This window comes from Pacificibacter maritimus, assembly GCF_003814915.1.
Taxonomy (GTDB): domain Bacteria; phylum Pseudomonadota; class Alphaproteobacteria; order Rhodobacterales; family Rhodobacteraceae; genus Celeribacter; species Celeribacter maritimus.
Window position 1 is genome coordinate 344,115 of record NZ_RKQK01000001.1, and the last position, 111,575, is coordinate 455,689.

Annotated in this window: 120 protein-coding genes and 1 tRNA gene (2 of these 121 cut by a window edge); 67 read left to right on the forward strand and 54 right to left on the reverse strand. The window is 52.1% G+C overall.

Going from position 1 to position 111,575, the window contains the following annotated elements:
• The 5 genes from EDD53_RS01550 to bcp all read right to left on the reverse strand — a co-directional run.
• Window positions 1–33 carry the 5' end (the start) of a DMT family transporter gene (locus tag EDD53_RS01550; RefSeq protein ID WP_123791441.1) on the reverse strand. Its footprint begins 855 nt before the window's first position, so the window shows 33 of its 888 coding nt (coding positions 1–33); it begins with the start codon at window positions 31–33; the stop codon falls past the left edge of the window.
• A gap of 129 nt (window positions 34–162) precedes the next feature.
• Window positions 163–696: a bactofilin family protein gene (locus EDD53_RS01555; RefSeq protein ID WP_123791442.1), complete on the reverse strand. Its 534-nt coding sequence runs from the start codon at window positions 694–696 to the stop codon at window positions 163–165.
• Window positions 686–1,969 (reverse strand): M23 family metallopeptidase, encoded by a 1,284-nt coding sequence (locus EDD53_RS01560; protein ID WP_123791443.1) that lies wholly within the window; start codon window positions 1,967–1,969, stop codon window positions 686–688. The genes EDD53_RS01555 and EDD53_RS01560 overlap by 11 nt, the downstream gene beginning before the upstream one ends.
• A 352-nt stretch (window positions 1,970–2,321) precedes the next feature.
• Entirely contained in the window at window positions 2,322–3,170 is an 849-nt protein-coding gene (locus EDD53_RS01565; RefSeq protein WP_123791444.1) for a ferritin-like domain-containing protein, read from the reverse strand.
• Entirely contained in the window at window positions 3,167–3,625 is a 459-nt protein-coding gene (bcp, locus tag EDD53_RS01570; protein ID WP_123791445.1) for a thioredoxin-dependent thiol peroxidase, read from the reverse strand. Before bcp ends, EDD53_RS01565 begins: the two co-directional genes overlap by 4 nt.
• A 214-nt stretch (window positions 3,626–3,839) precedes the next feature.
• On the opposite strand from bcp, the gene EDD53_RS01575 reads away from it, so the two are divergent.
• From EDD53_RS01575 to EDD53_RS01610, 8 genes are all read left to right on the forward strand, one after another.
• On the forward strand, window positions 3,840–7,310 hold the full coding sequence (locus EDD53_RS01575; protein ID WP_123791446.1) for a YhdP family protein: 3,471 nt from the start codon (window positions 3,840–3,842) through the stop codon (window positions 7,308–7,310).
• Between the two features lie 16 nt (window positions 7,311–7,326).
• Window positions 7,327–8,388, forward strand: a complete 1,062-nt coding sequence (gene queA, locus EDD53_RS01580; protein WP_123791447.1) for a tRNA preQ1(34) S-adenosylmethionine ribosyltransferase-isomerase QueA — start codon at window positions 7,327–7,329, stop codon at window positions 8,386–8,388.
• Window positions 8,389–8,500: 112 nt separating this feature from the next.
• Entirely contained in the window at window positions 8,501–9,787 is a 1,287-nt protein-coding gene (locus EDD53_RS01585; RefSeq protein WP_123791448.1) for an MFS transporter, read from the forward strand.
• Between the two features lie 127 nt (window positions 9,788–9,914).
• Window positions 9,915–10,520, forward strand: coding sequence for a DUF924 family protein (locus EDD53_RS01590; protein WP_246002137.1), 606 nt, complete (start codon window positions 9,915–9,917; stop codon window positions 10,518–10,520).
• Between the two features lie 159 nt (window positions 10,521–10,679).
• The gene (lpdA, locus tag EDD53_RS01595; RefSeq protein WP_123791449.1) at window positions 10,680–12,074 is read left to right on the forward strand and encodes a dihydrolipoyl dehydrogenase; all 1,395 of its coding nucleotides are present in this window, start codon (window positions 10,680–10,682) and stop codon (window positions 12,072–12,074) included.
• Between the two features lie 139 nt (window positions 12,075–12,213).
• On the forward strand, window positions 12,214–13,182 hold the full coding sequence (locus EDD53_RS01600) for a LysR family transcriptional regulator (RefSeq protein WP_123791450.1): 969 nt from the start codon (window positions 12,214–12,216) through the stop codon (window positions 13,180–13,182).
• Between the two features lie 211 nt (window positions 13,183–13,393).
• Window positions 13,394–16,276, forward strand: a complete 2,883-nt coding sequence (gene uvrA, locus EDD53_RS01605) for an excinuclease ABC subunit UvrA (RefSeq protein ID WP_123791451.1) — start codon at window positions 13,394–13,396, stop codon at window positions 16,274–16,276.
• Complete coding sequence (locus EDD53_RS01610) at window positions 16,273–16,731, forward strand: NUDIX hydrolase (protein WP_123791452.1); 459 nt, start codon at window positions 16,273–16,275, stop codon at window positions 16,729–16,731. Before uvrA ends, EDD53_RS01610 begins: the two co-directional genes overlap by 4 nt.
• Window positions 16,732–16,734: 3 nt before the next feature.
• Here EDD53_RS01610 and EDD53_RS01615 read toward each other — a convergent pair whose 3' ends face one another.
• The 3 genes from EDD53_RS01615 to EDD53_RS01625 all read right to left on the reverse strand — a co-directional run bounded on the left by EDD53_RS01615 (window position 16,735) and on the right by EDD53_RS01625 (window position 20,229).
• On the reverse strand, window positions 16,735–17,460 hold the full coding sequence (locus EDD53_RS01615) for a hypothetical protein (protein ID WP_123791453.1): 726 nt from the start codon (window positions 17,458–17,460) through the stop codon (window positions 16,735–16,737).
• Between the two features lie 146 nt (window positions 17,461–17,606).
• Window positions 17,607–18,899: a serine--tRNA ligase gene (serS, locus tag EDD53_RS01620; protein WP_123791454.1), complete on the reverse strand. Its 1,293-nt coding sequence runs from the start codon at window positions 18,897–18,899 to the stop codon at window positions 17,607–17,609.
• Window positions 18,900–19,017: 118 nt separating this feature from the next.
• A complete protein-coding gene (locus EDD53_RS01625) occupies window positions 19,018–20,229 on the reverse strand; it encodes a pentapeptide repeat-containing protein (RefSeq protein ID WP_123791455.1) in 1,212 nt (403 codons plus the stop codon).
• A 234-nt stretch (window positions 20,230–20,463) separates the two neighbouring features.
• Between EDD53_RS01625 and yajC the strand changes: the two genes are divergently transcribed.
• From yajC to EDD53_RS01665, 8 genes are all read left to right on the forward strand, one after another.
• Window positions 20,464–20,787, forward strand: a complete 324-nt coding sequence (gene yajC, locus EDD53_RS01630) for a preprotein translocase subunit YajC (protein ID WP_123791456.1) — start codon at window positions 20,464–20,466, stop codon at window positions 20,785–20,787.
• A gap of 148 nt (window positions 20,788–20,935) precedes the next feature.
• Entirely contained in the window at window positions 20,936–23,563 is a 2,628-nt protein-coding gene (gene secD / locus EDD53_RS01635) for a protein translocase subunit SecD (RefSeq protein WP_123791457.1), read from the forward strand.
• 14 nt (window positions 23,564–23,577) lie between these two features.
• The gene (locus tag EDD53_RS01640) at window positions 23,578–23,931 is read left to right on the forward strand and encodes an Mth938-like domain-containing protein (protein ID WP_123791458.1); all 354 of its coding nucleotides are present in this window, start codon (window positions 23,578–23,580) and stop codon (window positions 23,929–23,931) included.
• Between the two features lie 31 nt (window positions 23,932–23,962).
• Window positions 23,963–24,607, forward strand: coding sequence for a heme ABC exporter ATP-binding protein CcmA (gene ccmA / locus EDD53_RS01645; RefSeq protein ID WP_123791459.1), 645 nt, complete (start codon window positions 23,963–23,965; stop codon window positions 24,605–24,607).
• Window positions 24,604–25,260 carry a heme exporter protein CcmB gene (gene ccmB, locus EDD53_RS01650; protein ID WP_123791460.1) on the forward strand — a complete coding sequence of 219 codons (657 nt, stop codon included), beginning with the start codon at window positions 24,604–24,606 and terminating at the stop codon, window positions 25,258–25,260. The genes ccmA and ccmB overlap by 4 nt, the downstream gene beginning before the upstream one ends.
• Before the next feature lie 65 nt (window positions 25,261–25,325).
• The gene (locus tag EDD53_RS01655) at window positions 25,326–26,060 is read left to right on the forward strand and encodes a heme ABC transporter permease (protein WP_123791461.1); all 735 of its coding nucleotides are present in this window, start codon (window positions 25,326–25,328) and stop codon (window positions 26,058–26,060) included.
• A complete protein-coding gene (ccmD, locus tag EDD53_RS01660; RefSeq protein ID WP_342772280.1) occupies window positions 26,060–26,215 on the forward strand; it encodes a heme exporter protein CcmD in 156 nt (51 codons plus the stop codon). The genes EDD53_RS01655 and ccmD overlap by 1 nt, the downstream gene beginning before the upstream one ends.
• Entirely contained in the window at window positions 26,208–26,753 is a 546-nt protein-coding gene (locus EDD53_RS01665) for a DsbE family thiol:disulfide interchange protein (RefSeq protein ID WP_123791463.1), read from the forward strand. The genes ccmD and EDD53_RS01665 overlap by 8 nt, the downstream gene beginning before the upstream one ends.
• Window positions 26,754–26,846: 93 nt before the next feature.
• Here the strand turns inward: EDD53_RS01665 and EDD53_RS01670 are convergent, their stop codons facing one another.
• Window positions 26,847–28,124 (reverse strand): O-acetylhomoserine aminocarboxypropyltransferase/cysteine synthase family protein, encoded by a 1,278-nt coding sequence (locus EDD53_RS01670; RefSeq protein WP_123791464.1) that lies wholly within the window; start codon window positions 28,122–28,124, stop codon window positions 26,847–26,849.
• 261 nt (window positions 28,125–28,385) lie between these two features.
• Between EDD53_RS01670 and EDD53_RS01675 the strand changes: the two genes are divergently transcribed.
• From EDD53_RS01675 to arsH, 3 genes are read left to right on the forward strand one after another with little or no spacing between them, the layout of a single operon-like run.
• The gene (locus EDD53_RS01675) at window positions 28,386–28,739 is read left to right on the forward strand and encodes an ArsR/SmtB family transcription factor (protein WP_123791465.1); all 354 of its coding nucleotides are present in this window, start codon (window positions 28,386–28,388) and stop codon (window positions 28,737–28,739) included.
• A gap of 12 nt (window positions 28,740–28,751) precedes the next feature.
• Window positions 28,752–29,126 carry an arsenate reductase (glutaredoxin) gene (gene arsC / locus EDD53_RS01680; protein ID WP_123791466.1) on the forward strand — a complete coding sequence of 125 codons (375 nt, stop codon included), beginning with the start codon at window positions 28,752–28,754 and terminating at the stop codon, window positions 29,124–29,126.
• Complete coding sequence (gene arsH / locus EDD53_RS01685) at window positions 29,123–29,851, forward strand: arsenical resistance protein ArsH (RefSeq protein WP_123791467.1); 729 nt, start codon at window positions 29,123–29,125, stop codon at window positions 29,849–29,851. Before arsC ends, arsH begins: the two co-directional genes overlap by 4 nt.
• Here the strand turns inward: arsH and EDD53_RS01690 are convergent.
• Window positions 29,814–30,551, reverse strand: coding sequence for a helix-turn-helix transcriptional regulator (locus tag EDD53_RS01690; RefSeq protein WP_123791468.1), 738 nt, complete (start codon window positions 30,549–30,551; stop codon window positions 29,814–29,816). The genes arsH and EDD53_RS01690 overlap by 38 nt on opposite strands.
• A 92-nt stretch (window positions 30,552–30,643) precedes the next feature.
• On the opposite strand from EDD53_RS01690, the gene EDD53_RS01695 reads away from it, so the two are divergent.
• Window positions 30,644–31,270 (forward strand): glutathione S-transferase family protein, encoded by a 627-nt coding sequence (locus EDD53_RS01695; RefSeq protein ID WP_123791469.1) that lies wholly within the window; start codon window positions 30,644–30,646, stop codon window positions 31,268–31,270.
• Window positions 31,271–31,359: 89 nt separating this feature from the next.
• Here EDD53_RS01695 and EDD53_RS01700 read toward each other — a convergent pair whose 3' ends face one another.
• Window positions 31,360–32,151 (reverse strand): response regulator, encoded by a 792-nt coding sequence (locus tag EDD53_RS01700; RefSeq protein WP_170162656.1) that lies wholly within the window; start codon window positions 32,149–32,151, stop codon window positions 31,360–31,362.
• Between the two features lie 132 nt (window positions 32,152–32,283).
• Here EDD53_RS01700 and EDD53_RS01705 point away from each other — a divergent pair, with 132 nt between their 5' ends.
• Window positions 32,284–32,511, forward strand: a complete 228-nt coding sequence (locus EDD53_RS01705; RefSeq protein ID WP_123791471.1) for a hypothetical protein — start codon at window positions 32,284–32,286, stop codon at window positions 32,509–32,511.
• A gap of 69 nt (window positions 32,512–32,580) precedes the next feature.
• On the opposite strand, the gene rpiB is transcribed toward EDD53_RS01705, so the two are convergent.
• The 3 genes from rpiB to acnA all read right to left on the reverse strand — a co-directional run bounded on the left by rpiB (window position 32,581) and on the right by acnA (window position 36,441).
• Complete coding sequence (rpiB, locus tag EDD53_RS01710) at window positions 32,581–33,021, reverse strand: ribose 5-phosphate isomerase B (RefSeq protein WP_123791472.1); 441 nt, start codon at window positions 33,019–33,021, stop codon at window positions 32,581–32,583.
• A gap of 105 nt (window positions 33,022–33,126) precedes the next feature.
• Complete coding sequence (locus tag EDD53_RS01715; protein ID WP_123791473.1) at window positions 33,127–33,600, reverse strand: tRNA (cytidine(34)-2'-O)-methyltransferase; 474 nt, start codon at window positions 33,598–33,600, stop codon at window positions 33,127–33,129.
• Window positions 33,601–33,753: 153 nt separating this feature from the next.
• The gene (gene acnA / locus EDD53_RS01720) at window positions 33,754–36,441 is read right to left on the reverse strand and encodes an aconitate hydratase AcnA (RefSeq protein WP_123791474.1); all 2,688 of its coding nucleotides are present in this window, start codon (window positions 36,439–36,441) and stop codon (window positions 33,754–33,756) included.
• A gap of 293 nt (window positions 36,442–36,734) precedes the next feature.
• On the opposite strand from acnA, the gene EDD53_RS01725 reads away from it, so the two are divergent.
• Window positions 36,735–37,544 (forward strand): DUF1223 domain-containing protein, encoded by an 810-nt coding sequence (locus EDD53_RS01725; RefSeq protein ID WP_123791475.1) that lies wholly within the window; start codon window positions 36,735–36,737, stop codon window positions 37,542–37,544.
• Window positions 37,545–37,582: 38 nt separating this feature from the next.
• Here EDD53_RS01725 and EDD53_RS01730 read toward each other — a convergent pair whose 3' ends face one another.
• From EDD53_RS01730 to EDD53_RS01770, 9 genes are all read right to left on the reverse strand, one after another.
• Window positions 37,583–38,494 (reverse strand): lysophospholipid acyltransferase family protein, encoded by a 912-nt coding sequence (locus EDD53_RS01730; RefSeq protein ID WP_123791476.1) that lies wholly within the window; start codon window positions 38,492–38,494, stop codon window positions 37,583–37,585.
• A gap of 43 nt (window positions 38,495–38,537) precedes the next feature.
• Window positions 38,538–39,410: a DMT family transporter gene (locus tag EDD53_RS01735; protein WP_123791477.1), complete on the reverse strand. Its 873-nt coding sequence runs from the start codon at window positions 39,408–39,410 to the stop codon at window positions 38,538–38,540.
• A 65-nt stretch (window positions 39,411–39,475) separates the two neighbouring features.
• The gene (locus tag EDD53_RS01740) at window positions 39,476–40,594 is read right to left on the reverse strand and encodes a flagellar motor switch protein FliG (RefSeq protein ID WP_246002139.1); all 1,119 of its coding nucleotides are present in this window, start codon (window positions 40,592–40,594) and stop codon (window positions 39,476–39,478) included.
• Window positions 40,595–40,754: 160 nt separating this feature from the next.
• A complete protein-coding gene (gene purB / locus EDD53_RS01745) occupies window positions 40,755–42,056 on the reverse strand; it encodes an adenylosuccinate lyase (protein ID WP_123791478.1) in 1,302 nt (433 codons plus the stop codon).
• A 98-nt stretch (window positions 42,057–42,154) separates the two neighbouring features.
• Window positions 42,155–42,670, reverse strand: a complete 516-nt coding sequence (locus EDD53_RS01750) for a hypothetical protein (RefSeq protein WP_123791479.1) — start codon at window positions 42,668–42,670, stop codon at window positions 42,155–42,157.
• Window positions 42,671–42,680: 10 nt separating this feature from the next.
• On the reverse strand, window positions 42,681–43,274 hold the full coding sequence (locus EDD53_RS01755) for a hypothetical protein (protein WP_123791480.1): 594 nt from the start codon (window positions 43,272–43,274) through the stop codon (window positions 42,681–42,683).
• 181 nt (window positions 43,275–43,455) lie between these two features.
• Complete coding sequence (gene glnA, locus EDD53_RS01760) at window positions 43,456–44,862, reverse strand: type I glutamate--ammonia ligase (protein ID WP_123791481.1); 1,407 nt, start codon at window positions 44,860–44,862, stop codon at window positions 43,456–43,458.
• Between the two features lie 65 nt (window positions 44,863–44,927).
• The gene (locus EDD53_RS01765; protein ID WP_123791482.1) at window positions 44,928–45,266 is read right to left on the reverse strand and encodes a P-II family nitrogen regulator; all 339 of its coding nucleotides are present in this window, start codon (window positions 45,264–45,266) and stop codon (window positions 44,928–44,930) included.
• 243 nt (window positions 45,267–45,509) lie between these two features.
• On the reverse strand, window positions 45,510–45,857 hold the full coding sequence (locus EDD53_RS01770) for a Hint domain-containing protein (RefSeq protein WP_123791483.1): 348 nt from the start codon (window positions 45,855–45,857) through the stop codon (window positions 45,510–45,512).
• A gap of 183 nt (window positions 45,858–46,040) precedes the next feature.
• Here EDD53_RS01770 and EDD53_RS01775 point away from each other — a divergent pair.
• Window positions 46,041–46,124, forward strand: a tRNA-Leu gene (locus EDD53_RS01775).
• 153 nt (window positions 46,125–46,277) lie between these two features.
• Here the strand turns inward: EDD53_RS01775 and EDD53_RS01780 are convergent.
• The 6 genes from EDD53_RS01780 to EDD53_RS01805 all read right to left on the reverse strand — a co-directional run bounded on the left by EDD53_RS01780 (window position 46,278) and on the right by EDD53_RS01805 (window position 52,603).
• Entirely contained in the window at window positions 46,278–46,724 is a 447-nt protein-coding gene (locus EDD53_RS01780) for a hypothetical protein (RefSeq protein ID WP_123791484.1), read from the reverse strand.
• A 320-nt stretch (window positions 46,725–47,044) separates the two neighbouring features.
• Window positions 47,045–48,448 (reverse strand): ABC transporter ATP-binding protein, encoded by a 1,404-nt coding sequence (locus EDD53_RS01785; RefSeq protein ID WP_246002141.1) that lies wholly within the window; start codon window positions 48,446–48,448, stop codon window positions 47,045–47,047.
• Entirely contained in the window at window positions 48,445–49,284 is an 840-nt protein-coding gene (locus EDD53_RS01790) for an ABC transporter permease (RefSeq protein ID WP_123791485.1), read from the reverse strand. The genes EDD53_RS01785 and EDD53_RS01790 overlap by 4 nt, the downstream gene beginning before the upstream one ends.
• On the reverse strand, window positions 49,281–50,240 hold the full coding sequence (locus tag EDD53_RS01795; protein WP_123791486.1) for an ABC transporter permease: 960 nt from the start codon (window positions 50,238–50,240) through the stop codon (window positions 49,281–49,283). The genes EDD53_RS01790 and EDD53_RS01795 overlap by 4 nt, the downstream gene beginning before the upstream one ends.
• Window positions 50,241–51,761 (reverse strand): ABC transporter substrate-binding protein, encoded by a 1,521-nt coding sequence (locus tag EDD53_RS01800; protein ID WP_246002143.1) that lies wholly within the window; start codon window positions 51,759–51,761, stop codon window positions 50,241–50,243.
• A 236-nt stretch (window positions 51,762–51,997) separates the two neighbouring features.
• A complete protein-coding gene (locus EDD53_RS01805; protein WP_246002145.1) occupies window positions 51,998–52,603 on the reverse strand; it encodes a DUF1415 domain-containing protein in 606 nt (201 codons plus the stop codon).
• A 378-nt stretch (window positions 52,604–52,981) separates the two neighbouring features.
• On the opposite strand from EDD53_RS01805, the gene EDD53_RS01810 reads away from it, so the two are divergent.
• The 5 genes from EDD53_RS01810 to EDD53_RS14755 all read left to right on the forward strand — a co-directional run bounded on the left by EDD53_RS01810 (window position 52,982) and on the right by EDD53_RS14755 (window position 56,238).
• Window positions 52,982–54,505 carry a phospholipase D-like domain-containing protein gene (locus EDD53_RS01810; RefSeq protein ID WP_170162657.1) on the forward strand — a complete coding sequence of 508 codons (1,524 nt, stop codon included), beginning with the start codon at window positions 52,982–52,984 and terminating at the stop codon, window positions 54,503–54,505.
• A gap of 179 nt (window positions 54,506–54,684) precedes the next feature.
• Window positions 54,685–55,383 carry a hypothetical protein gene (locus EDD53_RS01815; protein ID WP_123791488.1) on the forward strand — a complete coding sequence of 233 codons (699 nt, stop codon included), beginning with the start codon at window positions 54,685–54,687 and terminating at the stop codon, window positions 55,381–55,383.
• 9 nt (window positions 55,384–55,392) lie between these two features.
• The gene (locus EDD53_RS01820) at window positions 55,393–55,824 is read left to right on the forward strand and encodes a Hint domain-containing protein (protein ID WP_281277921.1); all 432 of its coding nucleotides are present in this window, start codon (window positions 55,393–55,395) and stop codon (window positions 55,822–55,824) included.
• On the forward strand, window positions 55,818–56,024 hold the full coding sequence (locus EDD53_RS14710; RefSeq protein WP_148087090.1) for a hypothetical protein: 207 nt from the start codon (window positions 55,818–55,820) through the stop codon (window positions 56,022–56,024). The genes EDD53_RS01820 and EDD53_RS14710 overlap by 7 nt, the downstream gene beginning before the upstream one ends.
• Before the next feature lies 1 nt (window position 56,025).
• Window positions 56,026–56,238 carry a hypothetical protein gene (locus EDD53_RS14755; RefSeq protein ID WP_170162659.1) on the forward strand — a complete coding sequence of 71 codons (213 nt, stop codon included), beginning with the start codon at window positions 56,026–56,028 and terminating at the stop codon, window positions 56,236–56,238.
• A gap of 41 nt (window positions 56,239–56,279) precedes the next feature.
• Here the strand turns inward: EDD53_RS14755 and EDD53_RS01825 are convergent, their stop codons facing one another.
• From EDD53_RS01825 to EDD53_RS01835, 3 genes are all read right to left on the reverse strand, one after another.
• Window positions 56,280–56,780 carry a ferritin-like domain-containing protein gene (locus tag EDD53_RS01825; protein WP_123791490.1) on the reverse strand — a complete coding sequence of 167 codons (501 nt, stop codon included), beginning with the start codon at window positions 56,778–56,780 and terminating at the stop codon, window positions 56,280–56,282.
• 48 nt (window positions 56,781–56,828) lie between these two features.
• Window positions 56,829–57,026: a CsbD family protein gene (locus EDD53_RS01830; RefSeq protein WP_123791491.1), complete on the reverse strand. Its 198-nt coding sequence runs from the start codon at window positions 57,024–57,026 to the stop codon at window positions 56,829–56,831.
• A gap of 98 nt (window positions 57,027–57,124) precedes the next feature.
• Window positions 57,125–57,310 carry a PLDc N-terminal domain-containing protein gene (locus EDD53_RS01835; protein ID WP_123791492.1) on the reverse strand — a complete coding sequence of 62 codons (186 nt, stop codon included), beginning with the start codon at window positions 57,308–57,310 and terminating at the stop codon, window positions 57,125–57,127.
• Window positions 57,311–57,705: 395 nt separating this feature from the next.
• On the opposite strand from EDD53_RS01835, the gene zrgA reads away from it, so the two are divergent.
• The 6 genes from zrgA to EDD53_RS01865 all read left to right on the forward strand — a co-directional run bounded on the left by zrgA (window position 57,706) and on the right by EDD53_RS01865 (window position 61,971).
• Window positions 57,706–58,404 carry a zinc uptake protein ZrgA gene (gene zrgA, locus EDD53_RS01840; RefSeq protein ID WP_123791493.1) on the forward strand — a complete coding sequence of 233 codons (699 nt, stop codon included), beginning with the start codon at window positions 57,706–57,708 and terminating at the stop codon, window positions 58,402–58,404.
• 11 nt (window positions 58,405–58,415) lie between these two features.
• Entirely contained in the window at window positions 58,416–59,117 is a 702-nt protein-coding gene (locus EDD53_RS01845; protein ID WP_123791494.1) for an ABC transporter ATP-binding protein, read from the forward strand.
• Window positions 59,114–60,364 carry an ABC transporter permease gene (locus EDD53_RS01850; protein WP_123791495.1) on the forward strand — a complete coding sequence of 417 codons (1,251 nt, stop codon included), beginning with the start codon at window positions 59,114–59,116 and terminating at the stop codon, window positions 60,362–60,364. Before EDD53_RS01845 ends, EDD53_RS01850 begins: the two co-directional genes overlap by 4 nt.
• A 31-nt stretch (window positions 60,365–60,395) precedes the next feature.
• Complete coding sequence (locus tag EDD53_RS01855) at window positions 60,396–60,899, forward strand: DUF3299 domain-containing protein (protein WP_123791496.1); 504 nt, start codon at window positions 60,396–60,398, stop codon at window positions 60,897–60,899.
• A 73-nt stretch (window positions 60,900–60,972) separates the two neighbouring features.
• Window positions 60,973–61,575 carry a class I SAM-dependent methyltransferase gene (locus tag EDD53_RS01860; RefSeq protein ID WP_123791497.1) on the forward strand — a complete coding sequence of 201 codons (603 nt, stop codon included), beginning with the start codon at window positions 60,973–60,975 and terminating at the stop codon, window positions 61,573–61,575.
• Window positions 61,576–61,689: 114 nt separating this feature from the next.
• Window positions 61,690–61,971, forward strand: coding sequence for a hypothetical protein (locus tag EDD53_RS01865; RefSeq protein WP_123791498.1), 282 nt, complete (start codon window positions 61,690–61,692; stop codon window positions 61,969–61,971).
• Between the two features lie 19 nt (window positions 61,972–61,990).
• On the opposite strand, the gene EDD53_RS01870 is transcribed toward EDD53_RS01865, so the two are convergent.
• Window positions 61,991–62,191 carry a hypothetical protein gene (locus EDD53_RS01870; protein WP_123791499.1) on the reverse strand — a complete coding sequence of 67 codons (201 nt, stop codon included), beginning with the start codon at window positions 62,189–62,191 and terminating at the stop codon, window positions 61,991–61,993.
• A gap of 203 nt (window positions 62,192–62,394) precedes the next feature.
• On the opposite strand from EDD53_RS01870, the gene EDD53_RS01875 reads away from it, so the two are divergent.
• From EDD53_RS01875 to EDD53_RS01885, 3 genes are all read left to right on the forward strand, one after another.
• On the forward strand, window positions 62,395–63,171 hold the full coding sequence (locus EDD53_RS01875; protein WP_123791500.1) for a transglutaminase-like domain-containing protein: 777 nt from the start codon (window positions 62,395–62,397) through the stop codon (window positions 63,169–63,171).
• Window positions 63,172–63,373: 202 nt separating this feature from the next.
• Window positions 63,374–64,702, forward strand: a complete 1,329-nt coding sequence (gene tig, locus EDD53_RS01880; protein ID WP_123791501.1) for a trigger factor — start codon at window positions 63,374–63,376, stop codon at window positions 64,700–64,702.
• A gap of 109 nt (window positions 64,703–64,811) precedes the next feature.
• Window positions 64,812–65,153 (forward strand): hypothetical protein, encoded by a 342-nt coding sequence (locus EDD53_RS01885; protein WP_123791502.1) that lies wholly within the window; start codon window positions 64,812–64,814, stop codon window positions 65,151–65,153.
• Here the strand turns inward: EDD53_RS01885 and EDD53_RS01890 are convergent.
• The 4 genes from EDD53_RS01890 to rpsF form a co-directional block, all read right to left on the reverse strand.
• Window positions 65,150–65,632, reverse strand: coding sequence for a lytic transglycosylase domain-containing protein (locus tag EDD53_RS01890; protein WP_123791503.1), 483 nt, complete (start codon window positions 65,630–65,632; stop codon window positions 65,150–65,152). The genes EDD53_RS01885 and EDD53_RS01890 overlap by 4 nt on opposite strands.
• Window positions 65,633–65,792: 160 nt before the next feature.
• A complete protein-coding gene (gene rplI / locus EDD53_RS01895) occupies window positions 65,793–66,416 on the reverse strand; it encodes a 50S ribosomal protein L9 (RefSeq protein WP_123791504.1) in 624 nt (207 codons plus the stop codon).
• A gap of 12 nt (window positions 66,417–66,428) precedes the next feature.
• Window positions 66,429–66,656 (reverse strand): 30S ribosomal protein S18, encoded by a 228-nt coding sequence (gene rpsR, locus EDD53_RS01900; protein ID WP_123791505.1) that lies wholly within the window; start codon window positions 66,654–66,656, stop codon window positions 66,429–66,431.
• A gap of 26 nt (window positions 66,657–66,682) precedes the next feature.
• Window positions 66,683–67,036, reverse strand: a complete 354-nt coding sequence (gene rpsF, locus EDD53_RS01905) for a 30S ribosomal protein S6 (protein WP_123791506.1) — start codon at window positions 67,034–67,036, stop codon at window positions 66,683–66,685.
• Between the two features lie 495 nt (window positions 67,037–67,531).
• Here rpsF and EDD53_RS01910 point away from each other — a divergent pair, with 495 nt between their 5' ends.
• The 4 genes from EDD53_RS01910 (at window position 67,532) to EDD53_RS01925 (ending at window position 70,673) form a co-directional block, all read left to right on the forward strand.
• Entirely contained in the window at window positions 67,532–68,242 is a 711-nt protein-coding gene (locus tag EDD53_RS01910) for a hypothetical protein (RefSeq protein ID WP_123791507.1), read from the forward strand.
• Between the two features lie 211 nt (window positions 68,243–68,453).
• Window positions 68,454–69,386, forward strand: a complete 933-nt coding sequence (gene fabD, locus EDD53_RS01915) for an ACP S-malonyltransferase (RefSeq protein ID WP_123791508.1) — start codon at window positions 68,454–68,456, stop codon at window positions 69,384–69,386.
• 53 nt (window positions 69,387–69,439) lie between these two features.
• Complete coding sequence (gene fabG / locus EDD53_RS01920) at window positions 69,440–70,177, forward strand: 3-oxoacyl-[acyl-carrier-protein] reductase (protein ID WP_123791509.1); 738 nt, start codon at window positions 69,440–69,442, stop codon at window positions 70,175–70,177.
• 262 nt (window positions 70,178–70,439) lie between these two features.
• Window positions 70,440–70,673, forward strand: a complete 234-nt coding sequence (locus EDD53_RS01925) for an acyl carrier protein (protein WP_009571390.1) — start codon at window positions 70,440–70,442, stop codon at window positions 70,671–70,673.
• Window positions 70,674–70,723: 50 nt separating this feature from the next.
• Here the strand turns inward: EDD53_RS01925 and EDD53_RS01930 are convergent, their stop codons facing one another.
• Window positions 70,724–71,374, reverse strand: a complete 651-nt coding sequence (locus tag EDD53_RS01930) for a hypothetical protein (RefSeq protein WP_123791510.1) — start codon at window positions 71,372–71,374, stop codon at window positions 70,724–70,726.
• Window positions 71,375–71,592: 218 nt separating this feature from the next.
• On the opposite strand from EDD53_RS01930, the gene fabF reads away from it, so the two are divergent.
• Both fabF and mltG read left to right on the forward strand, forming a co-directional pair.
• Entirely contained in the window at window positions 71,593–72,855 is a 1,263-nt protein-coding gene (gene fabF / locus EDD53_RS01935; protein ID WP_123791511.1) for a beta-ketoacyl-ACP synthase II, read from the forward strand.
• Window positions 72,855–74,027: an endolytic transglycosylase MltG gene (gene mltG, locus EDD53_RS01940; RefSeq protein ID WP_123791512.1), complete on the forward strand. Its 1,173-nt coding sequence runs from the start codon at window positions 72,855–72,857 to the stop codon at window positions 74,025–74,027. The genes fabF and mltG overlap by 1 nt, the downstream gene beginning before the upstream one ends.
• Window positions 74,028–74,113: 86 nt before the next feature.
• Here the strand turns inward: mltG and EDD53_RS01945 are convergent, their stop codons facing one another.
• Window positions 74,114–74,887, reverse strand: coding sequence for a potassium channel family protein (locus EDD53_RS01945; RefSeq protein ID WP_123791513.1), 774 nt, complete (start codon window positions 74,885–74,887; stop codon window positions 74,114–74,116).
• A 301-nt stretch (window positions 74,888–75,188) separates the two neighbouring features.
• On the opposite strand from EDD53_RS01945, the gene EDD53_RS14935 reads away from it, so the two are divergent.
• The 18 genes from EDD53_RS14935 to cysE all read left to right on the forward strand — a co-directional run bounded on the left by EDD53_RS14935 (window position 75,189) and on the right by cysE (window position 91,213).
• Complete coding sequence (locus EDD53_RS14935) at window positions 75,189–75,530, forward strand: hypothetical protein (protein WP_246002147.1); 342 nt, start codon at window positions 75,189–75,191, stop codon at window positions 75,528–75,530.
• A complete protein-coding gene (locus EDD53_RS01950; protein ID WP_484213821.1) occupies window positions 75,451–76,821 on the forward strand; it encodes a DNA-packaging protein in 1,371 nt (456 codons plus the stop codon). The genes EDD53_RS14935 and EDD53_RS01950 overlap by 80 nt, the downstream gene beginning before the upstream one ends.
• 489 nt (window positions 76,822–77,310) lie before the next feature.
• Window positions 77,311–78,570: a phage portal protein gene (locus EDD53_RS01955; RefSeq protein ID WP_123791515.1), complete on the forward strand. Its 1,260-nt coding sequence runs from the start codon at window positions 77,311–77,313 to the stop codon at window positions 78,568–78,570.
• Entirely contained in the window at window positions 78,563–79,150 is a 588-nt protein-coding gene (locus EDD53_RS01960) for an HK97 family phage prohead protease (protein ID WP_123791516.1), read from the forward strand. The genes EDD53_RS01955 and EDD53_RS01960 overlap by 8 nt, the downstream gene beginning before the upstream one ends.
• A gap of 48 nt (window positions 79,151–79,198) precedes the next feature.
• Window positions 79,199–80,425 (forward strand): phage major capsid protein, encoded by a 1,227-nt coding sequence (locus EDD53_RS01965; RefSeq protein WP_123791517.1) that lies wholly within the window; start codon window positions 79,199–79,201, stop codon window positions 80,423–80,425.
• Between the two features lie 169 nt (window positions 80,426–80,594).
• Window positions 80,595–81,191, forward strand: a complete 597-nt coding sequence (locus EDD53_RS01970) for a head-tail connector protein (protein ID WP_123791518.1) — start codon at window positions 80,595–80,597, stop codon at window positions 81,189–81,191.
• The gene (locus EDD53_RS01975; RefSeq protein ID WP_123791519.1) at window positions 81,191–81,532 is read left to right on the forward strand and encodes a head-tail adaptor protein; all 342 of its coding nucleotides are present in this window, start codon (window positions 81,191–81,193) and stop codon (window positions 81,530–81,532) included. The genes EDD53_RS01970 and EDD53_RS01975 overlap by 1 nt, the downstream gene beginning before the upstream one ends.
• Window positions 81,529–81,939 (forward strand): DUF3168 domain-containing protein, encoded by a 411-nt coding sequence (locus EDD53_RS01980; protein ID WP_123791520.1) that lies wholly within the window; start codon window positions 81,529–81,531, stop codon window positions 81,937–81,939. Before EDD53_RS01975 ends, EDD53_RS01980 begins: the two co-directional genes overlap by 4 nt.
• Before the next feature lie 24 nt (window positions 81,940–81,963).
• Window positions 81,964–82,377, forward strand: coding sequence for a phage major tail protein, TP901-1 family (locus EDD53_RS01985; protein WP_123791521.1), 414 nt, complete (start codon window positions 81,964–81,966; stop codon window positions 82,375–82,377).
• Window positions 82,378–82,380: 3 nt separating this feature from the next.
• Window positions 82,381–82,695, forward strand: coding sequence for a gene transfer agent family protein (locus EDD53_RS01990; protein WP_123791522.1), 315 nt, complete (start codon window positions 82,381–82,383; stop codon window positions 82,693–82,695).
• Between the two features lie 7 nt (window positions 82,696–82,702).
• Window positions 82,703–82,939: a rcc01693 family protein gene (locus EDD53_RS01995; protein ID WP_123791523.1), complete on the forward strand. Its 237-nt coding sequence runs from the start codon at window positions 82,703–82,705 to the stop codon at window positions 82,937–82,939.
• Window positions 82,932–83,594, forward strand: coding sequence for a phage tail tape measure protein (locus EDD53_RS02000; RefSeq protein WP_123791524.1), 663 nt, complete (start codon window positions 82,932–82,934; stop codon window positions 83,592–83,594). Before EDD53_RS01995 ends, EDD53_RS02000 begins: the two co-directional genes overlap by 8 nt.
• A 64-nt stretch (window positions 83,595–83,658) precedes the next feature.
• Window positions 83,659–84,291, forward strand: a complete 633-nt coding sequence (locus tag EDD53_RS02005; protein WP_123791525.1) for a DUF2460 domain-containing protein — start codon at window positions 83,659–83,661, stop codon at window positions 84,289–84,291.
• Complete coding sequence (locus EDD53_RS02010) at window positions 84,291–85,196, forward strand: DUF2163 domain-containing protein (protein WP_123791526.1); 906 nt, start codon at window positions 84,291–84,293, stop codon at window positions 85,194–85,196. The genes EDD53_RS02005 and EDD53_RS02010 overlap by 1 nt, the downstream gene beginning before the upstream one ends.
• Window positions 85,196–85,636, forward strand: a complete 441-nt coding sequence (locus tag EDD53_RS02015; RefSeq protein WP_123791527.1) for an NlpC/P60 family protein — start codon at window positions 85,196–85,198, stop codon at window positions 85,634–85,636. Before EDD53_RS02010 ends, EDD53_RS02015 begins: the two co-directional genes overlap by 1 nt.
• 3 nt (window positions 85,637–85,639) lie before the next feature.
• Window positions 85,640–89,542 carry a baseplate multidomain protein megatron gene (locus EDD53_RS02020; protein WP_123791528.1) on the forward strand — a complete coding sequence of 1,301 codons (3,903 nt, stop codon included), beginning with the start codon at window positions 85,640–85,642 and terminating at the stop codon, window positions 89,540–89,542.
• Complete coding sequence (locus EDD53_RS02025; protein ID WP_123791529.1) at window positions 89,535–90,245, forward strand: DUF2793 domain-containing protein; 711 nt, start codon at window positions 89,535–89,537, stop codon at window positions 90,243–90,245. Before EDD53_RS02020 ends, EDD53_RS02025 begins: the two co-directional genes overlap by 8 nt.
• A gap of 155 nt (window positions 90,246–90,400) precedes the next feature.
• The gene (cysE, locus tag EDD53_RS02030; RefSeq protein ID WP_123791530.1) at window positions 90,401–91,213 is read left to right on the forward strand and encodes a serine O-acetyltransferase; all 813 of its coding nucleotides are present in this window, start codon (window positions 90,401–90,403) and stop codon (window positions 91,211–91,213) included.
• Between the two features lie 155 nt (window positions 91,214–91,368).
• Here the strand turns inward: cysE and EDD53_RS02035 are convergent, their stop codons facing one another.
• The 6 genes from EDD53_RS02035 to EDD53_RS02060 form a co-directional block, all read right to left on the reverse strand.
• Entirely contained in the window at window positions 91,369–92,682 is a 1,314-nt protein-coding gene (locus EDD53_RS02035) for a pyruvate dehydrogenase complex dihydrolipoamide acetyltransferase (protein WP_123791531.1), read from the reverse strand.
• A 12-nt stretch (window positions 92,683–92,694) separates the two neighbouring features.
• Window positions 92,695–94,071 carry a pyruvate dehydrogenase complex E1 component subunit beta gene (locus tag EDD53_RS02040; RefSeq protein ID WP_123791532.1) on the reverse strand — a complete coding sequence of 459 codons (1,377 nt, stop codon included), beginning with the start codon at window positions 94,069–94,071 and terminating at the stop codon, window positions 92,695–92,697.
• Between the two features lie 21 nt (window positions 94,072–94,092).
• Window positions 94,093–95,094, reverse strand: a complete 1,002-nt coding sequence (gene pdhA / locus EDD53_RS02045) for a pyruvate dehydrogenase (acetyl-transferring) E1 component subunit alpha (RefSeq protein ID WP_123791533.1) — start codon at window positions 95,092–95,094, stop codon at window positions 94,093–94,095.
• A 199-nt stretch (window positions 95,095–95,293) separates the two neighbouring features.
• Complete coding sequence (locus EDD53_RS02050; RefSeq protein ID WP_123791534.1) at window positions 95,294–95,596, reverse strand: FtsB family cell division protein; 303 nt, start codon at window positions 95,594–95,596, stop codon at window positions 95,294–95,296.
• A 244-nt stretch (window positions 95,597–95,840) separates the two neighbouring features.
• Window positions 95,841–96,734, reverse strand: a complete 894-nt coding sequence (locus EDD53_RS02055; RefSeq protein WP_123791535.1) for a fructose bisphosphate aldolase — start codon at window positions 96,732–96,734, stop codon at window positions 95,841–95,843.
• A gap of 278 nt (window positions 96,735–97,012) precedes the next feature.
• A complete protein-coding gene (locus tag EDD53_RS02060; RefSeq protein WP_123791536.1) occupies window positions 97,013–98,188 on the reverse strand; it encodes a phosphoglycerate kinase in 1,176 nt (391 codons plus the stop codon).
• Between the two features lie 179 nt (window positions 98,189–98,367).
• Between EDD53_RS02060 and EDD53_RS02065 the strand changes: the two genes are divergently transcribed.
• Together EDD53_RS02065 and EDD53_RS02070 are read left to right on the forward strand one after the other, a co-directional pair.
• Entirely contained in the window at window positions 98,368–98,874 is a 507-nt protein-coding gene (locus tag EDD53_RS02065; protein WP_123791537.1) for a peptidylprolyl isomerase, read from the forward strand.
• Window positions 98,867–99,427 carry a peptidylprolyl isomerase gene (locus tag EDD53_RS02070; protein ID WP_123791538.1) on the forward strand — a complete coding sequence of 187 codons (561 nt, stop codon included), beginning with the start codon at window positions 98,867–98,869 and terminating at the stop codon, window positions 99,425–99,427. The genes EDD53_RS02065 and EDD53_RS02070 overlap by 8 nt, the downstream gene beginning before the upstream one ends.
• 166 nt (window positions 99,428–99,593) lie before the next feature.
• On the opposite strand, the gene tyrS is transcribed toward EDD53_RS02070, so the two are convergent.
• Window positions 99,594–100,847, reverse strand: coding sequence for a tyrosine--tRNA ligase (gene tyrS, locus EDD53_RS02075; RefSeq protein WP_123791539.1), 1,254 nt, complete (start codon window positions 100,845–100,847; stop codon window positions 99,594–99,596).
• A gap of 72 nt (window positions 100,848–100,919) precedes the next feature.
• Here tyrS and EDD53_RS02080 point away from each other — a divergent pair, with 72 nt between their 5' ends.
• Entirely contained in the window at window positions 100,920–102,017 is a 1,098-nt protein-coding gene (locus tag EDD53_RS02080; protein WP_123791540.1) for an anhydro-N-acetylmuramic acid kinase, read from the forward strand.
• Window positions 102,018–102,274: 257 nt separating this feature from the next.
• Here EDD53_RS02080 and EDD53_RS02085 read toward each other — a convergent pair whose 3' ends face one another.
• From EDD53_RS02085 to EDD53_RS02095, 3 genes are all read right to left on the reverse strand, one after another.
• A complete protein-coding gene (locus EDD53_RS02085; RefSeq protein ID WP_123791541.1) occupies window positions 102,275–103,342 on the reverse strand; it encodes a hypothetical protein in 1,068 nt (355 codons plus the stop codon).
• Between the two features lie 183 nt (window positions 103,343–103,525).
• Window positions 103,526–104,803, reverse strand: coding sequence for a phosphopyruvate hydratase (gene eno / locus EDD53_RS02090; protein ID WP_123791542.1), 1,278 nt, complete (start codon window positions 104,801–104,803; stop codon window positions 103,526–103,528).
• Between the two features lie 188 nt (window positions 104,804–104,991).
• Window positions 104,992–105,411, reverse strand: coding sequence for a Fur family transcriptional regulator (locus tag EDD53_RS02095; protein ID WP_123791543.1), 420 nt, complete (start codon window positions 105,409–105,411; stop codon window positions 104,992–104,994).
• Between the two features lie 230 nt (window positions 105,412–105,641).
• Between EDD53_RS02095 and EDD53_RS02100 the strand changes: the two genes are divergently transcribed.
• On the forward strand, window positions 105,642–106,274 hold the full coding sequence (locus tag EDD53_RS02100; RefSeq protein ID WP_123791544.1) for a TetR/AcrR family transcriptional regulator: 633 nt from the start codon (window positions 105,642–105,644) through the stop codon (window positions 106,272–106,274).
• Window positions 106,275–106,309: 35 nt separating this feature from the next.
• On the opposite strand, the gene EDD53_RS02105 is transcribed toward EDD53_RS02100, so the two are convergent.
• From EDD53_RS02105 to EDD53_RS02115, 3 genes are all read right to left on the reverse strand, one after another.
• Window positions 106,310–107,722 (reverse strand): protein adenylyltransferase SelO, encoded by a 1,413-nt coding sequence (locus EDD53_RS02105; protein ID WP_123791545.1) that lies wholly within the window; start codon window positions 107,720–107,722, stop codon window positions 106,310–106,312.
• 39 nt (window positions 107,723–107,761) lie between these two features.
• Window positions 107,762–108,700 carry a nucleoside hydrolase gene (locus tag EDD53_RS02110; RefSeq protein WP_123791546.1) on the reverse strand — a complete coding sequence of 313 codons (939 nt, stop codon included), beginning with the start codon at window positions 108,698–108,700 and terminating at the stop codon, window positions 107,762–107,764.
• A 63-nt stretch (window positions 108,701–108,763) separates the two neighbouring features.
• The gene (locus EDD53_RS02115; RefSeq protein WP_123791547.1) at window positions 108,764–109,264 is read right to left on the reverse strand and encodes a hypothetical protein; all 501 of its coding nucleotides are present in this window, start codon (window positions 109,262–109,264) and stop codon (window positions 108,764–108,766) included.
• Window positions 109,265–109,418: 154 nt separating this feature from the next.
• Between EDD53_RS02115 and EDD53_RS02120 the strand changes: the two genes are divergently transcribed.
• Complete coding sequence (locus EDD53_RS02120) at window positions 109,419–109,847, forward strand: SufE family protein (RefSeq protein WP_123791548.1); 429 nt, start codon at window positions 109,419–109,421, stop codon at window positions 109,845–109,847.
• Here the strand turns inward: EDD53_RS02120 and EDD53_RS02125 are convergent.
• Both EDD53_RS02125 and EDD53_RS02130 read right to left on the reverse strand, forming a co-directional pair.
• Entirely contained in the window at window positions 109,844–110,494 is a 651-nt protein-coding gene (locus EDD53_RS02125; protein ID WP_246002154.1) for a DUF1638 domain-containing protein, read from the reverse strand. The genes EDD53_RS02120 and EDD53_RS02125 overlap by 4 nt on opposite strands.
• Window positions 110,495–110,500: 6 nt before the next feature.
• On the reverse strand, window positions 110,501–111,196 hold the full coding sequence (locus EDD53_RS02130; RefSeq protein ID WP_123791549.1) for a corrinoid protein: 696 nt from the start codon (window positions 111,194–111,196) through the stop codon (window positions 110,501–110,503).
• Window positions 111,197–111,305: 109 nt separating this feature from the next.
• On the opposite strand from EDD53_RS02130, the gene EDD53_RS02135 reads away from it, so the two are divergent.
• A protein-coding gene (locus EDD53_RS02135; protein WP_123791550.1) for a PA0069 family radical SAM protein crosses the window boundary here: on the forward strand, window positions 111,306–111,575 show its beginning. Its footprint extends 834 nt past the window's final position; the window shows 270 of its 1,104 coding nt (coding positions 1–270); its start codon is at window positions 111,306–111,308; its stop codon lies off the right edge, out of view.

Here is a 111,575-nt window from a genome sequence, read left to right on the forward strand (position 1 = left end):
TGCAGCCCCAGTTTTATCAAGTGAATCGGGCATGTGCAGATCCTTATGGTTTGGCGCAGATTGGCGGGAAAGGCCGTGTTGATCAATTGAAAAGGCAGACAAAAGAAAAACGGCCCGTGATTTGCATCAGGGCCGCTTTTGATCTTGGGGAAAGTATCGCGTTTACTTCGCGTCTTTATCCTTGGCTGGGGCGGCTTTTGCAGGTGCTGCACCAGCGACTTTGTTTTGTGAATTGGTTGTCAAAGGATCATCAGCACGCTGAACGGACCCTTCAAAATGCGCGCCACTCTCGATGGCGATGGTTTTGTGAATGATGTCGCCTTCGACTTTTGCAGCCGATGTCAGACGTACTTTCAAACCACGCACGCGACCAATAATGCGACCGTTGATCACAACATCATCAGCCATCACTTCACCGCGGACAGTCGCAGTTTCGCCGATTGTCAAAAGGTGGGCACGAATGTCGCCTTCGACAGTCCCTTCGATTTGGATATCGCCTGTGGTTTTGAGATTGCCCACAACCGTCAGGTCAGAGGACAGCACAGAGGCCGGCGGTTTGGCCTTTGGCGCAGTCGGTGTGAAATCCTTGGCCTTTTGAGGCGCAGGATTTTTTGGGGCCGCAGCCGCATCAGTTGGAGTCACGTCGTCGGTTCCTTTAGCTGGGCCCGGCTCGTTGATTCTGCTTTTAGAAAACATCGTTGGCAGCCTTAATATAGGTCATCGGGTTAACGGCCTTACCACCTACGCGGATTTCGTAGTGGAGATGAGTACCAGTGGAGCGGCCAGAATTCCCCATAGCACCGATTTGCTGACCACGCGAGACCCTTTGCCCAACTTTGACCATAAGTTGAGATTGGTGCGCGTAACGTGTCTCAATTCCGAACTCGTGTTGGATCTTGACCAGACGGCCATATCCGTTGGACCAGCCCGCAAATGTGACAACGCCGTCAGCAGTAGAGTAAATTGGTGAGCCGTAGGCTGCGGCAAAGTCGGTGCCTTCATGCATGCGGCCCCAGCGCGGGCCAAAGCCCGATGTATAACGGAACGCGTTTTTCAGCGGCAAGGCAAAAGGCGCTTTTTGCGCCGCAATGCGGTACAGGTTCAAACGATCCATTTTTTCGATAATATCATTGGCGCGCAGACTGTCAGGGTCTGGAATGCCGCCTTTGGTTGAAAACGTGATCGGCGTCATTGGGCCACCTTGGCCAGACAGCCCTGAACGTACTGTTTTCAAAAGGTTTGTGGTGGATAGGCCAGCTGCGGCAAACATTTTGTCGAGCGGCTCAACAGACACAACAACTGCATCTTCAAGCTGTGAGAAAATACGATCGTTTTTCTCTTCCATCATGCGCAGGTCGATTTTCAAATCATCCGCGACGCTTTCGGCTTGGTTGGCCAAAACGACCATAGAATCGCGTTGAACGGCCGTGGCATTCAGGGCTTCGGCCAGCATATCGACGGTGGCGCCCACTTCGGCAGGGTCGATCCCGCCCAAGCTGTCATCCGTGCCTTCGATTTTCGCCAGCAAGGCTTGAGCCTCGTCGCGGGCTTCGTCGCGGTCTTTCATCGTGCGGCGCAAAGTGTCTTGCACCACTGTCATGCCTTTGCCCAATTCACGCACACGTTCTTCTGACGCCAAAAGTTCAGATTGCATGGTAGAAATCTGGGCGAGGGCCGTATTGAAGCGTTCTTGCGCTGCGGCGGCTTCGGCGGCACGCATGTCGCGTTCTTCAGCCAATTCGTTCACACGGCTTTCAAACAGCGCCAAATCGCGCGAGGCCTGATCCCGTAGATTGCCCGAACCGATGCTGTCCATCAATACAATCGCAGAGGCGATGATCAACCAACCTGCTAAGATCGTGCTGCCCGTAAAGCCCAAAAGCTGGGTGACTGGCGTCAAACGTACATAGCGGGTTTCGCGGTCTGAGCGAAGAAAGACGCGTTGCTCAGGGAAACTGCGCTCAAGCATGCTGTTGAGTCTCTGGATTGGATGTCTCAAAAAGAACCGTCCTCATGTCGTGTATACTTCGCTTTTTACGAAACCTTAATGTCCCTCAGGTTTCAGCGATTGGCACTGTGTTACAAAACGATTCTATTTGGGGCAATCCCTAGGGGGCATTTCATCATTTATTCGCTCGAAATTGCTGTTTTTTGGCGGTTTTCTGCCTAATTGCCTTGCCTTATGGAACTTTGAAACTAGTGCGCCCGCGCCCAGCTCTGCCTTTCACTTGCGTTGGAAGCGAGCTGCACCACTAGATATGGTATTCTTGCTAAAGCTGTGGACCATAGCTTTGAGAGGCGCAGGTCGCGGTGCAGTTCTATTATTTGTGCTTTTTGGCGGGAATTTCATCGGCCAAAGGCCAATAGAAATCAGGCGGAATGCCTGCCTCCGCGCGTTTTTCATCGTTAAACGGCGGTTTCAACCCGCCGTGAAAATACTTGGTGACAAGCTGATGAAACAACGGTTTTGGATCAATATTGTCGCGCCCACATAGAAAATGAAACCACTTCGATCCGTAAGACACATGCCCGACTTCTTCGGCATAGATCACATCCAGCGCTGCGACAGTGTCTTTGTCTTTCGCTTGTTGGAACAGTTTGATCATGCCTGGCGTCACATCTAGCCCGCGTGCTTCCAGCACCATCGGCACCACCGCCAAGCGGCCCATGATATCGTCGACTGTTTCTTCTGCGGCTTGCCACATGCCTGCATGGGCGGGCAGGGCGCCGTAAAAGCTGCCGTAGTCTTCTAACCTGTCACACATTAAATTGTAGTGTTTGGATTCTTCATCTGCAGCACGCACCCAATCGTCAAAAAAGCCTATCGGGAATGGCACATGAGAAAAGCGTGCGATCAGATCCCAATGCAGATCCACCGCATTCAATTCGATATGCGCGATGGCGTGCAAAATCGCGATGCGCCCCTCGGGACTGCCAGGTTTGCGTTTTGGCACATCTCTGGGCGATAGCAATTCGGGCTTTTCGGGGCGCGCGGGGCGCAGGGGCGGATTGGCTGTGCCGATCTCGATCGGGGTCGCGCCGTCTTCACGGCTGGCACGCCAAAGGGCTGCGTAAGAATGTGACAAAGCGGTTTTCGCCCGCCCATCTGCTGTTTGCAAGACATTCGTGGCCATCTGCGCCAGTGTCAGCGCGCTGTCTTGCGATGTCATGCTGTCAACGCGTCCAAGACGGCTTGCGCATGGCCTTTGACTTTCACCTTGGGCCAGACATGCGTAATTTTACCTTGTTCATCAATTGCATAGGTTGTTCTGTTGATGCCCATATATGTTTTGCCATACATGGATTTTTCTGCCCAGACACCGTAATCTTCGCACATTGTGCCATCGGCATCAGACAGTAAGGGAATGCTCAAATCGTGCTTTTTGCAAAAGTTCTCGTGCTTTTTGACGCTGTCTTTAGAAATCCCAATCACAGTGATATTGGCCTGTGTGAATTGATCTTTAAGTGCCGTAAAATCCAGCGCTTCTGTGGTGCAGCCTGGTGTGTTGTCTTTGGGATAGAAATACAAAACCACCTTTTGTCCAAGCAAATCAGAAAGTGACAGATCCGTCCCCCCATCACGCGGCAAAGTAAAATCGGGAGCGGGGGTTCCAAGCTCAAGCATAGGGGGCACCTTTCAAGGGTCTTTTCGTCGTTCAGTCAGATTATGGCCAAGTCTTGCGCATGATATCGCGCATTTATCGGCTTTGCCGTTTAAAATGGCCGCTTTGACCATTGCAACTCTATAGACTTCAGTTTTAAGCCCAATTGCGGCAAGTTCAACCGCAAGCCCATTCGTGCGCAGAGCGCCGCTGACAAGAAAGACCTACCGAAGCGCTATGAGCGATACACACGTTTCCAAACCCAACGATCAAGACCCTGTACCTGAAAAGGATGCAAAGGCGGATGCCGTTGAGGGAGGTAAGGATGTGCAAGACAGTGACGCGCCTGATCGTGATGCGCCCACTTCCAAGGCTCAAGACGGTGACGCGCCAGAAAGCGCAAGGTCAGAAAACAAAGACCCAACATCACCCAAACAGCCCAAACGCAGACATATGCGCAGATTTGCGATTTGGATGGGCTCTCTAAGTTTTCTCATCGCATTTTTGGTCGCTCTGACGATTTTGGCCCTGACGGGGCGCGATATCGTTTTGCCCTCAAAATTGAGCACATATTTCGAAGAAAAAATCAGTCGCGACCTTGGGGATGCTAAGGTCAACATCGGTCAAGTCGTTGTCAATGTTGATAAAGACTTCATACCACATATCCGCGCGCGCAATGTAAGTATCATCGATCCAACGGGATCAGAATTGGCGCGCCTGAATGAATTGCAGGCGCAGTTTTCTTTTTCACAGTTAAAAACAAGGCAGTTTACGCCGCGCAGATTGTTGGTGTCCGGCGCGCAAATCGTGCTGCGCCGCCGCGTAGATGGGAGTTTCGCATTGGATTTTGGCGGGGCGGCAGGCACCGTTGGCTCGTCTGAACAGGTTTTGCAAGCCATCGATACAGTCTTTTCCACTGCGCCATTTAATGCGGTGGAAAGCGTTCAAGCGCGAGAGCTCACCATTTCACTTGAAGATGCACGGTCAAATCGCATTTGGTCTGGCACCAACGCCTCAGTGACTCTACGCAACACATCGGATTCCATTGATATTTCGACAGATTTAGACGTGTTCAATGGCACGGAAAACTTGGCAGAATTGCAAGTGAGCATGGTCACGCGCAAGCGCAGCTTGGCCACGACCATTTCCCTTAATATGTCAGATGTGCCCGCGCTGGATGTGGCACAACAAAGCCCCGCTTTGTCGTTTTTATCCGTCCTTGATGCCCCGATTTCCGCGGCCATGCGTGCCAAAGTAAACGGGTCTGGTATTTTAACCAGCTATGCAGGCACCCTTGAAATCGGGTCAGGGCAATTGGTGGCAGGCGATGAAGCGCAGCCTTTGAATTTTGATGGGGCAAAGGGGTATTTTTCCTATGATCCCATCGCTGAACGCCTGTCATTCTCTGAAGTATCCTTGCGCACAGATGCCTATGACGTGGCAGGAACGGGCCATATTTTGCTGCGCGACTTCGACGGTATTTTCCCTTCGAAATTCGAGGGACAATTTTCCATTGACCGATTGTCAGCCGATCCCCGCGATGTCTTTGCTGCACCGATTGTGTTTGACCAAGGCGCGGTTGATTTACAGCTGCAGCTCAATCCTTTTTCCATCGATGTTGGTCAGATCGCTTTGCGCCGTGGCGATCTGTGGCTGCGCGGGGCGGGGCGTGGGAATGTGACCGATCAGGGGTGGAATGCGGCTTTTGATGCGCAGATCGATCAGATGCACGTTGACGATTTGATGTCGCTTTGGCCTGAGGCGGTGATCCCGAAAACACGGGTTTGGATCAAAGAAAACATCACCGAAGCCAAGTTTGAAAACGTTAATCTGGCCCTGCGCCTTCCAGCGGGGGCGACCCAGCCACAAACTCATTTGGCATGGGAATTTGACGATGCCAACGTGCGCTTCATGAAAACTTTGCCACCCGTCGAAAACGGCGCAGGCTATGGCGAAATATCGGGAAATGCACTGACAGTCGTGGTGCAAGACGGGGCGGTGACCGCTGCGACAGGGGGGGCGGTTGATGTCACAGATACCGTGCTGCGCATCCCGCAGCTTGATATAAAACCCGCCACTTTGGATGTGCAAATTCAGACCAGTTCAACGGTTGAGGCCGCTTTGTCTTTGGTGGAACAAAAACCGTTTTTTGCCCTCAAAAACGCAGCCTTTGGTCCTGATGTGTCCCAAGGGCAAGCGCAGTTATACGGGCAAATAAGCCTGCCTTTGATTAAAAAACTGACTTTGGAAGATGTGGATTTCAACATTTCGGGTGATTTGACGGATTTGAAGTCAGACCAACTGATGAAGGGGCAGGAATTGCGGTCGCCGCGCATGGTTTTGGCATTGGACAGCACGGGCCTGTCTTTGACAGGGCGGGTCGATGTGGATCAAGCACGCGCTCAGGCTGAATGGCGCAAAGATTTTGGCGCTGACAATCGTGGTCGGTCACGGATTTCGGGCGAAGTGACCATCAACCAAGCTTTGCTGGATGTTTTTGGCATTAGCTTGCCGCGTGACACGATTGACGGTGCAGCCCAAGGTCGTATGGATGTGGCTTTGCAGCTTGGCCAAGATCCCGCCTTTGATATTTCGTCGGATTTGGAGGGGCTCAGTTTATCTTTGCCTGCTATCGGGTATTCTAAATTAAAAGACTGGAGCGGTGATTTTCGTATCACGGGCACAGCGGGGGCCCAGCCGAAGGTCACGGATTTGTCGCTCTCCTTCGCGGGGCTTTCTGCCGAAAACGGGTCTGTGACGCTAAAGCCTGATGGCGGCTTGGATCGCTTGCGGTTTGATGATGTGCAAGTCGGCGCATGGTTGGACAGTTCCGTCACCTTGCTGGGGCGCGGGAAGGGCAAACCTGTGAGCGTACAAGTGAAAGGTGGGCGATTGAGTTTGCATAAATCACCCCTCGCTCAGGTTAGCGGAGGTGCATCGACGCAAAGCTCAGGCCCGATTGAAATCGTGCTAGACCAGTTGGATGTTACAAAAGACCTCAGCCTGAAGGGGTTTCAGGCGCAATTGAGTGATCAAAACGGCCTTGCTGGCAGCTATTCAGGGCGGCTCAACGGAACAGCCCCCGTGACAGGCACAGTGACAACAGGCCCAGATGGTCCGATCATTACAGTGAAAGCCAAAGACGCGGGCAAAGTGGTTGTAGCGGCCAAACTGCTGGAAGAAGCCAGCGGAGGCACTTTTGACATGACCTTAACAGCGCTACCTGCGCCGCAATCCTATAGCGGTTTTGCGCGGATCAAAGATATCAAAATACAATCCGCACCAGAATTGGCAGAGCTGTTATCCTTGGTCTCAGTTGTTGGCTTGTTGGAACAAATGTCGGGGCCTGGGATTGGATTTTCTGAAATCGAAAGCGCCTTTACCATCACACCCAAGAGTATTTTGATCGGGACCACCAATGCGCAAGGGCCCTCTTTGGGCATCACAGCCGAAGGCCGTTACCAGATTGCGAGCCAAGTGATTGATTTGCAAGGCGTCATCTCGCCGATCTATTTCCTCAACGGGATCGGGCAAATCTTTTCGCGCAAAGGCGAAGGGCTGTTTGGTTTTAATTTCAGTCTGCGCGGACCGATTGACAATCCTGCGATTGGGGTTAATCCGCTGTCTATCTTAACGCCAGGGGCGTTGCGCGGGATTTTCCGTGCCTCCCCTCAACCTGCGCCCGCACCGGCCGCGCCCACCAATTAAACTTCGATGAGGCCCCATGCAGCTCAGTGATTTTGATTTTGATCTTCCCAATGACTTGATCGCGACACGCCCTGCAAAACCACGCTCTTCTGCACGGCTTTTGGTGGCCACACCCACACGGCTGGTCGATGGGCATGTGGGGGATTTACTGGACTGGTTTCAGGCGGGGGATCGCTTGGTTTTGAATGATACCAAAGTGCTGCCTGCGCGTTTATCTGGGCTGCGCGGGCGTGACACGGCACAGGGCTATCAAGAGGCCAAGGTCGAAGTCACTTTGCTCGACCCCCAAGCCACACAGGGCCAATGGCGTGCCCTTGTGAAGCCGTTGAAAAAGGTCAAAGAAGGCGAGGTCGTCACCTTTTCTGATCGCCTGAGGGCCACGCTAGACAGCAAACAAGATGGCACGGCATTGCTGACATTTAATCTAACAGGCGACGATTTTGACCATGCGCTGAATGAAGCAGGGGCCATGCCTTTGCCGCCCTATATCGAAGCATTGCGCAAGGCGGATGCGCAAGACAAAGAAGATTACCAAACCGTTTGGGCCAAAAATCTGGGCGCCGTCGCAGCACCTACGGCGTCTTTGCATTTTGATGAAAAGCTTTTGGCTGATTTGCGCGCCAAAGGGGTTGAGTTCACTTATGTCACTTTGCATGTGGGCGCTGGTACGTTTTTGCCAGTCAAAGTCGATAATGTGGATGACCATAAAATGCACGCCGAATGGGGCGAAGTGTCCGCCGATGCCGCAACCGAAATCGCTGCCACAAAGGCTGCTGGCGGTCGCGTGATCCCTGTGGGCACGACGGCCCTGCGTTTGATCGAAACTGCGGCCCGCGAAACGGGACAGATTGCACCTTTTGTCTCAGACACTGATATTTTTATTCGCCCCGGCTTTACCTTTCATGTGGCGGATGCCTTGATGACGAACTTTCACCTGCCTAAATCCACTTTGATGATGTTGGTTTCGGCTGTCTTGGGGCAAGATCGTATCAAGCAGGTCTACGATCATGCCATTGCGCAAAAATATCGGTTTTTCTCTTACGGCGATGCTTCGCTGCTTTTGCCCAAGGAGAGGTAACCCCTAGCCATATGGGGGCGTGCTGGTTAACCCTGCTGTATCACCGACGTGATAGATCCGATTCTATTGCTACATGCGTCAAAATATATCGATCTATCAAAGGGTTTCTACCATGGGTCAGGTTCTCGCCTCTTCATCCGCACTCTTGCTTGGTATGCTGTTCTTAATGATTGGCAATGGGCTGCAAGGCTCACTGTTGGGCGTACGCGGTGATATTGAAGGCTTTTCTACCCTCTCCATTTCTATCGTGATGTCTGGATATTTCTTGGGCTTTCTGGGTGGGTCGCAAATTGCACCGCGCCTGATTAAACGTGTCGGCCATGTGCGGGTCTTTGCTGCGCTGGCCTCATTTATTTCTGCTGCTCTTATCATCTTTCCGACATTCGCTGACCCTTGGGTCTGGACAATCTTGCGCATTATTTTGGGGTTTTGTTTTTCGGGCGTGTATGTGACCGCCGAAAGCTGGCTCAACAACACGTCAACCAATGAACAGCGTGGCAAAACCCTTTCGGCCTATATGTTGGTGCAGATGGTTGGCATGGTGATCGCGCAGGGCATTTTGGCCTTTGGCGAACCTTCTGGCTATATCTTGTTCATCATTCCCTCAGTCTTGGTTTCGATCTCATTCGCTCCGATTTTGCTGTCGGTTTCGCCGATGCCCCCCTTTGAAACATCCAAACCCATGACGTTGCGCCAATTGTTTGTGATTTCACCTCTTGGCTGCGTTGGGATGTTTCTGATTGGTGGTATTTTTTCGGCGCAGATGGGCATGGCGTCAGTCTATGCCATCCAAACAGGGTTTTCTTTGGCTGAAGTGTCGAGTTTGATCGCAGCCTTGTTTGTTGGGGCCGTGGTGTTTCAAATTCCAATCGGCTGGCTGTCTGATCGCCTTGATCGCCGTCTTGTGATTTCATGCGTGGCAGGGGTGGGCGGTTTCGTCTGTTTGATCGGGACTATATTTGGGGCCAATCAATACATGGCCTTGGGCGTGGCGTTTCTTGCGGGCGGCATGGTGAACCCGCTCTATTCTTTGATGATCGCCCATACGAATGATTACCTAGAACCCGAAGACATGGCCGCCTCATCGGGCGGGCTGATCTTTATCAACGGGGTTGGTGCTGTTGGCGGGCCTATCATTGCAGGTTGGCTGATGAGTGTCTTTGGCACGCCCGCATATTGGGTTTTGCAAGCCGTTTTGCTTATGGGAATCGCCTCTTATGCGGGGTGGCGTATGACCCGCCGTGAAGCGATCGCGGTTGAAGATACATCGGCCTATGTCGCGGTTATGGCCTCTGCGACTCCTGTGGCCTCTGAGGTCGCGCAGGAATGGGCGATTGAGCAGGCGGCCGATGAAGCTTTGGAAAATGCTGAAGCAGAAGCCCAAGCAGGTGGGTCATGATAGCGGTAACCTGACGTAATTGCGCAACATTGCGCAAGATGCAGCTGGTTTCGCACTGATCTGGTTGCGTCAAATTTATAGCGTTGTAACGATTTTATGAAACGGCACGCCATAACGGAGAGAACCAATGGCCCAATCGCAACCGACGCCTGAAACGATGACCCCAGAAAACGTATTGTCTTTCTGGTTAGATGAGTTGACGCCACAACAGTGGTATAGCGTCGATGAAAATTTGGATGCGCGCATCCGTGATAAATTTTTGGCAACTTGGGAAAAGGCCCAGCAGGGCGCATTTTCCTTGTGGCTAACCCATGCGTCAGGGGCTTTGGCTTATATCATTTTGAATGATCAAATGCCGCGCAATATGTTCCGTGGATCGGGGAAAAGCTTTGCCTCTGATCGGATTGCTCTGGCGGCCGCAAAGGCTGCGATTTCCAAGGGCTGGGATCTTAAAATCGATGCGCCCGCGCGTCAGTTTTTCTACCTGCCTTTGATGCATTCTGAGTGTCTGACCGATCAAGAACGCAACATTTGTTTGTTCAAAGAACGCATGGGCAGTACGGGCGATAATTTGGCCCACGCAAAGGCACATCGCAACATCATTCGTGACTTTGGCCGCTTTCCCTACCGCAACGAGGCTTTGAAACGGGCAACAACAGTGGCGGAAGCAAAGTTTTTAGAACGTGGTGGATATAGGTCTGCTTTAGAACATGTGTCGCAAAAAGCGGCGTAACACCCTGTAATAAAAATAAAAGTTGGAAAAAATCCCCATCCCGCGCGAGCCATGCAGTGCGCGGGATGCAGCTTTTCACGCGCAAAGGCACCTCCAGCCGTTGCTCGAATTTCAGATATAGTTTAGTATCAAACTAAATATGGTTTCGGGAGGATCCCCATGGCAGATAAATCTTTTGATCTCGTTGTAATTGGTGCAGGACCAGGCGGTTATGTTGCCGCTATTCGCGCGGCTCAGCTTGGCCTTTCAGTGGCCTGTATTGAGCGCGAAAACTTGGGCGGCATTTGTTTGAACTGGGGTTGTATCCCAACCAAAGCATTGTTGCGCTCGGCTGAAGTTTACCACCAAATGGAACGCGCTAAAGATTACGGTCTGGCGGCTGAAAAGATCAGTTTTGATTTGGATGCTATCGTCAAGCGTTCGCGCGGCGTGGCCAAGCAAATGAACGCAGGCATCAAAGGTCTGTTCAAGAAAAACAAAGTCACCTCAATCATGGGCGAGGCCAAATTGGCAGGCAACGGCAAAGTCGTTGTGAAAACCGATGCGGGCGAAGAAACCCTTGTGGGCAAAAACATCATCGTGGCCACTGGCGCGCGGGCCCGTGAATTGCCAGGTCTTGAGGCCGACGGCGATCTGGTTTGGGCTTACCGCCAAGCGCTTGTGCCAACACGGATGCCGAAAAAGCTTTTGGTGATCGGATCTGGTGCCATCGGTATCGAATTTGCGTCCTTCTACAACACGCTTGGCGCTGACACGACTGTGGTCGAAGTCATGGACCGCGTGCTGCCTGTCGAAGACAAAGACATCTCAGCCTTTGCGAAAAAGCAATTCGTGAAACAGGGCATGACCATTTTGGAAAAATCAGGCGTGAAACAGCTTGATCGTGGCAATGGTAAAGTTGTCGCCCATATCGAAATCAACGGCAAAATCGAAAAGCAAGAATTCGACACTGTGATTTCTGCTGTCGGTATTGTTGGTAATGTCGAAGGTTTGGGGCTGGAAGATCTCGGCGTCAAAGTCGACCGCACCCATATTGTCACCGACGAATTCTGCCGCACGGGCGTGGAGGGTGTCTTTGCCATCGGTGATGTCGCAGGCGCACCTTGGTTGGCACATAAGGCATCGCACGAAGGCGTGATGGTTGCGGAATTGATTGCAGGCGAAAAAGCCCATCCGATCAAGCCAAATTCCATCGCTGGCTGCACATATTGTCATCCGCAAGTGGCGTCCGTTGGCTTGACCGAAGCAAAAGCGGTCGAGGCTGGCTATAAAGTCAAAGTCGGTAAATTCCCGTTCATTGGCAATGGTAAAGCTGTTGCAATGGGCGAGGCTGAAGGTCTGGTGAAAACCGTGTTTGACGCGGCAACTGGCGAATTGTTGGGCGCACATATGGTTGGCGCAGAAGTCACTGAAATGATCCAAGGCTATGTGATCGGGCGTCAGCTTGAAACCACAGAAGAAGACCTGATGCAGACTGTCTTCCCGCATCCAACCATGTCTGAAATGATGCATGAATCTGTGCTAGATGCTTACGGGCGCGCGATCCACATTTAATCTGATCAAAATGCAATGCTGCGCCGCCCCTAGAGGGCGGCGTTTTGCGTTTTTGATCTTTGTTTACAAACTTGTGCACAGATCATTCATTTATGCGCGTGGCCTTGTGCATCTTTGAGCAGAAAGATACGATGCCCGCATGACTGATTGGGATTCCTTGCGATATATTTTGGCCGTGGCCCGCGAAGGCGGATTGTCTGGCGCTGCGCGGGTTTTAGGCGTCAATCACGCCACTGTGTCGCGCCAATTGTCACGCGCTGAAGAGGCCGCAGGGGTGCGGTTTTTCACACGTCTTGCGTCAGGATTACAAGCGACTGAAGCAGGGAAAGTCGCCATCGGCCACGCCGAAGAAGTCGAAGCGCGCATGGTCGCGCTGGATATTGCATTGGCCGCACGTGATGAAACTGAAGAAGGCGAGTTGACCATCACCATTCCGCCTCTTGTGGCCGATGATCTGTTTGCAGAAGATCTAAAAGAATTCAAACGGTTGCACCCAAATATTGACCTGAAAATTCATGGCGCGGTCAAGGTGTTGAACCTGCACAAACGCGAAGCTGACATCGCCATTCGGGTCAGCAATTCCCCCGAAGAAAGCCTGTGGGGGCGGATGATGGCACCGCAGCGCGCAGGCTGGTTTGCCTCGCCTGCATTTTTGGAAGAATACGCCGATGTGTTGACAGGCAAGGACACAGAAACGCCGCTGCCCTACATCGGGTTCACCGCATGGGACAATGTCTGTCCGCCGACACTTTTTGCCAATATGCCCAGCTGCAAACTGGCCTTGAAAACCGATGATATGATGTCGGCTATTTCTGCGGCTCATCTTGGGATTGGGATCATGCGCTGCACGCATTTGGTGGGCAGTCGTGATCCAAAATTGGTACGCATCCCGCAATTTGCCCTTGATGATCACTTTCCGATTTGGATTTTAACCCATCCTGATCTGCGCCATGTGCCGCGTGTCACCGAGTTTATGCGCTTTATCGCAGGGCGTTTTTCCGCGCGTCGTGATGTGTATTTTGGGCCAGATGAACCCAATGCGGGCGGTCAGATGGCAGTGAATGAACAGGCCACTTTTGATGGCACCGCGACTGAGGCTGCGCAATAACACTTAGGCGGATGTGCGGGCTTGGTTTCGCGAAATCTATTTTGGGTGATGTAGCGGGTCTTGTGCACAGGCGCGGGGTCAGGCGAGGCTTCCTATATATTTCCCGCATGTTCGCTTAATGTTCTTATTTTTTTGTTGGAACCTCAGGCAGACACAGCTAGATATGACCAAAGCCTCGGGCTTTGGGTGAAATTACACGGGTGTTGGGCAGATGGCAGAACTGAAATCAATCGAAGTCAGAGGTGCGCGCGAGCACAATCTCAAGAATATAGATGTGGATATCCCACGCGACCAGCTTGTGGTCATCACGGGCCTCTCAGGGTCGGGGAAATCGTCACTGGCTTTTGATACAATCTATGCCGAAGGTCAGCGCCGCTATGTGGAATCTTTGAGCGCCTATGCGCGGCAATTCCTTGATATGATGGGCAAACCTGATGTGGATCACATCTCAGGCCTTAGTCCTGCGATCTCGATTGAACAAAAAACCACATCGAAAAACCCGCGCTCAACCGTGGGCACTGTGACCGAGATTTACGACTACATGCGTTTGCTTTTTGCGCGCGCTGGAACGCCCTATAGCCCTGCGACAGGCGACCCGATTGAAGCGCAACAGGTCCAAGATATGGTTGATATCGTCATGGCGCTGCCTGAAAGCACACGCGGCTTTTTGCTGGCGCCCATCGTGCGCGACCGTAAAGGGGAATACCGCAAAGAGTTTTTAGAACTGCGCAAACAGGGCTTTCAACGGGTAAAGGTGGATGGCGAATTCTACGAATTGGATGAGCCGCCCACATTGGATAAAAAATACCGCCATAACATTGATGTGGTGGTGGACCGTATTGTGGTGCGCGAAGGTTTGGAAACCCGTTTGGCGGATTCCCTGCGTACAGCGCTTGATCTGGCCGATGGGATCGCGATTTTGGAAACCGCGCCGCGCGAAGGCGAGGGCGAGGCAGAGCGCATCACATTTTCTGAAAACTTCGCCTGTCCTGTCTCTGGCTTTACCATCCCTGAAATCGAGCCACGCTTGTTTTCTTTCAACACGCCTTTTGGCGCTTGTCCGAAATGTGACGGGCTGGGGGCTGAGTTGTTTTTCGACGAACGTCTTGTGGTGCCTGACGCGACGCTGAAAGTCTATGACGGCGCGATTGCCCCATGGCGCAAAGGCAAGTCACCCTATTTCCGCCAAACCATCGAAGCCATCGCCAAACACTACGGGTTCAAAGAATCGAGTCCATGGAAAGACCTGCCTGAGGCCATCCAACAGGTGTTTTTGCGTGGCTCTGGCGATGAAGAAATCAAATTTCGCTACGACGAAGGCGGCCGCGTTTACGAAGTCACGCGCAGCTTCGAAGGTGTGATCCCCAATATGGAACGCCGCTACCGCGAGACCGATTCCAACTGGATTCGCGAAGAATTCGAACGCTACCAAAACAACCGCCCCTGCGGCACGTGTGGCGGCTATCGTCTGCGCCCCGAAGCACTGGCCGTCAAAATCGGGCCTGAAAGCAACCGCATGCATGCAGGCGAGGTGGTGCAATTGTCGATCAAGGATGCCTTTGATTGGGTCGACGGCATAGACGCGCACCTGAGCCCGCAAAAACAAGAAATTGCGCGTGCCATCATCAAAGAAATCCGCGAACGCCTTGGGTTTTTGAACAATGTTGGTTTGGATTACCTGTCCTTGTCGCGCAACTCAGGCACGCTGTCTGGCGGGGAAAGCCAACGCATCCGCTTGGCGTCTCAAATCGGGTCTGGGCTGCAGGGCGTTTTATACGTGCTCGACGAACCTTCAATCGGCCTGCACCAACGCGACAATGACCGTCTGATCGGCACGCTGAAAAAGCTGCGCAATCAAGGCAATACAGTGATTGTTGTGGAACATGACGAGGACATGATCCGCGAAGCTGACTATGTTTTCGACATCGGGCCAGGTGCGGGCGTTCATGGCGGGCAAGTTGTTGCCAAGGGCACGCCCGCCGAAATAGAGACCGCAAAAGGGTCGATTACAGGCGAATATCTGACAGGCAAACGTGAAATTCCCGTGCCTGAAAAGCGCCGCAAGGGGAATAAGAAAAAGATCAAGGTGGTCAATGCCACGGGCAACAATCTGAAAAATGTCACAGCCGATTTTCCCTTGGGACAATTCGTTGTGGTTTCTGGTGTGTCGGGGGGCGGCAAGTCAACGCTGACCTTGGAAACTCTGTTTAAAACCGCCTCAACCCGCTTGAATGGTGCACGTCAAACGCCTGCGCCTTGCGATGAAATTCGCGGGCTTGAGCATTTGGACAAGGTCATCGATATCGACCAACGCCCGATCGGGCGCACGCCGCGATCCAATCCCGCCACTTACACTGGGGCCTTCACGCCGATCCGTGAATGGTTCGCAGGGCTCCCTGAATCCAAAGCGCGCGGCTATAAACCTGGACGCTTTAGTTTCAACGTCAAAGGCGGGCGCTGTGAGGCCTGCCAAGGCGATGGTGTGATCAAGATCGAAATGCACTTTTTGCCTGATGTTTACGTTGAATGTGAGACCTGCAAAGGGGCACGTTACAACCGCGAAACTTTGGAAGTTCAGTTTAAAGGCAAGAGCATAGCCGATGTTCTTGATATGACTGTTGAAGACGCGCAAGAATTTTTCAAAGCTGTGCCAAGCATCCGTGACAAGATGGATGCGCTGATGCGGGTGGGGCTTGGCTATATCAAAGTCGGGCAACAGGCGACGACCCTATCAGGCGGTGAAGCGCAGCGGGTCAAACTGTCGAAAGAGCTGGCCAAGCGCTCTACGGGGCGCACGCTCTATATCCTTGATGAGCCAACAACGGGCCTGCATTTTGAAGACGTTAAAAAACTGCTCGAAGTGCTGCACGAGCTGGTCGATCAGGGCAATTCCATGATCGTGATTGAGCATAATCTGGATGTCATCAAAACCGCCGACCACATCATCGATATCGGCCCTGAGGGCGGCGATGGCGGCGGTATGATCGTGGCCACAGGCACGCCAGAACAAGTGGCCGAGGTCGAGGCCTCGCATACGGGGCGCTATCTCAAGCCGATGTTGGAAAAGATCGCAGCGCGCAAGGCCGCCGAGTGACCCACAGGTCGCCCAAACTTGGCGCGCTGGCGGTGGTGATCCGCGACGATCACGCGCTTTTGGTGCAGCGTAAGAACCCGCCAGATGCTGGCACTTGGGGCTATGCGGGTGGGCATGTGGAGTTCGGCGAAAGTTTTGCCGAGGCCGCTGTGCGTGAATTGCATGAGGAAACGGGGGTCATCGCCAAACCTGTGCAACTTATTGACACCGCTGAATTTATCCACCGCGATGACCACGGCGACGGGCAAGGGAATGTGACCCATCATTTCGTGCTTGGCGCTGTGCTTTGTGAATACGTCTCAGGCGAACCTGTCGCGGATGATGATGCACTGGATGCCGCTTGGGTGCCGCTGAAAGATATCTACGCCAAACGCCTGCCCATGTCAGATAAGGTTGATGACGTGGCGCGCGCCGCCCTGCATCTGCTGCGGGATAAATCGGGGCGGCGCGGCTAAAATTTAAATTGGGCGCTCAAGATCTGCTTCCAATTTGAACGCGCGCAGGCTCATGATCACGAGGGCAAAAGCACCAAGACTGGCCAGCCCAACAAGTCCCCAATGGTGGTCCCAGTTTTTGGCGGCGATCGCGATCAGCGCCCATGCCACGCCCAAGGTGTAAAACGGCGCGTCAGGGCGCAGTTTACGCCCCCAAAGGGCCAGAGCAAAGGCCGCGATCAAACACAGATAAGCCCAGCCCAATTCGCCCAAAACCATGCCGTAGCCTGCGCCAAGCAATCCCAGCCCCGCGAAACTTGCCGCCGTCAACCAGCCTGCATAAAGCGCCACAGGGGCGCGGGCCAGCCAAGGGTCCAAAACAGGCGCACGCTTCATGGCGATCAGGGCAAAGCCTAGCATGATAAAAATCATCAGTTGGGCCCAAACTGGTGAGACCTCCGCCACCGATAACCAGCCCGCACCCACCAGCAATGACCAAAACAAAGGCATCCGCATCGGGGCCCAGTCTTGGGCATCATGACGTTTGAACAGGCTCATCCCTGCGTGGACCAGTAACCAAAGATAGATCACGCCCCATAGGGCAAAGGCATAGCCAGCAGGCTGCACAGGCGGGTCAATTTGCGGATAGGGGTAAAGCGCGGGGTCGAACCCGCCAAACTGGGGCACCAAAAACGGACCAGCAACAAAGGCGAGGGTGGCACATGCAAGAAGAATGGCTTGAAATCGCATAAAATGTCCTTTCTTTTTATTGATAACGCGCCGAATGGCGCTTTGGTTCAATAAAATACTGACGTGAAACGAAAAAAGCGGACCCATTGATCAAACCTGTGATCACATAGGCCCGCTTTTGATCGCGTATCATGCAATTTTAGACGTTACGCCAAAGTGCCCTCGAGTGTCAGCGTGGTTTTTCCGCCCAAATAAGGTGCCAAGACCGCTGGCAATGTCACAGTGCCGTCCGCGTTTTGACCGTTTTCCAGCACAGCAATCAAGGTGCGCCCGACAGCCAAGCCAGAGCCATTGAGCGTGTGCACGAACTCGGGCTTGCCGCCATCGGCTGGCTTAAACCGTGCGTTCATACGGCGCGCTTGGAAATCGCCCGTGGTGGAGACTGATGAAATTTCGCGATAGGCATTTTGACCTGGTAACCAAGCTTCGATATCAAATGTACGCCGCGCGCCAAAGCCCATGTCGCCTGTGCACAAATCAACGGTGCGGTAGGCCACGCCAAGCTTTTCCAAAATACCTTCGGCACAGCCCAACATCCGCGCTTGTTCCGCGTCAGAGTCGTCTGGATGGGTGATCGACACCATTTCGACCTTTTCAAACTGGTGTTGGCGCAACATGCCCGATGTATCGCGACCTGCAGAACCCGCTTCTGAACGGAAACACAAAGAATGCGCTGTCATGCGGATCGGCAACTGCGCCGCGTCCAAAACATCCCCCGCGACAGAATAGGTCAGCGGCACTTCGGATGTCGGGATCAACCACCAGCCGTTTGTGGTCTGATAGCTGTCGTCACCGAATTTTGGCAATTTATCTGTGCCATACATGGCCTCGTCGCGCACCATGACGGGCGTGTTCACTTCTGTGAGCCCGTTTTCGTCCACATGGGTGTCGATCATGAACTGCGCCAAAGCGCGGTGAATGCGCGCCACGCCGCCTTTTAGCACCACAAAACGCGTGCCAGATAACTTGGCGCCCGTTTCGAAATCCATCGACGCCTGCACAGAGGCAATTTCATAATGCTCCTTTGGCTCGAAATCGAAAGACGGCACATCGCCCCATGTTTTGACTTCGACGTTGTCATCTTCGTCTTTGCCCTCAGGTGCGGCCTCGGCAGGCAAGTTCGGAATACGCGCCAGCGCATCTGTCAGCTCTGCGTCTTTGGCCTTTGCATCTTCGTTCAACTGCGCAACTTCGGCCTTTTTCTCAGCCACAAGCGCACGCAGGCGTTCAAATTCTGCCTCATCCCCACGGGCTTTGGCGGCCCCCACTTCTTTAGAGGCTTTGTTCTGCGCGGCTTTGGCCTCTTCGGCGGCGACAATCATCGCGCGGCGTGCGGAATCGATGGCCAAAATGTCAGCCGACATCCCATCCAACCCACGGCGCGCAAGGCTCGCGTCAAAAGCATCAGGATTTTCGCGAATGGATTTGATGTCATGCATCTGAGGAGTCCTTGGATTGGAAATCTGTTGTGCTGCTTATGCAATAGGGCGAGGGCGGGATCAAGCGGGCACGGCCCGCCGCGGGCGGGTGCGGCCTGTAGCGGTTAGGGGCGTGATGCTATTCTTTGCGAAGTTGAGGCGGGATATAGGCGTCGGGATCTTTTTTGAAAAGCGCCCACTCCTTTAGGTATTCTTTATAGTTTAGCGCGCTGGTTGGCCACTTGTCTTTGACCAAGGGTTTGATGTCGTCGGGCAGCATCACAGTAGCATCACCAAAAGCTGATGTGACAAGATCACCTAAGTTAGGGACGTCTTTTAAATTGACAGACCTCAGGGTCGCACCCGTTGCATGCACGGCCCTGAGGTCTGTTTTTTCATTGAAACTTGCATAGCCTAGATCTGCCGCCTCGAGACTTACGCCCATTAAATTCGCCCCGTCGAGAGTAGCAGATCGCATTTCTGCCTCGACGAGCTTCGCTCTGTGGAGGCTTGCATTCACGAGTGTCGCATAGTTAAGTTGTGCTCGGGTGAAATTCGCAAAGAGAATTTTAGCCCCATCCAGTGCTGAATTGTTCATCTTAGCGTGCTCGAAATTTAGTCCGTCGAGTTGCATCGCTTGTAGATTGACGCCTGTCAGGTCAATGGCCAATTCGGTGGCAGGCACCTTTGTCTGCTCGTGCAAACGGCCCAAGACCTGCGCTGCTGTTTCCATGTCAGAGCGTTTGACTTCAAGATCATTGGCCCATTTCCGAAGTTCAAAACCTTCCAGGCCTTGGGGCATTTTTTCGGCAGGATAGTCTCGCGTCATTTCGCGCAGGTATACGCAGAGCATCCGTGCAATGCGCGGGGCCATGGCGGGGCGTTCAATTGCTAGGGCTTCTAGCCGATCGATTGCGCCATTGCGGCGGATGATGTCGTCTTTCCAGACATCCACATAGCGGTCCTCTTGCTTTTCGCTGGTCTGATAGCGCGCATGCAGGTCATTGTTGGCGTCGTTTAATTTCTCGTTGAACATCACATCTTCATTATGCCTGTTCTGTTCGGTGGTGAGCTTGAGGCGATAGATTGTAAAGGGCAGGGCGACGAGGGCAACGACCAGTAAGCCAATGTTGCGAATAGCCTCTGATGCATCTTTGGCCTGATCTCCACCAGCGGCATAAAGATAGAGCGCTTTGCTAAGGCCAAAAATGGCGAACAATCCTATCAGAAGCGTCACGAAGGCCAAGCACATCAGGGCAAACCCAATAAAAACGCCCAGTGTTTTTGATTTGCCCCAATCAGGGATAGATTTCAGTCCAAGCCAGTTCAAAAATCCGTTTTTCTCGCTCATTTTTCGGCCAATCAAATTTAAATTCTCAAAATCCTCCCTATATCAACGGCAACGGGCGCGGATGTCACGCTTGAAACGCGACAAAGCTGTTGTTTATTTGGCCCAAGGGTCGCTTGCCAAGCCCTGCGCAGGCGCTTAGGGTGCGCGTCGACTTGGGGGGTGGAATCTGCCTCTTGCTTTGTAATTTTAGCACGAAGGGATGGCCTTTCGTGCAGCTACCAAAAGGACGACTTAATGTTCGTAACTCCAGCATATGCACAAGCCGCAGGCGGCGCAGGCGGCAACCCTATCATGCAATTCGTGCCGCTTATTGCGATTTTCGCGATCATGTATTTCCTCATGATCCGTCCACAGCAAAAGAAAGCCAAAGAGCACAAAGCAATGATCGAAGCGGTACGTCGCGGCGATCAGGTTGTGACTGCTGGCGGTTTGTTGGGCAAAGTGACCAAGGTTAAAGAAGACGGCGAATTGGAAGTTGAATTGGCAGAAGGCGTAAAAGTACGCGTGCTCAAAGGCACATTGGCCAATGTCATTTCCAAGACAGAGCCAGCGGCCTAAGGCCCTAAGAACCAGTCATAAAAGGCTCGCGAGGTTTTGCGGGCCTTTTGGACATTTAAGACCCATGATGTTTCTAGTCCGCGCGTGATGCGGCGAAATATATCCGACTAACCCCGCGCAGTCGCGCGCCTTGCTGATAGGCCCATTCATGCTGAACTTCCCCCTTTGGAAACGGATCGTTATTTGGGGCCTTGTCGCCCTTGGTCTTTATGCGGCGCTGCCCAACGCATTTTACGGGCGCGTTGAAAGTCACAATGACGCTTTGGTGACGATTGAAACATCGGGAGAAACGGAAATTCTAGCGGCAGAGCGCGATGCTTGGCCCAGTTGGATGGCGGAAAATCTGGTCAACCTTGGTCTTGATTTGCGCGGCGGGGCGCATTTGCTGGGCGAAGTGAATGTGGCAGAAGTTTATGCCACGCGTATGGATGGATATTGGCCAAGCATTCGCGATGTTTTGCGTGACGAGCGCGCAACAATCGGCACAATTCGCCGTGTGGATGCCCCAGAGGGCGTTTTGCGCGTGCGTATTTCCAATGCGGATCAGATGGAAACAGCTTTGAAAGCCGTGCGCAGTTTGGCCACACCAGTGGTCTCTTTGACAGCAGCGGGTCAAAACGACATCGCGGTGAGTGCCAATAATGACGTGATCACTGTGCAATTGTCTGAGGCTGAAAAGGCCGCAACAGATGATCGCACGATGCAGCAATCATTGGAAATCATTCGCCGCCGTGTGGATGAGGTCGGCACACGCGAACCAACGATCCAACGTCAAGGCGAAGACCGTATTTTGATCCAAGTGCCTGGTATTGGCTCAGCGTCGGAGTTGAAGTCCCTGATCGGCACAACGGCAAAACTGACCTTTCATGCCGTTGTAAGCCAGACGAGCAATCCAGACCAAGCGCCAGGCGCGCGGAATTTTATTGCGCCTGATATTTCGGGCAATGGTGTGTATTACATTTTGGAAAGTACTCCCGTTGTGACAGGCGACGAGTTGACGGATAGCCAACCTGCCTTTGATCAAAACGGTGGACCCGCTGTCACGTTCCGCTTTAATGCCACGGGGGCGCGTAAGTTTGGTGATTACACGGCGGCGAATGTAGGGCGTCCATTTGCGATTGTTTTGGACAACGAAGTAATTTCCGCCCCACGTATTAACGAAGCCATCCGTGGCGGGTCAGGCCAGATTTCGGGCAACTTCACCATTGAGGAATCCACCGAATTGGCTGTGCTTTTGCGCGCAGGCGCTTTGCCTGCCAAGATCAATTTCCTAGAAGAACGCACCATCGGGCCAGAACTGGGCGCGGATTCAATCGCAGCTGGTAAGATTGCGACCCTTGTCGCTTTTGCGGCTGTCTTGGTCTTTATGGGGCTGGCATACGGGCTGTTCGGTATCTTTGCCAATATTGCTTTGATCATCAACGTGGCTTTGCTGTTTGGCTTTTTGTCTGCCATCGGTGCCACACTGACCTTGCCAGGTATTGCGGGGATTGTTTTGACCGTAGGTATGGCTGTGGACGCCAATGTGTTGATTTTCGAACGCATTCGTGAAGAATTGAAAACCTCGAAAGGGGTGGGGCGTGCGATTGAGCTTGGCTATGAAAAAGCCCTCTCCGCGATTATCGACGCCAATATCACTACATTCATCACGGCAGCGATCCTGTTCATCATGGGCTCTGGTCCTGTCAAAGGTTTTGCCGTAACCTTGGCTTTGGGGATCTTGACCTCGGTATTCACCGCGATCTACGTCACGCGCGCGATTGTCGCGATGTGGTTCCACCGCAAGAACCGCAAAGGCTGGACCCTTAAAGGTGTGCGTTTGGTCAAGGACGACACAAAAGTCGATTTCTTTAAACGGGCGAAGTTTACCTTTGGTATCTCTGCTTCCGCTGTTGTTGCCGCCTTGATCGCATTTGCTGTCTTGGGGCTCAATTTCGGCATTGATTTCCGTGGTGGAACAACCATCCGCACCCAATCTGAAAGCGCTGTCAGCGTGGCTGATTACCGTGCAGCGATGGAACCTTTGGGCTTGGGCGATATTTCGATTACCGAAGTGTTCGATCCCAATTTTGACGAAAACCAACATGTCGCTATGGTGCGGATCGAAGCACAGGACGATGTTGAATCTGTCACACCCGAAACCATCGCGATTGTCGAAGAAGCTCTACAATTGGTTGACCCAAGCATCACCTTTCCATCCGTTGAATCCGTGGGGCCAAAGGTCTCGGGCGAGCTGATCAAAACTGCTGTTATGGCTGTCGCGGCCGCGATTGGCGCTGTGCTGTTCTACATCTGGCTGCGCTTTGAGTGGCAATTTGCCCTTGGGGCCGTGGCCGCGCTTGTGCATGATGTTGCCATTACGATCGGCATCTTTGCGCTGTTTAGAATTCAGTTCGACCTGACGATCATCGCAGCGCTATTGACCATTGTGGGCTATTCTTTGAACGATACGGTGGTTGTGTTCGACCGCGTGCGTGAAAACCTGCGTAAGTATAAAAAGATGGACCTTGACGGTGTGTTGAACCTGTCGATTAACGAAACTTTGGCGCGCACCATCATGACGTCGGGCACCACTTTGATCGCCTTGATCGCTTTGCTGGTCTTGGGCGGTGATGTGATCCGTGGGTTTGTCTTCGCGATGACTTTGGGTGTGGTTGTCGGCACGTGGTCTTCGGTCTTTGTGGCGTCTAAATTCCTGCTTTGGCTTGGGGTGAAACGCGATTGGGATAAAAAAGACCCAACGCCAGGTATCCAAACCGACGGCAGCGCGGTTTAACTCAGGGGGCGGTTATGCATATAAATGACATCGCTTTTGAAGGTGCTGTACCGATTGACAGCTACGGTCCGAATTTCTTTCGCGTTGAGGGCAAGGTCCACACAGGCCCTATGCTTTTGATCGAAGCAGAGACGCCAGAATGGGGCGGTTTTGATGACATAGCCCCGCTTTTGGCCCTCAAAGATCGGATTGATTTCATCGTGTTCGGTACGGGTGAAAGCTTGGCCTATTTGCCTAAACCCCTGCGCGACGCCTTGGATCAAGCAGGCATTGGAACCGAAGTTATGGCCACGCCTACAGCCTGCCGCAGTTACAATATTTTGGCATCAGAAGGCCGCCGCGTTGCTGTGGCACTCTTACCCGTTTGAAACCCGCAGCTTTGCCTGTAGTCTCGCGCCTATGAGCTTGCTTTCAACCACCAATCTTAGCGTCACGCGCGGGGGGATCCCCGTGCTTGAGCGACTGACATTCACACTGTCCGCAGGCGAAGTTTTAGTGCTGCGCGGTCCGAATGGATCGGGTAAAACAACCTTGCTGCGCACCCTCGCTGGCTTGCAAACCCCCAGCCAAGGCCAAGTGCATGTTGATCCCGATCATATCGCATATGCTGCCCATGCTGACGGGTTGAAATCCACGCTGACAGTTAGCGAAAATCTGAAATTCTGGGCCGGCGTATACGGTCAAACAGATATCCAGCCTGCCTTGGCAGCTTTTGATCTGACGCGTCTGACGGGGCGCGCTGCGGGCAATTTATCGGCGGGGCAAAAGCGCCGCTTGGGCCTTGCGCGCTTATTGGTCACTGGGCGACCTTTGTGGATTTTGGATGAACCGACTGTATCGCTCGATGCCTCCTCCGTCGCTTTGTTCGCGGCTGCGGTCCAACAGCATTTGGCCACAGGGGGCGCTATGATCGTGGCAACCCATATTGATCTTGGATTCGAGGCGCAGGTCTTGGATGTGACACCGCATCGCGCAAAACTGGCATCGCAGTCTGGCGATTTTGCGACAGGCTTTGACTCCGATGAAGACGGGGCTTTCCTATGATCCGCTTACTGCAACGTGACCTGATCTTGGCCTTGCGGGCAGGGGGCGGATTTGGCTTGGGACTTGGATTCTTTTTGATCCTTGTGACACTTGTGCCCTTTGGTATCGGCCCGAATTCAGAACGGCTTGCGGCCATCGCGCCGGGCATCTTATGGCTTGGGGCTTTGCTGGCTTGCCTTTTGTCGCTCGACCGTATTTTCGCGCTCGACTACGAAGACGGATCGCTGGATTTACTGGCGACAGCCCCTGTGCCGCTCGAAGGGGTGGTCGCCATGAAAGCACTGGCTCATTGGATCACCACGGGCCTGCCTTTGGTCATAGCTGCGCCGATTTTAGGTGTGCTTTTGCACCTTGAAACAGCGGCTTACCTTTGGCTGATTGTCACTTTGTTGATCGGCACACCCGCTTTGTCATTCATTGGAGCATTCGGGGCTGCGATCACGGTCGGGCTGAAACGCGGCGGTTTATTGATGAGCCTGCTGGTGTTGCCGTTATATATTCCCACCTTGATTTTTGGTGCTGAAGTGGTGCGTCGCGGGGCGCTTGGGTTTGAGGTGGCAACCCCTTTGATGATGCAGGCGGCGATCACGGCAGGGGCCATCGCCCTGCTGCCCTTTGCCGCAGCCGCAGCCATTCGCATAGCGCTGCGTTGACACGAAGTTGAGTTGAGATTACCTGCGCTTACCCTTAAAGTGAGCGCGACATCAGGAGCAATCACATGGCATCACTTTGGGAATGGGCAAACCCGCACAAGTTCATGACTTGGACGGCAAAAGCATTGCCGATCATTTCTATCGCGGCCGCGGTTGTGACCGTGATCGGATTGATCTGGGGCTTTTTCTTCACGCCTGATGATTACCGCCAAGGGGCGACAATCAAAATTTTCTACATTCATGTGCCGACTGCGATGATCGCGATCAATGCTTGGCTGATGATGCTGATCGCCTCCTTGATCTGGTTGATACGCCGTCACCATGTGTCCGTTCTCGCAGCCAAAGCCGCGGCCCCCGTGGGCCTGATCATGACGCTGATTGCTTTGGCCACTGGTGCGATTTGGGGCAAACCTATGTGGGGCACTTATTGGGAATGGGATCCTCGCCTTACATCGTTTTTGATCTTATTCTTGTTTTATCTCGGCTATCTCGCCTTATGGGAAGCCATAGAAGACCCTGACACAGCTGCGGATCTCACATCCGTTTTATGCCTTGTTGGTTCCGTCTTTGCGCTTTTATCGCGCTATGCGGTGAACTTTTGGAACCAAGGTCTGCATCAAGGCGCGTCTTTGTCACTGGATAAGCAAGAAAACGTGGCGGATGTCTTTTGGTATCCTGCTTTGGTCGCCCTTTTCGGATTTGTCTTGATGTTTGTCGCCTTGGTATTGCTGCGCACGCGCACAGAAATTCGCAAGCGTCGGGTACATGCCATTGAACTGCGCGAAAGGGTGCAAGGATAATGCCAGATTTGGGAAAATACGCGAGCGATGTTTTGGCTGCCTACGGGATAACGGCAGCATTGTTATTGGGCTTGATTGCCCTATCTGTAGTCCAATCTAGCCGCGTCAAAAAACGCCTGAAAGCTGCTGAGGAGCGTCGTAAATCTGATGGCTAAATTTTCTCCGTTGATGGCTGTGCCGCCACTGGTGTTTGCAGGTCTCGCAGGCTTGTTCTTGTTTGGTATGGGCCGTGATGCGCCCAATGAATTGCCCTCGACCTTTGTTGGTTCCCAAGCCCCTGCTTTGGATGTGGTCGCCCTTGAAGGCTACGACAGCTTTGACAGTGCGACTTTGCAAGACGGTGAAGTGAAGCTGGTAAATTTCTGGGCCAGCTGGTGTCCGCCTTGCCGCGCCGAGCATCCAAACCTGATGAAATTCGCGGCCGAAGGGCTGCCCGTTTACGGCGTGACCATTCGCGATCCGCATGATCAATCGATCCGTTTTTTGCAAGATTACGGCAATCCGTTTACAGGCATTGTCGCCGATACAACGATGCGCCAAGCGATCAACTGGGGCGTTTCCGCGCCGCCTGAAACCTTTATCATCAACGGTGATGGTGAAGTTCTGTATCGTTTTACAGGCCCGCTTGTTGGCAGTGATTTAGAGCAGCGTTTTTTGCCCGAATTGGCAAAAGCAAGGGCTTTGCAAGATTAAAATTCTTATGGGTCGCTCAAAGAAAAACCCGCCATAACAGGCGGGTTTTCGTGTTTTCGCGCTTCACTCCATACCTTCGAAAGGGATGATAACCTATTGAATTGCTTGATCTAGGTCGGCGATAATATCTGCCACATCTTCGATACCTATAGACAGACGTAGCACATTTGGCGATGCGCCAGCTTTCACTTGCTCTGCTTCAGATAATTGGCGGTGGGTTGTTGATGCTGGGTGGATCACAAGGCTGCGTGTGTCGCCTAAGTTAGCCACATGGCTGAACAATTCCATTTTATCGACAGTGGCAACGCAGGCGTCATAGCCGCCTTTGAGCGCCACCGTGAAGAGCGCGCCTGCGCCTTTCGGACAGATGCGTGCCATGCGATCTTTGTAAGGCGAGGAGTCCAAACCTGCGTAGGTTACGGCTTCAACGCGGTCGTCTTTTTCTAGCCATTCAGCCACTTTTACGGCGTTTTCAACATGGCGTTGCATGCGCAAAGAAAGGGTTTCTATCCCCATCAAAGTGTAATGCGCGCCTTGCGGGTTCATGGTCATTCCCAAATCGCGCAGGCCGATCGCGATACCGTGGAATGTGAATGCCATAGGCCCCAGAGCCGCGCCAAAACACAAGCCGTGATAGGCGGGTTCTGGTTGGCTAAGGGATGGGAATTTGTCCGAGGCCATCCAGTCAAAGTTACCAGAATCGACCACACAACCGCCTGTCACAGTGCCGTTGCCTGTCATGTATTTCGTGGTTGAATGGACCACCAAAGTCGCGCCATGTTCAATCGGGCGACACAGGTAAGGCGTAGCTGTCGTATTGTCGACGATCAAGGGAATGCCTGCGTCTTTTGCGATCTCTGACAGGGCATCCAGATCGGTAATGTAACCCCCTGGGTTGGCAATGGTTTCACAGAAAATCGCGCGTGTGTCGTCATCAATAGCCGCTTTGACTGCATCAAGATCATCGAAATCGACAAATGTGGCAGACCAGCCAAATCGTTTGAATGTCTGACTGAATTGGGTCAACGTACCGCCGTAAAGCCTTGTAGAGGCAACGATATTTGTGCCAGGCTGCATGAGCGGAAACAGCGCCATGATCTGCGCCGCGTGACCAGATGAACAGCATACTGCGCCAGCGCCCCCTTCGAGGGCTGTGATGCGGTTTTGCAACGCGCCGACGGTGGGATTGGTCAGGCGCGAATAGATGTATCCCACTTCTTCAAGGTTAAACAGTTTCGCCGCGTGATCCGCGTCGCGAAATTCATAGGCTGTTGTTTGGTAAATAGGCACTTGGCGTGCCCCTGTTGCGGGATCAGGGCCAGTCCCTGCATGCACTTGTAATGTGTCAAACCCGTGTTTGCGCTCTGTCATTGTTTTCTCCTCCAAAACAGTTGTGCACAGCCTAGGCGCGGCTCAGAACGCTGGCAACCGTTTCAACTGTTTAGGATCAAAATCATCAAGACAGGCAGGCCGATCGAAAGTTCGGTCCATGGGAGGGGGAGTTTTGCGAACAGGTTTTTCATCTGCTCAGTCTAGTCGGCAAGATTTAACAAAAGCTGACGTCTCATGCGGATTGTGGAAAAAATCTACAAATAGCTTGATCCTTTATAACTATTCTATATTTCATGAAGTATGGATTCTTCAGCAGCACTCACAGCCTTTGCCGCCCTCAGCCAGCCCCTGCGCTTGCGGGCCTTTCGTTTGTTGATCAAAGCGGGCCCCAAAGGCATGTCAGCGGGTGATATCGCCCAAGCGCTTGAGGCCAAGCCAAACACCAGTTCGCAAAACCTTGCGCATCTCGTGCATGCGGGGCTTATCACCAGCCAACGCGAGGGGCGCAGCATCATCTATTCGGCGAAAATGGAGGGGGTGAACGCCTTGCTTCGTTTCATGTTGCAAGATTGCTGTGGCGGGGATGACGCGAGCTGTAATGCCGCGATCGACGCTTTGACACCTTGCTGCGATCCTTCCCGTATTGACCTCTAAGGAACTGAAATAATGTCCATAATATATCATAACCCAAGATGCAGCACATCGCGTAAAGCCTTGGCTTTGCTGCAATCCGACGGCGCGCCTGTCGAAATCATCGAATACCTAAAAACGCCTTTGAGCCGCGCAGAGCTTGTGACGTTGATACAGGCGGCAGGTGAAACCGCGCATTCCGTTTTGCGCCGCAAACAACCCCAAGCCAAAGACATGGGATTGCTGGCGGATGACATCACCGAAGATCAAATCATTGATGCTATGGTGGATGAGCCAATTTTGATCAATCGCCCCATTGTGAGCACATCGAAAGGCACGGTGCTGTGCCGCCCCTTTGAGAATATTTTTTCGGTCTTGGAAAACCCTGTTGAGGGTGAGGGCAGCACATGACCCTAATCGCAACGGACAGTTTGCCCGCGATCGATGAGACTTTGCTCAAAGCTATTGATTGGCGCGATTATGCCAGTGCCAAAGACGACGGGCATGCGCCCAAAATATTGGTGCTTTATGGATCTTTGCGCGACAGGTCATTTTCACGTTTGGCCGCTGAAGAAGCTGCGCGTTTGCTGCGCTGGTATGGTTGCGAAGTGAAAATATTTGACCCCCGTGACCTTCCGTTGCCCGATGCCTGCGATCCCGACCACCCCAAAGTGGTTGAATTGCGCGCGCTGGCGGAATGGTCCGAAGGCATGGTTTGGTCTAGCCCCGAACGCCACGGCGCGATGACTGGTATTTTGAAATCACAAATTGATTGGATTCCTTTGTCGGTGGGCGCTGTGCGGCCGACGCAGGGCAAAACATTGGCCGTGATGCAGGTCTGTGGAGGGTCGCAAAGTTTTAACGCGGTCAACCAAATGCGCATTTTGGGACGTTGGATGCGTATGGTCACCATTCCCAATCAGTCGTCCATTGCCAAAGCTTGGTCCGAATTTGATGAGGCAGGGCGGATGAAACCGTCACCCTATCTCATGCGCATCTGCGATGTGATGGAAGAATTGGTAAAATTCACCTATATGAGCCGCAGTCGTCCCGAATTGACCGATCGCTATTCTGAACGGGTGGAAACGGCCGAAGAGCTTATGGGGCGGGTGAATTTGAAACAGGCGGCGGATTAGCGGCACGATCTTGTGGTCCACGGGATCGCAATTCACTCACATAGTCGCGTAACAAGGCGACGCGGCGGGGGCGAAAACTTTCGCCAGTGGCCGCATAGGATTGGATGCGCGTGACATGAAACATGCGAAACCCTTGGCGGGTTTTGCACCAAGCAAGCAGCATGACCGCGAAATCATGATAGGATATCGCAAGCGGATAGATACGCCGATCCGTGATATTTTCGGCTTTGTCTTTATAGGTTATGTCCAGCGCTTCTTCGGCCCAGATGGCTTCGCGTAGAAAATTCATGTCTATGCTTGGCGTGTCAGGTTTGGTGAAACGATTGACCAAATTCACCGCATGGGCGGCTTGGCGTTGTTGGCGTTCGGGTAGGGTGGCTAGAATTTTCGTCAATGCATCCGTCGCGGCCGCAGCCAAGGCATTGTCCCCTCTTTGACTGACATCGGACAGCCCCAAGGTGAGCGCTTCTATTTCGATCTGTGTAAAGGTTTGCGGGGGCAGGGCGATGTCTTCGATCATGGTATAGCCAAGTCCCGCTTCGCCCTCGATGCGCGCGCCAGCGCTGCGCAGACTGTCGATGTCACGATAGATCGTGCGTTCAGAAACCTCCATAGCCGCGGCCAAACGTGCGGCTGTGACAGGCGGGGTCAATCCGCGGATTAGGTGTATAAGTCTGAAAAGTCGATCTGATTTGGCCATGGTATTACTTCGCAAAACCTACTGACACATATTGTCAGGATGACAGTGGCATAGAGAGCTCATCGATGAAAGAGAATTCGAAAGGACTTACAATGCCCACACTTTACTACAGCCCGCTTTCACGTGCCTCACGCGTTATTTCCCAGCTTTTGATGATTGGAAAATTGGATCAGGTCAAAGTCGTCACTGTTGATATTATCAGAGGCGATGGGTCAGGACGCAAAGATCCGAACAATCCACATCCTGAAGGAAAAGTTCCGTTTTTGATCACAGATGAAGGTGAAACAATCCGCGAAAGTAGTGCCATCATGATGTATCTCGATGAGTTTTTTGGCAGTCCTTTGGGCATCAAACAGGGGGAAAAGGGCCGCGGCGCGTTTTTGTCTTGGATGGCCTATTCCGGTGGCGTTTTGGAACCCGCGATGGTCACCCATTTTGCTGAGATCAATCATCCGATGGTGAAAAGTACTTTTCGCAGCATGGCGGAAGTCGGCGAAACTTTGAATGCTACACTAAGTAAGCAACCCTATTTGGTTGGTGATAAATTGACGATCGCCGATATGATACTGGCTTCAGCTTTTTTATGGGCTCCCAATTTGGCACCAGATTTTGAAGCTATTAAAGCTTGGTTACACCGCGTGACTACGGCGCAAGCAGGTCTTGAGCTCGAAGCTTATGAAGCCAAAGCATTGGAAAGCTTGGCCGAACGCGCGGGATAAACAGCCAGACCAATTCAGAGATTTTAGTGTACTGGCTGTGATTGGCGATTTAGCCCTGCGCCACAGGCGTGGTGCGGGGCCTTTTTAGATCAATTGTAAGGATCACTCGGTCGTGGGTGTAAGAATGAGGGTCTCGTTGGGCCTGTCTTTTTTCTATATCTGTGCGTCAAAGGGACGACTTTGGCATTTTGCAGGGCTTTTACTTTACGGTCGTGATGGTCAATATCATCGATAAAGTCGAAGAGGCGCCCACATGTGTTTTCAATGCACTCGATGGTCTTATCGAATGCTTCGTCATCTTTCTTCACTGCGCTGAGATGGCGAATGTGCCGCAACATATTGTATAATAGGGGATTAAATTCTTGAGCGCATTGTGTGGTAAAGGCCTCCAACACCGATTCGATATCCGCGCGAATGGCGTTTTCGGCCAATAGGTTTTTGTGCAAAGATGCTTTTTGCAAGGCGTTAATCGTGGCGCGCCGGACGGATTCTAAGGAAATATCATCCTTTGAAATAAAGTCACGACAGCCATTGCGCATGGAATTTATGACGACGTCAGTGTCGGAATCGCCTGTAACCATGACCATCCCTGCATAGCGATTTTTCGGATCAAACTGGATGATCTTCATGGCTTGCAAGCCATTGCCATCGGGCATGTGAAAATCAAGAAAGACCAAGTCAAACTTGTTGTGGCGCAGAGCGGCGCTCATGTCTTTTAGGGTTTCGGCCTCACATATTGTGACGCTAAAATCCAAATTATTGCAGATGCGGCGCAGGCAGGCACGATCAAGCCGTTGATCGTCTACGATAAGTATATTTGCATGCCGCGGGATATCGATCTTTGGCTGTGTTTCTTCGCCATCTGTGTCGTGAACCCGCATGGTCATCTGCTCCTACCTTGTTTGAGCTGATAAAATCACAAGCCTATGAAAAAACGATCAAGATATACGTGGTGACTTAATTTAAATTGTTTGGATCAGTCCAAAGGCGGCATTCCTATACGGACGGTTCCTATGACAGAACGGGCCAAGGATTTTACCGTGAATCTATCGCATTTGGACACAGTTGGGGATGGACCCGTCGGGGATGCAGAATTTGCGGCCTACCGCATAGAAAAACAAGCGCGCGGGGAATTCATTCCCCTAAACGCTCCCGCAAGTCCCGCTGTCCCGCAAGTCCCGCTGTGCAAGCCGCTGTGTTTGAGGTCAGTCTTAACCTGCATCCCAAGGATGACAGTGTAAGGTAATCACTTAAAAACCCCGCACTTCAAATGCGAGGCTTTCAATATGTTGCATATAAAGAGGTGCAGCCTAGGCTTCGATCATATCCACGCGGGTTGCGTGACGGCCGCCTTCGAATTCGGCGGAGAGGTAAGCGTCCACAATATCAAGAGCCAGACCTTCGCCGATCACACGCGTGCCCAAAGACAGCATATTGGCGTCATTGTGTTGACGGATCATGCGGGCAGAAAATGTATCGTGGCAGACACCGCAACGGATGCCTTTGACCTTATTGGCCGCCATCATGATACCTTGGCCCGTTCCACAAATGATAATGCCGATCTGACAATCGCCTGAGGCCACGCGCTCTGCTGCGGCTTGGCCGTGATAGGGATAATGGGTGCTTTCTGTCGTGGTGGGACCGATATCTACAGCTTCATATCCCCGTTCGGTGATATGGGCTTTGATGGCGGCACGCAGATCAAGAGCGGAATGATCGCTGGACAAAACGACACGAATTTTATCAGTCATGAGAGTGGCTTTCTGGTGTTAAGGGGCCAATTAACAATAGTGTGTCGTGATCTACGTTATCTTTGCGCCTGAAACAATGTTTTGTCAGGCCCATCTGTACAGGGCTTACCCTTCAAGTTGAGGGCGCAGCGCTTGGTAAATTACAGCCGTGGCTGTATTGGCAAGATTGAGCGATCTCACAACTTTGTTGCGCATGGGCAGATTGAAAATACGATCAGGAACGTCCTTCAAGATATCGTCGGGCAAGCCTTTGGATTCGCAGCCAAAAATCAAATACCCATTGGGGTCATACTCTGGTTCGTAGAATGTGCCTGCGCCATGTTCTTCGAAATAATACATGGCCTCGCGCGGCGGTTGACGGTCGTCTAGAAAACTTTGCCAGTCGTCATATTCTGTCAGTTGCACATGTTGCCAATAGGTCGTGCCAGATCTGCGCACGGCTTTTTCGTCTAGCGAAAACCCCAAAGGTTTGATCAAAATCAACTCAAGTCCTAAGGCCACGCAAGTGCGTCCGATTGCGCCTGTGTTATAAGGAATTTCAGGCGTCACTAAAACGATTTTCATTTGCGGGTCGGACATGGATGAGGCCTTTCAAATGGTCACTGCCTGTGCAAGCAGCTGCGGGGTCGATCTACGGGATTGCAGCCTAGGTGGCAATGGCAGGAGCAGCAGGCCCCAAACAAAAAGGCCCCGCCGTGCAGCAGGGCCTTTCCTAAACGCAACGCGCGAGGGTTAAGATTTCGCGAGGTTGCGCAGCACATAGTGCAAAACGCCACCGTTTTCGATGTACTCAATCTCGGGCGCTGTATCGATACGGCATTTCACTGTGATATCTTTGGTCTTACCGTCTGCGTAGGTAATTTTCGCAGTCAGCTCTTGCAGCGGAGAAACGCTATCAAGGCCAAGGATTGTCACAGTCTCATCGCCCGTGAGCCCCAGAGATTTACGCGTGTCGCCCCCCGTAAATTCGAAAGGAATAACCCCCATACCCACAAGGTTCGAGCGGTGAATGCGCTCAAAGCTTTGCGCTATAACCGCTTTCACACCCAGCAAAGCCGTGCCTTTAGCAGCCCAGTCACGTGAAGATCCGGCGCCATATTGTTCGCCAGCAATGACAACCAATGGTGTGCCAGAGGCTTGGTATGCCATTGACGCGTCATAGATGGACGCCTGTGCGCCATCTGGATCTTTTGTGTATCCGCCTTCAACACCATCCAGCATTTCATTCTTGATACGGATATTGGCGAAAGTGCCGCGCATCATGATTTCGTGGTTGCCACGGCGCGAGCCGTATGAGTTGAATTCGCGCACGGGAACGTCATGGTCTAGCAAGAAACGACCCGCAGGTGTGGATTGTGCAAAACTGCCCGCAGGGGAAATGTGGTCAGTTGTGACCATATCGCCCAAGATGGCCAAAATTTTCGCGCCTTCAACGTTTTGGATCGTGCCTTTTTTCGGTGCCATGCCTTGGAAGTAAGGCGGGTTTTGAATGTAGGTGGACTCTGGCGGCCAATCGTATGTTTCGCCACCTGACACTTCAACAGCCTGCCATCTTTCGTCGCCTTTAAAGACGTCGGCGTATTTTTTCAAAAAGGCTTCTCTTGTCACTGTTTGTTCAACAAGATCAGCAATTTCTTCGTTGGTTGGCCAAATATCTTTCAGGTAAACATCATTGCCGTCTTTATCCGTGCCCAAAGGCTCAGTCGTCAGGTCGATGTTCATGTCACCAGCCAAAGCATAGGCCACCACGAGGGGCGGGGAGGCAAGGTAATTGGCTCGCACATCAGGGCTGATGCGCCCCTCAAAGTTGCGGTTGCCCGACAAAACAGCCGTCGCGACAAGATCGCCTTCGGCAATGGCGTCAGAAATTTCGGGCTGGATCGGACCAGAATTCCCGATACATGTGGTACAGCCGTAGCCCACAAGGTTGAAACCGATTGCATCCAGATCCTCTTGCAGACCTGCGGCTTCCAAATATTCCGTCACAACCTGCGATCCAGGCGCCAATGATGTTTTCACCCAAGGCTTTCGGTCCAGACCCAAAGCGCGCGCTTTGCGGGCCACAAGACCAGCGCCGATCATCACGTAAGGGTTTGATGTATTTGTACAAGATGTGATGGAGGCGATGACAACCTTGCCTGATGACATTGTGTAATCTTCGCCTTTGACAGCGATTTCTTTGCCTTGCTCACGCTTGAATGTATCTTGCATCTCACCCGAAAATGCCGCCTTAGCAGCAGTCAAAGCAACGTAATCTTGGGGGCGTTTTGGGCCTGAAATTGCAGGAACAATGTCGCCCATATCCAGTTCAAGAGTGGATGAATAGACAGGGGCGTAATCCGCGTCACGCCAGAAACCGTTTTCTTTGGCATAGGCTTCAACCAAGTCGCAACGATCTTCGTCGCGCCCTGTTTGTTTCATGTAACGGATTGTTTCAGAATCGATCGGAAAGAAACCACATGTCGCGCCGTATTCTGGGGCCATATTGGCAATTGTCGCACGATCCGCCAGTGGCAATTTATCGAGACCTTCGCCGTAGAATTCAACGAATTTGCCAACAACGCCGTGGGCGCGCAGCATTTCAACAACCTTTAACACAAGATCAGTGGCTGTTGTGCCTTCGACCATTGCGCCTGTCAGTTTGAAACCCACAACTTCAGGGATCAGCATGGAAATCGGCTGGCCAAGCATTGCAGCTTCGGCTTCGATACCGCCCACGCCCCAACCAAGAACAGCCAGACCGTTGACCATAGTTGTGTGTGAATCTGTACCAACAAGCGTATCAGGGTAGGCCACTTCTTCGCCGTTTTGGTCTGTGTCCGACCAAACCGCCTGCGCGAGGTATTCTAGGTTTACTTGGTGGCAGATCCCTGTGCCCGGTGGCACAACGCGGAAGTTTTCAAAGGCTGTTTGGCCCCATTTTAGAAACTGGTAGCGTTCCATATTGCGTTCGTATTCGCGGTCCACATTCATTTGAAACGCACGTGGGTTGCCAAATTCGTCGATCATCACCGAGTGGTCGATCACAAGATCAACGGGCACCAGCGGGTTAATCTTTTTCGCGTCACCGCCCAAAGATTTGATACCGTCGCGCATGGCAGCCAAGTCAACAACGGCTGGAACGCCGGTGAAATCCTGCATCAAAACGCGTGCGGGGCGGTAAGCGATTTCGCGGGGGTTTTTGCCGCCTTTGTCAGCCCATTCAGAAAAGGCTTTGATGTCATCCGTGGAAACAGAAAATCCGCCATCTTCAAAACGCAGAATGTTTTCAAGCACAACTTTCAGCGCTGCTGGCAATTTGGTGAAATCACCAAGGCCTGCGTCTGTGGCGGCTTGAATGGAATAATAGGCGATTTTTTTGCCGTTCACATCGAGGGTGCGGCGGGTTTTAGCAGTGTCTTGTCCGACAACAACTGTCATGGAGTGGCTCCTTATGTTGCATGTTTAGGATCTTGCTGACTTGGTTTTGACCCATCCTCTCAGTCCAATCAAGGGGCATTTACAGGTTTTGGTATGCCATTGTACACAATGATCGGAATTACTATTTTTGTCAGGTTTTCAAGCCTTTGATATATATGACATGGGGTATGCGCACCGCATTTCAATACCGTTCACGCACAACGTCAGGTTGCTGTAACGCTTTCTCGCGATTGCTTGATTGGCCAGATTAATATCTGCGCGCTATATCTATCCCAACCAAATATGGAGCTTTCATGAACCACGGCTTGATCTTAGGCAAACCTATCTCCTTCGGGGCCTCTTTGCGCGCAATCGCGATTGGGGTTGCTTGTGTTATGTCCTTCGTGGTCGCCCAAAAGACCGTCGCGCAAGACATCACGATTCCGCAGGTGCAATCTGAAATGCCCGCGGGGCAGTCGCACCCTGTTGTCGTGGAATTGTTTACATCGCAAGGCTGTTCATCTTGTCCGCCCGCAGATGCGTTGATTGCTGAAATCGCCAATCGTGATGATATTTTGGCACTGGCTTTGCATGTGGATTATTGGGATTACATCGGCTGGAAAGATATTTTCGCAGCCCCCGAATACACTCAGCGCCAACGCGATTATGCACGCGCCGCAGGGCACCGCACGATTTACACGCCGCAAATGGTGGTCGGTGGTGTGAATCACGTGGTCGGGTACAAGCCGATGAAACTTGCGGATCTGATTGCAGCTCAGGGTGCAAAGGCGAATGACGCGCCTGTGGGCCTGAGTGCTGCCCGTGACGGGGGGGCGCTAAGCATCACTTTAACCCCCAACGCGATCATACCTTCGCAGATGAAAGTGCAAGTGGTTCAATTCATGCCTTTGGAAAAAGTTTCGATCAGAAGCGGTGAAAACAAAGGCAAAACAATAGAATACGCCAATACAGTTACCTCTTGGCGTCATGTGTCAGATTGGGATGGAACGGTAAAGCAGACGGTTAATCTGACATCTTTGACCTCTGATCCTGTGGCCGTGATCGTACAAGAACATACTGACGGAGCGCCTGGAAAGATCGTCGCGGCTTTGCGCATCGATTGATATTGGGCTGCCCCGCTTTGGGGCGCAAACCCGTGGGATCACTTTTCCTGATCTGCGGCTTGGGTTTCAGCTTTCCAGCGGCGGTGGACCCAAAAATACTGATCCATATGAGCACGTATTTGGCGCTCTAAAGAATCGTTTAAAGCTTGGGTCATATCTAGGGCATTCGTATGTGCGATCGGGGGCTCGACGACCAACTCGTAATGCCCGTAATCATCAAGTCTTATGCCATAGACTGGCACCAAAGCCAGATTATGCTTCAACGCTAAATCGGCAGCCGATGTCGCGGTCGCAGCACGTTTTCCAAAAAACTGTAAATGTGGTGCCCCATACCTGTGCACATCAATCAACATCCCCAACATGCCCCCAGACTTCAAGAAACGCACCATTTGAACCAAGCTTTTGCGGTCTTTGGTGGGAATGATAGGTGTTGAGATCGCGCCAATTGTTTTTCGGTAATAGGGGTCGAAAAATGGATTGGTGAAGGGCTTGTACAATGCGCCGACATTAAAACCACGTTCCGACAAAACAGCGCGTGGCACATCATAATTGCCAAAATGCCCCGATACCAAAATAACCCCTTGGCCGGCATTCATCGCGGCCTCAAGCGCGTCCATACCGCCGCCAGTGATTTTGGCCTGTTTGGCGCGGGCCTTGAATGCGGGACCAGAATAGACTTCGGCCAAGGTTTTGCCTGCACTCTCAGGCACGCGGCGCATCAGGCGTTGGACTTCAGATTTTGGTAAATCGGGGCAGACCAATTCCAAATTATCTTTGACCCGCTGACCGTAACCCGCAAGGGGCGATAGGATGCGTGCGGTAAAAAAGCCAATAAGTTTCAAACGAATGTGAAAGGGCAATACCTTCATCGACCCTAAAAGCGCTTTTAGAACAAGGCTTTGCAAATAGTCTGACAGGCTTCCTGTGATGGCGCCACGTTTGATTTGCATATTTAGCCCTATGTTTATGGTCGTGCTGCGATCACACCCGTTTTCAGGCGGTGCGGCGCGTTTCTCGATGCCAAACATAAAGACCCGCAGCCACGATCACAAGCGCGCCGATACAGGTCCACAGATCAGGCCATTGATCAAAGAATATGACGCCCCAAAGCGTGGCCGTGATCAACCCAGCATAGGTGAAAGGCGCGACAACTGACGCAGGCGCAGTCGAATAGGCTTTGAGCATCATCAACTGTGCGCCTGTGCCGATAGACCCAACACAGAGCATCATCAAAACAGCCGTCATATCAGGGCGGACCCAATAAAAAGGCAGGACCAAGCACATCAATCCACCGCAGACCAGCCCCGTGTAAAGCTGTGGCGTGAGCGCGGATTCGGTTTTGCCAATATAGCGCGTCGTGATGGAAAAAGACGCAATGCAGAGCGCGGACCCCAAGGGCCAAAGCGAGTGTATGGAAAACACATCGGTGCCAGGGCGAATGATGATCATAGCGCCAAAAAGCGCAGCCAGAATGCCAAAAATCCGCCTTGGGCCAATGCGCTCGCCCAAAATAATGGCGGCTGCAATGGTGATGAGGATCGGGGCCAAATCCGCAACTGCTGTTGCTTCAGCCAAGCCTTGGTATTTCAAAGCGGTAAAAAAACATGCCGCGGCCCCCAATTGCATCAAAGATCGGAAAATTTGTAAGCGCAGATGCGGCGTTGCCAAATAACGCGGCGCACGGTGACGACAGATGAGTAAAATGATCAGCAACTGGCCGAAATAGCGCGCCCAAAGCACTTGGGCCAGACTGACCTGTGTGCCCAGCTGTTTGGCAAAAGCGTCCATTAAGGAAAACAAGCCAACAGAAAGCATTACAAACAGAATGCCTTGAGTGGAGGGGGACTGATAAGAAAACCATTTCATGCCATCCCTTTTATGAGCATGTCGTGGGCTTCGCTAGGTGGCTTTCTCGGATAGGGGGTGTGTGATTATTCATCACCCGTCAAAAGAAAGATTTCGCCATCAGCTTCTAATTGGCGAATCCCGCCGACGACAGCATTCATGGCTTCTTCTGCGTCCGATTCTTTGACCTTACCGACAGTTTCGATTTCTTCGCGTAGGCCATCCGCCATACGTTTCGACATATTCGTCAAAATGAATTCTGTTGATTTTGCAGCCTCGCCGGTGGCGCCAGCCAAGGCTTTGATCAACAGATCTTGCTCAACCCCGCGCACCACTTTGGCGATATCGCGGGCATCAACACGGGTTGCGATATTCGCGAAGGTAAAGATGTTTTTACGCACTTCTTCTGCGAATTCTTTATCGGTTTCATCCAATCCCTCAAGCACACCGTCGCGGGTGGCGGAGGCTGAGAAATTCAAGATAGCGCCCACACGTTCGGTCGGGGCATCTGTAAAGGCTTGTGACGGCTGGGCGTCAAGTTTGGCAGCAATTGAGATGCCGATGCGCTGCACAACGTCTGGGGCAATCGCAGAGGTCAATGAGATGGCATATGCGATGCGGCGCGCACGATCCCCTGGCAACATCGACAAAAGCTGCGCGGATTTTGCGACCTTTAGTTTTGAGAGCAACACAGCGCCAACTTCAACGCTTTCCTCAGACAAGATCGGCAAAATGCGCACGGGGTCTAGGTCTGCGATCCTTTCCCATGGGTCGCCCGTTAAGGAAAATCCAGCATTTTTGCGCAATTTCGCCGAAGTCGTGGGGGATATTGTGCCTTCCAGCACGTTCAATGCGCCTTCTAAGCCGCCTGGAAAGGACAGACCAATCTCATCGAGTTCATTTATGAATTCTTCGACGACTGCGACTAAGGTGTCTTTGCTGATATGACGCAAATCTGTCATTTGATGCGCCAATTCGACCTGCATTTCTTCGGGGAAGTTGGCCAGTGGCAGTTTCACATCTTCGGCGGCCAAAAGGCGCACGATCACGGCCGCTTTGGCTTTTTTCGACAGTTTTGCAGGCATACGGGTGACGGTTTCGGGCGCATCAAAACCACCGAAGTCGCCCAGTTTATGAGACTCGTCAAAGCTACCAAGGTCGGGCAGGTTGCCCATATCACCGAAATCTTGGGGAAGTCCGTCCACGCCTGTGCCTCATTTTCAATATCACTTGCAAAGACATTGCACGATCATTCTTAACGCAAAGCTACCAGCCCCATGAAATTGCAATAAATTGTAGAAAACTTGCAAAGAAAAGCCCCCGACACCGAATGGCGCGGGGGCTTTTAAATACGCAAGCGCTGCTTTAGCCAAAGACGCGTTTGAAAATCGTATCGACATGTTTGGTGTGGTATTCCATGTCGAATTTTTCTTTGATGCCGTCAACGCCCAAGGCCGCAACAACTTCTTCGTCTGCGAGCAATTCTTCTTGGAAATCAACGCGGTGTTCCCAAACTTTTAGAGCATTGCGTTGCACCATAGAATAGGCGTCTTCGCGTGACACTCCCGCTTGAGTGAGCGCCAAAAGCACGCGCTGAGACATGACCAATCCTGGGAATTTGTTCATGTTGTCGAGCATGTTTTGTGGGAAGATCAACATTTTGTCGATCACACCTGTCAAACGGTTCAAAGCAAAGTTCAACGTGATGGTCGCGTCTGGCGCGATTGTGCGCTCAACTGAAGAATGCGAAATATCGCGTTCGTGCCACAGGGCGACGTTTTCCATCGCAGGCACCACAGTCATGCGCACAAGACGGGCGAGACCTGTGAGGTTTTCGGTCAAGATCGGGTTTTTCTTATGCGGCATCGCAGAGGAGCCTTTTTGCCCCATCGAGAAAAACTCAGCACCTTCAAGCACTTCTGTACGCTGCATGTGGCGAATTTCGATCACGATGTTTTCCATCGAGGAAGCAATCACACCCAAAACAGCAAAGAACATCGCGTGACGATCACGCGGGATCACTTGGGTTGAAATCGGCTCAGGTGTGAGGCCGAGCTGTTCACAGACGTGCTCTTCAACGCGGGGGTCCACATTGGCAAATGTCCCGATGGCGCCAGAAATTGCGCCTGTGCCGATTTCTTCGCGCACGGATTTCAAACGCGCCAAGTTGCGGTCCATTTCAGCGTAAAAGCGCGCGAATGTCAGACCCATTGTGGTGGGTTCTGCGTGAATACCATGTGAGCGGCCAACGCGGACCGTGTCTTTGTGCTCTAGCGCGCGTTTTTTCAAAGCGGCCAACAGGTTTTCAAGATCTTTGATCAAGATGTCGGAGGCGCGCACAAGCTGCACGTTCAAACATGTGTCCAAAACGTCTGAGGATGTCATGCCTTGGTGCACGAAACGGGCCTCATCAGATCCAACGTGTTCGGCCAAATGCGTGAGAAAGGCGATGACATCGTGTTTGGTGACAGCTTCGATTTCGTCGATGCGCGCCACATCAAATTCAACGTCTTTGGCTTTCCAGACGGCGTCTGCGTTTTCTTGTGGGATCACGCCAAGTTTGGCCATCGCATCACAGGCGTGGGCTTCGATTTCGTACCAGATTTTGAATTTGGTTGCGGGTTCCCAGATGTCGACCATCTCTTTGCGGGAGTAACGGGGGATCATAGGCGTGCCCTTTATATCTGATTAGGAGTTGCCGCGTCTTTAGAACGAACGGGGCTTGGGGGCAAGAGGCACGCGTTCTAATCCCTGACATGATGCTATTAGATCAATCCAAACACGGATTTTACGATCTGGACCAGAAAATTCACAAAGTTAGCGGTCGCAAGATTGATATCCGCACTGTCCAGATTGCTGTTGGACAGAGCTATGTAAAGGAGTACCGCGACAGGCAGGGCAAGGACTTGCATCCAGACGGGGGTGCCTTTGGCCTGTTCACCCGCGCGCAGAGCGCCAAATTTCATAAAGACGCTCAAAGGCCCATGACGTAACCACCACGGCTGCCTTGCCCAGAATTCTTTTTCACCTTGCACGCGCGCAGGTTCGGCCAAGCGTTTCTTAAGCGTTTTTTGCGCGTGCAGATCTACAATTGGAGCGCTTTCAACATCCTGTAGCATGGCCCGAATGTCATTGGCGCTTTGAGTGTTTAAAACACCGCCTTGGACGGCTTTATACTGCGCTGATCGCGTTTCGCTAAGGCGGCGTGATTTCATTTCGCGGGACTTGGCGCGGTTGTTTGGGTGACGGCTATCCATCGGATGATAGGTTTTTGAAAACATCATTTAATCCTTAAAAATCAGATGAATAAGACGAAGCTGGCGCCGACATTTTGGGGGTTGAGTTTTGCAAGGTTGTGGCAAGCCCACCCAGATCCAAATAGGAAAACAGCCAATAGAGGGCGAAGACGGCGACTGTGATCAGCCTCACGCGCATCATAATGTTGCCAGCAATGTGCAGGCCTTTCCCGATGGCGCCGAGGGGCGACGCAGGGGGGGCTTTTGAGGCGCTTACCTGACTGTCGTTTTGCAGGTTCTGCTGCGCATATGGTTGTGACTGCACAACATCCTGCGCTTTCGGCGGCTCAATATTGGCCATTTCAGCGCGTCTGGCCTGTGTTTGGGCGGCTAAAAATGCAATGTGATCGCGGGTCGATAGACCTTTGGGCGCAGGGGAAGATGTTGGGGGCAAGGCTTTCTTGCGTGAAAAACCGAGCGATGTCGGTCTCTTTTTAGGTGATTTTTCAGCCGTTTTGAGTGCAAGGTGATCATCCAGCGCAGGTGCGGTCGGTGCAGCAGTGACGCCGTAAGTGCCCTTTTGTGCGCCTGCCGCATTGCGCGGATGGCGGCTGTCGAGTGGATGATATGTCTTTTTGAATAATCCCATTTCACACCTAAGTTGCACAATTTGCGACCCAAATAGGGATAAACGAGGATCAAGGCAGAAATTCGACAAGGATTTGACGCTATTGAAAAATGTCGGTGCAGGTCATTCGGGGAGGCCGCTTTGACATGAAAAAGGGCGCTCAAATGAGCGCCCAGTTTCGTAAATTCGACCAATCCAGCGATTAGCAGGAGTAGTACAATTTGTATTCCATTGGGTGTGGTGTGTGCTCGTAAGCGTACACTTCTTCCCATTTCAGGTCCATGTAGCCCTGAAGTTGGTCTTTGGTGAACACGTCGCCTTCTGTGAGGAAGTCCATGTCCGCTTCAAGAGCTTCCAAAGCTTCGCGCAAAGATCCACAAACAGTTGGGATCGCTGCCAATTCTTCAGCTGGCAAGTCGTAGAGATCTTTGTCAGATGAGGGGCCTGGATCGATCTTGTTTTTGATGCCGTCAAGGCCAGCCATCATAAGCGCTGCGAAGCACAAGTATGGGTTGGCTGCTGGATCAGGGAAACGGGCTTCAACGCGTTTCGCTTTGGGGGATTCCGCGTAAGGAATACGGATACAGCCAGAGCGGTTAGACGCAGAGTAGGCGCGCAAAACAGGAGCTTCGAAACCTGGGATCAAACGCTTGTAAGAGTTTGTTGATGGGTTTGTGATCGCGTTCAGCGCTTTCGCGTGCTTCAAGATACCGCCGATGAAGTACAAAGCTTCTTGAGACAAATCAGCGTATTTGTCGCCTGCGAACAATGGCTTACCATCTTTCCAGATGGACATGTTCACGTGCATACCAGTGCCGTTATCGCCCGCAATTGGCTTTGGCATAAATGTAGCAGATTTGCCGTAAGCCTGTGCTACGTTGTGCACAACGTATTTGTATTTCTGGATTTCGTCAGCTTGCTTTGTCAGCGTGCCGAAGATCAAGCCCAGTTCGTGCTGACATGAGGCAACCTCGTGGTGGTGCTTGTCAACTTTCATGCCCATGTTGGCCATTGTTGTCAGCATTTCACCGCGAATGTCTTGCGCGTCATCGATTGGGTTGACTGGGAAGTAACCGCCTTTGATGCCAGGACGGTGGCCAGTGTTGCCCATTTCGTATTCAGTGTCAGAGTTCCATGCACCGTCGAGCGCGTCGACTTGGTAGGATACTTTGTTCATGGAGACTTGGAAGCGCACGTCGTCGAACAAGAAGAACTCAGCTTCTGGACCAAAGAATGCCGTGTCGCCGATGCCTGTAGATTTCAGGTAAGCTTCTGCTTTTTCAGCAACAGAACGTGGGTCACGCTCGTATGGTTCACGTGTGTCTGGCTCTACAACTGAACAGTGAATGCACAGTGTTTTTTCAGCGTAGAAAGGATCGATGTAGACAGAATTCGTGTCTGGGATCAGTTTCATGTCTGATTTGTCGATTGATTTCCAACCCGCGATGGAAGAGCCGTCGAACATGAAGCCTTCTTCAAGGAAGTCTTCGTCAACTTCAGTGTGGCGCAATGTTACGTGCTGCAACTTGCCGCGTGGATCGGTGAAACGAACGTCAACGTATTGAATCTCTTCGTCTTTGATAGTCTTGATAACGTCTGCGATGCTCATCTTACATTATCCCCTTACTTTTATATCTAATTTGAAAGACATGGTCGAACCAACCATACTTTGGCTTACAGCGCGTCTTCACCAAACTCGCCAGTGCGGATCCGAATAGCCTGTTCAACAGGCAAGACGAAAATTTTCCCGTCGCCGATTTTATCTGTTTTGGCAGCGCCGACGATGGCTTCGATAGCCCCATCGACTTGGTCGTCAGACAAAACAACTTCGATCTTAACTTTGGGCAGGAAGTCTACCACGTACTCGGCGCCGCGGTACAATTCTGTGTGGCCCTTTTGACGGCCAAACCCTTTGACTTCGACAACGGAAAGGCCTTGGACACCGACATCTTGCAGTGCTTCTTTCACTTCGTCGAGCTTGAAAGGCTTAATGATCGCTTCGATCTTTTTCATGAACCTACGACTCCCTAAAATGCGTTCACACATTTCAAATCACTTCTGGTGAGGGGTCACAATCAACCAGAGGGATGGCGGTTTGTCTGCTTAAGGAATTTGCACATGTTTGATTAAAAAATGTGCGAAATGCACTAAAAACAGTCAAAATAAAAACTTATCGTGTATTTTTTGCCCGAAGTGATCCGTTTCGCCCAAATCTACGGCATATTAAGTCGCGTATTTTGCGAAAGTCACGCTGCGTCAGGCCGCAAAAGTTTTGCCTGTCTTTGAGTGGACTTGAAAGCCGTCGGCAAAGATGACTTCCGCGCTGTCAAAGATCAGCGTGAACATTTGGGGGGCAGGGGTGTCAATATTGCGCAAAGTCCGCATACCAGAACGGGTGATGATCCTGTCGCCCTGTTCCAGATACTCAACAGGCAAAGCGCCATCTGCGGTCAAAACAAGAGTGCCAAGGGCAATACCATTTTCGTAGCACGGAAGAATGTCTTCGATCTTTAGCCGGCGACGCGGCGCGCCTTGGGAGGGATTGGATGCTGGGAGCCTGTCGACCTTGCGGCCATAGCTGCGCCCATGATCATCATGCGTCATGATGCTCTCTTTTTATATGTTAAACTGCCTCGATGTGGCGATATGTTCCGCCATCTAAAGGTTAACCTATGGTATGATGTGTGATGGGCAAAGGATTAATTTTGTAAAAAATCGCACTAAAGTTCATTTTGTTGCATTTTGCGTCTGGCGCTGCCCATTTTGCTTTGCTATGAGGCAGGCAATGCGGGTGTGGCGGAATTGGTAGACGCACCAGATTTAGGTTCTGGCGCCTATGGCGTGGGGGTTCGAGTCCCTTCACCCGCACCACTTATCCCCTTAAAATCAAATAGAACACCTGCGTTACGGTCTTTTGGCCCGTTTCAAATGTGCCGCGCGTTTTACGGATAGTGCGGATCGCTTGAGGCATGGCACAATCGCACTGTGGTCGGTTGTATAGGGTTTGCCGATGAAGTCGCAGGCCTAAGCGTTGACTCGATCTCTTGCCCAGTCACGTAGCGTGATATCAACAGGGCTATCATTGTCGCCTGCGAATTGCATGTTACTGATTTTCCACCTGTCATCGCCGCGACGCAGAACAACAAATCCCGCATAGGAGTCTTCGGCCAGCTGATGCCTTTCTTTGATGTAGCGTGTCTCATAGGCCGCGCAGATGGTGTCTTTATCGGTGAACATCGCCTCAACACAGTGACGCACCATGTGCGTGAGCCGTTTTGCCTTTAGGGTGTCGATGAACATCTTGCATATGGCGCGCATTTCCGCTTCTGTCCTTGCCACTGTGTGACCCTGCGAATTCTCAAGCGTACAAGGTATGTTGCACCAGCCCAAGGTGGCCTCGAGGTCGCCTGACATCGTCGCCTCTCCTTGGCGATCAAGAAAATCCTGTGCAATACGTACTGCGTCTTCCACTGCCCGTGTTCCTGTCCCTTAAAATGATATGGTGGTCGCATTTCTGCGAGGCTGAGTTTGTCACCATAGCCTGTAATGTCAATAAATTCGGCGCCCTGACTGTCACAAAGAGTTCAGTTTCTATAAGGGCGCGCTGTTTGGCGGCTCTGAGCGCCGCGTGAATGAGCTTGGCACGGATACGGGGCGGTCTGGGGACTGGGGGCTGGGGAAAGAAGGGCGAAAGTCAGCCATGCGCTGCAAGACGCGGTTTAGACGGAAAGGCGATCCGAAAGTGCGTGTGTGATGTCAAAAGTGGCAAGCTGAAGCCGCCACTTTCATCTTTAGGTCAAAATGATCGTCCGATCGGCCCACTTGTTGGCGATTTGACGATCATGGGTCACCAGCACAACTGCAAAGTTTTCTGCCGCGGCCATGGTTTCAAGCATGTTCAACGTGTCGCGCTGGGTGATCGGATCAAGCCGCGATGTCGGTTCATCCGCAAGTAGAACTTTTGGCCCAACAGTCAGCGCGCGTGCGATCGATATTCTTTGCAACTCGCCCCCTGAAACCTCATCAGGTTTACGGTCCAGCAAAGACGGGTGAATTCCCAACTTTTCGAGCGTCGTCAAAACCGAAGACCAATCGGTTTTATGCAGCCGCGCCACATCCTTAAGGACGTGTTTTAGCGCTATGCGTGCAGGAAAAGCCGCTGGGGGATCTTGATACAGTTTTTGCACAGTATGGCGCGACTGGCTTTGGGCGCGGGTCACTGTCCCGGCCTCAGGCTTTATGAGCCCCGCCATGGCATCCAAAAGCGTCGTTTTGCCAATCCCGCTGGGGCCAACCAATGCGACACGTTCGCCAGCTCTAAGGGTCAAATCAAACCCTTCAAACAGCCTTTTGCCAGACCGTGCAACGGCGAGGTTTTCCACCGTCAAAACGACATCCCGCTTTTCGGCCAGATCAGACTGTTTTTCGGATTGGGGCCAGTTTTTCGGATCTGCATCGATTAAAGACTGCGTGTAGCTGCTAGTGGGATTGGCTAAGACATCTATAGCCTTCCCTTGTTCTACCAAGGCACCATCGCGCAAGACGATGACCTCGCCTGCAAGGCGGCGCGTCACGCTGACGTCATGGGTGATGGCGATCAAGGTGCCGCCCTCCTTGGGAACCTTGGCCAAGAGTTCGACAACTTTGGTGTGACGTTCAGCATCCAAGCCCTTGGTCGGCTCGTCAGCCAAAAGAATTGGCGCATTGCCTGCGGTCGCAGCCGCAAAGGCAACGCGCTGCGCCATTCCGCCTGAAAGTGTATTTGGCAATTGTTTTTCCGCGCCAGTCAGGCCCAGTGTTTCAAAGGCTTTTGCCGTGTCAGCATTTGCAAGAGATCGCTTTTTGCCGCCAACATAGTGATGGGCTTCTGACACCTGCCGAAATGCACGCATCAACGGGTCTAGTGCGCGCCAAGGTTCTTGCGGCAGTGTCGCGATGACAGTGCCCCACATGCGCCTGCGTGCGCTTTGGCGCATTTGATCGACACGGCGACCATTTACGGTGATCTGCCCTTTGGCGTGCAGCGTGTTTGGCAATGTGCCCAAAATGGCCTGCGCGATCAGACTTTTGCCCGCGCCAGTTTCCCCCATGATGACCAAAGTGCCGCCATTGGACAGGTTGAAACTGATCGGCCCCATGAGGCGTGTCTTGCCTGCGTAAACAGATAAGGCATTGACTTCTATTGAATATATCATGGGCGGCGCGCGCCTCCAACGCTCAGATGTAGGGCAAGAACAGTTACGATTAAACACAAAACAGGCTGTAGAATAAGGAAAGGCGCTTCACGCCAATAGGGCAGAAGCTCGGTCATCATGACGCCCCATTCGGCGGTGGGAGGGCGCAGCCCGACGCTGACAAAGCCAAGGGCTGCCACAGAAGTGACGGCGGTGGCTGCACCAAAGGCGGCAAGCGTCAAAAGGCCTGGCCCGATTTCGGGGATCAAATGGCGGCGCAGCAATACCCATGGGCTTAGACCTAGCAATCGTGAGGCCTCGACCGCTGGTTCTGACAAAACAACACGCGCTCGCTGTCGCGTGTAGCGGAAATATTCAACCCAGAGCGTCAAAGAGATACCTGCATAAAGAGCCCACCACGATCCAGGCGAAATCGCTGCCAGCATCAAAACCAATAGCAGCCCAGGTAAGGCCAAAACCGCATCAGAAAAAGCGCCGATCAGGCGGTCAGTCCAGCCACCGCGCCATGCCGCAATGACACCGAGTAATGTGCCGGGTAGTCCGGCTGTGATCACTGACAATAGCGCCAAGGACAGCGACAATTGCGCCCCAGACAGCAATCGTGCCGCCATATCGCGCCCTAAATTATCTGTGCCCAAAAGATGGGATCGGCTGGGGCTTTCAAATGTGCTCAGGAGCGATTGTTTGGCTGGATCTTGCCCAATGAGGCTGGGGCCCCCTAGGGCGCCGATGGCCAAAACGGCAAGCAATGCAAAACCAGTCAACTGGGCAAACCCAAACCGAGGTTTTGCTGAACGCGCCTCACTGTGTGTTAAATGTGGTGTTTGATCGGTCATGCCAAGCGCCCCCGTGGGTCAATGCCGCGACAGGCAAGATCAACGCAAAGATTGAGCGCCACATAGAGCAGGCCCAATGTCAGCGCAGTGCCTTGCACCATCGCAATGTCGCGGCCAAAGATTGCATGCACCAAGGCATGACCGATCCCAGGCCATGCGAAAACGGTTTCAACGATCACAACGCCTTCGATTAAATAGGCCAGTTGTACGCCGATATATGCCACCACTGGCAGCGCCGCATTGCGCAGGACATGACGGGTCAGTGTCAAACGCGCAGAAAGGCCCTTGGTGCGCGAGAAGAGGCGCCAATCGGCGCGCATCGCATCGACGACTGAATCGCGCAGGACGCGGTTTGAAACCGCCGCAAGTCCAAGCCCGAGGGTCAAGGATGGCAGCACAAGATTTTCAGGCCCATGGAATCCCGCAACAGGAAACAGGCCAAGTTGAACTGCAAAAATCAGCACCAATACGATACCTAAGGCAAAGGCGGGGATGGCTCTGAACAGGACAGACAGACCAAAGGTCACACGATCGACGATCCCATTGGGGTTCAGGCCCGCAGCAATTCCGACGGGCAAGGCGATGAGCAAGGAGGCAACAATCGCCCCTCCAGCCAACAGTAAAGAATAGCCAAGCTGGGTGCTGATTTCATCAATCACAGGTGTGCCGTAAACCAATGACGTTCCCAGATCAAATTGTGCGAGAGCCTTGAGCCAGATCCAAAGCTGTAGGATCGCAGGTTGATCAAGGCCCAATTCGAGGCGCACGGCATCAGCAGCAGCCGCATCCATCATATCATACCCATAGCGACCCGCCGCGATGCGATAGGCCGCATCCCCCGGCAAAGCCTGCATCATCGCGAAACTGACGATGCCCACAACGACCGCCACAATCAGGGCTTGCAGTGCGCGCTTTGCCAGAGCAGCGAAAACCGTTTTCATCAAAGCAGAGGTCATTTATTCGTTCCAAAACATAGTGCTTAGACCATAGCTGCGTTGCAGTGGGTCTATGATCACCCCGCCCAAGTCTTTGTTGATCGAAACCGTATGCTGATACCAAGCGACAGGAATGACTGGCAGGTCTTGGTATAAAATGCCCGCGACTTTCGCGATGCTTTCTTGGCGCAGGTCAGGATCAGCGGTTGAGGCAATGACCTGCAACGCTTTTGCAGCCTCGTCGTTGGTCCAGCCCATTGCCCCCCAGTCGCCGCCATTTGGGCCAAAATCTTGCAAGATTGTGCCAATTGGATCAGGCGTCAGCCCGTAATTGCGTGCAAACAAGGCCACGTGCAAAGAACCATCTTTATGCCCCGCGGGAATTTCGGAATAGTTGGAAACTGACACATCAACTTCGATGCCCAGCTCGCGCCAGGTGTCTTGCAGTGCAGCCGCAATCAAAGGCAATTCTGGACGATCAGGGAAGGTCCGCAGTTGAATGGAGAAACGCTCACCATCGCGCATCAATATGCCATCTTCGCCCATAGCCCAGCCGAGGTCTGCCAATAGGGCTTTTGCCTGTTCAAGAACAGTTTTTAGCGGCGCTAGATCTTGCGAATGCCAATCGTGCAATACAGGCGGGAACAGCTGTGTGGCCGCAGAGTCAGGAAAGCGCGTGATGGCCTTGGCGATGCCTTCGCGTGGAATTGCAAGGCTCAAAGCTTTGCGTGCGCGCGCATCATCGAAAAAGGCGTGGCCCGCGTTTACTTTAAGCACGACCACGCGCGGGATCGCGACAGCCGCGGTTTCAATCGAGTCAACATGCTGAAGATGGGAAAATCCCGATGGGTCCAGCGTAAAAACGACATCCGCATCACCGCTTTCGGCCAGCAAAGCGCGTGTTTCTGCGCGCCCCGCCGCCAAATATGTGGCTGTCTCCAGCGTGGCATTTTCGCCCCAATATGCCTCATTGCGCGCCAAAGAAATGCTTTGTGGTGGCGTGAAAGCCGAAACAGAAAATGGGCCTGTGCCGATCAAAGCACTGGGGGTTCCTTCGGCATCAAAAGCGGAAGGGGCGGGGATGATGGTCGTGGCGTGCGCCATCAAGGATGGCAGCGCGGTGAAGCTTTCGGAAACTGTGATGATGATCTTGCCTGCATCGGCTTTGATTGCCGTGATAGGCGCCTTTTGCAGAACGCCAGGCTGTTTCCAAGCGCGGTTCAACGCGGAGGCTGCAGCCTGTGCATTAAAGGCGGAGCCATCGTGAAATGTCACGCCATCGCGCAATGTAAAGGTCCAAGTGAGGCCATCGTCGGACATGTCCCATTTTGTTGCCAAAGCTGGACGTAGCGCGCCTGTTTCATCTGCGTCGACCAGATTTTCCATGACTTGGAGAGCTTGAATGACAAAACCTGCGACGGTTGGATCATAGCTGGCAATTTCCCAAGGCGCTGCGACTGTCACGCTTGTCTTAGGCTCTGCCATCGCGGCCGTTGTTGCGAAAGTGGCAGCCAGACATACTGCCGCAAAAGGTTTCAACATTTTGGGTCTCCAAGAAATATGAATTTTAAGTCTTGGGACGCGTAGCATGATTCGATATGTAATAACATAACATATGCAAATTGTGTTGGATTTTCCTGCTGCGGCGCGCGGGTCTACATTCGCGACCAGCACCTTTAGACGAACTGCGCAGGTTCTTTGCCTCAGCTGAGATGCGAAAAATATCCCGATGAAATCAGGTCAAGGCCCGCAGTGATGTGCTGCGACCGATAAAGCTGTTATCTACCCCAAGGGCAGAGCGCTTCGACCTTTTGGCGACCAAGCTTATTCAGTGTCTTTATGTTATCCAGATAGATTTTTTCGGGCTCCGAAACATGCGCGAGAACTTTGGTCATCTGATCTTGTCGCAAAAGATGTAGGGTTGGATAGGGCGCGCGATTGGTAAAGTGGCTTAGATCGTCTGCCGCCACACCATCAAATTGATACTGAGGGTGAAATGATGCCAATTGCACCTGCTCTGTCAGATCTGCAGTCTCCAAGATCTGCTGACACCAGTCGAGCAAATCAAGGTATGCATCGAAATCTTCAAGACCTGTGGTGAACATGAGCAAGCTCGTGGCAATGCTATTTTCGTTTGTTCCAAGCAGGCGCTGTAGTTCAGTCACAAAGCTCTGCTCTCTTTCGGCCTTTGTGGTGGCATCGCAAACGGCATAATACACTTGGTCTCTGGTTATGACACTTGAGGCAAAGGGGCATAAATTTAACCCGACGACCATTTGATCAAGCCATTTGCGGGTGTTTAGAACCACATCTTGATGCGCGATTGAGAGCGCGTTGATGTCAAACGTATTGATTTGCTCAATCCCTTCTTGCTTACATGCCATACTGCATATTATGCCCATGTTTCCAGTGTTTGCAAAAGTAAACCCGCCGACTGGGCGCGGTCACCGCCTGTATATGCTGTCAGACCCTTTTGCGCTATCGGCAAACGGGCCAAAACAAATTTTGCCAACAAGACCAAAGTCTCGCAAGCGGCATGCCTTGGCGCATAAGGTCTCGACAGAGGTCGCGTTTCACAGCGTTAATTTAACAAAGGCCTGCATATCTTCCTTCCAAAACATCACCAATATCTGCGCGACAGCATGTTTTTGCGAATTTGTGCAGCTGACGGCCCCAGAAATGCTATCCCTGACGGAACAAAACGCAGGTTATAGCGTTATCATAAGTAATCGACAGTGGAGAGTCAGATGGGGCGATGCTCGATGAGCCGTAAAGATAACGCTGGGCAATTTTTCGTATCAGGCAAGAATTGTTGGCGGGTTGCACAGGCCGAACAACTGTCCTTCGTGGTCGATGGCGAAGATTATTTCATACATCTGCGTCGCGTCATGGCGACCGCCAAGAGTGAACTTTTGCTTGTGGGCTGGGATTTCGACTTTGAAATCGAGATGTTACCCGGAGAAAGCGACGCAAAGGGCAATGCACCAGACGGGCTACCAAATAAATTGGGCGCATATCTGGAGGCAGTGGTCGAAAATGCGCCTGAACTGCAAGTCTATATTTTAAAATGGAACGGTGCTGTCGTTGTCGCCCCAGGACGTATTTTGCCAGCGATGGCTCTGGATATATTTGGCAGTGATCGCATCCATCTGGCGCTCGACAGTCACCATCCCTTAGGGGCCTGCCATCATCAAAAGATCGTTGTCGCTGACAATTCATTTGCCTTTTGTGGTGGTATTGATGCGACTGAATCGCGATGGGACACATCCGCGCATCGCCCAGATGACCCGCGGCGTGTGAAGAAAAACGGCGCGCCTGCTGAACCTTGGCACGATGTAACCTGTGCTGTGACGGGCCCCGCCGCCGAAGCGCTGGCAGAGCTATCGCGCAGACGCTGGAAGCGCGCAACGGGTGAGGAATTCGACGGCGGGGCGACGCGCAAAGCGGCGTCTTGGCCAAAAGGCTTGGCGGTGGATGCAACCAACGTAGATGTCGCCATCGCCCGAACGGAACCGCCATACAATGGGTCCGACTTGATAAACGAGGTCGAACAGCTTTTCCTAGATAGTATCGCAACAGCAAAGGAAACGATCTATTTCGAGTCGCAATATTTCACGGCCGAATCTGTCTTTGATGCTTTGGAGAAAAGTTTGCAACAGCCCAGCGGGCCAGAAATTGTCGTGATCAACCCGCAGGCCGCTTTGTCACAGATGGAAGATGACGCCATGCATGTCTTGCGGGGCCGTTTTATTGACCGTTTGAAAGCCGCCGATCACGCGAACCGCTTTCGTATTTATCACCCAGTCAATAGCGCCGAAGACCCAATTTACGTGCATGCAAAGGTCAACATCATCGACACTCGTATTCTTCATGTTGGGTCGAGCAATATTGACGACCGATCATTGGGCTTCGATACGGAATGCGATGTCGCGATTGAAGGGGCCCATGATGCTATTTCCGCCTTTAGGACAAGATTGCTCTCAGAGCATCTTGATGTAGAGCAGGCGCGCTTTGATGAGGTGTTTGCGCAAACTCAATCTCTGATCTGTGCCATCGAAACGTTGAATTCTGCAAAGGGGCGTGGCTTGCGGGATATTCACGTTCTGCCTGAGAGATTGCGAGGGACGGTGCTGGCCGATGCACGTCTGATGGATCAGCGCTACCATCCCGAACAAGACAGACCCAAGGGGGAAGGGGGCAAACCTCGCCATATTTTTGCCTTTGCAGGTCTCGTAGCACTTGCACATTTAGGGCGGATACTTTGGAGACGCTGGACTGGGCGGTGATCTGCGCGTTGTTGCCGTTTGGATAAGCGCTGTTTCAGAAAATATTAGGGTATTGAGCGTAACACTGGGGCGTATGAAATCACTAAGTTAAGTGCCAGACCATATGCTGTGCGCATCTGTGTCAGACGATTGACGAATTTTATCGACGGCGTCGACCTTGGCAGACAAAGGACGTTTAATTGGCAAACAACCTTATATACCTCGGGAAGTTCAACGACTTTGAAGACGCCTCAGGAACGCCAGGTTATCTAGAGGGAAGCTATACAGATGTTGATGAAACCTCATCTGCGACACCGAATGATGGTGTTTTGGGTCAAACTTTCAGCGGCGGAACTATGGCGATTGTCGATGTCACCGCGGTCAATGTCGGTGGCGGTGCAAATGATACCATCATCGGCACCGATGATTACGACACCAGTTACTACGGCAGCGTAGGAACCTATGACGGCGGGTATTCCTATTTGGGGGAAAGCCTTGAATATGTGCTGCCTGATGGAACAAGTTACGGTGATGGCGATGTAGCGACGCATGAAGGTGGCGGCGCTGCCGCTGGCGGTGCTGTGGCGATCGACAGTATCACAGGGTATTACATCAATCTCACCGTTGAGAACCCTGATGGATCATTTACGACAACTCCGAATGTTCTTGCACGGGTCATCCAAACGGACAGCGGGGATGTCTTTGTACAAAACTATGGCAGTGATACCTTTGACAATAAAGTTATCTCCTCCATAGAATTTGTCTCAAGAATTGATGGTCCGAAAGCCACCTATATCAATCGCAGTGATTTTAGCGCCGATAATACGACCTTTGTTTGTTTTGGCGAAGGGACGCAAATAGCCACCTCTCGGGGCAGTGTGGATATCTCACAGCTGTAAATTGGCGATTTGGTCCAAACCTTGGACAATGGATATCAGCCATTGATCTGGATCGCTCGGCGAGAGCTCGCACTCGAAAATCTAGTGGCACAAGAAAAGATGGCGCCGATCAAAATCTGCAAAAACGCATTGGGCGACGGTTTTCCTCAATCCGATGTCGTGGTCTCGCGGCAGCATCGTATTTTCGTTCAGTCGAAAATCGTATCGCGTATGTTTGGATCTGATGGCGTTTTGGTCCCTGCCAAAGATCTTACCGATCTGCCTGGTGTTGAAATTATGCGCGACCTAAACATGGTCACATATTATCATCTTATGTGCAAAAAACACCAAGTTATCTTTGCAAACGGCATGCCCAGCGAGAGCCTGTATGCTGGGATTCAAGCTATTGAAAGTTTAGGGAAAAAGCCGCTCAATAGTTGTTTTCAATTTGCCCTTTGCTGACATATGTGACGGATCGTGACAGCCCTGTTACTGCGCGCCCATTTGCGCAAGGGCGCAAAATCCGACAGTTGATTGCCCGTCAAATCAAGGCAGGCAAACCCATGATCGAAGTTGACCGCTTGTCCCCAATTGGGGGTCATGGACTTGGCCTCGGCGCGCTGCAAAATGCGACAGGTGAAACGCTTACCCAAGCTCGGTAACATGCTACGGCATTCTTTGCGCGCGGCATGTTCGCGAGAGCTTTTTGCCCTTGGGGCTTTTATCCAAACTGTGCTGTCTCTTAGTCTGGTGCCTCTCAATGCGAAACTCCGCATCATTGTTCTCATAGATTTTGATTTCGCACAGATTGCAATCTCTGGCTGGACCGGTTTTGTCGTGACGAATATGCGCGCCATGCAAAAGGGCGGCAGTTGACCCGCCGCCCTCAATCTTGAAATTAAAGTAGGATGAATGTCTTACGCCGCTTTTGCTTTCGCGTTCACACCACCTGTTGCGATAGATGTCATGGTCTTATCGCCATCATAGGTGTTGTTCAGGCAATTTTGCAGCGCGGCGCCATCGTCATCTAGGTCCAAGCGATTGGCAAAGGCCACCAAGCAGCCGTAGCCTGCAAGGGCATAGTGCACCATGCGCTGATACTGGGTGATGATCATCGCGTCACGGGCGTCATCATTCCCAAAATCAGCGTTGAGAACATGAGCTTTGGCCTCGGCAACAAGGCCTTCCATGCCTTTACAATGTTCGCCATTTGGGTCGATCCCGTGTTTGCCGCAGATTTCTGCGATTTTATCCAGACCCTCACTGATCCCGTTGGATCCTGCGATCAAAGCTTTGGATAGGCCTTCATCTTTGGCGGCTTCACCAAGTTCGGTGAGCACATCAAGCGCTTGTTTGTTCGCGCTCCAGATGTCTTGCAGTTGATCGTGATAAACGTCTTCGAGTGTGTTCAATGACATGAGATAGTCCTTTCTATAGCTATGGGTCGTGTGGGTTCAGGGCGACACTTAGTTGTCGTTCAAAAACGCATCGACTTCGGCTTTAGCCTGTTCTTTCGTCTTGCCGTATTTAGCTTGAATTTTACCTTCTAGCGCTTCACGATTGCCATCGATTTCGGCAATCTCGTCATCTGTAAGGTCGCCCCATTTCGCTTTAACGGAGCCAGTCATTTCTTTCCATTTACCTGAGATTTGATCCCAATTCATGATATTGTCCTTTCGATTTTCCAAGCGGTGCCGGTCGACCCAAAGCGTATCTTTAGGGCGATCACCTGCTTGATTGATCTTACGTGGGTGAGGGCGCGTTAGACTGTTTTCGTGCTGCCGCGTGGTCCTGCAAAGAACCAGATGATGAAGCCCAATACTGGCAGTGCGAGAACCAAAAGTGTCCAAAGAGCTTTGGCGCCGAATGACGCGCGGCTCGAGATGATGCTGATGATCGCATAGATATCAGCAAGCAGAACGAGTAATCCGATAATGCCATATTCCATCGTGAATCTCCTTGTTTCTCAGTTTCATCTAACCAACACTTGGATTGGCATATGGTTCCAAATTAATTTTGGTTTTTTAATGTGAGCGTTTTCCTTTTGGGCAAAATTCGCTCAAAGCCAGCTTCTCTATGGGGCGTCAAATAAGGAGTGCCTTAGTGCGATTTAGGCGCTTCGCTGATGTCAAAGTTACTTGCCCGCGAAAGAAACATATTTGCAGTCACGAGTTGCGTTATGTTATCATATAACATAATCTGAGGTCAGTCCCCCTTGGGTGTTACGTCGCGCGTGCTGACCTGCGGCGTTGCCCTTAAAACGGGATGCCGATAAACCATGACCACTGGGAACTTTGGATCGTGTGGCTTACTGTGTTATTTAATTGGAACTGGATTTGTCCTATGAAACTTCTTTCTTTGACTGCGCTGTCCTTGGCTCTTGCTGCCCCTGCGATGGGGGATGAAACGCGTCAACTTGAAGCGCATGAACATGGTGTCGGGCTGTTGAATATCGCCCTTGACGGTGATGACATTGCAATAGAATTGCGGGCCGCCGGTGCCGATATCGTGGGTTTTGAATATGAAGCGCAAAGTGATGCGGATATCGCTAAGGTCAGCGCCGCGCTCAATGTTTTGGCTGAGCCACTTAAGTTGTTTTCGCTTCCCGCTACTGCGCAGTGCAGTGTGGTCGATGTGAAAGTTGACCTAGAGAGCGAGGCTGGCCACGACGCGCATGACCACGATGACCACGATGGGGATGACCACGACGACCACGATGCGCATGAGCACGCCGCGCATGACCACGACGACCACGATGAGCATGAGCACGATGACCACGATGCGCACGACCACGATGCGCATGAGCACGATGACCACGAAGCGCATGACGATCATGATGCCGCGTCAGGCCATACTGAATTTCACGTCGAATATAGGCTCACTTGCGAGGATCTTGAACAGATTCAGGTTTTGACAACCAACTATTTTGACATTTTCCCAAATGCGATGAAACTGACTGTGCAGGCTGTTTCCCAGACAGGTGCAGCGGGATATGAAATGTCGCGCGATACTGCTTTTGTCTCATTGACCGACTTGTTTTAAAGGGGCCATAGGTGCCACAGACTTCCCCGATCTTAACGTTGAAAGATGTCCAATACCGCTGGTCCGGCCGTGCCGCTTTCGACCTGCGTATTCGCGCGTTAAATTTGCAACCCGCTGAAACTGTTTTGGTTTTGGGCGAAAGTGGATCGGGGAAGTCGACGCTTTTATCACTGATCTGCGGAACAATCTTGGCCCAGTCAGGGCAGGTGATCTGCGCGGGTCAAGATATTGCAGCACTCTCAGCCAGCCAGCGCGACAAATTCCGCGCCGATCACATCGGATTGATTTTTCAGCAGTTCAATTTGCTGCCCTTCGCCAGCGTGCAAGACAATATTGCGCTGCCTTTGCAATTCGCAAAGCAACGTCGCGAACGCGTGGGCGATATGACAGCCGAAGCCAAACGTCTGTGCCAAGATTTAGGCCTGCCCGATGAAGTGCTAACCGCAAGGGCAGGGACACTCAGCGTCGGTCAGCAGCAACGCGTGGCAGCTGCGCGTGCACTGATTGGCACACCGCCCTTAATCATCGCAGATGAACCGACATCTGCCTTGGATGCCGCCAGTCAATCCACGTTCCTAGATTTGCTTTTCGCGCAATCCCAAGCCCATGAAACCACCGTTATGATGGTGAGCCATGATGCGCGCCTCTCCAATCAATTCGACCGTGTTTTACACATGTCAGACATCTGTGAAACCGCCAGAGGTGCGTTATGATCTTGCGTCTTGCTTTTGGTTCATTGCTGGCACGCGCCTTAACTGTGTCGATGACAATCCTTGCAATTGCCTTATCGGTTGCGTTGTTTTTAGGGGTTGAAAAACTGCGCACAGGTGCAAAAGCCAGTTTCGCTGACACAATTTCAGGCACGGATTTGATTGTTGGGGCGCGGTCGGGATCTGTGCAACTTTTACTTTATTCTGTCTTTCGCATCGGCAATGCCACCAACAATGTGACTTGGGAAAGCTATCAAGATATTGCCGCCCGCCCCGATGTGGATTGGGCTGTGCCGATTTCATTGGGCGACAGTCACCGCCAGTTCCGTGTGATGGGCACGACCCCTGAATTCTTTGAGCGCTACAAATACAGGTCAGGGCGGTCTTTGGCGATGAAATCAGGTCTTGTGATGGATGACCTTTTTGACGCTGTCGTGGGCGCTGATGTTGCCGAGACTTTGGGCTATGATATTAATGACCCGATCGTCGTATCGCATGGCATAGCCTCTTTCGCAGATCATAAAGATCAACCTTTTCGCATCTCGGGCATTTTGGAAAAAACGGGCACGCCCGTGGATCGCACTGTGATTGTCAGCCTTGAAGCTATCGAAGCGATCCATGTGGATTGGAACAACGGCGCACAAATTCGCGGCCAGTCCACATCTGCGGATGTGATCCGCGGAATGGATTTGCAGCCTCAGGCGATCACAGCCGCATTGATTGGTACCAAAAGCCGTTTACAGGTGTTTAATTTACAACGCGCCATCAACGAATATCGCAGCGAACCTTTGCTGGCGATATTGCCTGGCGTGGCGCTGCAAGAGCTGTGGCAGATTGTCGGCATAGCAGAAACCGCTTTGGTTGGTGTCTCTGCGATGGTGGTTGTCACTGCCTTGATCGGCATGATGGCGACTATATTTTCCAGCTTGAATGAGCGTCGTCGCGAAATGGCTATTTTTCGCGCTATGGGGGCGCGGCCGTCGGTTGTTTTGGGGTTGTTGATCTTGGAAGCGGCTTTGATGGCTTTGATCGGTGCAGTTTTGGGTCTTGGGCTTGTGTATCTTGGGCTTTGGATCGGTCAGCCGCTGATTGACAGCGCATTCGGGCTTTGGCTGCCGATTGAGGCGCCTAAGCTGACAGAAATCTATGTGCTGGTGGCGGTTGTCTTTGCTAGCGTGATTGTGAGCATGGTCCCCGCCATCAGGGCCTATCGCATGTCGCTTGCAGATGGTATGACAGTGCGAGTTTAAAGATCACAGCAAAGATTGAGAAAGGGTCACGATGCATCTCTCTCGCCGTCAAATGATTGCCTCAGCCTTGGCCAGCGCAGCCTTGCCAAAAGCTGGCTTTGCCGAAACACCGCGTGAAATCATGTGGGAAGATTTACTTGCGCCAGGTGTGCCCTATTCTGAAATCATCGGCGAAGGTGAAATGGACGAGCGCAATGACCTCTGGCTGCCGATCTTTGATGAAAATGCGACGGCTTTGAATCCCGCTTTGGATGGCGCTTATATCAAAATGCCGGGCTTTATTATTCCGCTGGAACAATCGACAGCGGGTGTGACGGCTTTTGTTTTGGTGCCCTATATGGGGGCCTGTTTGCACACGCCACCACCCCCACCCAACCAACTGGTTTTTGTAACCTCTCAAACGCCTTGGCCCAACACCGATTTGTTCGATGCTGTGTGGGTCTCGGGCCATATGCGTCACGAAATTCAATCCACCGAAGTGGCTCAAACGGGCTATGCTTTGACTGCTGATGCGATGGAAATCTACGTCTGGTAGGTTTCGCCGCTTGAGGCTTCACAGGGGCGTGGCCTATACAGGCGCCAATGGATTGAAGTGAGGTCTGGCGTAGATGGCGCAGAAAACGGCTGAATTGCGCGTCGACTTTGTGTCTGGCGCTGTAGCACATCGCCTGCGTTTTGGCGGTGGACGCGGGCAGGATTTACCCAAAGCGATGGGGCTGCGTGCCGGTAAAACGCCGACAATTGTTGATGCGACTGCGGGTCTGGGGCGCGATTCTTTTTTGCTCGCTTCACTTGGTGCGCAAGTGACTTTGATCGAACGCTCTCCCAAAATGCACGCGCTTTTGGCGGATGGGCTGCAACGTGCCCATGATGAGGGCGGGCAGTTCCGCGAAATCGTCGACCGCATGACGCTTTTGCATGGGGACGCCAAAGATTTACTACCAGATTTGGGGGCTGAGGCGATCTTGATCGACCCAATGCATCCGCCGCGTAAAAATTCTGCCCTTGTGAAACAAGAGCTGCGCCAAGTGCGTGATATCGTGGGCACGGATGACGATGCTGCGGAATTGATGCGTGTGGCTTTGGCCTGTGCGCGCAAACGCGTGGTGCTGAAATGGCCAGCCAAGGCGGATCCTATTCAAGGCATTCAAGGCTGTTCGCATCAGATATTAGGAAAATCAACGCGGTATGATGTGTTTATGATCTCATAACTGAGCCTTGCTTGGCTTTTGTGCCAAAATAAATGCATGCGCTAGATAAGATATCTTGCCAAATGGTTAATTTGTTCTTATTTTGTTCCGAGCGATCAGTTAAGGAATACTCTCGTGCAAGACAGTCACCGCGCTAGCGATAAGCTGCATTACATTTGCCAAACCTACACGGAAAAAAAGACCAACCCGCAAGGGCAGGGTGTGTTGGAAATTGGCAAACAATTTCAATATACCTCTGCCTTTGAAGCCGAAGGGCGCGCAGAACGTGAATTTCGATCAAAACTTTGCGTGGGCGCAGATGCCTATATGGTCAGCGAAGACCCTGAAACAGGCGAGGTTAGCACACCGACCTTTTTGGCTCGCTTGGGGCATGTACCTGAATTTGAAGCCTTTTAAATCGAAAATCTAATGCGGATCAGGCCCTGAGCATCTGTGTTGGGCTTTGGTCTGCATTGGTCATAAATCTATCCACATCATCACAGGACCACGCCCCACTGGTGGTTGCTGTGATGGCTTGATGCTGAAGGTTCGGCGCGTCAAAGTCAAACCGCTGCAACAGGCGAAACAACAGGCGGCGCCGCAGTTGCACTTCTTGATATTCTAAATCATCTGTCATTCCATTCTTTGATCCCTTGCCGCATATGTCGATCGCAGGATCGCAGATACTGTGTAAAAACAAGTTAATTTCGCTATCAAAGAATGCGCTGCGTGACGTCAGCTTGACACCATATTGGGCAGGCCCCTTGCGTCTGGGCAATAGGGGGCCTAGGAACGGTTTTTCGGCGTGGGTGCGCCTTTAGATTGACAGGAGCAGGGCCTTTGCGGATCTCGATCGACGTTTGGATGCATTATAAATTGGCAGCCGCTGACACTGTGTTTTACGCTGTTGAGGTCGCGCAAACGCTGGGGCAGGTCGTCAAAGCGCAAACGCTTGAGATTGCTAATGCTCAAGTCAACCGCATCTTGGGCGATTCTGGTGTGGGCACGCGGCTATGTGCTGCGATCCCCGATCAAGACATGCAGCTTAGCTATAAAGCCTTGGTGGATATCACGCGCTCTGCGGTTGATTTGCCCCAACTGAATGCCACGCCTGTGCATGAATTGCCTGCCGAGGCTGCGCCTTATTTGCGCCCGTCCTATTATTGCCAATCCGACCAGTTTGTTGAATTTGTGGGTGATACCTTCGGTCATGTTGAAGGCGGCGCAAAAATTGCTGTGATGCGCGACTGGATTGAATCTGAGGTGAGCTATGTGATTGGCAGTTCCGATCAGGACACGACGGTTTTGGACACATTTCAAACCCGTCAAGGCGTCTGCCGTGATTACACGCATTTGATCTGCGCTTTTGCCCGAGCCGCACAGATACCTGCGCGCGCTGTGGCGGCCTATAGTCCGAATGTGCGCCCGCAAGATTTTCACGCTGTGGCGCAGGTCTGGTTGGATGGCGCTTGGCATTTGGTCGATGCAACGGGCATGTGCAACGCCGATGATTTGGCAGTGATTGCTGTAGGGCGTGATGCCTATGATATCGCATTTATGGATTCATCGGTCTTTGCCCAATGCCAGCGCCAAGAGGTGCGGGTGAGCCGCATATAGTTGGCAATTTGCAGCGATTTGGCCAAATAAACCGCGCTATCGCCGCATTTCACAGCAGCCAAAGGCAAATGCAAAGGCGGAAGGGGTGGAATCGTCTTGCATGCAGGCTGTCGACCCCCTAGAAGAACCCCTGATTTATAGGGCTGCCCGCGGGCGGTCTAACGATGACGCTAAGTCTAGACGTATAATAAAGGACGCCAACATGCAGGTCACCGAGACCCTCAACGAAGGTCTGAAGCGCGGCTATCAGATCACTATCACTGCAGCTCAGCTTGACGAAAAAGTAAACGCTAAGCTTACTGAAGCGCAGCCAGAAATCGAAATGAAGGGTTTCCGCAAAGGCAAAGTGCCTATGGCGATGCTCAAAAAACAATTCGGTCCAAAAGTTCTTGGCGAAGCGATGCAGGAAACTGTTGATGCGGCGATGAACGATCACTTTGAATCTTCTGGCGACCGCCCTGCGGCACAGCCTGACGTGAAGATGGAAGGTGGCGAAGATTGGAAAGAAGGCGACGACGTTGTGGTGAACATCACATACGAAGCGCTTCCAGAAATTCCTGAGGCTGACCTGTCTGACGTGAAGCTTGAAAAGCTCGTTGTGAAAGCAACTGACGCTGAAGTGAACGAAGCTTTGGAAAACCTTGCGAAAACTGCGCAAAACTTTGAAACCAAAGACGGTGCTGCAGAAGACGGCGATCAAGTTGTTTTTGACTTCTTGGGCAAAGTTGACGGTGAAGCATTCGACGGCGGCGCTGCTGAAGATTACCCACTTGTTTTGGGGTCAGGCTCTTTCATTCCTGGCTTTGAAGAACAGCTTGTTGGCGTAAAAGCGGGCGAAGAAAAGAACGTTGAAGTGACCTTCCCTGAAGAATACGGCGCAGAAAACCTTGCTGGTAAAGCGGCTGTGTTTGAATGCAAAATCAAAGAGGTAAAAGCGCCTGCTGATGCTGCAATCGACGACGAATTGGCCAAAAAATTCGGTTCAGAAGATTTGGCAGCTTTGACTGCACAGGTGACTGAGCGTCTCGAAGGTGAATACGCTGGTGCATCACGCGCTATCATGAAGCGTGCGCTTTTGGATCAGCTTGACGGTAAAGTGTCTTTCGACCTTCCACCATCATTGGTTGAAGCTGAAGCAGGTCAAATTGCGCATCAGCTATGGCACGAAGAAAACCCAGAGGTTGAAGGCCACGATCACCCTGAGATCGAAACAACTGAAGAGCACACAAAATTGGCAGAACGCCGCGTGCGTTTGGGTCTGTTGTTGGCTGACTTGGGTCAGAAACAAAAAATCGAAGTTACAGATGCTGAATTGACACAAGCGGTCATGAACCAAGCGCGTCAGTACCCAGGCCAAGAGCGTCAGTTCTTTGAATTCGTTCAGCAAAACCCACAAATGCGTCAGCAGTTGCAAGCGCCAATCTTTGAAGACAAAGTTGTCGACTGGATTGCTGAAAACGCTGATGTGACCACAAAAGAAGTGTCTAAAGAAGACCTTGAAAAAGCTGTCGAAGCACTCGACGCTGAGTAAACCGCGATGCGCGGTGGCCAGTATTGGTTGCCATGCTGATAGGTTAGAAAATAGGCCGCTCCTAGAAATAGGGGCGGCCTTTATGTATCTGTGGGGTGGGGAAATGATGATGAGACATAAATATATGCGCGGTATTTTGATCGGCGCGATGATGGTGCCCTTTGCCGCGCAAGCCATTTCACCTGAATGGACCGCAGAAAAATGCGAGCGCTACACGCGCGCTTGGGGCATGGCGACACAAGGCGATGTGGCGGCAAGCCTATCAGATGATTTTGTCACCCATCATGATGCCTTTATTGCTTCTGGTTGCACCATGCGTGGAAAGGTTTGTCCCGTCACCAAGGCTGAGCGCGATTTGGCAGATATATTGTCATTGATGGCCGTAGCCGAAGGGGCGACAGGATCATTCCTGCCGTTTCACTGCGATCCTAAGCCTGAGGCAAAACCCTAACTGCGCAAACCTGTCTCATACAAAAGACCCAGTCGTTTGGCCTCATAATAATAGCCACGTGCATACCATTTCATAGCGTCGTCAATATCACCACCAGAAACCAAATAAGCACCTTTTAGGTATTTTCCCGCGTATTTCAGGTTCACATCCGCATCGAGCAATTCTTTTGCTGGGCCTTTGTGACCCATCGTGCGTGCGGTTTCAGGCAATATTTGCAGCAAGCCATAATAGGGCGCGGCATAGGCCCAAGGGCGATGGGTGCTTTCGCGCACGGCTTGACGGTGGATCAACTCACGTGGGATTTCGTAATAATCGGCCCACTTGTTAATAAGCGCACGCAGTTCTGGCGTCTCGTTGGGAAACAGCGGTGGATTATACCCTTTACGCGATACTTCAGGATCTTTGCGACCGCAGGCTGTTAAGGCAACAGCGCTGAAACTGGTCAAAATGAAAGTGCGACGGGATAGGGGACAGGGCATAGGCGGCTCCGATTTTGATTGCGCTAATGTCCCCATAAGTCGTGTGCAGGAAAAGGAAAAAGTCACGGATAGGCGGTATCTTGCACGTCATCTTGGTGTTGCAGGCATAAAAAAAGGCCCCGCAATCCGCGAGGCCTTTAAATCATAGTGCTTTAGAAGATTACTCTTCGTCTGCTGATGCGTCTTCTGCAGCTGGTGCTGCTTCGTCATCACCAAAGTCCTCATCGGCGGCAGCGCCCATTTCGTCGAACAATTCAGAGATTTCGAATTCAGCTTCAGCTTCAGCTTCAGCAGCCAATTGCTGGATGGATTTACCATCGGCTTGCAATTGAGCTTCTTCAGTAGAGCGTGCAACGTTCAAAACGATTGTTGCTTCAACTTCAGCGTGAAGAACAACAGAAACTTCGTGAAGGCCTAGATCTTTGATCGGAGCTTTCAAAGCAACCTGTTTGCGGTCAACTGTAAAGCCTTCGGCAACAGCTGCTTCAGCCGCATCACGTGGCGTGACAGAACCGTAAAGAGCGCCAGAGTCAGATGCAGAGCGGATGATGATGAACTGTTGTCCGTCAAGTTTCGCAGCAGCTGCTTCAGCTTCTTTTTTGGTCTCTAGGTTACGTGCTTCAAGTTGAACTTTTTGTGCTTCGAATGAGGCAATGTTTGCTTCATTTGCACGCAAAGCTTTGGCTTGTGGCAACAAGAAGTTGCGCGCGTAGCCGTCTTTTACTGCAACAACATCGCCCATTTGGCCGAGTTTTGCGACGCGTTCAAGTAGGATAACTTTCATTGTATAAGCTCCTTACTTAACAGCGTATGGCAGAAGGGCGAGGAAACGAGCGCGTTTGATGGCACGAGCCAATTCACGCTGTTTTTTCGCAGATACTGCAGTGATACGGGATGGAACGATTTTGCCACGCTCGGAAACGTAACGTTGCAAAAGACGTGTGTCTTTGTAATCGATCGCTGGTGCATTGTCGCCAGAGAATGGGCAAACTTTGCGGCGGCGGAAGAATGGTTTAGCGGCCATGATGTGGTCCTTTCCTGAACTGACGATTAACGACGTTCACGGCGCGGTTCGCGCTCGTCACGTTTTTGCATCTGTACGGAAGGGCCTTCCGCGTGCTCGTCAACTTTGATGGTCAAAATACGCATCACGTCGTCATGCAGGCGCATAAGGCGTTCCATTTCAAGAATACCAGCAGAAGGGGAATCAGTACGCATGTACGCGTAGTGGCCTTTGCGGTTCTTGTTGATTTTGTAGGCCATCGTTTTGACGCCCCAGTATTCAGAGAAAACGACTTTGCCGCCGTTGTCTGCGAGAACAGTTGAGAAGTGCTCAACAAGGCTCTCGGCTTGTGCGTTGGACAGGTCCTGACGCGAAATGAAGACATGCTCGTATAGTGGCATGAGAGCTCCAGTGCTTTTTCGAGCGCATTTCATAGGTCAGGGCATTTTCCTTTTCCGCTTGCCCGACCACGAGAGACTACGCTGGTTCAATATCCGTGCGGAAAGGATGTGCCCTTATACGGGGTGCGCTTTAAAGCGCAAGGGTGGCAAAGCGGCTTTTACCTTATTTTTCTATGTTTTTTGCACAATTTTATGGTCCTTCGAGTTTTGCGAACCGGCCCTTATGTGCTCAGCGGTCGTGGGATGCGGTTTAAGGCGCAAAGCATGTCGCAATTTGCGAAGTAACTGTCTCGAGTGTCGAAACCGAAAATGCGATAATTGTGTCATTAGCCATAAATTAGCTGATCTTCGCCTTAATCACGCCGCTTTTGGAGGGGTAAATGGTTAACATATACCTTGCAATGCCAATGCAAAATGCAAAACGGGTCTAAAAATAAGAAACGGGACGCCTTTTATTGCAAGGCTGAGATTGAAGGACGAAGAAAGGCTAAAGCAATGACAGTACTCTTTGAGGACAGGACGACAGGAGTTGAACGTTTGAGTTTAAACTACTCAACCGTCAAATCCTGTGCTTGGGGCTATGTTGTACAGCTTCAAAATACCATGGTTTCACGTAGTTTAATGCGTATGGAAGTTATCTTGTTTTGTTTGGGTTTCGGCGTGTTATGCCTTGTTGTTGGTCTTTGGGTTTTTCCTGGATCAAATTATTCGCCTTCAGTGATTGGTTTGAAAACAGCGCTTTCTATCGTGCTTGGAATTTTTGCTATGTCGGTGATTGATCTGGCGCGTCGCGGCTTGCGGCGTGAATTACAGGTGGATATGAAGCGCAATCAAATACGCAGTGTGTGGCGCAACAAAAGCAACGCGACGACATTGCAGACGGTTTTAGAGTTCGAAGAAATCAATTCGATCTTCATCCGTCGGCGAAAGATGCCGCTCGATTCCGCCGTTCTGAATGTCAGATATGGGCACAAGGGGGCGATTTTAGAGGTCGCCGCGGGGCAAGAGGTGGCTATGCGCGAATTGTGGGAAGCTTTAAATATGGATCTGCTCGACGCGATGCCTGGTGTCAATTTGTCGTCGACCCCGAAAGGACAAGCGCTGCACAAGGACACAGTTAAAAGTCATGGGTTTACGCCTGTGCAAACTGCAATGCCGCGTCGCAGTGCCTTTTCGTCATCTTCTTCCTCGCGGTTATTTCCGTAAGTCGGTCAGAAAACTGCGCAACCATCAACTTTGAGTTAAACAAAAAGGGCAGCTTATGTTGCCCTTTTTGTATGTTTGTCACCCATATATTGTGGCGCATCGCGCGCTAAGCTTCCCACGGCGAACTCCGCCTAGGTCTTGCCGATCCGTGCAGGGGGCGTTAGACCCATGAGAACGGGTTTTCCCGCATGCAGATAATTAAGAGGCGAATATGACGCGCGCATTGGTTTTTCCAGGGCAGGGTGCCCAAACAATCGGAATGGGCAAAGCTCTTGCCGAAGCTTACCCTTCAGCAAAGGCCGTTTTCGATGAAGTTGATGATGCCTTGGAGGAAAGTCTGTCATCCTTGATTTGGGATGGAGACATCGACGCGCTGACTTTGACGCAAAATGCGCAGCCCGCTTTGATGGCAACCTCATTAGCCGCGATGCGCGCATTGGAAGCGGAAGGCTTTGGTCTGGATCAAGCTGCTTTTGTTGCAGGGCACTCTTTGGGTGAATATTCCGCATTGGCGGCGGCAGGTGCGTTAAGCGTGGCGGATACGGCGCGCCTGTTGCGCACCCGTGGATTGGCGATGCAACAAGCTGTGCCTGTGGGCATTGGTGCGATGGCGGCGCTGCTTGGTCTTGATTTTGAGACTGTAAAAGAGGTGGCTGCCGAAGCCGCTTCTGAGGGCGAAGTTGTGCAGGCTGCGAACGACAATGACCCTGGCCAAGTGGTTGTTTCAGGTCACAAAGCGGCTGTGGAACGCGCTTGCGAAATCGCCAAAGCCAAGGGCGCCAAACGTGCAGTTTTGCTGCCAGTATCAGCACCATTCCACTGTTCTTTGATGGAACCCGCAGCCACTGTTATGGCCGAAGCCCTTGACGATGTTGAAATTTTAACACCGCGCGTCCCTTTGGTGGCCAATGTTTTGGCAGCACAGGTGTCAGACCCCGCGACGATCCGCAGCCTTTTGGTTGAGCAAATTACAGGATCGGTACGCTGGCGTGAAAGCGTGGGCTATATGGCACAAAATGGCGTCACAGAGATCTTTGAAGTCGGCGCAGGAAAAGCCCTGTCTGGCATGATCCGCCGTATCGAAAAATCCATCAGCTGCACAGCATTGGGCACGCCTGATGATATTGCAAAGCTGAAAGCCTAATCCCCAACGACAGATATAAAAACATCTGTTTTTGTTGCAAAAAGGAATTATAAATGTTTGATCTTACAGGTAAAAATGCGCTGATCACTGGGGCATCTGGTGGTATTGGTGGCGAGATTGCTAAGGCACTTCACGCGGCTGGCGCCACTGTCGGTCTGTCTGGCACGCGTGTTGAACCGCTCGAAGCATTGGCCGCAGAGCTTGGCGAGCGCGCCCATGTTTTGCCATGTAACCTGTCTGAAAAAGACAGCGTTGAGGCCCTTCCAAAAGCCGCTGCTGAGGCAATGGGGTCAGTTGATATCTTGGTGAACAATGCTGGGATCACGCGCGATAACTTGTTTATGCGTATGTCTGATGATGAATGGGACAGCGTTTTGAATGTGAACCTGACATCGACCATGCGCCTGTGCAAAGGCGTTTTGCGCCCGATGATGAAAGCGCGCTGGGGCCGTATCATCAATATTTCAAGCATCGTAGGTGCCACGGGCAATCCAGGCCAAGGCAATTATGCGGCATCCAAAGCGGGTGTTGTGGGCATGTCCAAATCCCTTGCCTATGAAGTGGCATCACGTGGAATCACTGTGAATTGTGTGGCGCCTGGCTTTATTGCGACGGCGATGACTGACAAATTGACCGATGATCAAAAAGAAAAGATCAATGTGCAAATCCCCGCCGCACGCATGGGCAGCCCAGAAGAAATCGCAGCGGCAGTGCTTTATTTAGCTTCGCCTGAAGCTGGGTACACTACGGGTGCGACTGTGCATGTGAACGGTGGCATGGCGATGCTTTAATCCGAATTTGTGATGAGCGCGCCTAAGCGTTGACAGGGCTTTTATTTTGATGCCTGATCTTGACGCAGAGGTGGATATGCACAAATAGGGACAAATCATTTGCCACTGGTAAAGATTGTGCTATTAGCACCCAAGAATTCGCAGTGGGGGCAAATTGCCGCCATTATAAATTTCGCTGCTTTCATTTGAGGGTAGGGTTTTTTGAAAGGCCTGCGGGCCACTTTAAATTGGGCATCGTGCCCATAAACTATGAGGAAATAACATGAGCGACATCGCAGATCGTGTGAAGAAGATCGTTGTTGAGCATCTTGACGTTGAAGAAGACAAAGTAACAGAGACAGCGTCTTTCATCGACGACCTAGGCGCAGATAGCCTTGACACTGTTGAGTTGGTTATGGCGTTCGAAGAAGAGTTCGGCATCGAAATCCCTGATGACGCAGCTGAAACTATTCAGACATTCGGCGACGCAGTGAAATTCATCACTGAAGCTTCCTAAAGTCATTTGACTTGAGTTATTTTAAACGGCGTCCTTTGGGGCGCCGTTTTTTATTGAAACGCCTCCTCGGCTGATGATGCAGAGTCCTCCTCAGGTGTCGCGTCCAAATCGAACTCGGGCAGGGGGGCATTTTCCAATTTGCGTTTGGATTTTCTGGAACGCAAAATGGCCCAGACTCCAAGTCCCGTCAAAATGGTCCCTAAGGCGCTGATCATCACCCATGCCGCTATTTTGCCGTTGAATGTGTCGTTTTGCGTTGCATCATTCAGGTGATCTTTATCCAAGGGATCGCAATAAGTGTGTGCAAAAAATGTTGTCATAGCCGTGCTTTGCTGGATGAACCTCGCGTCTGTGCCATATCTGCGGGCCATCTGGGGCCAATCATTCTGAATGAGGGTCAGCAAATGATGCCTTGCGCTGATAAAATCCAGCATTGGGGCTTTGTTCGCGCCCAAATCTGCCGCATCAATCTGTTGAAGCAATTGATCACGGGAATACAATTGCATCTGTTGGCGAAAATTGCGTGCGGCCTCCAGTTCACTGTCTGTGCCAATTGATGCGACATAAGTATTTGCGCCTTTGTCGAGCTGCGTCACCCATCTTTCGAATCTGCAAGAGGGTGCCGCCAAGGCCGCAGAGGCTTGGCTCAGGGTGAGACTGGCAACAATCACCATCAACTTGAGATAAGTACGGATAAACACGGACTGATTTCACCATTCATAAGCGGTAACTTGGGCATTCTCCCATCGAAATACCGCTGGATAATGCAATTTGACGGGGTTTGGCTTAAGTTTATGGCAAGCACGTCAATATCTGGTTTACAGCGGAGGTGCTGAATTCTGCACAGGGCCCATAGGGGTCTTTCATCACACGCCTCGGGCGTGTATTAAAAGGGCAGATCATAAATATGGGGGCCGAAATGCGCCGAGTAGTTGTCACTGGATTAGGAATGGTATCGCCACTTGCTTGTGGTGTTGAAGAAACATGGACACGTTTGTTGGCTGGGGAATCAGCCGCAGGAACGATCCAGCGGTTTGATGCAAGCCATCTTGGCACAGATTACGCCTGCGAAGTAAAACGCGGCGACGGAACCAACGGAACCTTCAATCCATCAGATTGGATGGCACCAAAAGACCAAAAGAAGGTCGACGACTTTATTCTCTACGGTGTCGCAGCCGCAGAGCAGGCTTTGACCGATGCAGACTGGAAGCCTGAGGGCGAAGAAGATTTGCTGCGCACAGGTGTTTTGCTGGGCTCGGGCATCGGCGGTCTGTCATCCATCGCGGATACGGCTGTTTTGTTGAAAGAAAAAGGCCCACGCCGCGTGTCGCCTTTCTTTATTCCTGGATCCCTGATCAATCTGATTTCAGGTCAGGTTTCTATCAAATACGGCTTTAAGGGCCCGAACCATTCGGTTGTAACCGCCTGTTCTACTGGGGCGCATGCCATCGGTGATGCTGCGCGTTTGATTCAATGGGGCGATGCAGAAGTTATGGTCGCAGGTGGTGCAGAATCCGCTATTTGTGAAATCGGCATCGCAGGCTTTAATGCCTGTAAAGCCTTGTCGACCAAACGGTCTGACGATCCAAAATCCGCGTCACGTCCTTATGATGACGACCGAGATGGATTCGTGATGGGCGAGGGCGCTGGTGTTGTAGTTTTGGAAGAATATGAACACGCAAAAGCGCGCGGTGCGAAAATTTACGCAGAAGTTGTTGGATACGGCCTGTCGGGCGATGCCTACCACATTACGGCCCCTGCCTCGGATGGAGATGGTGGTTTCCGCGCAATGAAAGCAGCGCTTGAGCGTGCTGGCATTGATCCTTCTGAAGTGGATTACATCAATGCGCATGGCACATCCACTATGGCGGATACGATTGAGCTTGGTGCGGTTGAGCGCCTCTTGGGCGATGCGGCCAGTAAGGCGACGATGTCGTCAACCAAATCGTCTATCGGTCACTTGTTGGGGGCTGCTGGCGCGGTTGAAGCGATCTTTTCAATTTTGGCGATCCGCGATCAAGTGGCGCCACCCACGATCAACTTGGACAACCCTGCGATTGAATCAAAATTAGACCTTGCGCCCAACAAAAAAGTGGAACGCAAGATTGATGTCGCCTTGTCAAATTCCTTTGGCTTTGGGGGCACAAATGCATCCTTGGTTATGAAGAAAGTGACTGATTAATGTGGCGATCAATCGCGTCTAACGCATTGACTTTGCTTATTGTTGCCCTTGTCGCTATGGCAGGGGCAATTGCTTGGGGCAAAGGTCAATACACAGCACAAGGCCCGCTTGAAAGCGCCATTTGTTTGCGGGTGCAGCCTGGTTCTACAATGACGCGAGTGTCGCGAAATTTGCAAGATCAGGGCGCTGTCAGCAGCGGTTCAATTTTTCGCATCGGCGCAGAATACACCGACAAGATGAACCAGCTCAAAGCGGGTGCATTCTTGGTGCCTGAAAAGTCGTCCATGGCTGAGATCACCGATATCATCACCCGTGGCGGCGCATCGACTTGCGGCACCGAAGTGGTCTACCGCGTGGGGGTGACCCGCACAGATGTGTTGGTGCGCGAGCTTGATCCCGCGACCCAAAGCTATTCAACGGTTGCGGAATTCTATCCTGACGTAACGGGCAATGAAGCCACTGAAATTCCTGCCAAATACACTGAAGTCCGCGAGGCGTCTGACACGCGTTTCCGTATTTCTGTGGCCGAAGGCACGACCGTTTGGCGTGTTATCGAAAGCCTGAAAGGGGTCGATTTTATTACGGGGTCGGTTGAAGTTGATGAAATGCCAGCCGAAGGAACTTTAGCGCCTGACAGCTATGAGGTAAAAGTCGGGTCTGACGTGGATGAATTGATCGCACGCATGACTGCAGCTCAAGACAAACGCTTGGCAGAGATTTGGGACACGCGCGCGGATGATCTGCCGATTTCCACCCCTGAAGAAGCGTTGATTTTGGCTTCTATCATTGAGAAAGAAACAGGTATTCCCGAGGAGCGCCGCGAGGTTGCTAGTGTTTTTGTTAATCGTTTGAACCAAGGCATGCGGTTGCAAACGGACCCCACGGTTGTCTACGGTGTCAGTAATGGCGTTGGATTTTTGGGGCGTGGCCTGCGCCAGTCTGAATTGCAATCTGACAGTCCATACAACACCTATGTGATACCCGCTTTGCCGCCTGGTCCGATTGCAAATCCTGGCTTGGCCTCATTGGAAGCGGCTGTGAACCCTGACGAGACGCCCTATATTTTCTTCGTGGCAGATGGCACGGGCGGGCACGCTTTTGCAGTGACCTTGGCAGATCACAATGCGAATGTTGCCAAGTGGCGTCAGATCGAGGCAGAACGCGCCAATTAAGTGTTTGTCGTTTGAATTTGATATGAAATAGAAAGGGCGCCTTGCACAGGCGCCCTTTTTTATGTGACCGTTTTTAGGCTTGCGGATCAATACAATCCATCGGTACCGATCCGTACGGTTTCGCCGCAATGTTTACAGTGAATTGCATCAGCGTCATGTAAAAACAGTCCGCAGGTGGCGCAATCAAAACGGACTTTTGCAGGACGAAACAGCACTTGCGCCAAGCGTAAAAACAATGTCACGCCAAAGAACATCACAGCGATGGACACCATACGGCCCTTGGTGCCTTCCAAAGTGATATCGCCAAAGCCAGTGGTGGTCAGGGTGGTGATGGTGAAATAAAGCGCGTCGGCATAATTGCGAATGGCAGGGTTGTCGTTATGTTCCAGCGCATAGATGAGCCCTGTGGTGACAAAGATAAACACCAGTAAATTGATTAGAGCGACGATAACGTCTTCATGCTTGCGAAACACAACAAAGTCGTGCCGAAGGCGGTTCATCAATTGGTAGGTGTGGAGCAAGCGCAGGGTCCGCAAGATCCGCAAAAATCCCAATCCTTCGCCAGCGAGCGGGGCTAAAAATGATATCAAGGCAGCGATATCGGCCAAGGTCGAAGGTCGCGTGAGATACCACATCCGTCGATCTGCTGTGTAAACGCGGGCGGAAAAGTCGATCAAGATGAGCACACCAAAGACCAGATCCAAGCGTTCGATCCACATCGCAGGCGCGAGGAAAGATGTGCAGACGACAAAGCAGATGGTGATCAGATCAAAGGTCAAAATAGCATAGCGAAACCGATGGGCGCGCGGGCTGTTGCCTTCGTAGAGCGCATTGAGCGTATCGGAAAATCCTGTGGCCATCGATCTTTGTCCTTTTGTCTTTATGCCTTGTCATGAAATGTTTTGCCCTGTGTTTCAAGGGGCTGTCACGGGTGCGCCCTTTGGTTTAGTGAAACGTAAATTGGTGCGAACTTTGACTTAACCAATTGAAAACATTAAATAACTTGACTTCTTGGGCATTTTCAGGCACTTCTAAATAGGCTAGAAGACGTGAGTGTATGATCTGGCGCAGTCTGTGGGGGTTGCGCAAATTTGATCACTGTTACGGGGTGAGCCCGTCTCACGTCTCTCGTGCGGAGAATGCATGAGAGGCAGGTAGAACATGACTTTGCAATCATCTGTGGGGGATGACGATGGCCCAAAAGATATTCTTGGGTCTGCAAATCGAAACCTAGAACGGACCATCATGGCCCTTGATACGGCGCTTTGTCGTTTGGAAAATGATGATCTTGATGCTGGGGCTGCGGTTCAAAAAGCCATCGCAGAAATGCGGCGCGCCCAAGACACAGCCCTGAAAGAAAGGCAGAAAGTTGATGACGACCGACGAAAACTCGACCTTGCGACTTCAGACAGCGCCATCGACTTTGACGCAGCACGGGCTTCGATCCTTGATAGCTTGGATCGCGTCCGAAGATCGCGCCGTCCAGATTCAGTTTCTGAATGATCTGGAAAGCCACGATCAGGGAGCGCTTTTGGCGCTCCCTTTCCTATTTGAGGCATGGGCCTTAGATCACCAGATGCCGCCCGAAGGCGATTGGCGCACATGGGTGATCATGGGCGGGCGCGGCGCAGGTAAAACACGCGCTGGATCTGAATGGGTGCGCAGCATGGTGGAAGGGTCGCGGGCCTTGGAAAAAGGGCGCGCCAAACGTGTGGCGCTTGTGGGCGAGACCTACGACCAAGCCCGTGAAGTGATGGTCTTTGGCGATAGTGGCATTCTGGCCTGTTCACCGCCTGATCGTAGGCCGACATGGGTGGCCACGCGGCGCACGCTTGTCTGGCCCAATGGGGCTGAAGCTATGGTGTTTTCTGGAAATGATCCTGAAGCGTTGCGCGGTCCACAGTTTGATGCCGCATGGGTGGATGAATTAGCGAAATGGAAAAAACCGCGCGAAGCTTGGGATATGCTGCAATTTGGTCTGCGTTTGGGCGATAATCCGCGCCAAGTCGTTACAACGACGCCGCGCAATGTGGGGATTTTAAAAGAAATCCTAGAACTTGCCTCAAGCACCGTGACCCGCGCCCCGACAGAAGCAAATGCAGCCAATCTGGCGCCGTCATTCTTGGAAGAAGTGCGGATGCGCTACGCAGGCACGCGCCTTGGTCGACAAGAATTGGACGGGGTTTTGCTTGAGGAAGAAGAGGGCGCTTTGTGGTCTTTGCAGCAGCTTGAAGAAAACCGTGCGGACAAGCTGCCAGACTTTGATCGCATCGTTGTGGCTGTTGATCCGCCTGTCACCGCGCATGCTGGATCAGACGAATGTGGGATTGTCGTTGTGGGCGCCGTGACCCAAGGCCCGCCACAAGATTGGTGCGCTTACGTGTTGGAAGATGCGACCATGTCGGCTGCAAAGCCCACCGCTTGGGCAAAAGGCGCGATTGACGCATTGGAACGCTGGGAAGCCGATAAAATCGTGGCAGAAGTCAATCAAGGCGGTGATTTGGTAGAAAGTGTGATTCGTCAGGTGGATGCTTTGGTGCCCTATAAATCTGTGCGCGCCACGCGGGGGAAATCAGCGCGGGCCGAACCTGTGGCCGCATTGTACGACCAAGGGCGCGTGCGTCACAGTCGCGGATTGGGCGCATTGGAAGATCAGATGACTAAAATGACGGCGCAGGGCTATAAGGGCTCGGGATCACCAGATCGTTTGGATGCTTTGGTCTGGGCGGTACATGAGCTGATGATTGCGCCTGCGGCCAGTCACAAACGCCCACGGATACGTACCTTAGGGTAGGCATATTTCGAAAGTATTCCTGAATTGGCGGCCTCGGTTTGTCACGCAAGTGGTGAACTGGGGCCGTTTTTTATTGGTGTACATACAGTATATGACCGAGCTCAACTTTGATTTTCTTCCATTATACTGTTGTAAATCAATACCTTAATTGTGGGTGTTGCGTGGTCAAAGCTGCACAGAACGCTCTGCTAGTAAGTTCTTTTAACCTATCCCTTAAAACTCATTCTACCGAAGGCGAACAGACAGCAGCCCTGCTGCAGTGGATCGCAAACGGTCACAAGTTTTGGGAAGGCGCGGGCACCGCGGCGGGCTGAGATGCGCGATAAGCGGATCATGCTCCCTTTCCAGACCCTTGGGTGGCCCCATGCGAGAGGGCCCCCAAGGGTCGAAGTTTGAACAGTGAGCCATGCGGCTTTGGGGCTTGCCCGAAGGTGCATTTGCGAGATGCCGATGGGGCATCGTTGGACAGTTTTGAGGAGAGACACGGATATGGTGTTTGACTTTATGAAGCGCGGCGCCGCAGCGCAGCCCGAGGTAAAAGCCTCAGCAACAGGGCCAGCGGTCGCCTACTCAAGCGCAGGTCGTGTGGCATGGAGCCCCCGCGATACAGTCACTTTGACCCGTGTGGGGTTTAGCGGCAATCCAGTGGGTTTTCGGTCGGTCAAGTTGATCGCAGAAGCCGCAAGTGCCTTGCCTTTGATCTTGCAAAATGCCGATGCGCGTTTTGAAAAACATCCGCTTTTGTCTGTGATTTCACGTCCAAACCCTGTTCAGGGTCGCAGCGATTTGTTTGAGGCGCTTTATGCGCAGATCTTGTTGTCGGGCAACGGATATTTGGAAGCTGTCGGCGAATGGGGCCAAGTGCCTGCGGAATTGCATGTGCTGCGCTCTGATCGCATGAGCTTGGTGCCTGGTGCAGATGGCTGGCCCATTGCCTATGAATATGCGGTTGGCAATCGTAAGCATCGTTTTCACGTCGAAGATGGCCATTCTCCCGTGTGTCACATCAAATCTTTCCATCCCAGCGATGACCATTATGGGTTGTCGCCGATCCAAGCGGCGGCCACGGCGATTGACGTGCATAATTCTGCATCGCGCTGGTCCAAGGGGCTGCTTGATAATGCAGCGCGTCCTTCAGGTGCGATTGTGTATAGCGGTTCTGATGGTCAAGGCACGATGACGGCGGATCAATATGATCGCTTGTTGATGGAAATGGAAAGCAATCACCAAGGTGCGCGCAATGCAGGGCGTCCGATGTTGCTAGAGGGTGGTTTGGATTGGAAACCGATGGGGTTCAGCCCCTCTGATATGGAATTCCAAAAAACCAAAGAAGCCGCCGCACGTGACATTGCACTGGCCTTTGGCGTGCCGCCCATGTTGTTGGGTATTCCAGGTGACGCGACCTATGGCAATTACCAAGAAGCAAACCGCGCGTTTTACCGTCTGACGGTGCTGCCTTTGGTGCAAAAAGTTGCAGGCTCTGTCGGGCATTGGTTGTCTGAAATGACGGGCGAGGCAGTCGAGTTAAAACCCGATCTGGATCAGGTTTCTGCCCTTGCACCTGAACGAGATGCCCAGTGGAATCGTGTGGCCAAGGCTGACTTTCTGACGGCTGATGAAAAACGCGCCATGTTGGGATTGCCGCCGTTGAGTGCCCAAGCGCAGGCCGAAGTTTTTGACGATGTTTCATCACTGGAAGCGTCGATAGATGATGTGGATACCCAAACTGAGGAGACGCCAGATGCGTAAGGAATTTGCAGGCGGGCTAGAGCATAAATTCATGCGAATTGGCGAAGATATCAAGGTTACGGATGGTGTCAAAATCGAAGGCTACGCCTCGTTGTTTGGTTTGGCCGATCAGGGTGGCGATATCGTTCAGATCGGTGCCTATAAGAAATCATTGAATGATCTCAAGGCCAAAGGTCGATCTGTTAAGATGCTTTGGCAGCATGATCCAGCACAACCTATCGGCATTTGGGATGAGGTGCGCGAAGACGCGCGCGGTCTCTATGTCAAAGGTCGGCTGCTGACGGATGTCGAAAAGGGACGCGAAGCTGTGGCCTTGATCGAAGCAGGTGCGATTGACGGATTGTCGATTGGCTACCGCACGGTGCGTGCGCAAAAGCATCGCGACCAAAAGGATGGCAAGGCCGCGAGGCTATTGTCGGAATTGGAACTGTGGGAGGTTTCACTCGTGACATTTCCCATGCTTCCGCAAGCGCGTTTGATAACGGAAGAAAAGGGCGATGATCCTTGTTCTGACGAACATCTGATGCGCGACCTCGCGGACGCTTTCACAAGCGCACGCAAGCTGCTGGCCCGCGACTAAGGCCAGCGTTCTCACCCTCTAACCAACAAAACACAAAGGATTGTTTGGATGAGCAAAACCGAGACAAACGCTCGGGCCGGTACCGGTGTGTCCGATATGTCGGCTAAATCAATGCCGGTTATGGGCGGTCCTGCCACTGAGGTGAAGACCGCGCTGGCCGGTTTCATGAGTGATCTCAAAGACTTTCAAACCGAAATTAAATCTAAATTTCAAGAACAGGAAGAGCGACTGACCATGCTTGATCGTAAATCACATAATTTTGGCCGTCCGGCCCTTTCCGTAGCCCAAGAGGTAGACATGTCCCATAAATCAGCATTCGGCACATATGTGCGCAACGGAGACGACGACGCATTGCGTGGTTTGGAACTTGAAGGCAAAGCGATGTCTTCAGCCGTAAATGGCGATGGTGGCTATTTGGTTGATCCGCAAACGGCTGATACGATTAAATCAGTTCTAAAATCAACTGCTTCTATCCGTTCTATCGCCAATGTGGTGAACGTCGAAGCCACATCTTATGATGTGTTGATCGACACAACGGATGTCGGCACTGGTTGGGTATCAGAAACGGGGAGCGTGTCTGAAACTGGCACGCCAACGATTGATCGCATTTCGATCCCGCTGTTCGAATTGTCAGCTTTGCCCAAAGCGTCACAGCGTTTGTTGGACGATGCGGCGTTTGACATCGAAGCATGGCTTGCGGGTCGTATTGCTGATAAATTTGCGGCCTCTGAAGCCTCTGCCTTTATCAACGGCGATGGTATCGACAAACCAACGGGTATTTTGGCCCATGCACAGATCGCCAATGATTCATGGGCTTGGGGCTCTTTGGGTTATGTGGCTACTGGCACAGATGGCGGCTTTGATGGCGCAAATCCAGCGGACGCGATTGTTGAGCTCGTCTACTCACTCGGCGCGCAATACCGCGCAAACGGTACATTCGTGATGAATTCCAAAACTGCTGGCCAAGTGCGCAAGCTCAAAGACGCTGACGGCCGTTTCTTGTGGTCCGACGGTTTAGCTGCAGGCGAACCTGCACGTCTCATGGGCTATCCTGTGTTGATCGCAGAAGACATGCCTGACATCGCATCTGACGCAGCTGCCATCGCCTTTGGTGACTTCGCGGCAGGCTACACCGTGGCCGAGCGCCCAGATCTGCGCATCTTGCGTGATCCATTTTCAGCCAAGCCACATGTCCTATTCTACGCAACAAAGCGCGTTGGTGGTGATGTGAGCGATTTTGCAGCGATCAAACTGTTGAAATTCTCTGTCGCTTAAGTCCTGAAAAAGAACGAGTTCGTGCCTGATCGGTGATCGGTCAGACACGAACGGTGGGTGCGCGTCTCGTTTGACGTGTTGTCTAGCTGCTCCCCCTCCGTCCGAGCAACACGGGGGCGCGCATCCATCATCACAAGTGGCAGGGGGACCCGGAAATCGGAGATGTACCATGATGTTAATGGAGCAAAGCCAAGTACCCACAGCGGTACTGCCGGTCGCACAGTTCAAAGATCATTTGAGACTGGGCACAGGCTTTGGCGATGACGGGGTTCAGGATGGGGTTCTTGAGACATATTTGCGCGCGGCACTCGCAGCCGTCGAGGCGCGTACAGGTAAGGTCTTGATTGAACGTGATTTTGCTTGGACCTTATCAGCGTGGCGCGACCTTGGCACACAAACACTGCCTGTCGCCCCAGTGACTGCGATCACAGCCTTGGTGATTGTAGATCGTTTGAACGTAGAAACTGTGATCGATGCTGGCAAATACTTGCTGGATAAAGACACCCACCGGCCGCGGATCGTGTCCAGCGGTTTCGTATTGCCGCCTGTGCCTGTTGCGGGCTCTGCACGGATCGAATTTAGCGCAGGCTTTGGCCCTACTTGGGGTGATATTCCAGCGGATATTGCACAAGCCGTGATGTTGTTGGCTGCGCATTTCTACGAGCACCGTCATGCGGCTGCTGTGTCAGGCCAATCTATGCCTTTTGGGGTGAGCGCACTTTTAGATCGCTACCGCAATGTGCGTTTGTTTGGAGGACGTGGCTGATGTCGGCAATGGTTCACCTAAATCGCAAACTTATTTTAGAAGATGCGCAGCGCGCCTCTGACGGGGCGGGTGGTTATGTGGAAACATGGACGCAGTTGGGCACGCTTTGGGCCTCAATTCAAGCGGGGACAGGGTCGGAAAAATCCGAAGATTTTGTCACAGTCTCCCGCGTGCCACTGAAAATCATCGTGCGGGGCGCGCCAGTGGGATCACCACGTCGCCCCAAACCTGATCAACGCTTTATCGAAGGCGGACGCGTGTTTCGTATTCTATCGGTCACTGAAAAGGATGCGGGGGGCCGCTACCTTACATGTCAAGCGCGTGAGGAGGTTGCATCATGAGTTATGGCGTATCAGCGGCCCTGCAAACGGCTGTCTTTCAAGCCCTGTCCAATGACGCAACGCTTGATGGTTTGGTCGGGGGGGCGATCTATGACGCGGCGCCTACGGGCACTGTGCCTGCGCTTTATGTGAGTTTGGGGCCAGAGGATGTGATTGATGCTTCTGATAAAACTGGCCAAGGGGCACGGCACGAATTTGTGGTCAGCGTTGTGTCGGACACAGCAGGATTTTTGACTGCCAAAGGTGTGGGTGCCGCCATTTCAGATGTGCTCGTTGATGCTGATTTGCCCCTCACACGAGGGACATTGATCGGGCTTTACTTTGTGTCGGCAAAAGCGCGGCGCGTTCAAGACAGTGATGTGCGCAGGATCGATATTCGGTTCATGGCGCGTGTTGAAGATTCCTAATTTCTTATCAAAGGGGCTTATGAAATGGCTGCTCAAAACGGAAAAGACCTACTTATCAAACTCGACATGACTGGCGCTGGTCAGTTCGAAACTATTGCTGGTCTTCGGGCCACGCGGATTTCATTCAACACAGAAAGTGTCGATGTGACATCACTGGAAAGTTCCGGTGGTTGGCGCGAACTTTTAGGGGGAGCAGGTGTAAAATCTGCCTCCATTTCAGGATCAGGAGTCTTCAAAGACCAAAACACGGATGAACGTGCACGTCAGATTTTCTTTGATGCAGAGGTGCCGAATTTTCAAGTGATTATCCCTGATTTCGGCGTGGTTGAAGGCCCGTTTCAACTGACATCAATCGAATATGCGGGGTCTCACAATGGCGAGGCCACATATGAGCTGTCGATGGCCTCTGCGGGCGCTTTGACCTTTACGGCGGATTAAGCAATGGCAAACCCCTTCGCAGGTGAGGTTGCACTCACACTTGATGGCACACGCTATGTCTTAAAGCTCACTTTAGGTGCTTTGGCTGAGCTTGAGGCAGGTCTGGAAACCGACACATTGGTGGCTTTGGTTGAACGCTATGAAGCAGGCAATTTTTCCACAGCAGATGTCTTGCGTTTGGTCGTGGCTGGCCTGCGGGGGGGCGGCTGGACGGGTGGCTACGATGACATCCTTAAGGCCGATATTGCAGGCGGACCATTGGAAGCTGCACGGGTGGGGGCTGCGCTGATCGCGCGGGCTTTCACTGTGCCAGGATAGGTTGCCTATGTCGCTCATTTCCAACGGTGGTTTCGATTGGCCCGCTTTGATGCGGGCAGGGATGAACGGTTTGCGCCTAAAGCCAAATGAATTTTGGGCGCTGACCCCAGCCGAGCTTTTATTGATGCTTGGCGCAGGATCAGGATCTGCACCGCTTAGCCGGTCGCGACTTGATGAATTGGCACAGGCCTACCCAGATACAGTCTCGGGCAGTGCTACGGCGAAAGGGCAAGAAAATGGCTGATATTAATGGTCTCGATAAATTTGATGACAAGCTGTCTCAGATGGAAGATGCAATCGGCGGCGCTGAAGCAATGGCAGCGGCGTTCAATCAAGAAATGGTGCGCCTGCAAGCGACTGTGGCGGAAACTCAGCGCGAGGTTGCCGTGTTGGAACGCGGCATTTCTCGGGGGTTGAAACGCGCCATAGACGGTTTGGTTTTTGATGGCGATACATTGGCTGAAGCCATGCGCGGTGTCGGTAAGTCCATGCTGGATGCCGCGTATAACGCAGCCGTAAAACCCGTGACAAACCATGTCGGGTCTGTGCTTGGAAACGGCTTGGAATCCATCATTCAAGGTCTCTTGCCATTCGAAAACGGGGGCAGTTTTTCCCAAGGGCGCGTCACGCCTTTTGCCTCTGGCGGTGTGGTGTCAAACCCGACCTATTTCCCCATGCGTGGCGGCACAGGTTTGATGGGCGAAGCAGGGCCTGAAGCGATAATGCCCCTGTCACGCGGTGCCAATGGCAAGTTGGGTGTGCGCGCTGAAGGGGGTGCCAAAAATATCAATGTGACGATGAATATATCGACGCCAGATGTTGAAGGTTTCCGCAGATCCAATTCGCAAATCGCCGCTCAATTGAACCGCGCCATTGGGCGTGGGCAGCGCAACCAATAGCGCAATTCATTTCATAATTTCAGGCCTTTTGCGCCTTTTAAGCCATCCGATAAAGGGGGAAAACATGGGTTTTCATAATGTAAGATTTCCAGCCAACCTAAGCTTTGGTTCCGTGGGTGGCCCTGAACGGCGCACCGAAGTTGTGACTTTGGCGAACGGTTTCGAGGAGCGCAACACGCCTTGGGCGCACTCGCGCAGGCGTTATGATGCAGGACTTGGCATGCGGTCTTTGGACGACATCGAGGCGCTCATTGCATTTTTCGAGGCACGTCAGGGGCAGCTTTATGGGTTTCGCTGGAAAGATTGGTCGGATTTCAAATCATCGAAAGCGTCAAAATCAGTCAATTTTGAAGATCAAACCATTGCCTATGGGGATGGTGAAACCTCAGTTTTTGCTTTGAACAAAAGCTATAGCTCTGGCGAGATTACCTATGTGCGCCCTATCACAAAGCCTGTTTTGGGTACTGTGAATATCGGCTTGCAAGGTGTTGAATTACAAGAATCTATTGATTGGACAGTGGACACAGCAACAGGGTTGGTCACGTTTTCCGTCCCCCCCGAAGAAGGAATTTTAATCTCGGCAGGCTTCGAATTTGACGTGCCTGTCCGCTTTGACACCGACCGTATCGCCACCTCTGTTTCATCGTTTCAAGCGGGCGAAGTGCCGAATGTGCCTATTGTCGAGGTGCGCGTGTGATGGCCGATTATGCATTGAAAAACCACTTAGAAACTGGCGCAACCACGGTTTGTCGTTGTTGGGCCGTGATCCGAAAAGATGGCGAAACCTACGGGTTTACCGATCATGATACAGACCTTGAATTCGAAGGCATGGTCTTTGGTGCGGATTCAGGTTTGACCGCAAATGCGCTAGAGCAATCCACTGGCCTGTCCGTTGACAACACGGAAGCGCTTGGGGCTTTGTCATCTGCTGCTGTCACAGAAACGGATATCCAAGCAGGTCGTTTTGACGGCGCTGCGGTAAAATCATGGTTGGTGAACTGGGCAAATGTTTCTGAACGTGTTGTGCAATTCAACGGCACCTTTGGTGAAATAACCCGATCTGCAGGTGGGTTTCGGGCTGAACTGCGCGGGCTTACTGAGGCGTTAAATCAACCGCAAGGGCGGGTCTATCAGTCAGGCTGTGGTTCTGTTCTGGGCGATGCACGCTGTAAGTTCGATGTGAATGACCTCGGCTATCACACTGAAATCATAGTTGAAAAGGTTGAGGACGGAAAGTTTTTCGACTTTGCATCCTTAGAGGGATTTGATGACCGTTGGTTCGAAAACGGCCGTCTTATTGTGCAATCTGGCGCGGCTGAGGGCCTGTTTGGCATGATCAAAAATGATCGGCTGACCTCTCAGGGACGCAGAATTGAACTGTGGGAAGATCTTCGTGGCAAGATCGCTCAAGGGGATCAAATACGGCTTGAGGCAGGGTGTGACAAGCGCGCTGAGACCTGCCGCTTGAAATTTGATAACTTCCTAAATTTTAGCGGCTTTCCACATATTCCGGGTGAAGATTGGCTGACCTCATACCCTGTCTCAAACGGCCAAAATAATGGCGCAAGCCTATATGGCAATACGTCAGGTGGGTCAGAATAATGCAAGCTGAAACAATTGTATCCGCCACTCGCGAATGGATTGGCACCCCATATGTGCATCAAGCGTCTTGCAAAGGGGCTGGCACCGATTGCTTGGGTCTCCTGCGCGGCGTTTGGCGTGAGCTTTACGGCCAAGAGCCTGAACTCGTTCCCGCCTATACCCAAGATTGGTCAGAGCCACAGCGCGATGAACGACTGCTCCACGCCGCACAGCGCCATTTGGTGCAAAAACCGTTGGAGCAAATGCAAGGCGGTGATGTTTTGCTGTTTCGCATGCGCAGTAAAAGCGTGGCCAAGCATGTTGGAATCGTGGCGACAGCGGGTGCCGCACCGACATTTATCCATGCTTACAGCGGGCATAGCGTGGTTGAGAATGCGCTGACAGCGCCGTGGCGTCGCCGTGTGGCGGCCTGTTTTTCATTCCCTCAGAACGGAGGCTAAGTCATGGCAACTATTGTACTTTCCGCAGTGGGTGCCGCCGCAGGTGCATCAATCGGTGGTGGCGTATTCGGATTATCATCCGTCGTGATCGGTCGCGCAATTGGCGCGACTATCGGGCGTGCTATTGATCAACGTGTCATGGGTGTCGGCAGTCAAGTCGTTGAAACCGGAAAAGTGGATCGGTTTCGCCTAACAGGGGCGTCAGAAGGCACTGCGATTGCGCAGGTCTACGGACGCATGCGTGTTGGTGGCCAAGTGATCTGGGCCACGCAGTTTCAAGAACAATCGACCACCTCTGGCGGAGGCAAGGGCGGGGCGCAGCAGCCTAAAGTTACAGAATATAGCTATTCGATTTCGCTCGCGATTGCTCTTTGCGAAGGTGAAATTTCACGCATCGGTCGCATTTGGGCAGATGGGATCGAAATTGAACCAACGGATCTGACGATGGAGGTCTACACAGGCAGCGAAGATCAGATGCCAGACCCCAAAATGGAAACCGTTGAGGGGGCAGGCAATGTGCCAGCGTACCGCGGGCTGGCCTATGTGGTTTTACAAGATCTGAACCTTGCGCGCTTTGGCAATCGTGTGCCGCAGTTCACCTTTGAAGTGATGCGCCCAGATCAAGCTGAGGGCCCCAAAAGCGATCTCACACATCTTGTAAATGCCGTTGCTATGATCCCTGGCACGGGGGAATATGCATTGGCGACCTCACCTGTCTACTTACAAAGTGGGCTAGGCGAAACTGTGGCTGTCAATGTGAATTCGCGGTCGGGTAAAACCGATTTTGACAGTTCCGTTGACGCTCTCAAAGACGAGTTGCCCAATTGTGGATCAACGTCATTGGTTGTGTCTTGGTTCGGTGACGATCTACGCGTTGGCAATTGCAGCTTGTTGCCAAAAGTGGAGCAGGCCGCGTCAGATGCGGCTGACATGCCGTGGACAGTTGCTGGATTTACACGCTCTACTGCGGCATTGGTTCCGCGTGATGGTGATGACCGTGTTGTTTACGGCGGCACACCGTCTGACCAATCTGTCATAGAAGCGATCACAGCCTTGCAAAACGCAGGGCAGGACGTGATGTTTTATCCGTTTATCCTTATGGATCAACAAAATGGCAACGGGCTGACAGACCCTTGGACGGGCGCATCAGACCAACCTGCCTTGCCTTGGCGTGGGCGCATTACGACCTCTATGGCTCCTGGCCAAACGGGGTCGACGGATGGCACGAGCGCTGCAGATGCAGAGGTCGCAAACTTCATTGGTACAGCGCAAATCAGCGATTTTGCCATTGTCGATGGCGCGGTTCAGTATTCTGGTCCAAATGAAGCCTCTTACCGTCGCATGATTTTACATTACGCGCATCTTTGTGTTGCCGCAGGCGGGGTCGAAGCCTTTTGCATCGGCTCTGAAATGCGCAGTTTAACCCGTATTCGCGGGGCCAATGGGTTTCCTGCTGTTGATGCTTTGGTGCAATTGGCCGCTGATGTGCGCGCCATTGTCGGACCTGAATGCAAGGTCAGCTATGCCGCGGACTGGTCTGAATATTCTGGCTATTCCATTGATGGCAATCTGTATTATCCGCTTGATACACTTTGGGCGGATGACAATATCGATTTCATTGGGATCGACAATTACATGCCTTTGTCAGATTGGCGTGATGAAGATGGCCATGCGGATGAAGCCTATGGGTCGATCTACAATCTCGATTACCTAAAAGACAATATCGAGGGCGGCGAAGGCTATGATTGGTATTATGCCTTTGACGAGCACGCAGACGCGCAGATCCGCACGCCTATCCAAGACGGTGCTTACGGCGAAGATTGGGTCTGGCGCTACAAAGATTTACGTGGCTGGTGGGAAAATGATCACCACGAGCGCTTGAATGGCGTGCGGGTAGAAGCGCCGACATCGTGGGAACCCAAATCAAAACCGATCTGGTTCACAGAAATCGGCTGTGCTGCGATTGATAAAGGCACCAATCAGCCCAATAAATTCATCGACATCAAATCGTCTGAAAGCTCACTGCCGAAATATTCGAACGGACGGCGGGATGATTTCATTCAGCTGCAATATGTGCGGGCTTTGACGGAATACTGGGCGCAAAGCGATGTGAATCCTGTATCAGACATCTATGGCGCACAGATGATTGATATGAGCCGTGCCCATGTTTGGGCATGGGATGGCAGACCTTTTCCAGCCTTCCCAACGGTGACATCTTTGTGGAGTGACGGCGGTAATTACACCAAAGGGCATTGGCTTAACGGGCGGTCTACCGCGCGGTCATTGGGCGATGTTGTGGCCGAAATTTGTACACGATCTGGCGTGAAAGACTTCAATACCAAAGAACTTTACGGCTTGGTACGTGGCTATACAGTTGGTGAAATTTCTGGCGCACGTTCTGCACTTCAACCTCTCATGCTGGCCTTTGGGTTTGAAGCGATCGAACGCGACGGGATTTTGACGTTTAGGTCTCGTGATGGCAAATCCAAAGCTATGGTTTCGTCAGAGCAACTGGCCCTGACTGCGGATCAAGAGTCCGCAGTGCAACTGACACGCGCCCCCGAAGCTGAAGTCGCCGGAAAAGTGCGCTTGAGCTTCGTTGATGCGGATGCCGACTATGGCATGCGGGCCGAAGAAGCCGTGTTTGCAGACGAAGAAAGCCGTCTTGTGTCGCAATCTGAACTGCCTTTAGCACTCACACGCGCTGAAGGCCGCCAGATCGTTGAGCGCTGGTTGGCCGAGGCGCGTATCGCACGCGATACAGCACGTTTTTCCTTTGCGCCGTCTGATTTTGAATTGGGCGCGGGGGATGTAATTTCTCTCGAAGACAAGGATGGTAAATCTTTGTACCGCATTGATCACGCCACATTGGGCGATGTGCGTGAAGTCGAAGCGGTGCGCGTAGAACCAGAGACCTATGAACCCTCTGAAACCGTTGACGAATTGTTCGAAGCGCAGCCCTTTTATGCACCTGTACCTGTCTTGGCGCAGTTTCTGGATTTGCCTTTGCTCTCTGGCGAAGAAACACCCCATGCACCTTATGTGGCAGCCACTGCAACAACATGGCCCGGCTCGGTTGCGGTCTACGGGTCCAGCTCTGACAGCGGCTATCAGTTGAATAAATTGTTGCCAAGCTGGGCGACCATTGGCGTGACGCAAAACACCTTGGTGGCAGCTGAACCTGCGCTTTGGGATCGTGGTGCGGCGCTGCGGGTGAAACTTGTCCGCGGCACCTTGAGTGGTGCGGATGAACAGGCAGTTTTGAACGGTGTCAACATTGCGGCAATCGGGGATGGATCGTCTTCCAATTGGGAAGTGTTCCAATTCGCCAAAGCAGAACTTGTGGGACCAAACACCTATGAGGTGTCAATGCGGCTGCGCGGGCAGGCGGGCACCGATGGGCTTAGCGCCACTTGGCCGATTGGATCGCGGTTCGTCCTAGTCAATGAAACCCTGCGTCAAATTGATCTTGCGCAATCTGCACGGGGCTTGGCGCGTCACTACCGTATTGGCCCTTCGCAGCGCCCCAATGATGACCCCAGCTATCAGCACTTTGTTGAGGCCTTCGACGGTATCGGCCTGCGCCCCTATGCGCCTGCGCATCTGCGCGCGGCTGCAAACGGATCAGGCGATACAAGTTTTACTTGGCTGCGCCGCAGTCGGATTGATGCGGATAGTTGGCAGTCGGTCGATGTGCCTTTGGGCGAAACCGTGGAAAGCTATGTGGTGCAGGTTATCCAAAGCGGGTCGGTGCTGCGCGAAGACTATGTGGCCACCCCAAGCTGGACATATACGGCGTCTCAGAAAACTGCGGATGGGCTGACAGGTCCGTATTCCGTTCAAATTGCCCAGATTTCCGAAAGTTTCGGACCGGGCCTTTACAAAAGGATTGATCTCAATGAGTGATACAACCCGTTTTTCACTGCCCCTTTTGCAGGCCGCACAGGCGCAAAAACATGTGACAATGAACGAAGCTCTGACCCGTGTCGATGGGCTGTTGCAACTGACTTTAAAGTCCATCACAGGCAACACGCCGCCCCTTGCTCCGCAAGATGGTGATGCTTACGGCATCGGCCCTGCGGCCGTGAATGATTGGTCGGGGCAAGAGGGAAATATCGCACTCTTCGCCAATGGAGGCTGGGTTTTCATTGCGCCAAGTCTCGGCATGCGCGCCTATATCGCTGACCAATCTGGCTTTGCCACATATGATGGCGCGGGCTGGATTTTAGGGGCTCAATCCTTATCCGCCAATGGCGCTGGCATGCAGTTTATGGTGCGCGAAATAGATCACACCATCACTGCGGGATCTGTGTCAAATGTAGGTTTCGCCATACCCGGTCAAGCGGTGGTCTACGGTGTGACGGGGCGGGTCATTTCCGAGATCACAGGCAGTTTGTCGGGCTATTCTGTTGGTGTTTCCAGCTCATCCAACCGATATGGATCGGGCTTGTCCTTGGCCAACGGCAGTTGGATGCGCGGCCTCACAGGTACGCCTTTGACCTATTATTCGGACGAGGATCTCGTTTTAACGGCTGAAGGTGGCGATTTTACAGCAGGTGAAATTCGTTTGGCAATTCACTATGCGCAATTCTCGCTGCCGCGCGCCTAAGCTGGCAAAAGATAAGAATTTCAAGCCCCTGTAGGTTCTCCTGCGGGGGCTTTTACGTTGCGATCATGCCGATATGACTTATTGCACAGCACAATTACTTGTGCTTTGAACGCGAAGCCTATCTATGATAAGCTAAGTGAAAGAGGATCGGTCCTATGGCAAAAATACGTGCAAAACTTTCTGAATTGGATCCCGTTTGGACCCAAATCATTGGCGAAGCCCATGACGCGGTGGATGCAGAACCTTTGCTGGGCGGACTTATTCACGGCTGTATTTTGCACCACAGCACGCTTGAGGATGCTTTGGCCTACCGTTTGGCGCAAAAACTGGCCTCTGCGGATATGTCAGAACAACTGCTGCGTGAATTGATTGATCAAGCCTATGCTGATGATCCTACTTTGGGGCAATCTGCGCGCGCTGATATTGTTGCGGTCTTTGATCGCGATCCTGCTTGCCACCGCTATATTCAGCCTTTGTTGTATTTCAAAGGGTTCCAAGCGATTCAATCCTACCGAATTGCCAATTGGTTGTGGCGTCAGGGCCGTAAAGATTTGGCTTATTTCGTGCAAATGCGCGTCTCTGAACAATTTACGATCGATATTCACCCCGCCTGTAAGATCGGCCAAGGCCTGTTCTTGGATCACGCCCATGCGCTGGTCTTTGGTGAAACCTGTGTGATTGGCGATAACGTGTCTATCTTGCATTCTGTGACGCTTGGCGGCACTGGCAAAGAAGACGAAGATCGTCACCCCAAAATTGCGGATGGCGTTTTGATCGGGGCAGGCGCTAAGGTTTTGGGCAATATCAAAATCGGTCAATGCTCGCGTGTGGCCGCTGGATCTGTTGTGCTGAATGACGTGCCCAAATGCACGACGGTTGCAGGCGTCCCTGCCAAGGTCGTGGGCGAGGCTGGATGTTCGCAGCCTTCCGTTTCTATGAATCAACTGATTGGCGCACGCGAAAAGTAGCATTCGCGTTTTATGTTGCGTTTAATACATTCCCCCGCATCTAGAACGCTAGATGCGGGGTTTTTTTGTTCGATTTGTGCAAGTTTTTATCAGTGCTACACAAGCAAAAGGCCCCGCAAATGCGAGGCCTTCAACCAAATCGATATTCAAAAAACTTAGGCCAACATCGCCACTGGGTTTTCCAAGTTGTCGACAATCGCATTCAGCAAGTTCGCGCCAACCGCGCCGTCAATCACGCGGTGATCAACAGACATAGTGACAGACATCACTGTCGCCACTGTCAATTCGCCGTCTTCGCCAACGATGGGTTGCTTTTTACCAGCGCCGACAGCCAAGATACCCGCATGCGGTGGATTCACGATGGCGTCAAAGTTGTCGATGCCAAACATGCCCAAGTTAGAGATCGCGAAAGAACCGCCCTGATATTCATGCGGTGCCAATTTGCGATCACGCGCACGGCTGGCAAGGTCTTTCATCTCTGTGGACAAGGCCGACAACGATTTCATGTCAGAGTCTTGCAACACAGGCGTGAACAATCCGCCTTCAATCGCCACAGCCACCGCCACGTCAGACGCTTTCATCTGCAACACACGGTCACCCGCCCAAACAGCATTGGCTTCAGGCACTTGCTGCAAAGCAACAGCAACGGCTTTGATGATAAAGTCATTGACTGACAATTTCACGCCGCGTGCTTCCAACTGCTTGTTCAACTGCGAACGGAATTTCAGCAAAGCGTCCAATTTGATATCGCGGCGCAGGTAGAAATGCGGCACGGTTTGCTTGGCTTCTGAAAGACGCGCTGCAATCGTTTTGCGCATTCCGTCGAGTTTGATTTCTTCGAAGCTGCGGCCTTCGTACATTTTGGCAACGGCCTGAGCGGAAGGGCCTGATGGGGCCGCTGCTGCGGGGGCTGATGTTTTTTGCGGCGCAGCAGCTGATGCTTCAGCTTTTGGCGCGGCAGTGGCTGCCTCGACATCGGCTTTGACAATGCGACCTTTGGGGCCAGAGCCTTTAAGCTGCGACAGATCCAAACCCTTTTGGGCTGCGATACGGCGCGCCAAAGGAGAGGCAAAAATGCGTTCGCCTGAGGCTGCAACGGGGGCTGCAGGGGCAGGGGAGGCATCCGCCGCCTCTGCTTGCTTTGGCGCCTCAGACTTTTCGGCTGCCGCTTCAGCGGGTGCTGCAGGGGCAGATGCACCAACAGAGTCCATTGCTGATGCGTCTTCGCCTTCTTCCAGCAAAATCGCGATTTGCGCGTTCACTTTTACGCCTTCGGTGCCCTCGGGCACAGTGATCTTGCCGATCACACCTTCGTCGACGGCCTCGAATTCCATCGTGGCTTTGTCTGTTTCGATCTCGGCAATGACATCGCCAGAGTTCACTTGGTCACCCTCTTTCACCAGCCATTTGGCCAATGTGCCTTCTTCCATTGTTGGAGAAAGCGCGGGCATGAGAAGTTCGATAGCCATGTGTCAGTCTCCTTAACGGTATGTGACAGCTTTAACCGCCGCGACGACTTCGTCGGTGGTGATCAAAGCATGTTTTTCAAGGTTGGCAGCATAAGGCATTGGCACGTCTTTGCCTGTGCAGTTAATCACTGGGGCGTCCAAGTAATCAAAAGCGCGTTCCATGATCGTTGCTGACAAGTGGTTGCCGAAGGATGCCACAGGGAAACCTTCTTCGACTGTGACGCAGCGGTTTGTTTTCATGACAGATGCCAAAACCGTATCGTAATCGACGGGGCGCAGGGTGCGCAGGTCGATCACTTCGGCTGAAATGCCTTCTTCGGCCAGCTTGTCTGCCGCTTCCAGAGCATAGGTCATGCCAATACCGAATGAGACGATCGTCACATCTGTGCCTTCACGCCAAATGCGGGCTTTACCGAATGGGATCGTGAAATCATCCATGTCAGGCACATCGAAAGATTTGCCGTACAAGATTTCATTTTCCAAGAAGATAACAGGGTTATCATCGCGGATCGCTGATTTCATCAGACCTTTTGCATCTGCCGCGGAATATGGCATTGCCACTTTCAGGCCAGGCACTTGGGAATACCAAGAGGCGAAACAATGTGAGTGCTGCGCACCCACACGCGCCGCAGCACCATTGGCACCGCGAAACACCATAGGCGCGCCCATTTGACCGCCAGACATATACAATGTTTTGGCCGCTGAGTTGATCAGGTGGTCGATCGCTTGCAATGCAAAGTTGAAGGTCATGAATTCAACGATAGGGCGCAAGCCGCCGAAAGAGGCGCCTGTTGCGATACCCGCAAAGCCGTGTTCTGTGATCGGTGTATCAATCACACGCTTGGGGCCGAATTCATCCAGCATGCCTTGGGAAATTTTGTAGGCACCTTGGTATTCACCCACTTCTTCGCCCATCAAAAAGACGTTTTCGTCGCTGCGCATTTCCTCTGACATCGCTTCGCGGATCGCTTCGCGCACGGTCATGGTTTTCATCTGAGTGCCCTCTGGGTAGTCAGGCTCGACAGCTTTGGATTCCACGGGCGCTGCAGCTTTCGCGGGCGCTGCTGCTGGGGCTTCTTTTGCTGGGGCTTCAGCTTGTTCTGGCGCTGGTGCAGACGAGGAGGCGCTCAGGTTTGACGCGTCTTCGCCTTCTTCAGCCAAAAGCGCAATCACGGCGTTCACTTTCACGCCTTCAGTGCCTTCTGCAACAAGAAGCTTGCCAACGATACCTTCATCGACGGCTTCGAATTCCATGGTGGCCTTGTCGGTTTCAATTTCTGCAATGATGTCACCTGAGGCAACTGTGTCGCCCTCTTTGACGAGCCATTTTGCGAGTGTGCCTTCTTCCATTGTCGGGGAGAGGGCGGGCATAAGTAGTTCAATAGCCATGAGTAAATTCCTCTCTCAGGATTAGGCGTAAATGTCTGTCCAAAGCTCTTCAAGGGCAGGCTCTGGGCTGGTTTTTGCAAATTCTGCTGAGGCGTTCACCACGGCTTTGATCTCTTTGTCGATCGCTTTGAGATCATCCTCGGAAGCATGCTTGCCTGTCAAAAGCAAAGACCGCACCGCTTCGATTGGATCGCGCTCGTCTTTCATCTTTTGCACTTCTTCGCGTGAACGGTATTTTGCAGGATCTGACATAGAGTGACCGCGGTAACGGTATGTTTTCACTTCCAAAATATAGGGGCCTTTGCCTGCACGGCAATGCGCCACAGCTTTTTCAGAGGCTTCTTTGACCGCCAAAACATCCATACCGTCTACTTCTTCGCCTTTGATACCGTAGGCTGCGCCACGTTCCCAAAGTGATGGAGATTTGGTTGAGCGCTGCACGGATGTACCCATGGCGTATTGGTTGTTTTCAATGACAAAAATCACTGGAAGATCCCAAAGCATCGCCATGTTGTAGGTCTCGTAAACCTGCCCTTGGTTGGCCGCGCCATCGCCGAAGTAGGCGAATGTCACATTGTCATTGCCTTTGTATTTGTCAGAAAACGCAAGACCCGCACCCAGTGGCACCTGTGCACCCACGATACCGTGGCCGCCGTAGAAATGTTTCTCTTTCGAGAACATATGCATGGAGCCGCCTTTGCCTTTTGAATAGCCGCCTTCGCGACCCGTCAATTCGGCCATCACCCCGTCAGGGTTCATCCCGCATGCCAACATGTGGCCGTGGTCGCGGTAAGATGTGATGCGCTTGTCACCTTCTTTGGTGGCAGCTTCCAAGCCTACAACCACGGCTTCTTGGCCGATGTAGAGGTGACAAAAGCCACCGATTAAACCCATGCCATATAATTGGCCCGCTTTTTCTTCAAAGCGGCGGATCAGGAGCATGTCCTTGTAATAGGCAAGCAATTCGTCTTTTGATACATTCGCTTTGCTCGCGGAATTTGCGGTGGTTTTCTTGGGGGCCATGCGGCGTCCTCCTCCAAAATCGCAGATATAGTTTAGTATTAAACTATATCATAAAGCAGTTTGAATGGAATTGCACGGATAAATTGCAGTTCGTTTGCTTGGTCTGGCCGCATACGGGTGCAAGCCTATGGAAATGTTTAATTTTTCAGGGATTAAATAGCGAGATTGGATTCGCTAAGGCTGCGTTTTACGGCAAGCCTTAGCGAATGACCAACTCATCGGCGCGCACATATCCCAAGACGTCTCGAGCTTGTTCGTCGAGTAGGTCTAGATCTAAGTATCCGTCAGACATGCGCAAAGTTTTATTGCGCATGACTTCCAAATTTATCGCAAGCCGATCACTCTTCTCGTGTAGGTCTTCAAGCTCCGCCTCAATTTGAATGCGACGGAACAGCCCGTACTCACCTTGCACTGCAGCAAAGGTGAAGTAACCGCCCAATGTGACGATTACGGCTGTATATATCAGAACAGCGAGAGGGGGACGTTTGCGATTGGACGCCATGATAGGGGGTTGCCTGTAGTTTACTGCTCACACGGCCACCTCTTATGGGTGATCCGTTTGAAGACTATGCCATAGGCGAATCGCTTTGTGAATCCCTTTTCGAATCACAACATCATTTTTTTTATCAGCACGGTGCATCAGATTCGTGTTTGGAATCAGAGTGTTAACAGGTCACCCTGAAAAAGCAAAACGGGACACAGCATATAGATGCGCGCCCCGTTTTTCCGACTAAATGTTGTAGCTCTTATCCCGCAACAGAGGCCGCATGGATTTCACTGGTTGTTGCATTTAAGATAGCATCAAAATCTGTATCGGCTTGTTTGGCACTTAGCCCTTCGATCAAAGCGCGTGAGAAAGACGCGATCATGCCTGTGTTTAGCGCCAATTTTGCGTTGGCTTCCTCACGGGAATAACCACCAGACAGTGACACAACTTTCAAAACACGCGGGTGGTCCACCAAGGGTTTGTAAAAATTCGGCTCAGTCGGCAAAGACACTTTCAACATCACCTGTTTGTTGGGGGCCAGCGCATCAAGTTGCGTCAAGATTTCTTCGCGCAAGATGGCTTCTGCTTCGGCTTTGTCTTTGATCGTGATTGTGACCTCTGGTTCAAGCATCGGCATTAAACCTGCTTTGATCACCTGTTCGCCGATTTCAAATTGCTGCGCCACAACGGCTTTGATGCCCTCACGATTGGCCGCATTCACGACAGAGCGTTCTTTGGTGCCGAAAACGCCCAAATTGGCTGCGCGCGCCAGAAGATCATCCAAATCAGGATTGGGCTTCATCAATTGCACGCCGTTTTCTTCGGCTTCCAAGCCTTTGTCGATTTTTAAAAACGGCACGATGCCTTTGTCTTCAAACAGATATTTTGGGGTTGGTTTGCCCGCGACATCGCGATCCATTGTCATTTCAAACAAGATCGCGCCGATCACTTTATCGGAAGTAAAAGACGACGACTGCATGATGCGCGACCGCATTGCGTGGATCATGTCAAACATTTCGCTATCGCCGTTGTACTCATTCGGCTCAATGCCGTATTGCGCCAATGCTTTCGGGGTGGAGCCTCCAGATTGGTCAAGCGCTGCGATAAAACCTTGGCCATCACGGATTTTGGCGGTCATTTCTTGGATCGACATGGGAGTCCTCATTGCATTTATGCCCCTTTGGGGCGGGATCAGGGAATTTCTAGATTTGCTTAGCGCTGCTTTGACAGTGGCGCAATTCTGATGGCGCTAACAAAAAAAATGGTTGCGCTAACTGTTGCTCTGTTATCGCTAACACATTGTTCATACAGGTATTTTTGCAAAACAAATTTTGCATCATTGGCTGTCATTCGGGGGCGCTAGCCGCAAAAACGCCCGCGCAAATTCATGCACGGGCGCTTAAAAATCTTTGGGTCAGGTTTGGTTTGGGTTTAACCGAGCGCCTCAACACCTGGCAGGGTTTTGCCTTCCATCCATTCCAAGAAAGCGCCGCCTGCGGTCGAAATATAGGTAAAGCGATCCGCGACACCTGCCGCATTGATGGCTGCCACGGTATCGCCGCCGCCTGCCACAGAAATCAAATCCCCAGCTTGGGTTTGCTTGGCAATCACATCAAGCATCGCAAAGGTGCCCGCGCCGAAAGGTTCCAATTCGAATACGCCCAAAGGCCCGTTCATGATCAATGTTTCACTGGCAGAAATGACATCGTTCAACCGTGCGATTGACTTGGGGCCAGCATCAAAAATCATCGCATCCGCAGGGCAGGCCGCCACATCAACGGTTTCATTTTTGGTATTGGCAGCGAATTCCCAAGCGACCACCACATCAATCGGCAAGATAATTTCGCAACCAGCCTCATCTGCCTTTTTCAAAATGTCGCGCGCCGTGTCTGCAAGGTCATGTTCGCAAAGAGACTTGCCAACATTCACGCCCTGAGCTGCCAAAAACGTATTGGCCATGCCGCCACCAATCACCAAGTGATCAACTTTGCGTACCAAATTGCCCAAAAGTTCGAGCTTGGTTGACACTTTTGCACCCCCAACCACGGCCACAACAGGGCGTTTGGGTGTGGCCAAAGCTGCCTCAAGTGCTGAAAGTTCGGCCTGCATGAGGCGACCCGCACAAGACGGCAACAGTTTTGCCACACCAGTGGTCGAGGCATGGGCACGGTGCGCAGCCGAAAAGGCATCATTGCAAAAGATATCGCCCAAAGAGGCCAAAAACTGCGCCATTTGCGGATCGTTATCCGTTTCCATGGCTGTGAAACGCGTGTTTTCTACCAAAACCACAGATCCTGCGGGCAGGGCGTCGAGCTGTTCGCGGGATGGGCGTTCGATGAATGTCACGTCACGACCAAGTGTTTTTGTCACGGCAGGCATGATATGCGACAACGACAAGTCAGCAACATATTCACCTTTTGGGCGACCAAAATGCGCCAGCATCACAGGGATGCCGCCTTTTGCCACGATGTCATCAATCGTTGGTTTTATGCGCTCAATGCGCGTCGCATCGGTGACAGTGCCGTCTTTCATGGGCACATTGATGTCCACACGTGTGAGAACGATCTTGCCGTTCATGTCCATATCGTCGAGCGTTTTCCAAGCCATCGGAGTGTCCTTGCAGGGTCTGTTGCATGTATTTAGCTCTGTTTTAAGCGCTCAGATGTTTAGGTCAATGGCAGCTTGTCGGCGCTGAGCCGCAAAGGGGGAAACTTGCCCTTTTACTTCGCCGCTCAAGCCCTTAGATTGCCCCCAAACACACTTTATATATGACAAGGAGCCGCAAGATGGCTGATATCAAAGATCCCGAAAACACAATCCTGATCGAACTTGAGCACGGCCAAGTTGTGATCGAACTTCTTCCAGATGTCGCACCGCAACACTGTGCGCGCATGAAAGAATTGGCGCGCTCTGGTGCCTATGACGGCGTTGTGTTTCACCGCGTGATCGACGGCTTTATGGCGCAAACTGGCGACGTACAATTCGGCAACCAAAACAAAGATTTCGAAATCCGCCGCGCGGGCACTGGCAGCTCTGATTTGCCTGATGTTCCAGCAGAGTTTTCCAGCCTTCCACATGATCGCGGCACTTTGGGTGCGGCACGTTCGCAAAACCCAAACTCTGCTAACTCTCAGTTTTTCATCAACTTTTCCGACAACCACTTCCTGAACAATCAGTATACAGTTTATGGACGCGTGCTGTCAGGCATGGAAGCTGTCGACAAAATTACCCGTGGTGAGCCAGCGCAATACCCTGATTGCATGATCTCTGTGAAAGTCGCAGCCGATGCTTAAATCAGCTCTGGCGACTCTTGCGATTCTGGCCTCAGTGCCAGCATTCGCAACAGGTCTTGAAATCACTGTCGCTGGCGAAGCGAACGGCGTGATCAAAATTGATCTGCTTGAAGATGTGGCACCTGGTCATGTCGCACAGATCACCCAATTGGCCGCCGATGGTGCCTATGACAATGTGGTGTTTCACCGCGTCATCGATGGCTTCATGGCGCAAACGGGCGATGTGCAATTTGGCAAATCAGACGCAGAAGATTTCAACATGTCACGTGCTGGCATGGGGGGGGCTGAAAACGCGGATCTGAAAGCTGAGTTTTCTGATGAGAGCTTTGATGCGGGCGTTGTTGGCATGGCGCGATCTTCCAGCCCAGATTCTGCCAATTCGCAGTTCTTCATTATGTTCGCCCCTGCGCCGCATTTGAATGGCCAATACACAGTTGTTGGCCGTGTGACGGAAGGCATGGACGTGGTCAATGCGATCAAAAAGGGTGCTGGCCCGAATGGATCTGTCATTGGCGAACCTGACAAAATGGTTTCTGTCTCCGTGACCGAATAAGACGCCTATCTCTGTCGCAAAAGACAGGTGGTGTTGAAAGGAATTTGAAAGGCCCTGCAGTCGCGGGGCCTTTTGCTTATGGAGCTTTTATTTGCGAAAAGATGCTATAAATGCAAAAAAAGGGGACATAAATGCCCCCTTCTTCAATCAAAATGTTCGATTTGTGCTATTTTAAAACGACCAAGGCATGGCGTTTTTTGCCTGCTGACAGTTTCATAGGTGTTGCCAAATCAGCGGGTGTCACCATGACGCCTGCATCTTTGTGGTCTGCGTCATTCACCTTCGCGCCATTATCGGAAAATAAGCGTTTGGCTTCTTTGCCTGTGCCTGCAAGCCCTGCACGGACGAACAATTGCACGATAGAAATCCCATCGCCAATCTCATCTGCTGTCAGTTCCAGCGTTGGCAGGTCATTACCTGTACCGCCCTTTTCAAACACTTCGCGTGCCGTGGCTTCGGCTGCATTTGCCGCTTCACGACCATGCAAGAGTGCTGTCACTTCATTGGCCAGAATGATTTTTGCCTCGTTGATATCAGAGCCTTGCAAGGCGCCCAAACGCTCACATTCCGCGACGGGCAACTCAGTGTAGAGCTTCAAAAAACGCCCCGTGTCGGCATCCGTCGTGTTGCGCCAGAATTGCCAGAATTCGTAAGAACTCAGCATATCTTCATTCAGCCAGATCGCGCCAGATTGCGATTTGCCCATCTTTTTGCCGTCCGATGTGGTCAGCAAAGGCGAGGTCAGCCCGAAAATAGAATTGTCGATCACGCGGCGCGTCAAATCGATGCCGTTGACAATATTGCCCCATTGATCCGACCCGCCCATTTGCAACATACAACCGTAACGACGGTTGAGCTCCAAAAAGTCATAAGCCTGCAAAATCATGTAGTTAAACTCAAGGAACGACAGTGATTGCTCGCGGTCCAAACGCGATTTCACGCTTTCAAACGACAACATGCGGTTGACCGAGAAATGCTTGCCGATGTCGCGCAAAAACTCGAGGTAATTCAACCCATCAAGCCATTCGGCGTTGTTCAGCATCAGCGCTTTGTTCGGCGCGTCTGTTTCATAGTCGATATAGGCCGCGAAGACGCTTTTGATGCCTGCGATGTTCTGGTTGATCTTGTCTTCGGTCAACAAAGGGCGCTCATCTGCGCGAAAGCTAGGGTCGCCCACTTTCGTGGTGCCCCCGCCCATTAAGGTGATCGGTTGGTGGCCAGTTTTTTGCAACCAACGCAGCATCATAATCTGGATCAACGACCCCACATGCAGCGATGTGGCCGTCGCATCAAAGCCGATATAGGCTGGCACAACACCTTTGCTCAGGGCTTCATCAAGGCCTTGATAGTCTGTGCAATCGGCCAAAAAGCCGCGCTCTATCATCACTGCCATAAAGTCTGATTTGGGGTGGTATGTCATTGCAATTTTTATCCATATTAAGGGCTAGCAATGCCTGATATATCTGGCTCAGCGCCAAAGGGAAAGAGAGTCATGACGGTGAAAAAACAAGTAGAGCCGATTTGGATCGCAGGTTGTATGTCTGGCACCTCTTTGGATGGGGTTGATGTGGCGCTTTTGCGCACGGATGGCATTGATATTTTTGAGTTTGGCGACAGCACATTTCGCCCATATAGCGTGGATGAACAGTCGCTTTTGCGTGACCAGTTGGGACTGTGGCAGGCCAGTGACGCGGCCGTCGAATTGATTGAGACCGCCCATGCCGAAGCGCTATCAGCATTGCAAGGCTTTGAAATGGTTGGATTTCATGGGCAAACCTTTGCGCATGATCCGCGTGGGCTTGGCACCTATCAAGCGGGGAATGGTGCGGTGTTGGCGGAAGTTTTGCAACAAACGGTTGTCTGGGATTTTCGCAGCAATGATGTGCAAATGGGCGGGCAGGGCGCGCCTTTGGCCCCGTTTTTCCACCATGCTTGCGCGCGTTATATCAAGGCCACGGCGCCGCTTGTGTTTTTAAATTTAGGCGGTGTGGGCAATCTGACTTGGGTCGACCCCAGCATCGATGATCCTGCGCAGACTGGCGCTTTGTTGGCCTTTGACACGGGGCCAGCCAATGCGCCGATCAATGATTTATGCATGGCGCGTTTGGGGAAATCTTTTGATGATAACGGCGATTTGGCAGCTTCTGGTCAGGTGGATGCGGCGCTTTTAGATCAGTTTATGCAACACGCCTATTTCATGAAGATGCCGCCTAAGTCCTTAGATAGAAATGATTTTCACGATATTTTGACGCAGGTCGAAAGCCTGAGTGATCAAGATGCCGCCGCGACCTTAACAGCGATGGCTGCCGCATCTGTGGCGCAAGCGATGGACCATTGCCCAAGCCCACCTGCGCGGATTTTGGTGTCGGGGGGCGGCAGTCGAAACGCGACATTGATGGCAATGATTGCTGCAGGCGTGGATTGCGCCGTCGCGCCCATCGAAACTGTGGGTTTGGACGGCGATATGCTTGAAGCCCAAGCCTTTGCCTATCTTGCCATGCGGGTCAAACGCGGTCTGCCGACAAGCTGCCCCAGCACCACAGGCGTCGCGGCTGCCATTGGCGGCGGGCGGATTTCAAAGCCCGATTAAGGCGCGTGTTTTAAATAGTTTAACGATTTTCACAGGCTGCATTTTACATGTTTTAAAGGCTTTGGGGCGCGAGTTTTGCGTTAGGGGGAATTTTTCAGAAAACTCCCCCTAAGGTTTTCACGTTATGAAATCAGTGCGCCATCATATCGTGCTTGATCTCTTCGCCAGACAGGGCTGCCGTAAGGTAATGTATCCCAGACTTTTGCTGGGGAGTTTACGGGAAAAATATGTTTTTCCCCGCTGGGGTGGTTTTGGGTCTAGAAAGGGATCTCCGAGTAGGGGATCGAGGGTTGCTTACTGGGGTCGTCCCAATCTGTGAAGTCTAGGATGTCATCAAGTAAAATAGGACTGACCGTTCCTGAAAGGTTGTCTGACCAGAACTTTTTACGCTCTAACCAAGTCCCTTCTTGGTTTCTTTCAACAATATGAATATTGGTTTCGGGAGAGCGCTTTTTGAGTAAGTCGTTCAGGTGGCTATCAGCCCCACCATACCCAAAAAGGATGATTTCGTCAGCTTCTCGGATACACTTTGGCAACCGAACCTCCCAATAATCTTTGAGTACATCGCAGCTCTCAATGAGCTGGAGCTTTAAACCTGTTGGCCCAAGGATAATCTGATTTTTCCCTTCAGCATTCTTTGGAATTGGTAGGTTATCTCTGGTCCGCTTTGCTGATACTCCATCGTCCTTTTTATAAAATAGGGGAGTGCCATGTAGATGAAGGTATGTTCCTCTTGGGTTTTTGCTATTGTACCAGTTAAAGGTTTTGGGGGTATATGATGTTTGAAAGCCGTCACCTAAAGATGTTTCATCTACTTTTGCTCTGCATAGTGGAAAGGCTTTTCCGGTGACATTTTGGCGATTGAATGGGGCATACAATAAGGTGTCATAGTTAAGTGTTGCTACATGGCTTCGGGATTTGAAAATATAGTCAATCAATGGTTGAGTGAATGTCCGCCATAGCGCTTCTTGGGGTGGATCAAATTGAAATTCATGAAAATAGTGTGCAACTGCATAGATGTACTTTTCTAGCAGGCTTGGAAATTGAGCAGCATTTGTATTCAGCCAATGACTAAGTGTCTCTGGTTCAATGCTCAATTTCAACATTGAATGGCCTATGAGTGCCGTATATGCAGAACGAAGATCAGCCTCTGATGTTGGGCCGATTGCTGCGTCAAAACCTTTCAGCGATGCGATGATTTCTTTTTCATTTTCGTCAAATAAGTCGCTACCCCAAACTGATGTCATGGCCGCTTGAAGTTGAAAATAGTCATTGTCTAGGGCGCGTCCTAAACCGTTTCCGAATACGATTAGCTTTCTGTTCATATGTCCCCGGTGAAATTAAACTTTTGTTATCTGTTCAGCGTAGTGGGGTAAAAAGTGAACATCAAGTCGTTGCGCATGCAAAAAGCCCCACCAAATGGCGGGGCTTTTGTCACTTTGTCACTCCGTCTCAGCGCGGCACAACGCGCGCTTTCAACATGGCACTTAAAAAATGCCTGTGTGGCCTCACACCTTGAGGATGGATGTGCCAGCGTATTCTGCTGTGGCGCCGAGTTCTTCTTCGATGCGGATCAGCTGGTTGTATTTGGCCATACGGTCGGAACGCGAAAGCGACCCAGTTTTGATCTGACCACAGTTGGTTGCAACGGCCAAATCAGCGATGGTCGCGTCTTCGGTCTCACCTGAGCGGTGCGACATCACGTTGGTGTAGCGCGCGCGGTGGGCCATATCGACGGCTTTGAGGGTCTCGGAAAGGGAGCCGATTTGGTTCACTTTGACGAGCATGGAGTTGGCCACGCCTTGTTTGATGCCATCGGCGAGACGCACAGGGTTGGTCACGAACAAGTCGTCGCCCACGAGTTGCACTTTGTCGCCGATTTTTTCGGTCAAAAGCTTCCAACCCGCCCAATCGTCTTCGTCCATGCCATCCTCAATCGAGATGATCGGGTAGTCATCGCACAAAGCGGCCAAGTAGTCAGCGTTTTCGGCTGAGGTCAAAGATTTGCCTTCGCCTTTGAGTTCGTATTTGCCATCTTTGTAGTATTCAGAAGAGGCACAATCGAGCGCGAGGTAGATGTCTTTGCCAGGTGTGTAGCCTGCTTTCTCGATAGACTTGATAATGAAATCAAGCGCTTCGCGTGAGGAGTTGATTGCAGGGGCAAAGCCGCCCTCATCACCGATACCTGTGTTGTAGCCCGCTGTAGACAATTCTTTTTTCAGCGTGTGGAACACTTCAGCGCCCATACGGATCGCCTCGCGGATGTTCGCAGCGGAGACTGGCATGATCATGAATTCTTGGATGTCGATCGGGTTGTCCGCGTGTTCGCCACCGTTGATGATGTTCATCATAGGCACTGGCAAGATGCGCGCAGAAGATCCGCCGATGTAGCGGTAAAGTGGCAGGCTAGAATAATCAGCAGCGGCTTTGGCAGTGGCCAAGGAGACGCCCAAAATGGCGTTGGCGCCCAAGCGGCCTTTGTTTGGCGTGCCGTCGAGTTCAATCATCACAGCGTCGATGGCTTCTTGTTCTGTGGCGTCCATGCCAACAAGGGCTTCAGCGATTTCACCGTTGACGGCTGCAACAGCTTCCAAAACGCCTTTGCCAAGGTAACGGTCTTTGTCACCATCACGTTTTTCAACGGCTTCATGTGCGCCTGTTGACGCGCCAGATGGCACGGCTGCGCGGCCCATTGTGCCGTCTTCTAAAATAACGTCAACTTCGACAGTGGGGTTGCCACGGCTGTCAAGAATTTCGCGTCCGATGATATCGATAATAGTGCTCATGTGGGCGTGCCTTTTTAAAAGGTTGAATTTCGGGCCATTGGAGCGATTGATAGCAGGCCAGAACGGGGCGTCAACAATTGAGCGCTAACATGGGGTCACTTTGCTTGTTAGCGGTAACATTTGGGTGACGGTTTTAGCGGCTGGTCTAGGCCATAGATTGGCAACAGTCTGGGCGCGGAGCCATCCGGCTAATCTGTATCGGGATGAATTTTGACGCCAAACAATTCCAAACGGTGTCCCGTCAGGCGGTATCCCAATTTTGTGGCGATTTTTTCTTGAAGCGCTTCGATATCGTGATCAACAAATTCGATGACCCTGCCTGTGTCCACATCTATCAGATGGTCATGATGTGCGCGTGCGGCGGGCTCATATCGGGCGCGGCCATCGCCGAAATCAACCTTGGCCAAGATACCGCAATCTTCAAGCGTTTTCACGGTACGGTAAACGGTGGCAAGTGAAATATGCGGGTCGATTTGTGCGGCGCGTTTGAACAATTCTTCGGCCGCAGGGTGGTCTTTGGCCTGATCTAAAACCTGCGCAATGATTTTGCGTTGCCCTGTCATGCGCATGCCGTTTTCTTTGCAGCGATCTAGAATTGTGTCGGTCATTTCACATCCAGTCTTTGGGGGCAGGCCCCGTATTGCGATAAAATGCAACAAGACAAGGCTGCACGCGTGTTTTCAAGTTTACCACAAAACAAAACAGCACGAAATCCATCAGGTGGTGGAATGACTTTTTTAACGAATTTATGCGAGACCTATCGAACCTATCTGGATCGCGCGGTGCACTCATCTTGCCCTTATAGGTTTTTTGTTGCCGTAAAAGGGAGTGAGCCTGCATGTCGCTGATGGAGAATTCGAAACGCGCTTTTGATTGTGCCGAAAACACAGCAGAAGTCGCGGATATTTTGCGTGTCGCACGCGATCTTATTGAACGTGTAGGGTTTTCACGCTTCTCAATGGGCGAATTGGCACAAAACGTCGATATGGCGAAAGGGGCGATTTATATTTTCGCCGAAACCAAAGAAGAATTGTTTGCAGAACTCTACCTTGAAGCGCTGAAAAATTTTATATCCTTGGTGCTGCCCCATGCGGCGATGGACACGGCTTTGACTGCAGAAATGTTGATCGCAGGCAAGGCTGATCCGCTTTTTCTGCCCTTGATGGCGCGTTTTACAACCACGATTGAACCCACTTTGCCCCGCGAAGGCTTGATTGAAACGAAACGTCAAGTCGCAGATCAAATGGAACGATTTGCAGCGCGATTGGTCAAAACACGCGGGTTAGAACACCGCCGCGCTGTAGAATTGGCTCAGGCGTTGTTTGTGGCCTTGCAAGGCGCATCTCATCTTGCAGCAGAGCGCCCCGAACATTTTGACAGCCTGCCCGATGACGTGAAAGACCTGTATTCATTGACCGATTTTGACGATGCCTTTGCACGCGTTGCGCGGTTGATCCTGCGCGGGGCCTAAAGGTGCAAGACCCGCGTGGCAATTTGGCCTTGGGTCTAGGTGCCGCAAAAAGTTTGGGGCACAACCTCATCTGGGGTCGGCGCTTTTGTGAGATCAATGTCGTCTGGGGACAAAATACGCGGCTGCGATAGGGCTTTTGCCAAGCGCTGTGCGGGTTTGAAATCACCTGCAATGGCCGCCTGAATGGCCTGTTCCAACCGATGCGTGCGCGGAATGATTTTAGGATTGGCCGCTTGCATCACCTCTTTGGCATCCGCCAAATCTTTGATGCGCTTTTGCCATAGGTCATGCCAGTGATCAAATTCTGTAGCATTGATAAACTGATCGCGGGCCGCGCCTGAGCTTAATCCTGCAAAGACATTGGTGAAATCTACGCTTTGTTTTTCCATGAGCGTCAAAAGGCTTTGCGCCAATTCCAGATCTTGCTCTGTTGGCTGCGAAATGCCCAATTTGGCGGCAAACACCGACTTCCATGCGCTTTGAAACAGATCGGGAAACTGGTTTAAGCTTTGCGACAGCATTTCAATTGCGGCTTCCTGACTGCCCAATTCTTCTTGCAACAAAGGCACAAAGCAACTGCCAAGCTGCGCCAAATTCCAGCCCGCGATGTTAGATTGTTGATCAAAAGCATAGCGCCCTTGGCGGTCGATGGATGAGAATACCGCGTTTGAGGCATATCCATCCACAAAAGCACAGGGACCGTAATCAATGGTTTCTCCTGAAACGGCCATGTTGTCGGTGTTCATAACGCCATGAACAAATCCCAGCCCCATCCATTTTGCGATCAGTTTGGCTTGGGCTGCGATGATGGCGTCATAGACATCCAGCGTGGTTTTTGCCTGTGGAAAATGCCGTCTGCGGACGTGATCAACCAAAATCCGCACAGCCTCCACATCTTGGCGCGCACTGAAATATTGAAAGGTGCCAACGCGTATGTGACTTGCGGCGACCCGTGTCACGACCCCGCCTGGATAGCTGACTTCGCGTTGCACTTTCGCGCCTGTGGCCGTGGCGGCTAGGGCGCGGGTGGTCGGCACATCCATCGCGGCCATGAATTCTGACACGATATATTCGCGCAATACAGGCCCCAACCAATTGCGCCCGTCACCGTTGCGTGAATAGGGGGTGCGGCCTGCGCCTTTGAGTTGGATGTCGAAACGGCCGTTGCTTGTGGCAACTTCACCCAGCAAAATTGCGCGCCCGTCACCCAAACGTGGCACCCAGCCGCCAAATTGATGAGCGGCATAGACCTGCGCCAAGGGCTCTGCGCCCTCGGGAATGGAATTGCCTGCTAAAATATCGGCGCGTTCAGACCAATCAGACAGGCCCAAAGTTTTGGCCAGTTCCGCGTTGAACAGAATGATTTCGGGCTGTGGCACTGGATCGGGATCGACTTTTGAGAAAAAGCGATCGGGAAGGCGGGCATAGCTGTTGTCGAAGTCTACCATCGGGGCGAATGTCCTGTCGATGAAGGGGCGGGCGCGTGTTTAGAGCTTGGCGATTTCGCTGGTCAAAAGGTCGAAAAAGCCATCCGCATCCACATCGCCGATAAAGGTCGCATTTGGTGCGCGATCGGTCACGCCCCACCAATCCGCCACGGTCATGCCGCGCGTTAATTCGGATTTGGTTTCGATTTCGACATTGATAAAGCGCCCCGTGAAAAGCTCGGGTTTGATCACATAGGCGATCACGGTCGGGTCATGCAAAGGACCGCCCGCAGAGCCGTATTTTTCAATGTCAAAGCGTTCAAAGAAATCCATCCAGCCGATCACCACATCGCCCAAATGCCCCATGGCCTTAAAGGGAATGAGGCGCTCTTTGGTGACCAAGGCTTTATGGGTCACATCCAGCGGCAAAACGGTGAGTTTTGCGCCAGATTTAAACACAATATCAGCGGCTTCTGGATCGACATAGATGTTGAATTCCGCCGCAGGTGTGATGTTGCCCACTTCGAAATAAGCGCCCCCCATCAAGACAATTTCTTGCACACGTTCAATGATATCAGGTGCGCGTTCAAAGGCCGTTGCAATATTTGTCAAAGGGCCAAGCGGGCATAAAGTGACTGTGCCGCTGGGTTCATTGCGCAGGGTTTCGATAATGAAATCAACGCCGTGTGTGTCTTGCGCTTGCAGTGTTGGTGCAGGCAGTTCGATACCGTCCAAACCTGACTCGCCATGCACATGTTCGGCTGTCACAAGTTTTTGCGCCAAGGGGCGATCACAGCCAGCAAAGACTTTGACATCGCGGCGTCCTGCCACTTCGCAGACTTTTAAAGCGTTGGTTGTGGTCAGCGCCAAAGGCACATTGCCCGCGACAGTTGTGATCCCTAAAACATCAATCTCTGGCGATCCCAAAGCCAGCAAAATGGCCACGGCGTCATCTTGGCCAGGATCGGTGTCGATGATGATTTTACGTAACTGTGCCATGGGCAATCCTTGCGTGGTCAAAGGTCGAATGGGCGTGGAAATATGCGGTGAAATATGCGGTGATCAGCGGCGAATAACACGGCTGCCATTTGAGGCGCGCACGGTGATCGTTGAGATATTTTGCAAATCGCGGTCTTGGATTGTGCGCGCGACAGTGATTTTGCGCTGCGCTTCATTGCCGATCGCTGTGACTTTGCTGGGGGCACGCAGACGGAAATCAAGCAGTAATTCTGCGGGGTTATCTGTTTCGATGCGCACCAGTTCTGCGTCATAATAGCCTAAACTGGGCACAAGGCCCGTCGCTGTCACAATCGCGCCAGAGGCTGATTTAACGATGGAAACATCCGCCAAGCTGGGCACCAAAAGGCGCGTGTCTTGGAATTCAGGATAGCCGCGTTTGGGGGCCAAGGTTGGCACGACCGTGACCTTTTGACCTTGCTGTGTTGCGGGCACAGCTTGGGACGGGCCGAACCAATTCACAGGGTTTAAGCGCGATGTGCCAAAGCTGGCGCATCCACTGAGCAGCGACAGAGCCAAAGCTGTCATAATCACCTGTCGTTGCATCTTGTCTCTCCTAAAAATAACTTAACTTGGCTATCGCACTTCATATCTTTTGAAAAGGATTTGCAAGGGCAAGTCACGTGTTTTGGCGGCTCGGCGCTGGACCTAAGTCGCACAAAGGCCTATGTGAAGCATAAGATAAAATCAGGAGACCCCGATGGCCAACGAGACCTTTGAAGAGCTTGCCGAGACGTTCGAATTTTTGGACGATTGGGAAGATCGCTACCGTCATGTTATCGACATGGGCAAAGCCTTTGCGCCGCTGGACGAGGCCTTTAAAGTGCCTGCGACCAAGGTTGAGGGCTGCGCCTCGCAGGTTTGGCTGGTCACATCATTTGACGGGCAGGGGCCTGATGCGGTTTTGGGATTTCAAGGCGCATCTGATGCGATGATCGTGCAGGGGCTTATCGCTGTTTTGCACGCGCTTTACGCAGGTCTGACCGCAAAAGAGGTTGGCGAAGTTGATGCATTGGCCGAATTGGGCCGTTTGGGGTTAAACGATCACCTGTCTGCCCAGCGATCCAACGGGCTGCGGGCGATGTTGGCGCGTATTCAAGAAAACGCAGCCATCGAAGCGGCGCGTTAAGCGCGTTTGCCTAAGAAACCAGTCAATTCGCCATATCCTGTCTGGCGCAGATCAAACTTCAGCCCCAGCCGTGCGGCGCAGTCTTTCGCGGTTTGAACCAAAGCTGGATCATCGGTTTGCGCTAAATAGACCAGCGTTTCGTAATTTCCGAAATACATATCCCGCAGGTCGGGGTAGCGGTCTAGGCCGAGTGGTTTCCAGACAAATGCATCGAATTGGCGGGCCAGAAAGTCAGTTAGAAAAAAGCTGGTGACCTCGCCGCGCTCCAAAAACTGCGTCGTGCCGTCAAAAAAGGCGTAACAATGCGGGCTGTCGATCATTTCGACCCCCAAACGGGCGCAGACGCTTTGCAATTGCCCCCCAGTGCCGCAATCTCCGTAAGCCACAAGAATGTGGTCATAGTCATCTTTGTGTTTGTTTACAGCATCTTCGACGGCTTTGGGTATGTCATGAGGGGTGTTGTGCAAGATCGCAGGGAGGCAGGTCAGCGTCAGATGTTCCAAACCGTTGGCATCAATAATTGCCAATATTTCGCGCGCCAAAGCCCCGCAAGCAATGACCAAAGTTTTCCCCGCGCCGACAGATGACAGGCCTTGATCGCGCAGGCTGTCATCTGTGATGTCGCGGGGTTTCAGGTCTTGTGACACGTTGGGTTAGGCTTGGTTGTGCTTGCGCAGCATAAACGACTTGGCCGTTTCAACAGCGATTGCAGCATCATCACAATAGGCATCTGCGCCGATCGCGGTGCCAAATTCTTCATTCAAAGGGGCGCCGCCCACCAATACGATGTAGTCATCGCGCTTGCCCATTTCTTTCAGTTGATCAATCACGACCTTCATATAGGGCATTGTGGTGGTCAAAAGCGCTGACATGCCGATGATATCGCAGCCTTCATTGATGGCGGTATTGATGTAATCTTCGGCGGGGTTGTTGATGCCCAAATCGATGATTTCAAAGCCTGCGCCTTCCATCATCATCGCAACAAGGTTTTTGCCGATGTCGTGGATATCGCCTTTGACGGTTCCAATGACCATTTTGCCCATTTTGGGCGCGCCTGTTTCCACCAAAAGCGGTTTCAAAATCGCCATGCCGCCCTTCATAGCTTGGGCCGCGCGCAGCACTTCTGGGACAAATAAAATTCCATCGCGGAAATCATCGCCAACGATCTGCATGCCCAGCACCAAAGACTTGGTCAGAATATCGTAAGGCACCCAGCCGCGTTCAAGCAAAATGCCCACGGCCTCTTCGATTTCGTCTTTCAGACCATCGTAAAGGTCATCCATCATCTGTTCGACCAATTCCGCATCATTGAGCTCAGAGAGAATTAGATCGTCGCCTTGATCAGACATAATGTGTTCCTTTTGGTCCAGCACATTTCACAGCGTGCTTTTGATAAATTTGAGATAGCGCAGCCCGAGGGGCTTGGCAAATGTTCTCATTTTGTTCTAGATGTTGAGTATGACATATGATTCCACACTTCCACTGGGGCCAGCCCTGCCGCTCGGGATGAAACCCAAGGCCCGCGGATCGGCCAGCAATGCGGTCAGCCGTTTTGAACGGCTGGCGCGTGAAACTTATATCGATGGCTGGGATAGTCCTTTTGAAGACTTCAGCCCGAACACCACAACGGTGGATGAAAGGCCGCGCAAAGTGATCACGCGCAACAGCAGTCCTGACCTGCCGTTTGATCGGTCGGTCAACCCCTATCGGGGCTGCGAACACGGGTGC

What these genes read in the sequence shown, in the direction of transcription:
- EDD53_RS01555 (WP_123791442.1), bottom strand. Translation starts at nt 696, where the DNA reads ATGTTTTCTAAAAGCAGAATCAACGAGCCGGGCCCAGCTAAAGGAACC.
- EDD53_RS01560 (WP_123791443.1), bottom strand. Translation starts at nt 1,969, where the DNA reads ATGCTTGAGCGCAGTTTCCCTGAGCAACGCGTCTTTCTTCGCTCAGAC.
- EDD53_RS01565 (WP_123791444.1), bottom strand. Translation starts at nt 3,170, where the DNA reads ATGACATCGCAAGACAGCGCGCTGACACTGGCGCAGATGGCCACGAAT.
- bcp (WP_123791445.1), bottom strand. Translation starts at nt 3,625, where the DNA reads ATGCTTGAGCTTGGAACCCCCGCTCCCGATTTTACTTTGCCGCGTGAT.
- EDD53_RS01575 (WP_123791446.1), top strand. Translation starts at nt 3,840, where the DNA reads ATGAGCGATACACACGTTTCCAAACCCAACGATCAAGACCCTGTACCT.
- queA (WP_123791447.1), top strand. Translation starts at nt 7,327, where the DNA reads ATGCAGCTCAGTGATTTTGATTTTGATCTTCCCAATGACTTGATCGCG.
- EDD53_RS01585 (WP_123791448.1), top strand. Translation starts at nt 8,501, where the DNA reads ATGGGTCAGGTTCTCGCCTCTTCATCCGCACTCTTGCTTGGTATGCTG.
- EDD53_RS01590 (WP_246002137.1), top strand. Translation starts at nt 9,915, where the DNA reads ATGGCCCAATCGCAACCGACGCCTGAAACGATGACCCCAGAAAACGTA.
- lpdA (WP_123791449.1), top strand. Translation starts at nt 10,680, where the DNA reads ATGGCAGATAAATCTTTTGATCTCGTTGTAATTGGTGCAGGACCAGGC.
- EDD53_RS01600 (WP_123791450.1), top strand. Translation starts at nt 12,214, where the DNA reads ATGACTGATTGGGATTCCTTGCGATATATTTTGGCCGTGGCCCGCGAA.
- uvrA (WP_123791451.1), top strand. Translation starts at nt 13,394, where the DNA reads ATGGCAGAACTGAAATCAATCGAAGTCAGAGGTGCGCGCGAGCACAAT.
- EDD53_RS01615 (WP_123791453.1), bottom strand. Translation starts at nt 17,460, where the DNA reads ATGCGATTTCAAGCCATTCTTCTTGCATGTGCCACCCTCGCCTTTGTT.
- serS (WP_123791454.1), bottom strand. Translation starts at nt 18,899, where the DNA reads ATGCATGACATCAAATCCATTCGCGAAAATCCTGATGCTTTTGACGCG.
- EDD53_RS01625 (WP_123791455.1), bottom strand. Translation starts at nt 20,229, where the DNA reads ATGAGCGAGAAAAACGGATTTTTGAACTGGCTTGGACTGAAATCTATC.
- yajC (WP_123791456.1), top strand. Translation starts at nt 20,464, where the DNA reads ATGTTCGTAACTCCAGCATATGCACAAGCCGCAGGCGGCGCAGGCGGC.
- secD (WP_123791457.1), top strand. Translation starts at nt 20,936, where the DNA reads ATGCTGAACTTCCCCCTTTGGAAACGGATCGTTATTTGGGGCCTTGTC.
- EDD53_RS01640 (WP_123791458.1), top strand. Translation starts at nt 23,578, where the DNA reads ATGCATATAAATGACATCGCTTTTGAAGGTGCTGTACCGATTGACAGC.
- ccmA (WP_123791459.1), top strand. Translation starts at nt 23,963, where the DNA reads ATGAGCTTGCTTTCAACCACCAATCTTAGCGTCACGCGCGGGGGGATC.
- ccmB (WP_123791460.1), top strand. Translation starts at nt 24,604, where the DNA reads ATGATCCGCTTACTGCAACGTGACCTGATCTTGGCCTTGCGGGCAGGG.
- EDD53_RS01655 (WP_123791461.1), top strand. Translation starts at nt 25,326, where the DNA reads ATGGCATCACTTTGGGAATGGGCAAACCCGCACAAGTTCATGACTTGG.
- ccmD (WP_342772280.1), top strand. Translation starts at nt 26,060, where the DNA reads ATGCCAGATTTGGGAAAATACGCGAGCGATGTTTTGGCTGCCTACGGG.
- EDD53_RS01665 (WP_123791463.1), top strand. Translation starts at nt 26,208, where the DNA reads ATGGCTAAATTTTCTCCGTTGATGGCTGTGCCGCCACTGGTGTTTGCA.
- EDD53_RS01670 (WP_123791464.1), bottom strand. Translation starts at nt 28,124, where the DNA reads ATGACAGAGCGCAAACACGGGTTTGACACATTACAAGTGCATGCAGGG.
- EDD53_RS01675 (WP_123791465.1), top strand. Translation starts at nt 28,386, where the DNA reads ATGGATTCTTCAGCAGCACTCACAGCCTTTGCCGCCCTCAGCCAGCCC.
- arsC (WP_123791466.1), top strand. Translation starts at nt 28,752, where the DNA reads ATGTCCATAATATATCATAACCCAAGATGCAGCACATCGCGTAAAGCC.
- arsH (WP_123791467.1), top strand. Translation starts at nt 29,123, where the DNA reads ATGACCCTAATCGCAACGGACAGTTTGCCCGCGATCGATGAGACTTTG.
- EDD53_RS01690 (WP_123791468.1), bottom strand. Translation starts at nt 30,551, where the DNA reads ATGGCCAAATCAGATCGACTTTTCAGACTTATACACCTAATCCGCGGA.
- EDD53_RS01695 (WP_123791469.1), top strand. Translation starts at nt 30,644, where the DNA reads ATGCCCACACTTTACTACAGCCCGCTTTCACGTGCCTCACGCGTTATT.
- EDD53_RS01700 (WP_170162656.1), bottom strand. Translation starts at nt 32,151, where the DNA reads ATGCGGGTTCACGACACAGATGGCGAAGAAACACAGCCAAAGATCGAT.
- EDD53_RS01705 (WP_123791471.1), top strand. Translation starts at nt 32,284, where the DNA reads ATGACAGAACGGGCCAAGGATTTTACCGTGAATCTATCGCATTTGGAC.
- rpiB (WP_123791472.1), bottom strand. Translation starts at nt 33,021, where the DNA reads ATGACTGATAAAATTCGTGTCGTTTTGTCCAGCGATCATTCCGCTCTT.
- EDD53_RS01715 (WP_123791473.1), bottom strand. Translation starts at nt 33,600, where the DNA reads ATGTCCGACCCGCAAATGAAAATCGTTTTAGTGACGCCTGAAATTCCT.
- acnA (WP_123791474.1), bottom strand. Translation starts at nt 36,441, where the DNA reads ATGACAGTTGTTGTCGGACAAGACACTGCTAAAACCCGCCGCACCCTC.
- EDD53_RS01725 (WP_123791475.1), top strand. Translation starts at nt 36,735, where the DNA reads ATGAACCACGGCTTGATCTTAGGCAAACCTATCTCCTTCGGGGCCTCT.
- EDD53_RS01730 (WP_123791476.1), bottom strand. Translation starts at nt 38,494, where the DNA reads ATGCAAATCAAACGTGGCGCCATCACAGGAAGCCTGTCAGACTATTTG.
- EDD53_RS01735 (WP_123791477.1), bottom strand. Translation starts at nt 39,410, where the DNA reads ATGAAATGGTTTTCTTATCAGTCCCCCTCCACTCAAGGCATTCTGTTT.
- purB (WP_123791478.1), bottom strand. Translation starts at nt 42,056, where the DNA reads ATGATCCCCCGTTACTCCCGCAAAGAGATGGTCGACATCTGGGAACCC.
- EDD53_RS01750 (WP_123791479.1), bottom strand. Translation starts at nt 42,670, where the DNA reads ATGTTTTCAAAAACCTATCATCCGATGGATAGCCGTCACCCAAACAAC.
- EDD53_RS01755 (WP_123791480.1), bottom strand. Translation starts at nt 43,274, where the DNA reads ATGGGATTATTCAAAAAGACATATCATCCACTCGACAGCCGCCATCCG.
- glnA (WP_123791481.1), bottom strand. Translation starts at nt 44,862, where the DNA reads ATGAGCATCGCAGACGTTATCAAGACTATCAAAGACGAAGAGATTCAA.
- EDD53_RS01765 (WP_123791482.1), bottom strand. Translation starts at nt 45,266, where the DNA reads ATGAAAAAGATCGAAGCGATCATTAAGCCTTTCAAGCTCGACGAAGTG.
- EDD53_RS01770 (WP_123791483.1), bottom strand. Translation starts at nt 45,857, where the DNA reads ATGACGCATGATGATCATGGGCGCAGCTATGGCCGCAAGGTCGACAGG.
- EDD53_RS01785 (WP_246002141.1), bottom strand. Translation starts at nt 48,448, where the DNA reads ATGATATATTCAATAGAAGTCAATGCCTTATCTGTTTACGCAGGCAAG.
- EDD53_RS01790 (WP_123791485.1), bottom strand. Translation starts at nt 49,284, where the DNA reads ATGACCGATCAAACACCACATTTAACACACAGTGAGGCGCGTTCAGCA.
- EDD53_RS01795 (WP_123791486.1), bottom strand. Translation starts at nt 50,240, where the DNA reads ATGACCTCTGCTTTGATGAAAACGGTTTTCGCTGCTCTGGCAAAGCGC.
- EDD53_RS01800 (WP_246002143.1), bottom strand. Translation starts at nt 51,761, where the DNA reads ATGTTGAAACCTTTTGCGGCAGTATGTCTGGCTGCCACTTTCGCAACA.
- EDD53_RS01805 (WP_246002145.1), bottom strand. Translation starts at nt 52,603, where the DNA reads ATGGCATGTAAGCAAGAAGGGATTGAGCAAATCAATACGTTTGACATC.
- EDD53_RS01810 (WP_170162657.1), top strand. Translation starts at nt 52,982, where the DNA reads ATGAGCCGTAAAGATAACGCTGGGCAATTTTTCGTATCAGGCAAGAAT.
- EDD53_RS14755 (WP_170162659.1), top strand. Translation starts at nt 56,026, where the DNA reads ATGCTACGGCATTCTTTGCGCGCGGCATGTTCGCGAGAGCTTTTTGCC.
- EDD53_RS01825 (WP_123791490.1), bottom strand. Translation starts at nt 56,780, where the DNA reads ATGTCATTGAACACACTCGAAGACGTTTATCACGATCAACTGCAAGAC.
- EDD53_RS01830 (WP_123791491.1), bottom strand. Translation starts at nt 57,026, where the DNA reads ATGAATTGGGATCAAATCTCAGGTAAATGGAAAGAAATGACTGGCTCC.
- EDD53_RS01835 (WP_123791492.1), bottom strand. Translation starts at nt 57,310, where the DNA reads ATGGAATATGGCATTATCGGATTACTCGTTCTGCTTGCTGATATCTAT.
- zrgA (WP_123791493.1), top strand. Translation starts at nt 57,706, where the DNA reads ATGAAACTTCTTTCTTTGACTGCGCTGTCCTTGGCTCTTGCTGCCCCT.
- EDD53_RS01850 (WP_123791495.1), top strand. Translation starts at nt 59,114, where the DNA reads ATGATCTTGCGTCTTGCTTTTGGTTCATTGCTGGCACGCGCCTTAACT.
- EDD53_RS01855 (WP_123791496.1), top strand. Translation starts at nt 60,396, where the DNA reads ATGCATCTCTCTCGCCGTCAAATGATTGCCTCAGCCTTGGCCAGCGCA.
- EDD53_RS01860 (WP_123791497.1), top strand. Translation starts at nt 60,973, where the DNA reads ATGGCGCAGAAAACGGCTGAATTGCGCGTCGACTTTGTGTCTGGCGCT.
- EDD53_RS01870 (WP_123791499.1), bottom strand. Translation starts at nt 62,191, where the DNA reads ATGACAGATGATTTAGAATATCAAGAAGTGCAACTGCGGCGCCGCCTG.
- tig (WP_123791501.1), top strand. Translation starts at nt 63,374, where the DNA reads ATGCAGGTCACCGAGACCCTCAACGAAGGTCTGAAGCGCGGCTATCAG.
- EDD53_RS01885 (WP_123791502.1), top strand. Translation starts at nt 64,812, where the DNA reads ATGAGACATAAATATATGCGCGGTATTTTGATCGGCGCGATGATGGTG.
- EDD53_RS01890 (WP_123791503.1), bottom strand. Translation starts at nt 65,632, where the DNA reads ATGCCCTGTCCCCTATCCCGTCGCACTTTCATTTTGACCAGTTTCAGC.
- rplI (WP_123791504.1), bottom strand. Translation starts at nt 66,416, where the DNA reads ATGAAAGTTATCCTACTTGAACGCGTCGCAAAACTCGGCCAAATGGGC.
- rpsR (WP_123791505.1), bottom strand. Translation starts at nt 66,656, where the DNA reads ATGGCCGCTAAACCATTCTTCCGCCGCCGCAAAGTTTGCCCATTCTCT.
- rpsF (WP_123791506.1), bottom strand. Translation starts at nt 67,036, where the DNA reads ATGCCACTATACGAGCATGTCTTCATTTCGCGTCAGGACCTGTCCAAC.
- EDD53_RS01910 (WP_123791507.1), top strand. Translation starts at nt 67,532, where the DNA reads ATGACAGTACTCTTTGAGGACAGGACGACAGGAGTTGAACGTTTGAGT.
- fabD (WP_123791508.1), top strand. Translation starts at nt 68,454, where the DNA reads ATGACGCGCGCATTGGTTTTTCCAGGGCAGGGTGCCCAAACAATCGGA.
- fabG (WP_123791509.1), top strand. Translation starts at nt 69,440, where the DNA reads ATGTTTGATCTTACAGGTAAAAATGCGCTGATCACTGGGGCATCTGGT.
- EDD53_RS01925 (WP_009571390.1), top strand. Translation starts at nt 70,440, where the DNA reads ATGAGCGACATCGCAGATCGTGTGAAGAAGATCGTTGTTGAGCATCTT.
- fabF (WP_123791511.1), top strand. Translation starts at nt 71,593, where the DNA reads ATGCGCCGAGTAGTTGTCACTGGATTAGGAATGGTATCGCCACTTGCT.
- mltG (WP_123791512.1), top strand. Translation starts at nt 72,855, where the DNA reads ATGTGGCGATCAATCGCGTCTAACGCATTGACTTTGCTTATTGTTGCC.
- EDD53_RS01945 (WP_123791513.1), bottom strand. Translation starts at nt 74,887, where the DNA reads ATGGCCACAGGATTTTCCGATACGCTCAATGCGCTCTACGAAGGCAAC.
- EDD53_RS14935 (WP_246002147.1), top strand. Translation starts at nt 75,189, where the DNA reads ATGACTTTGCAATCATCTGTGGGGGATGACGATGGCCCAAAAGATATT.
- EDD53_RS01955 (WP_123791515.1), top strand. Translation starts at nt 77,311, where the DNA reads ATGGTGTTTGACTTTATGAAGCGCGGCGCCGCAGCGCAGCCCGAGGTA.
- EDD53_RS01960 (WP_123791516.1), top strand. Translation starts at nt 78,563, where the DNA reads ATGCGTAAGGAATTTGCAGGCGGGCTAGAGCATAAATTCATGCGAATT.
- EDD53_RS01965 (WP_123791517.1), top strand. Translation starts at nt 79,199, where the DNA reads ATGAGCAAAACCGAGACAAACGCTCGGGCCGGTACCGGTGTGTCCGAT.
- EDD53_RS01970 (WP_123791518.1), top strand. Translation starts at nt 80,595, where the DNA reads ATGATGTTAATGGAGCAAAGCCAAGTACCCACAGCGGTACTGCCGGTC.
- EDD53_RS01975 (WP_123791519.1), top strand. Translation starts at nt 81,191, where the DNA reads ATGTCGGCAATGGTTCACCTAAATCGCAAACTTATTTTAGAAGATGCG.
- EDD53_RS01980 (WP_123791520.1), top strand. Translation starts at nt 81,529, where the DNA reads ATGAGTTATGGCGTATCAGCGGCCCTGCAAACGGCTGTCTTTCAAGCC.
- EDD53_RS01985 (WP_123791521.1), top strand. Translation starts at nt 81,964, where the DNA reads ATGGCTGCTCAAAACGGAAAAGACCTACTTATCAAACTCGACATGACT.
- EDD53_RS01990 (WP_123791522.1), top strand. Translation starts at nt 82,381, where the DNA reads ATGGCAAACCCCTTCGCAGGTGAGGTTGCACTCACACTTGATGGCACA.
- EDD53_RS01995 (WP_123791523.1), top strand. Translation starts at nt 82,703, where the DNA reads ATGTCGCTCATTTCCAACGGTGGTTTCGATTGGCCCGCTTTGATGCGG.
- EDD53_RS02000 (WP_123791524.1), top strand. Translation starts at nt 82,932, where the DNA reads ATGGCTGATATTAATGGTCTCGATAAATTTGATGACAAGCTGTCTCAG.
- EDD53_RS02005 (WP_123791525.1), top strand. Translation starts at nt 83,659, where the DNA reads ATGGGTTTTCATAATGTAAGATTTCCAGCCAACCTAAGCTTTGGTTCC.
- EDD53_RS02010 (WP_123791526.1), top strand. Translation starts at nt 84,291, where the DNA reads ATGGCCGATTATGCATTGAAAAACCACTTAGAAACTGGCGCAACCACG.
- EDD53_RS02015 (WP_123791527.1), top strand. Translation starts at nt 85,196, where the DNA reads ATGCAAGCTGAAACAATTGTATCCGCCACTCGCGAATGGATTGGCACC.
- EDD53_RS02020 (WP_123791528.1), top strand. Translation starts at nt 85,640, where the DNA reads ATGGCAACTATTGTACTTTCCGCAGTGGGTGCCGCCGCAGGTGCATCA.
- EDD53_RS02025 (WP_123791529.1), top strand. Translation starts at nt 89,535, where the DNA reads ATGAGTGATACAACCCGTTTTTCACTGCCCCTTTTGCAGGCCGCACAG.
- cysE (WP_123791530.1), top strand. Translation starts at nt 90,401, where the DNA reads ATGGCAAAAATACGTGCAAAACTTTCTGAATTGGATCCCGTTTGGACC.
- EDD53_RS02035 (WP_123791531.1), bottom strand. Translation starts at nt 92,682, where the DNA reads ATGGCTATCGAACTTCTCATGCCCGCGCTTTCTCCAACAATGGAAGAA.
- EDD53_RS02040 (WP_123791532.1), bottom strand. Translation starts at nt 94,071, where the DNA reads ATGGCTATTGAACTACTTATGCCCGCCCTCTCCCCGACAATGGAAGAA.
- pdhA (WP_123791533.1), bottom strand. Translation starts at nt 95,094, where the DNA reads ATGGCCCCCAAGAAAACCACCGCAAATTCCGCGAGCAAAGCGAATGTA.
- EDD53_RS02050 (WP_123791534.1), bottom strand. Translation starts at nt 95,596, where the DNA reads ATGGCGTCCAATCGCAAACGTCCCCCTCTCGCTGTTCTGATATATACA.
- EDD53_RS02055 (WP_123791535.1), bottom strand. Translation starts at nt 96,734, where the DNA reads ATGTCGATCCAAGAAATGACCGCCAAAATCCGTGATGGCCAAGGTTTT.
- EDD53_RS02060 (WP_123791536.1), bottom strand. Translation starts at nt 98,188, where the DNA reads ATGGCTTGGAAAACGCTCGACGATATGGACATGAACGGCAAGATCGTT.
- EDD53_RS02065 (WP_123791537.1), top strand. Translation starts at nt 98,368, where the DNA reads ATGGCTGATATCAAAGATCCCGAAAACACAATCCTGATCGAACTTGAG.
- EDD53_RS02070 (WP_123791538.1), top strand. Translation starts at nt 98,867, where the DNA reads ATGCTTAAATCAGCTCTGGCGACTCTTGCGATTCTGGCCTCAGTGCCA.
- tyrS (WP_123791539.1), bottom strand. Translation starts at nt 100,847, where the DNA reads ATGACATACCACCCCAAATCAGACTTTATGGCAGTGATGATAGAGCGC.
- EDD53_RS02080 (WP_123791540.1), top strand. Translation starts at nt 100,920, where the DNA reads ATGACGGTGAAAAAACAAGTAGAGCCGATTTGGATCGCAGGTTGTATG.
- EDD53_RS02085 (WP_123791541.1), bottom strand. Translation starts at nt 103,342, where the DNA reads ATGAACAGAAAGCTAATCGTATTCGGAAACGGTTTAGGACGCGCCCTA.
- eno (WP_123791542.1), bottom strand. Translation starts at nt 104,803, where the DNA reads ATGAGCACTATTATCGATATCATCGGACGCGAAATTCTTGACAGCCGT.
- EDD53_RS02095 (WP_123791543.1), bottom strand. Translation starts at nt 105,411, where the DNA reads ATGACCGACACAATTCTAGATCGCTGCAAAGAAAACGGCATGCGCATG.
- EDD53_RS02100 (WP_123791544.1), top strand. Translation starts at nt 105,642, where the DNA reads ATGTCGCTGATGGAGAATTCGAAACGCGCTTTTGATTGTGCCGAAAAC.
- EDD53_RS02105 (WP_123791545.1), bottom strand. Translation starts at nt 107,722, where the DNA reads ATGGTAGACTTCGACAACAGCTATGCCCGCCTTCCCGATCGCTTTTTC.
- EDD53_RS02110 (WP_123791546.1), bottom strand. Translation starts at nt 108,700, where the DNA reads ATGGCACAGTTACGTAAAATCATCATCGACACCGATCCTGGCCAAGAT.
- EDD53_RS02115 (WP_123791547.1), bottom strand. Translation starts at nt 109,264, where the DNA reads ATGCAACGACAGGTGATTATGACAGCTTTGGCTCTGTCGCTGCTCAGT.
- EDD53_RS02120 (WP_123791548.1), top strand. Translation starts at nt 109,419, where the DNA reads ATGGCCAACGAGACCTTTGAAGAGCTTGCCGAGACGTTCGAATTTTTG.
- EDD53_RS02130 (WP_123791549.1), bottom strand. Translation starts at nt 111,196, where the DNA reads ATGTCTGATCAAGGCGACGATCTAATTCTCTCTGAGCTCAATGATGCG.